The 109,906-nt window shown below is 58.8% G+C and carries 116 protein-coding genes, 1 tRNA gene and 4 pseudogenes (2 of these 121 only partly in view); 50 read left to right on the forward strand and 71 right to left on the reverse strand.

The annotated features are described in order from the left end of the window. The 4 genes from purL to SPBM01_RS01505 all read right to left on the reverse strand — a co-directional run. A protein-coding gene (gene purL, locus SPBM01_RS01490) for a phosphoribosylformylglycinamidine synthase subunit PurL (RefSeq protein WP_188063689.1) crosses the window boundary here: on the reverse strand, nt 1-1,945 show its 5' portion. It extends 233 nt beyond the left edge of the window; 1,945 of the gene's 2,178 nt are visible here — the first part of the coding sequence; the start codon lies at nt 1,943-1,945; its stop codon lies beyond the left edge, outside the window. 678 nt (nt 1,946-2,623) lie between these two features. Continuing rightward, complete coding sequence (locus SPBM01_RS01495; RefSeq protein ID WP_188063245.1) at nt 2,624-3,817, reverse strand: IS91 family transposase; 1,194 nt, start codon at nt 3,815-3,817, stop codon at nt 2,624-2,626. Between the two features lie 4 nt (nt 3,818-3,821). Further along, a complete protein-coding gene (locus tag SPBM01_RS01500) occupies nt 3,822-4,727 on the reverse strand; it encodes a tyrosine-type recombinase/integrase (protein ID WP_088189994.1) in 906 nt (301 codons plus the stop codon). Nucleotides 4,728-4,935: 208 nt separating this feature from the next. After that, a complete protein-coding gene (locus SPBM01_RS01505) occupies nt 4,936-5,319 on the reverse strand; it encodes a hypothetical protein (RefSeq protein WP_188063690.1) in 384 nt (127 codons plus the stop codon). 169 nt (nt 5,320-5,488) lie between these two features. Here SPBM01_RS01505 and SPBM01_RS01510 point away from each other — a divergent pair, with 169 nt between their 5' ends. From SPBM01_RS01510 to SPBM01_RS01535, 6 genes are all read left to right on the forward strand, one after another. Continuing rightward, nucleotides 5,489-5,749: an exodeoxyribonuclease VII small subunit gene (locus tag SPBM01_RS01510; RefSeq protein WP_188063691.1), complete on the forward strand. Its 261-nt coding sequence runs from the start codon at nt 5,489-5,491 to the stop codon at nt 5,747-5,749. A 5-nt stretch (nt 5,750-5,754) separates the two neighbouring features. Further along, nucleotides 5,755-6,657, forward strand: coding sequence for a polyprenyl synthetase family protein (locus SPBM01_RS01515; RefSeq protein ID WP_188063692.1), 903 nt, complete (start codon nt 5,755-5,757; stop codon nt 6,655-6,657). 5 nt (nt 6,658-6,662) lie between these two features. Further along, nucleotides 6,663-7,175 carry a pantetheine-phosphate adenylyltransferase gene (gene coaD, locus SPBM01_RS01520; RefSeq protein WP_188063693.1) on the forward strand — a complete coding sequence of 171 codons (513 nt, stop codon included), beginning with the start codon at nt 6,663-6,665 and terminating at the stop codon, nt 7,173-7,175. A gap of 95 nt (nt 7,176-7,270) precedes the next feature. Beyond that, a complete protein-coding gene (locus SPBM01_RS01525; RefSeq protein WP_188063694.1) occupies nt 7,271-8,053 on the forward strand; it encodes a peptidylprolyl isomerase in 783 nt (260 codons plus the stop codon). Between the two features lie 15 nt (nt 8,054-8,068). Further along, on the forward strand, nt 8,069-9,097 hold the full coding sequence (queA, locus tag SPBM01_RS01530; protein ID WP_188063695.1) for a tRNA preQ1(34) S-adenosylmethionine ribosyltransferase-isomerase QueA: 1,029 nt from the start codon (nt 8,069-8,071) through the stop codon (nt 9,095-9,097). A 223-nt stretch (nt 9,098-9,320) separates the two neighbouring features. Next, nucleotides 9,321-9,974, forward strand: a complete 654-nt coding sequence (locus tag SPBM01_RS01535; protein WP_188063696.1) for a hypothetical protein — start codon at nt 9,321-9,323, stop codon at nt 9,972-9,974. 49 nt (nt 9,975-10,023) lie between these two features. On the opposite strand, the gene SPBM01_RS01540 is transcribed toward SPBM01_RS01535, so the two are convergent. After that, a complete protein-coding gene (locus SPBM01_RS01540) occupies nt 10,024-10,362 on the reverse strand; it encodes a DMT family protein (RefSeq protein ID WP_188063697.1) in 339 nt (112 codons plus the stop codon). Nucleotides 10,363-10,463: 101 nt separating this feature from the next. On the opposite strand from SPBM01_RS01540, the gene SPBM01_RS01545 reads away from it, so the two are divergent. From SPBM01_RS01545 to SPBM01_RS01615, 15 genes are all read left to right on the forward strand, one after another. Further along, nucleotides 10,464-10,539: transfer RNA gene (locus SPBM01_RS01545), tRNA-Ala, on the forward strand. A 137-nt stretch (nt 10,540-10,676) separates the two neighbouring features. Then, nucleotides 10,677-11,663, forward strand: coding sequence for a threonine/serine dehydratase (locus SPBM01_RS01550; protein ID WP_188063698.1), 987 nt, complete (start codon nt 10,677-10,679; stop codon nt 11,661-11,663). After that, nucleotides 11,660-12,556: a LysR family transcriptional regulator gene (locus tag SPBM01_RS01555; protein WP_188063699.1), complete on the forward strand. Its 897-nt coding sequence runs from the start codon at nt 11,660-11,662 to the stop codon at nt 12,554-12,556. The genes SPBM01_RS01550 and SPBM01_RS01555 overlap by 4 nt, the downstream gene beginning before the upstream one ends. Before the next feature lie 83 nt (nt 12,557-12,639). Continuing rightward, nucleotides 12,640-13,875 carry an amidohydrolase family protein gene (locus SPBM01_RS01560; RefSeq protein ID WP_188063700.1) on the forward strand — a complete coding sequence of 412 codons (1,236 nt, stop codon included), beginning with the start codon at nt 12,640-12,642 and terminating at the stop codon, nt 13,873-13,875. Between the two features lie 22 nt (nt 13,876-13,897). After that, nucleotides 13,898-15,400 (forward strand): bifunctional 3-(3-hydroxy-phenyl)propionate/3-hydroxycinnamic acid hydroxylase, encoded by a 1,503-nt coding sequence (locus tag SPBM01_RS01565; RefSeq protein ID WP_188063701.1) that lies wholly within the window; start codon nt 13,898-13,900, stop codon nt 15,398-15,400. Next, a complete protein-coding gene (locus tag SPBM01_RS01570; RefSeq protein WP_188063702.1) occupies nt 15,397-15,828 on the forward strand; it encodes a GlcG/HbpS family heme-binding protein in 432 nt (143 codons plus the stop codon). Before SPBM01_RS01565 ends, SPBM01_RS01570 begins: the two co-directional genes overlap by 4 nt. After that, nucleotides 15,825-16,733 (forward strand): VOC family protein, encoded by a 909-nt coding sequence (locus SPBM01_RS01575; RefSeq protein ID WP_188063703.1) that lies wholly within the window; start codon nt 15,825-15,827, stop codon nt 16,731-16,733. The genes SPBM01_RS01570 and SPBM01_RS01575 overlap by 4 nt, the downstream gene beginning before the upstream one ends. Beyond that, complete coding sequence (locus tag SPBM01_RS01580; protein WP_188063704.1) at nt 16,733-17,563, forward strand: fumarylacetoacetate hydrolase family protein; 831 nt, start codon at nt 16,733-16,735, stop codon at nt 17,561-17,563. Before SPBM01_RS01575 ends, SPBM01_RS01580 begins: the two co-directional genes overlap by 1 nt. Nucleotides 17,564-17,606: 43 nt before the next feature. Continuing rightward, nucleotides 17,607-19,838, forward strand: coding sequence for a TonB-dependent receptor (locus tag SPBM01_RS01585; RefSeq protein ID WP_188063705.1), 2,232 nt, complete (start codon nt 17,607-17,609; stop codon nt 19,836-19,838). 76 nt (nt 19,839-19,914) lie between these two features. Further along, nucleotides 19,915-20,766, forward strand: a complete 852-nt coding sequence (locus SPBM01_RS01590) for an alpha/beta hydrolase (protein WP_188063706.1) — start codon at nt 19,915-19,917, stop codon at nt 20,764-20,766. 17 nt (nt 20,767-20,783) lie between these two features. After that, complete coding sequence (locus tag SPBM01_RS01595; RefSeq protein ID WP_188063707.1) at nt 20,784-22,100, forward strand: family 1 glycosylhydrolase; 1,317 nt, start codon at nt 20,784-20,786, stop codon at nt 22,098-22,100. A gap of 13 nt (nt 22,101-22,113) precedes the next feature. After that, complete coding sequence (locus SPBM01_RS01600; protein ID WP_188063708.1) at nt 22,114-23,022, forward strand: alpha/beta hydrolase; 909 nt, start codon at nt 22,114-22,116, stop codon at nt 23,020-23,022. Further along, complete coding sequence (locus SPBM01_RS01605) at nt 23,019-23,438, forward strand: hypothetical protein (RefSeq protein WP_188063709.1); 420 nt, start codon at nt 23,019-23,021, stop codon at nt 23,436-23,438. The genes SPBM01_RS01600 and SPBM01_RS01605 overlap by 4 nt, the downstream gene beginning before the upstream one ends. Continuing rightward, nucleotides 23,435-24,364: an alpha/beta hydrolase gene (locus tag SPBM01_RS01610; RefSeq protein ID WP_188063710.1), complete on the forward strand. Its 930-nt coding sequence runs from the start codon at nt 23,435-23,437 to the stop codon at nt 24,362-24,364. The genes SPBM01_RS01605 and SPBM01_RS01610 overlap by 4 nt, the downstream gene beginning before the upstream one ends. A gap of 17 nt (nt 24,365-24,381) precedes the next feature. Further along, nucleotides 24,382-27,702 (forward strand): glycosyl hydrolase, encoded by a 3,321-nt coding sequence (locus tag SPBM01_RS01615; protein WP_188063711.1) that lies wholly within the window; start codon nt 24,382-24,384, stop codon nt 27,700-27,702. A 4-nt stretch (nt 27,703-27,706) separates the two neighbouring features. Here the strand turns inward: SPBM01_RS01615 and SPBM01_RS01620 are convergent, their stop codons facing one another. From SPBM01_RS01620 to SPBM01_RS22080, 9 genes and pseudogenes are all read right to left on the reverse strand, one after another. Next, nucleotides 27,707-28,471, reverse strand: coding sequence for a TIGR02186 family protein (locus SPBM01_RS01620; RefSeq protein ID WP_410483018.1), 765 nt, complete (start codon nt 28,469-28,471; stop codon nt 27,707-27,709). Continuing rightward, nucleotides 28,468-29,382 (reverse strand): sulfite exporter TauE/SafE family protein, encoded by a 915-nt coding sequence (locus SPBM01_RS01625; protein ID WP_188063712.1) that lies wholly within the window; start codon nt 29,380-29,382, stop codon nt 28,468-28,470. Before SPBM01_RS01625 ends, SPBM01_RS01620 begins: the two co-directional genes overlap by 4 nt. A gap of 58 nt (nt 29,383-29,440) precedes the next feature. After that, nucleotides 29,441-30,154, reverse strand: a complete 714-nt coding sequence (locus SPBM01_RS01630; RefSeq protein ID WP_188063713.1) for a hypothetical protein — start codon at nt 30,152-30,154, stop codon at nt 29,441-29,443. Between the two features lie 52 nt (nt 30,155-30,206). Then, the gene (gene tnpC / locus SPBM01_RS01635; RefSeq protein WP_188062681.1) at nt 30,207-31,562 is read right to left on the reverse strand and encodes an IS66 family transposase; all 1,356 of its coding nucleotides are present in this window, start codon (nt 31,560-31,562) and stop codon (nt 30,207-30,209) included. Next, nucleotides 31,535-31,978, reverse strand: coding sequence for a hypothetical protein (locus SPBM01_RS01640; protein ID WP_188063714.1), 444 nt, complete (start codon nt 31,976-31,978; stop codon nt 31,535-31,537). Before SPBM01_RS01640 ends, tnpC begins: the two co-directional genes overlap by 28 nt. After that, nucleotides 31,975-32,871: pseudogene (locus SPBM01_RS01645) on the reverse strand (glycosyl transferase family protein); the annotation flags it as partial. The pseudogene SPBM01_RS01645 and the gene SPBM01_RS01640, both read right to left, overlap by 4 nt. A 56-nt stretch (nt 32,872-32,927) precedes the next feature. Then, complete coding sequence (locus SPBM01_RS01650) at nt 32,928-33,449, reverse strand: Pycsar system effector family protein (RefSeq protein ID WP_188063715.1); 522 nt, start codon at nt 33,447-33,449, stop codon at nt 32,928-32,930. 1 nt (nt 33,450) lies between these two features. Next, a complete protein-coding gene (locus SPBM01_RS01655) occupies nt 33,451-34,149 on the reverse strand; it encodes an adenylate/guanylate cyclase domain-containing protein (protein WP_188063716.1) in 699 nt (232 codons plus the stop codon). Between the two features lie 426 nt (nt 34,150-34,575). Next, nucleotides 34,576-34,767: a DUF6771 family protein gene (locus SPBM01_RS22080; RefSeq protein WP_287003059.1), complete on the reverse strand. Its 192-nt coding sequence runs from the start codon at nt 34,765-34,767 to the stop codon at nt 34,576-34,578. Here SPBM01_RS22080 and SPBM01_RS01660 point away from each other — a divergent pair. Continuing rightward, nucleotides 34,723-35,184 carry a Rap1a/Tai family immunity protein gene (locus tag SPBM01_RS01660; RefSeq protein ID WP_188063717.1) on the forward strand — a complete coding sequence of 154 codons (462 nt, stop codon included), beginning with the start codon at nt 34,723-34,725 and terminating at the stop codon, nt 35,182-35,184. The genes SPBM01_RS22080 and SPBM01_RS01660 overlap by 45 nt on opposite strands. A gap of 195 nt (nt 35,185-35,379) precedes the next feature. Here the strand turns inward: SPBM01_RS01660 and SPBM01_RS01665 are convergent, their stop codons facing one another. Continuing rightward, entirely contained in the window at nt 35,380-35,637 is a 258-nt protein-coding gene (locus SPBM01_RS01665; protein ID WP_188063718.1) for a hypothetical protein, read from the reverse strand. A gap of 32 nt (nt 35,638-35,669) precedes the next feature. After that, the gene (locus SPBM01_RS01670; protein WP_223177755.1) at nt 35,670-36,305 is read right to left on the reverse strand and encodes a hypothetical protein; all 636 of its coding nucleotides are present in this window, start codon (nt 36,303-36,305) and stop codon (nt 35,670-35,672) included. A 227-nt stretch (nt 36,306-36,532) separates the two neighbouring features. Here SPBM01_RS01670 and SPBM01_RS01675 point away from each other — a divergent pair, with 227 nt between their 5' ends. The 5 genes from SPBM01_RS01675 (at nt 36,533) to SPBM01_RS01695 (ending at nt 40,206) form a co-directional block, all read left to right on the forward strand. Beyond that, nucleotides 36,533-36,958 (forward strand): D-Ala-D-Ala carboxypeptidase family metallohydrolase, encoded by a 426-nt coding sequence (locus tag SPBM01_RS01675; RefSeq protein ID WP_188063720.1) that lies wholly within the window; start codon nt 36,533-36,535, stop codon nt 36,956-36,958. Next, a complete protein-coding gene (locus SPBM01_RS01680) occupies nt 36,955-37,287 on the forward strand; it encodes an endodeoxyribonuclease (protein ID WP_188063721.1) in 333 nt (110 codons plus the stop codon). The genes SPBM01_RS01675 and SPBM01_RS01680 overlap by 4 nt, the downstream gene beginning before the upstream one ends. A 189-nt stretch (nt 37,288-37,476) precedes the next feature. After that, complete coding sequence (locus tag SPBM01_RS01685; RefSeq protein WP_188063722.1) at nt 37,477-38,223, forward strand: hypothetical protein; 747 nt, start codon at nt 37,477-37,479, stop codon at nt 38,221-38,223. 297 nt (nt 38,224-38,520) lie between these two features. Continuing rightward, nucleotides 38,521-39,624: a DNA-binding protein gene (locus tag SPBM01_RS01690; RefSeq protein WP_188063723.1), complete on the forward strand. Its 1,104-nt coding sequence runs from the start codon at nt 38,521-38,523 to the stop codon at nt 39,622-39,624. A 168-nt stretch (nt 39,625-39,792) separates the two neighbouring features. Next, nucleotides 39,793-40,206 (forward strand): hypothetical protein, encoded by a 414-nt coding sequence (locus tag SPBM01_RS01695; protein ID WP_188063724.1) that lies wholly within the window; start codon nt 39,793-39,795, stop codon nt 40,204-40,206. A gap of 402 nt (nt 40,207-40,608) precedes the next feature. On the opposite strand, the gene SPBM01_RS01700 is transcribed toward SPBM01_RS01695, so the two are convergent. Beyond that, the gene (locus tag SPBM01_RS01700) at nt 40,609-41,808 is read right to left on the reverse strand and encodes an IS256 family transposase (protein ID WP_037542386.1); all 1,200 of its coding nucleotides are present in this window, start codon (nt 41,806-41,808) and stop codon (nt 40,609-40,611) included. 382 nt (nt 41,809-42,190) lie between these two features. Between SPBM01_RS01700 and SPBM01_RS01705 the strand changes: the two genes are divergently transcribed. Continuing rightward, on the forward strand, nt 42,191-43,762 hold the full coding sequence (locus SPBM01_RS01705) for a VapE domain-containing protein (protein WP_188063725.1): 1,572 nt from the start codon (nt 42,191-42,193) through the stop codon (nt 43,760-43,762). Nucleotides 43,763-43,848: 86 nt separating this feature from the next. Here the strand turns inward: SPBM01_RS01705 and SPBM01_RS01710 are convergent, their stop codons facing one another. From SPBM01_RS01710 to SPBM01_RS01810, 22 genes are all read right to left on the reverse strand, one after another. Continuing rightward, the gene (locus SPBM01_RS01710; RefSeq protein WP_188063726.1) at nt 43,849-44,070 is read right to left on the reverse strand and encodes a hypothetical protein; all 222 of its coding nucleotides are present in this window, start codon (nt 44,068-44,070) and stop codon (nt 43,849-43,851) included. A gap of 99 nt (nt 44,071-44,169) precedes the next feature. Beyond that, nucleotides 44,170-44,577, reverse strand: coding sequence for a hypothetical protein (locus SPBM01_RS01715; RefSeq protein ID WP_188063727.1), 408 nt, complete (start codon nt 44,575-44,577; stop codon nt 44,170-44,172). Next, complete coding sequence (locus SPBM01_RS01720; protein WP_188063728.1) at nt 44,577-44,762, reverse strand: hypothetical protein; 186 nt, start codon at nt 44,760-44,762, stop codon at nt 44,577-44,579. Before SPBM01_RS01720 ends, SPBM01_RS01715 begins: the two co-directional genes overlap by 1 nt. Before the next feature lie 32 nt (nt 44,763-44,794). Continuing rightward, on the reverse strand, nt 44,795-45,757 hold the full coding sequence (locus SPBM01_RS21710) for a hypothetical protein (RefSeq protein WP_223177756.1): 963 nt from the start codon (nt 45,755-45,757) through the stop codon (nt 44,795-44,797). A 566-nt stretch (nt 45,758-46,323) separates the two neighbouring features. After that, the gene (locus SPBM01_RS01730) at nt 46,324-46,680 is read right to left on the reverse strand and encodes a hypothetical protein (protein ID WP_188063730.1); all 357 of its coding nucleotides are present in this window, start codon (nt 46,678-46,680) and stop codon (nt 46,324-46,326) included. Between the two features lie 59 nt (nt 46,681-46,739). Beyond that, on the reverse strand, nt 46,740-50,609 hold the full coding sequence (locus tag SPBM01_RS01735) for a hypothetical protein (RefSeq protein WP_188063731.1): 3,870 nt from the start codon (nt 50,607-50,609) through the stop codon (nt 46,740-46,742). A gap of 214 nt (nt 50,610-50,823) precedes the next feature. After that, complete coding sequence (locus SPBM01_RS01740) at nt 50,824-51,189, reverse strand: hypothetical protein (RefSeq protein WP_188063732.1); 366 nt, start codon at nt 51,187-51,189, stop codon at nt 50,824-50,826. Further along, a complete protein-coding gene (locus SPBM01_RS01745; RefSeq protein WP_188063733.1) occupies nt 51,189-53,249 on the reverse strand; it encodes a hypothetical protein in 2,061 nt (686 codons plus the stop codon). Before SPBM01_RS01745 ends, SPBM01_RS01740 begins: the two co-directional genes overlap by 1 nt. Then, complete coding sequence (locus SPBM01_RS01750) at nt 53,249-56,155, reverse strand: phage tail protein (protein WP_223177757.1); 2,907 nt, start codon at nt 56,153-56,155, stop codon at nt 53,249-53,251. The genes SPBM01_RS01745 and SPBM01_RS01750 overlap by 1 nt, the downstream gene beginning before the upstream one ends. Then, nucleotides 56,152-56,895: an NlpC/P60 family protein gene (locus SPBM01_RS01755; RefSeq protein WP_188063735.1), complete on the reverse strand. Its 744-nt coding sequence runs from the start codon at nt 56,893-56,895 to the stop codon at nt 56,152-56,154. The genes SPBM01_RS01750 and SPBM01_RS01755 overlap by 4 nt, the downstream gene beginning before the upstream one ends. Before the next feature lie 340 nt (nt 56,896-57,235). Continuing rightward, on the reverse strand, nt 57,236-57,745 hold the full coding sequence (locus SPBM01_RS01760) for a hypothetical protein (protein ID WP_188063736.1): 510 nt from the start codon (nt 57,743-57,745) through the stop codon (nt 57,236-57,238). After that, nucleotides 57,745-57,984 (reverse strand): hypothetical protein, encoded by a 240-nt coding sequence (locus SPBM01_RS01765; protein WP_188063737.1) that lies wholly within the window; start codon nt 57,982-57,984, stop codon nt 57,745-57,747. The genes SPBM01_RS01760 and SPBM01_RS01765 overlap by 1 nt, the downstream gene beginning before the upstream one ends. 95 nt (nt 57,985-58,079) lie before the next feature. After that, complete coding sequence (locus SPBM01_RS01770) at nt 58,080-61,412, reverse strand: tape measure protein (protein WP_262504299.1); 3,333 nt, start codon at nt 61,410-61,412, stop codon at nt 58,080-58,082. Nucleotides 61,413-61,454: 42 nt separating this feature from the next. Further along, complete coding sequence (locus SPBM01_RS21820) at nt 61,455-61,589, reverse strand: hypothetical protein (protein ID WP_262504300.1); 135 nt, start codon at nt 61,587-61,589, stop codon at nt 61,455-61,457. A gap of 77 nt (nt 61,590-61,666) precedes the next feature. Next, nucleotides 61,667-62,020: a hypothetical protein gene (locus SPBM01_RS01775; RefSeq protein ID WP_188063738.1), complete on the reverse strand. Its 354-nt coding sequence runs from the start codon at nt 62,018-62,020 to the stop codon at nt 61,667-61,669. A 58-nt stretch (nt 62,021-62,078) separates the two neighbouring features. After that, entirely contained in the window at nt 62,079-62,531 is a 453-nt protein-coding gene (locus SPBM01_RS01780; RefSeq protein ID WP_188063739.1) for a phage tail tube protein, read from the reverse strand. A gap of 53 nt (nt 62,532-62,584) precedes the next feature. After that, nucleotides 62,585-62,938, reverse strand: a complete 354-nt coding sequence (locus SPBM01_RS01785) for a hypothetical protein (protein WP_188063740.1) — start codon at nt 62,936-62,938, stop codon at nt 62,585-62,587. Next, nucleotides 62,935-63,276, reverse strand: a complete 342-nt coding sequence (locus tag SPBM01_RS01790) for an HK97-gp10 family putative phage morphogenesis protein (protein WP_188063741.1) — start codon at nt 63,274-63,276, stop codon at nt 62,935-62,937. Before SPBM01_RS01790 ends, SPBM01_RS01785 begins: the two co-directional genes overlap by 4 nt. Further along, complete coding sequence (locus SPBM01_RS01795) at nt 63,266-63,577, reverse strand: hypothetical protein (protein ID WP_188063742.1); 312 nt, start codon at nt 63,575-63,577, stop codon at nt 63,266-63,268. The genes SPBM01_RS01790 and SPBM01_RS01795 overlap by 11 nt, the downstream gene beginning before the upstream one ends. Next, the gene (locus SPBM01_RS01800; RefSeq protein WP_188063743.1) at nt 63,577-63,978 is read right to left on the reverse strand and encodes a hypothetical protein; all 402 of its coding nucleotides are present in this window, start codon (nt 63,976-63,978) and stop codon (nt 63,577-63,579) included. Before SPBM01_RS01800 ends, SPBM01_RS01795 begins: the two co-directional genes overlap by 1 nt. 71 nt (nt 63,979-64,049) lie before the next feature. Continuing rightward, complete coding sequence (locus SPBM01_RS01805) at nt 64,050-65,057, reverse strand: hypothetical protein (RefSeq protein ID WP_188063744.1); 1,008 nt, start codon at nt 65,055-65,057, stop codon at nt 64,050-64,052. Between the two features lie 159 nt (nt 65,058-65,216). Next, on the reverse strand, nt 65,217-65,840 hold the full coding sequence (locus SPBM01_RS01810; protein WP_188063745.1) for a hypothetical protein: 624 nt from the start codon (nt 65,838-65,840) through the stop codon (nt 65,217-65,219). Nucleotides 65,841-65,977: 137 nt separating this feature from the next. On the opposite strand from SPBM01_RS01810, the gene SPBM01_RS01815 reads away from it, so the two are divergent. After that, nucleotides 65,978-66,577: a DUF4145 domain-containing protein gene (locus tag SPBM01_RS01815; protein ID WP_188063746.1), complete on the forward strand. Its 600-nt coding sequence runs from the start codon at nt 65,978-65,980 to the stop codon at nt 66,575-66,577. Here the strand turns inward: SPBM01_RS01815 and SPBM01_RS01820 are convergent. The 8 genes from SPBM01_RS01820 to SPBM01_RS01855 all read right to left on the reverse strand — a co-directional run bounded on the left by SPBM01_RS01820 (nt 66,507) and on the right by SPBM01_RS01855 (nt 74,319). Beyond that, nucleotides 66,507-67,913, reverse strand: a complete 1,407-nt coding sequence (locus SPBM01_RS01820) for a DUF4055 domain-containing protein (protein WP_188063747.1) — start codon at nt 67,911-67,913, stop codon at nt 66,507-66,509. The two genes, SPBM01_RS01815 and SPBM01_RS01820, sit on opposite strands and share 71 nt — an antisense overlap. A gap of 53 nt (nt 67,914-67,966) precedes the next feature. Then, on the reverse strand, nt 67,967-68,911 hold the full coding sequence (locus SPBM01_RS01825) for a J domain-containing protein (protein WP_188063748.1): 945 nt from the start codon (nt 68,909-68,911) through the stop codon (nt 67,967-67,969). Between the two features lie 48 nt (nt 68,912-68,959). Continuing rightward, on the reverse strand, nt 68,960-70,318 hold the full coding sequence (locus tag SPBM01_RS01830) for a phage terminase large subunit (protein WP_188063749.1): 1,359 nt from the start codon (nt 70,316-70,318) through the stop codon (nt 68,960-68,962). Between the two features lie 406 nt (nt 70,319-70,724). Then, nucleotides 70,725-71,081 carry a helix-turn-helix domain-containing protein gene (locus SPBM01_RS01835; protein ID WP_188063750.1) on the reverse strand — a complete coding sequence of 119 codons (357 nt, stop codon included), beginning with the start codon at nt 71,079-71,081 and terminating at the stop codon, nt 70,725-70,727. A gap of 1,118 nt (nt 71,082-72,199) precedes the next feature. Beyond that, nucleotides 72,200-72,751, reverse strand: coding sequence for a hypothetical protein (locus tag SPBM01_RS01840; RefSeq protein ID WP_188063751.1), 552 nt, complete (start codon nt 72,749-72,751; stop codon nt 72,200-72,202). Nucleotides 72,752-72,941: 190 nt separating this feature from the next. Continuing rightward, nucleotides 72,942-73,358 carry a hypothetical protein gene (locus SPBM01_RS01845; RefSeq protein WP_188063752.1) on the reverse strand — a complete coding sequence of 139 codons (417 nt, stop codon included), beginning with the start codon at nt 73,356-73,358 and terminating at the stop codon, nt 72,942-72,944. After that, entirely contained in the window at nt 73,358-73,882 is a 525-nt protein-coding gene (locus SPBM01_RS01850; protein WP_188063753.1) for a hypothetical protein, read from the reverse strand. Before SPBM01_RS01850 ends, SPBM01_RS01845 begins: the two co-directional genes overlap by 1 nt. Next, nucleotides 73,879-74,319 (reverse strand): hypothetical protein, encoded by a 441-nt coding sequence (locus tag SPBM01_RS01855; protein WP_188063754.1) that lies wholly within the window; start codon nt 74,317-74,319, stop codon nt 73,879-73,881. The genes SPBM01_RS01850 and SPBM01_RS01855 overlap by 4 nt, the downstream gene beginning before the upstream one ends. Before the next feature lie 287 nt (nt 74,320-74,606). Between SPBM01_RS01855 and SPBM01_RS01860 the strand changes: the two genes are divergently transcribed. Next, a complete protein-coding gene (locus SPBM01_RS01860; protein WP_188063755.1) occupies nt 74,607-74,816 on the forward strand; it encodes a hypothetical protein in 210 nt (69 codons plus the stop codon). A gap of 46 nt (nt 74,817-74,862) precedes the next feature. On the opposite strand, the gene SPBM01_RS01865 is transcribed toward SPBM01_RS01860, so the two are convergent. Both SPBM01_RS01865 and SPBM01_RS01870 read right to left on the reverse strand, forming a co-directional pair. Beyond that, nucleotides 74,863-75,285 carry a hypothetical protein gene (locus SPBM01_RS01865; RefSeq protein WP_188063756.1) on the reverse strand — a complete coding sequence of 141 codons (423 nt, stop codon included), beginning with the start codon at nt 75,283-75,285 and terminating at the stop codon, nt 74,863-74,865. Then, complete coding sequence (locus SPBM01_RS01870) at nt 75,272-75,751, reverse strand: hypothetical protein (protein WP_188063757.1); 480 nt, start codon at nt 75,749-75,751, stop codon at nt 75,272-75,274. The genes SPBM01_RS01865 and SPBM01_RS01870 overlap by 14 nt, the downstream gene beginning before the upstream one ends. A 133-nt stretch (nt 75,752-75,884) precedes the next feature. Here SPBM01_RS01870 and SPBM01_RS01875 point away from each other — a divergent pair, with 133 nt between their 5' ends. Both SPBM01_RS01875 and SPBM01_RS01880 read left to right on the forward strand, forming a co-directional pair. After that, nucleotides 75,885-76,409, forward strand: a complete 525-nt coding sequence (locus tag SPBM01_RS01875; RefSeq protein WP_188063758.1) for a tyrosine-type recombinase/integrase — start codon at nt 75,885-75,887, stop codon at nt 76,407-76,409. Nucleotides 76,410-76,495: 86 nt separating this feature from the next. Next, nucleotides 76,496-76,885: a hypothetical protein gene (locus SPBM01_RS01880; RefSeq protein ID WP_188063759.1), complete on the forward strand. Its 390-nt coding sequence runs from the start codon at nt 76,496-76,498 to the stop codon at nt 76,883-76,885. Nucleotides 76,886-77,045: 160 nt separating this feature from the next. Here SPBM01_RS01880 and SPBM01_RS01885 read toward each other — a convergent pair whose 3' ends face one another. Beyond that, nucleotides 77,046-77,399, reverse strand: coding sequence for a DUF2958 domain-containing protein (locus SPBM01_RS01885; protein ID WP_188063760.1), 354 nt, complete (start codon nt 77,397-77,399; stop codon nt 77,046-77,048). A 168-nt stretch (nt 77,400-77,567) separates the two neighbouring features. On the opposite strand from SPBM01_RS01885, the gene SPBM01_RS01890 reads away from it, so the two are divergent. Further along, a complete protein-coding gene (locus SPBM01_RS01890) occupies nt 77,568-77,747 on the forward strand; it encodes a hypothetical protein (protein ID WP_188063761.1) in 180 nt (59 codons plus the stop codon). A gap of 65 nt (nt 77,748-77,812) precedes the next feature. Here the strand turns inward: SPBM01_RS01890 and SPBM01_RS01895 are convergent, their stop codons facing one another. Both SPBM01_RS01895 and SPBM01_RS01900 read right to left on the reverse strand, forming a co-directional pair. Beyond that, on the reverse strand, nt 77,813-79,438 hold the full coding sequence (locus SPBM01_RS01895; protein ID WP_188063762.1) for a recombinase family protein: 1,626 nt from the start codon (nt 79,436-79,438) through the stop codon (nt 77,813-77,815). 47 nt (nt 79,439-79,485) lie between these two features. After that, a pseudogene (locus SPBM01_RS01900) lies at nt 79,486-79,995 on the reverse strand (glycosyltransferase); the annotation flags it as partial. Between the two features lie 301 nt (nt 79,996-80,296). Here SPBM01_RS01900 and SPBM01_RS01905 point away from each other — a divergent pair. Continuing rightward, the gene (locus SPBM01_RS01905; RefSeq protein ID WP_188065889.1) at nt 80,297-80,476 is read left to right on the forward strand and encodes a hypothetical protein; all 180 of its coding nucleotides are present in this window, start codon (nt 80,297-80,299) and stop codon (nt 80,474-80,476) included. 31 nt (nt 80,477-80,507) lie between these two features. Here the strand turns inward: SPBM01_RS01905 and SPBM01_RS01910 are convergent. The 4 genes and pseudogenes from SPBM01_RS01910 to SPBM01_RS01925 form a co-directional block, all read right to left on the reverse strand. After that, nucleotides 80,508-80,723: pseudogene (locus SPBM01_RS01910) on the reverse strand (low affinity iron permease family protein); the annotation flags it as partial. Between the two features lie 655 nt (nt 80,724-81,378). Further along, the gene (locus SPBM01_RS01915) at nt 81,379-82,572 is read right to left on the reverse strand and encodes an IS91 family transposase (RefSeq protein WP_188063245.1); all 1,194 of its coding nucleotides are present in this window, start codon (nt 82,570-82,572) and stop codon (nt 81,379-81,381) included. A gap of 4 nt (nt 82,573-82,576) precedes the next feature. Next, on the reverse strand, nt 82,577-83,482 hold the full coding sequence (locus SPBM01_RS01920) for a tyrosine-type recombinase/integrase (protein ID WP_088189994.1): 906 nt from the start codon (nt 83,480-83,482) through the stop codon (nt 82,577-82,579). A 155-nt stretch (nt 83,483-83,637) separates the two neighbouring features. Next, a pseudogene (locus tag SPBM01_RS01925) lies at nt 83,638-83,859 on the reverse strand (low affinity iron permease family protein); the annotation flags it as partial. A gap of 64 nt (nt 83,860-83,923) precedes the next feature. Here SPBM01_RS01925 and SPBM01_RS01930 point away from each other — a divergent pair. From SPBM01_RS01930 to SPBM01_RS01945, 4 genes are all read left to right on the forward strand, one after another. Beyond that, on the forward strand, nt 83,924-84,250 hold the full coding sequence (locus SPBM01_RS01930) for a hypothetical protein (RefSeq protein WP_188063764.1): 327 nt from the start codon (nt 83,924-83,926) through the stop codon (nt 84,248-84,250). 146 nt (nt 84,251-84,396) lie between these two features. Then, nucleotides 84,397-85,596 carry an ADP-forming succinate--CoA ligase subunit beta gene (sucC, locus tag SPBM01_RS01935; protein WP_188063765.1) on the forward strand — a complete coding sequence of 400 codons (1,200 nt, stop codon included), beginning with the start codon at nt 84,397-84,399 and terminating at the stop codon, nt 85,594-85,596. Between the two features lie 97 nt (nt 85,597-85,693). After that, entirely contained in the window at nt 85,694-86,443 is a 750-nt protein-coding gene (locus SPBM01_RS01940; RefSeq protein WP_188062383.1) for an electron transfer flavoprotein subunit beta/FixA family protein, read from the forward strand. After that, entirely contained in the window at nt 86,440-87,369 is a 930-nt protein-coding gene (locus SPBM01_RS01945; protein ID WP_188063766.1) for an electron transfer flavoprotein subunit alpha/FixB family protein, read from the forward strand. Before SPBM01_RS01940 ends, SPBM01_RS01945 begins: the two co-directional genes overlap by 4 nt. Before the next feature lie 67 nt (nt 87,370-87,436). Here the strand turns inward: SPBM01_RS01945 and SPBM01_RS01950 are convergent, their stop codons facing one another. The 5 genes from SPBM01_RS01950 to SPBM01_RS01970 form a co-directional block, all read right to left on the reverse strand. Beyond that, nucleotides 87,437-87,640, reverse strand: a complete 204-nt coding sequence (locus tag SPBM01_RS01950; RefSeq protein WP_188063767.1) for a hypothetical protein — start codon at nt 87,638-87,640, stop codon at nt 87,437-87,439. Between the two features lie 103 nt (nt 87,641-87,743). After that, nucleotides 87,744-87,944 carry a hypothetical protein gene (locus SPBM01_RS01955; protein ID WP_188063768.1) on the reverse strand — a complete coding sequence of 67 codons (201 nt, stop codon included), beginning with the start codon at nt 87,942-87,944 and terminating at the stop codon, nt 87,744-87,746. 79 nt (nt 87,945-88,023) lie between these two features. Beyond that, nucleotides 88,024-88,239: a cold-shock protein gene (locus SPBM01_RS01960; protein WP_188063769.1), complete on the reverse strand. Its 216-nt coding sequence runs from the start codon at nt 88,237-88,239 to the stop codon at nt 88,024-88,026. A gap of 192 nt (nt 88,240-88,431) precedes the next feature. After that, a complete protein-coding gene (locus SPBM01_RS01965; protein ID WP_188063770.1) occupies nt 88,432-89,484 on the reverse strand; it encodes a hypothetical protein in 1,053 nt (350 codons plus the stop codon). 83 nt (nt 89,485-89,567) lie between these two features. Beyond that, nucleotides 89,568-89,768 carry an addiction module antitoxin gene (locus tag SPBM01_RS01970; RefSeq protein WP_188063771.1) on the reverse strand — a complete coding sequence of 67 codons (201 nt, stop codon included), beginning with the start codon at nt 89,766-89,768 and terminating at the stop codon, nt 89,568-89,570. 46 nt (nt 89,769-89,814) lie between these two features. Between SPBM01_RS01970 and SPBM01_RS01975 the strand changes: the two genes are divergently transcribed. From SPBM01_RS01975 to SPBM01_RS01985, 3 genes are all read left to right on the forward strand, one after another. Then, nucleotides 89,815-90,048 (forward strand): DUF433 domain-containing protein, encoded by a 234-nt coding sequence (locus SPBM01_RS01975; RefSeq protein ID WP_188063772.1) that lies wholly within the window; start codon nt 89,815-89,817, stop codon nt 90,046-90,048. Continuing rightward, entirely contained in the window at nt 90,045-90,368 is a 324-nt protein-coding gene (locus tag SPBM01_RS01980) for a DUF5615 family PIN-like protein (protein ID WP_188063773.1), read from the forward strand. Before SPBM01_RS01975 ends, SPBM01_RS01980 begins: the two co-directional genes overlap by 4 nt. 80 nt (nt 90,369-90,448) lie before the next feature. Beyond that, complete coding sequence (locus tag SPBM01_RS01985) at nt 90,449-91,321, forward strand: FRG domain-containing protein (protein ID WP_188063774.1); 873 nt, start codon at nt 90,449-90,451, stop codon at nt 91,319-91,321. Between the two features lie 5 nt (nt 91,322-91,326). On the opposite strand, the gene uvrA is transcribed toward SPBM01_RS01985, so the two are convergent. Both uvrA and SPBM01_RS01995 read right to left on the reverse strand, forming a co-directional pair. After that, nucleotides 91,327-94,245, reverse strand: coding sequence for an excinuclease ABC subunit UvrA (uvrA, locus tag SPBM01_RS01990; protein WP_188063775.1), 2,919 nt, complete (start codon nt 94,243-94,245; stop codon nt 91,327-91,329). Between the two features lie 129 nt (nt 94,246-94,374). Next, on the reverse strand, nt 94,375-94,524 hold the full coding sequence (locus tag SPBM01_RS01995) for a hypothetical protein (protein ID WP_188063776.1): 150 nt from the start codon (nt 94,522-94,524) through the stop codon (nt 94,375-94,377). 518 nt (nt 94,525-95,042) lie between these two features. Between SPBM01_RS01995 and SPBM01_RS02000 the strand changes: the two genes are divergently transcribed. After that, entirely contained in the window at nt 95,043-95,390 is a 348-nt protein-coding gene (locus SPBM01_RS02000; RefSeq protein WP_188063777.1) for a UrcA family protein, read from the forward strand. A 264-nt stretch (nt 95,391-95,654) separates the two neighbouring features. Next, nucleotides 95,655-95,984 carry a hypothetical protein gene (locus tag SPBM01_RS02005; RefSeq protein ID WP_188063778.1) on the forward strand — a complete coding sequence of 110 codons (330 nt, stop codon included), beginning with the start codon at nt 95,655-95,657 and terminating at the stop codon, nt 95,982-95,984. Nucleotides 95,985-96,020: 36 nt separating this feature from the next. Here the strand turns inward: SPBM01_RS02005 and SPBM01_RS02010 are convergent, their stop codons facing one another. Together SPBM01_RS02010 and SPBM01_RS02015 are read right to left on the reverse strand one after the other, a co-directional pair. Next, the gene (locus SPBM01_RS02010; RefSeq protein ID WP_223177758.1) at nt 96,021-96,770 is read right to left on the reverse strand and encodes a LytR/AlgR family response regulator transcription factor; all 750 of its coding nucleotides are present in this window, start codon (nt 96,768-96,770) and stop codon (nt 96,021-96,023) included. A 5-nt stretch (nt 96,771-96,775) separates the two neighbouring features. Beyond that, nucleotides 96,776-97,888, reverse strand: a complete 1,113-nt coding sequence (locus tag SPBM01_RS02015) for a sensor histidine kinase (protein ID WP_188063780.1) — start codon at nt 97,886-97,888, stop codon at nt 96,776-96,778. Nucleotides 97,889-98,046: 158 nt separating this feature from the next. On the opposite strand from SPBM01_RS02015, the gene SPBM01_RS02020 reads away from it, so the two are divergent. The 3 genes from SPBM01_RS02020 to SPBM01_RS02030 all read left to right on the forward strand — a co-directional run bounded on the left by SPBM01_RS02020 (nt 98,047) and on the right by SPBM01_RS02030 (nt 99,299). Further along, nucleotides 98,047-98,238, forward strand: a complete 192-nt coding sequence (locus SPBM01_RS02020) for a hypothetical protein (RefSeq protein ID WP_188063781.1) — start codon at nt 98,047-98,049, stop codon at nt 98,236-98,238. Between the two features lie 94 nt (nt 98,239-98,332). Next, a complete protein-coding gene (locus SPBM01_RS02025) occupies nt 98,333-98,587 on the forward strand; it encodes a hypothetical protein (RefSeq protein ID WP_188063782.1) in 255 nt (84 codons plus the stop codon). A gap of 163 nt (nt 98,588-98,750) precedes the next feature. Then, nucleotides 98,751-99,299 carry a hypothetical protein gene (locus SPBM01_RS02030; RefSeq protein WP_188065507.1) on the forward strand — a complete coding sequence of 183 codons (549 nt, stop codon included), beginning with the start codon at nt 98,751-98,753 and terminating at the stop codon, nt 99,297-99,299. A 380-nt stretch (nt 99,300-99,679) separates the two neighbouring features. Here SPBM01_RS02030 and pgl read toward each other — a convergent pair whose 3' ends face one another. The 5 genes from pgl to SPBM01_RS02055 all read right to left on the reverse strand — a co-directional run bounded on the left by pgl (nt 99,680) and on the right by SPBM01_RS02055 (nt 105,492). Then, nucleotides 99,680-100,369, reverse strand: a complete 690-nt coding sequence (pgl, locus tag SPBM01_RS02035; RefSeq protein WP_188063783.1) for a 6-phosphogluconolactonase — start codon at nt 100,367-100,369, stop codon at nt 99,680-99,682. 4 nt (nt 100,370-100,373) lie between these two features. After that, nucleotides 100,374-100,850 carry a YbaK/EbsC family protein gene (locus tag SPBM01_RS02040; protein ID WP_188063784.1) on the reverse strand — a complete coding sequence of 159 codons (477 nt, stop codon included), beginning with the start codon at nt 100,848-100,850 and terminating at the stop codon, nt 100,374-100,376. Beyond that, nucleotides 100,847-101,851 (reverse strand): UDP-glucose 4-epimerase GalE, encoded by a 1,005-nt coding sequence (galE, locus tag SPBM01_RS02045; protein WP_188063785.1) that lies wholly within the window; start codon nt 101,849-101,851, stop codon nt 100,847-100,849. Before galE ends, SPBM01_RS02040 begins: the two co-directional genes overlap by 4 nt. A gap of 126 nt (nt 101,852-101,977) precedes the next feature. Continuing rightward, nucleotides 101,978-104,155, reverse strand: coding sequence for a 3-hydroxyacyl-CoA dehydrogenase NAD-binding domain-containing protein (locus tag SPBM01_RS02050; protein WP_188063786.1), 2,178 nt, complete (start codon nt 104,153-104,155; stop codon nt 101,978-101,980). 128 nt (nt 104,156-104,283) lie between these two features. Next, complete coding sequence (locus tag SPBM01_RS02055) at nt 104,284-105,492, reverse strand: acetyl-CoA C-acetyltransferase (protein ID WP_188063787.1); 1,209 nt, start codon at nt 105,490-105,492, stop codon at nt 104,284-104,286. Between the two features lie 182 nt (nt 105,493-105,674). Here SPBM01_RS02055 and SPBM01_RS02060 point away from each other — a divergent pair, with 182 nt between their 5' ends. Then, entirely contained in the window at nt 105,675-107,336 is a 1,662-nt protein-coding gene (locus tag SPBM01_RS02060) for an MFS transporter (RefSeq protein WP_188063788.1), read from the forward strand. Nucleotides 107,337-107,342: 6 nt separating this feature from the next. Here the strand turns inward: SPBM01_RS02060 and SPBM01_RS02065 are convergent, their stop codons facing one another. Further along, the gene (locus tag SPBM01_RS02065; RefSeq protein WP_188063789.1) at nt 107,343-107,942 is read right to left on the reverse strand and encodes a nucleotidyltransferase family protein; all 600 of its coding nucleotides are present in this window, start codon (nt 107,940-107,942) and stop codon (nt 107,343-107,345) included. 165 nt (nt 107,943-108,107) lie between these two features. Here SPBM01_RS02065 and folE point away from each other — a divergent pair, with 165 nt between their 5' ends. The 3 genes from folE to SPBM01_RS02080 form a co-directional block, all read left to right on the forward strand. Then, on the forward strand, nt 108,108-108,713 hold the full coding sequence (folE, locus tag SPBM01_RS02070; protein ID WP_188063790.1) for a GTP cyclohydrolase I FolE: 606 nt from the start codon (nt 108,108-108,110) through the stop codon (nt 108,711-108,713). After that, nucleotides 108,710-109,549, forward strand: coding sequence for an SDR family oxidoreductase (locus SPBM01_RS02075; protein ID WP_188063791.1), 840 nt, complete (start codon nt 108,710-108,712; stop codon nt 109,547-109,549). The genes folE and SPBM01_RS02075 overlap by 4 nt, the downstream gene beginning before the upstream one ends. Nucleotides 109,550-109,634: 85 nt before the next feature. Further along, nucleotides 109,635-109,906, forward strand: the beginning of a protein-coding gene (locus SPBM01_RS02080) for an enoyl-CoA hydratase-related protein (RefSeq protein WP_188065508.1). The gene runs 505 nt beyond the window's last position; 272 of the gene's 777 nt are visible here — the first part of the coding sequence; its start codon is at nt 109,635-109,637; the stop codon falls past the right edge of the window.

Here is a 109,906-nt window from a genome sequence, read left to right on the forward strand (position 1 = left end):
CCGCAATCGTAACGATCAGGCCTCCGTCCGAAATGTCATGCACGGCATTGACGGTGCCAGCCGCGACCAGCGCACGGACCATGTCGGCGTTGGCACGTTCAGCGGTCAGATCGATCCTGGGCGCTTCGCCTGCTTCACGACCGGCGATTTCACGCAGCCAGATCGACTGGCCAAGATGGTTGCCTTCGCCGCCGATCAGCCAGATGGCGTCGCCTTCCGCCTTAAACGCGACCGTCGCCATCACATCCACGTCCGCCAGCAGGCCGATGCCGCCGATCGCGGGCGTCGGTAGGATCGCGCTGCCGCCGCCGGTCGCCTTGCTCTCATTGTAAAGTGACACGTTCCCGCTCACGATCGGGAAGTCGAGTGCGCGGCAGGCGTCGCCCATGCCGTCGAGGCAGCCGGTCAGCTGGGCCATGATTTCGGGGCGCTGGGGGTTGGCGAAGTTGAGGCAGTTGGTCACGGCCAAGGGAGTCGCGCCGACGGCGGACAGGTTGCGGTAACATTCGGCGATCGCCTGCTTGCCGCCTTCATAGGGGTCGGCATAGCAATAGCGCGGGGTGCAATCGGTGCTGATCGCGATGCCCTTGTTCGATCCGTGGACGCGCACGACTGCCGCGTCGCCGCCGGGGCGCTGGACAGTGTCGGCACCGACCATATGGTCATATTGTTCCCAGATCCAGCGGCGGCTGGCAATGTCGGGGCTGCCCATCAGGGTGATGAGGTCCGCGCCAATGTCCGTCGATTCCGGCACGTCGCCTAGCGGCTTGACGCCCGACCATGCCTTGTAATCGGCCATCGGCATCGCCGGGCGATCATAGAGCGGCGCGTCGTCGGCCAGCGGGGCGAGCGGAATGTCGCACACGGTTTCGCCATGGTGGACGAGGACCATGCGGCCAGTGTCGGTGACTTCGCCGATGATCGCGAAATCCAGTTCCCATTTGTGGAAAATGGCTTCGGCAAAGGCTTCACGGCCCGGTTTCAACACCATCAACATGCGCTCCTGCGATTCGGAGAGCATCATTTCATAGGCGGTCATGCCGGTTTCGCGCTGCGGCACCATGTCCATGTTGAGCAGGAGGCCAACGCCGCCCTTCGACGCCATTTCGACGCTGGAGGAAGTGAGGCCCGCTGCGCCCATATCCTGAATAGCGACGATCGCGTCGGACGCCATGAGTTCGAGGCAGGCTTCGATCAGCAGCTTTTCGGTGAAGGGGTCGCCGACCTGCACGGTCGGGCGCTTGGCGTCGGCGTCGTCGCCGAAATCGGCGCTGGCCATGGTCGCGCCATGGATGCCATCACGGCCCGTCTTGGACCCGACATAGACGATGGCGTTGCCGATGCCCGACGCGGCGCTGTAGAAAATCTTGTCGGTGTCGGCGATGCCCACGGTCATCGCGTTGACCAGGATATTGCCGTCATAGGCCGGGTGAAAATTCACCTCGCCGCCCACGGTGGGAACGCCGACGCAATTGCCATAGCCGCCGATGCCGCGCACTACGCCGCTGATCAGGTGGCGCATCTTGGGATGGTCGGGCCGCCCGAAACGCAGCGCGTTCATGTTGGCGATGGGGCGCGCGCCCATGGTGAACACGTCGCGCAATATGCCGCCAACGCCCGTCGCTGCGCCCTGATAGGGTTCGATATAGCTGGGGTGGTTGTGGCTCTCCATCTTGAAGATCGCCGCCTGCCCATCACCAATGTCGACCACGCCGGCATTTTCGCCGGGGCCGCAAATGACCTGCGGGCCAGTGGTCGGCAGTTTCATCAGATGGATCTTGGAGGATTTATAGGAGCAATGTTCCGACCACATGACCGAAAATATGCCCAGTTCGGTCAGGTTGGGTTCCCGCCCGATGGCGTTCAATACGCGGTCATATTCTTCCGGGCTGAGGCCATGTTCGGCGACGATTTCCGGGGTGATCTGGGGAGCGGTGCTGGACATGTGCGCGCCTTTAGCGGGACGGGCGCGGGTGCGCAATGGTGGGCGCGCGCGCATCGGTGGTGATGCGGCGATCGGGTGGTGGACGGTCTTGATCGTTACGTCCGCGATCGAACACGCCCCCGCAGACTGACCTTCTGCCACTTCTCTGCGCTCTCAGCGCCTCTGCGCGATTGAATTTTTTCGCGCAGAGGCGCTGAGAGCGCAGAGAAGTGAGAAAAGATCGGCTGTCTCTGGATGGCGAGAATGGGTGGGGAGCGGACTTTTCGAACACCGTCATGCTGAACTTGTTTCAGCATCCATCAAGCCTCACGAAGCCCTGCCCAATCTGGAGAAATGGACCCTGAAACAAGTTCAGGGTGACAGAGAAGATTAGGTCCGACTTTGTGAAGGGTTTCGGGCGCTTGCGTACGAAAGCCTCCAGTGCAGGAACCCGCGGGCCCCATGTGCTGGTCTATGGGTAAAAAGGCTTTGGGATGGTGCTGGCGGGTAAGCGCTGCCGATCCAGAAGTGCCGCTGCTGGTCCGATCAACGTGATTTCGTGCGGCGTCAGATTGCTAGGTGCGTTTGTTTTGCTGGCCGGTGTGCCCTGGGCCCGGCGTAATTCTATGATGGGCATGCACTGGGTCATCGGCCAGGACACCATGGGCGTGACCGTCATGCAAGGCGAGCCATGCCGGATCATGGCGCATGTCTCCGGGCGGGCGGCGCTGGCTGCGGCGGAGCGCGCGGTTGGTACCAGCGGACGAGGGTTTCGACGATAGTCATATGCCCGCCGCAACATGGGCATGGCGGTCGATGATCGGGCAGCTTGTCGGGCTCGGGTTCCTCGATCGGCGCAGCAACGCCCAGCAGCCTGCGGGCGAGCGCCATGGCCTCCTTGTGCGTCGAACTGGCGAGCAGACCGTAATGCCGGATACGGTGGAAGCCACGCGGCAGGACATGGATCAGGAAGCGGCGGATGAACTCGTCGGTCGCCAGCGTCATGACCTGCTGGCGTTCGGCCCCGTCGCGGCGATAGTCCTTATAGCGGAAGGTCACGCCGGTCTCGTCGAAGCCGATGAGGCGCCGGTTCGAGATGGCGACACGGTGGGTATAGCGCGAGAGATAGGCCAGCACCGCCTGCGGCCCTGCAAATGGCGGTTTGGCATAGACCACCCAGCGCTTCTTACGGATGGGCGACAGATATCGCAGTAAGGCCTTACGCGAGGCCAGGCCCGCCAAGGCGTTGAAGAAGGCCAGCTTCCCAGCGTCGAACAACGCCAGCAGGCGTGTGAGGAACAGTCGGCGGAACAACGCGCCCAGCACGCGCACCGGCAGTAGGAAGGCTGGACGTGACGAGATCCAACGCTTGCCGTCCAGCGTGATACCGCCGCCGGGTACGATCATGTGCACATGCGGGTGGTGAGTCAGTGCCGATCCCCAGGTGTGCAGGACGGCGGTGATGCCGACCCGCGCGCCGAGGTGTTTGGGATCGGCGCCGATGGTCAGCATCGTGTCCGCAGCTGCGCGGAACAGCAGGTCATAGACCACCGCCTTGTTCTGCCAGGCGATGTCAGCGATCTCGGCGGGCACGGTGAACACGACGTGGAAGTAGCCGACCGGCAACAGATCAGCCTCGCGCGCGGCCAGCCAGGTGCGCGCTGCGGCGCCCTGACATTTGGGGCAATGCCGGTTGCGGCAGGAGTTATAGGCGATCCGCCAATGCCCGCAGTCGTCGCAGGCCTCGACGTGGCCGCCCAGCGCGGCGGTGCGGCAGTTCTCGATCGCCGTCATGACCTTGAGCTGGCCGAGACTGAGATGCCCGGCATGGGCTGCGCGATACGCTGGCCCGGCGCTACGGAAGATGTCGGCGACCTCGAGTGAGGTGCGCACCGGTTCAACCGGGAGGACCCCTGCCTTCCATCACGGCAACGATCTGGTCGAGCGGACTGGCCACCGCCCGCATGGTCTTGCTCGAAACCTGAGTATAGATGCCGGTGGTGTTGATGTTCACGTGTCCCAGCAGGACCTGGATGACGCGGATATCGACACCCTGCTCGAGCAGGTGAGTGGCGAACGAATGCCGCAATGTGTGCGGGCTTACCCGCTTGTAGATCTCGGCGCGCTCAGCTGCTTCCTGCACGACGCGATGCAACTGGCGCGCTGAGACCGGATCCGTGCCGTTGCGGCCAGGGAACAGCCAGCCATGCGGCAACATCACTCCGCGCCGCTTGCCTTCGCGCCACCATTGGCGAAGCAAATCGAGCAGGTGCGGTGAGAGCATGGCGTTGCGATCCTTGCGTCCTTTGCCCTGCTCGACACGGATGATCATGCGCTCGCTGTCGATGTCATCGACCTTGAGGTGGGCAACCTCCGAGACGCGCAGGCCCGCGCCATAGGCAACGCTGAGGGCTGCTTTGTATTTGATGCCTGGCGCAGCCTCGAGCAGCCGCGCTGTCTCCTCAACGCTCAAAACCACCCGCAATTTGGGTGTGAAGCGAACGACGACAAGCCCCAGCGCCATCTCCGGTCGCTTGAGAGTTATACTGAACAGGAAGCGCAGTGCCGATACGGCTCCATTGATTGTTGCCGGACCAACGGCGCGTTCATGCTGATCAATCTGAAAGCGCCGGAGGTCTTCGATCGTGGCCGTATCGGGAGGGCGACCGAGAAACGCGGCAAATGATCGGACGTGCCGGATATAGTCCTTCTGCGTGTGCTCCCCAAATCCACGCATCGTCATGTCCTGCAACATACGCTCGCGCAGTGAATTGTTCGGGGTCGGGGAAGTGATGGCATCCATGGTGAGTTCCTTTCCGTTGAAGGAACTCCACGGTCGCGAGGCGACATCGCCGCTCGCAAAGCCTGAACAATACTACGCTACGTCACCCCAAGCGACCCTCCCGCGGAGCGGGTTCGTGCAATGTTCGAAACCCGTCACTGCCTTAAAAGAAAAAGGCCGGACCGTTAGGGGCGGTCCGGCCTGGAAATGAAAGGAAAAGGTCGGCGGTTCAGCCGTGGCAGGACTGGCCGCTCTTGCCCGGAACGGTGATCGTCACCGTGTCGCCCGCGCCAGACACTTCGTAGCCGCCTTCGGCGGTGAAGGGCTTGCCCGCTTCGGCAGCCTTCAGCGCGGTGGGGGTGCCGGTCTTTTCGGTGCGCAGCAGGGCGGTCTTGTCGTCGCTCATGAAGTCGACGAAGAACAGGCTGTTGTCCTTGCAGCGATACTGCTTGTTCGCCTTGAGCGAGGGCGGCAGTTCGACCGGCGCGGCATTGGCGAGTTCGGACGCCATCGGGTCGGCAGGGCCGCCCACGACTTCGGGTTCGTCACTCTTGTTACAGGCCGACAGAAAAGCGAGGCTCGCAACGGCGATAAGGGGGAGGGTATGTTTCATAGCGATCCTTTTATGTGCGTGTGCAGCATGATGCGTCAACGCAAAACTGCCCCTTTCCCGCCATCGAATGCGGCAAAGCGGTGTAGGAAACGGCATAAATGACGGTTGGCGCGCGCCCGCGCGTTCAGGCGGGCTTGACCGGGCGGGCGGGCGCGGTCAATGCAGGGACATGGCCACCGACCCCAGCACGCAAGCTCCCGATCCCGCGACACTTTCTTTCGAGGATGCGCTGCGCGCGCTCGAAACGATCGTGCGCCGCCTGGAAACCGGGGATGTGCCGCTCGACGAATCCATCGCGCTCTATGCCAAGGGTGAGGAATTGCGCAAACGCTGTGCCGAGCGGCTGGCCGCCGCCGAAGCGCGGATCGCCAAGCTGACGGTCGACGCCGGTGGCGCTGTGACCGGGGCGCAGCCCTTCGGCGCGGACTGATCGTCATGGCGGGGGAAAGCAGTGGCTTGCTGGCCGACCGGGGGGCAGATGTTGCAGCGGGTATAGACGCCGCGTTCGACCGGCTGCTGGCCGTGCCGGACGATGCGCGCGCGCGCCTGTATGAAGCGATGCGCCACGCCGCGATCGGCGGGGGCAAAAGGCTGCGGCCGTTGCTGGTGCAGGCGACATGCGACCTGTTCAACATATCGCGCGAATCGGCGCTGCGCGTGGGTTTGGCGGTCGAGTGCATCCATGTCTATTCGCTGGTGCATGATGATTTGCCCGCGATGGACGATGACGACCTGCGCCGGGGCAAGGCGACCGTGCATATCGCCTTTGACGAAGCGACGGCGATATTGGCGGGCGATTGCCTGCACGACCTGGCGTTCGAGATATTGAGCGACGAGACGGCGCATCCCGACCCGTTCGTGCGGATCGAACTGGTCCGCGCCCTGGCGTTGTCGAGCGGTCCGGCAGGCATGGCGGGCGGCCAGATGATGGACCTGGAAGCGGAAAATGCGCGGTTCGACCTGGCCACTGTCACGCGGCTGCAAAACCTCAAGACCGGGGCGCTGATCGCCTTTTGCGTGGAAGCCGCCGCGATCATGGCGCGCTTGCCGCATGAAGCGCGCACCGGGCTGCATGGCTATGCCCGCGACATCGGCCTGGCGTTCCAGATTGCCGACGATCTGCTGGACGTAGAGGGCGACGCGGCACTGGCGGGCAAGGCGCTGGGCAAGGATGCGGCGGCGGGCAAGGAAACCTTCGTATCGTTGCTGGGCGTCGATCGCGCGCGCGAACAGGCGCATATGCTGGTGGATCAGGCCAAGGCGCATCTGCACGGCTATGGCGCGGAAGCCGATCTGCTGCGCGCCATTGCCGACTATATCGTGGAGAGGGATCGCTAAAGGTCATGAGCAAGCAGCGGATCGGCGTTTATCCCGGCACTTTCGACCCCATCACGCTGGGGCATATGGACATCATCCGGCGCGGCGCGAAGCTGGTCGACCGGCTGGTGATCGGGGTCACGACCAATATCAGCAAATCGCCGATGTTCTCCGACGAGGAGCGGTTGGAGATGGTGCGGCGCGAATGTGCGGGGATCGACGCGGACATCGTGGTGGTCGGCTTCAATTCGCTGCTAATGGACTTTGCCGAATCGCAGGGGGCCAGTGTCATCATCCGGGGACTGCGCGCGGTGGCGGACTTCGAATATGAATATCAGATGGCGGGCATGAACCAGCAGATCAATGCGCGGGTCGAAACGGTTTTCCTGATGGCCGACGTATGCCTGCAACCCATTGCGTCGCGGCTGGTCAAGGAAATCGCGCTCTATGGCGGGCCGATCCACAAGTTCGTCGGCGCGACCGTGCGCGACGAAGTGGTGGCGCGGGTGGAAAAGATCGGACGTAAAGGCAGCGTGTGAAGCTCGCTCAGCCTGCGTTCAGTTGCCAATCGCGATCAGCGCGCTATCAGGGCCGCCTGGCCCTTTGCCCAAGAGATCAAGGAAAGTTTGACCCCATGCGTTTCACTTGCGCGCTCAAGACCGTGGCGATCGGCTTCGCCCTTACCGCGTCCGGCCTGGCCATGGCGCAGGGTGGCGGTGGCGGTGGCGGTGGCGGCGGCCAGGATCTGAAGAAGGCGGAAACTGCAGCGAAGGCGGAGCAGAACGCCAAATTGCTGGGGACCGACCTGACGCCCAAGCTGCCGCCAGCGGTGGTGCCGGCCGATCCGCAGAATATCTGGGATCTGGACCTGTCGAGCGGCGGCCGGGTGCGCATCCAGTTGCGCCCGGACATCGCGCCTGCCCATGTCGAGCGGATCAAGGAACTGACGCGGCAGGGCTTTTACAATGGCCTGAAATTTCATCGCGTCATCCCCGGCTTCATGGCGCAGGGCGGCGACCCGAAGGGCGACGGCACCGGCGGTTCGACTCAGCCGGACCTGAAAGCCGAATTCAACCCGATGCCGCATCTGCGCGGCACCGTGTCGATGGCGCGGGCGCAGGGGGAAGATAGTGCGAACAGCCAGTTCTTCATCGTGCTGTTGCCCCGGATGCAGCTGGACAAGAAATATACCGTGTTCGGCCGCGTGATAGACGGCATTCAATATGTCGACGCGATCGCGCAGGGCGAGCCGCCCGCCAACCCGACCGTGATCCTGCAAGCGTCGATCGAAAGCGATGACAAGCCGCCCGTGGTCGCCCCGCCGCAGGCCGCCGCGCCGGTGGCGTCGATCATCGACGCGCCCAAGCCCAAGCCAGCCGCGAAGAAAGCTGCGCCCAAGAAGAAGCCGGTCGGCTGATCTGGCTTTCCAGCCATGCGCGTAGACCTGTTCGATTTCGACCTGCCGCCGGAGAATATCGCGCTGCGCCCTGCGTCGCCGCGTAATTCGGCGCGGCTGCTGCATGTGCCGCGTGACGGCGTGCTGACCGATCGGATCGTCCATGACCTGCCGTCCTTGTTGCGGGCGGGCGACGTGCTGGTGTTCAACGACACGCGCGTCATTCCCGCCCAGTTGGAAGGGATGCGCGGTGAGGCGCGGATCGGCGCGACGCTGCATAAAAGGTTGAGCCTGCGCGAATGGCAGGCGTTTTTGCGCAATGCCAAGCGGGTGCGCGATGGCGATCGGATCGATTTTGGCGCGGGGGTCACGGCGATTGCCGGGCCGCGCGACGATGATGGCGGCGTGACGTTGCGGTTCGAGGGCGACGAGCCGGTAGAAGTGCTGCTGGAAAGGGCGGGGCGGATGCCCTTGCCGCCCTATATCGCCAGCAAGCGGCCAACCGATGCGCAGGACCGCAGCGATTATCAGACGATGTTCGCGCGGGAAGACGGCGCGGTTGCCGCCCCCACCGCAGCGCTGCATTTCACGCCGGACCTGATGGCCGCCATCGCGCAGGCGGGGATTGCGACAGAAACGCTGACGCTGCATGTCGGGGCGGGGACGTTCCTGCCGGTCAAGGCGGACGATACCGACGACCACAGGATGCACGCCGAATGGGGGCGGATAGAGGCCGACACGGCTGACCGGCTGAACGCCGCGCGGGCCGCAGGCGGTCGCCTGATCGCGGTTGGCACGACATCGCTGCGCCTGCTGGAAAGCGCGACGGGGCAGGATGGCATCATCCGCCCCTTCGCCGACGAAACCCGCATCTTCATCACGCCGGGCTACACATTCCGCGCGGTCGACGGGCTGATGACCAACTTTCATCTGCCAAAATCGACGCTCTTCATGCTGGTCAGCGCACTGATGGGGACCGAGCGGATGCAGGCGGTTTATGCCCACGCGATTGCAGAGGGGTATCGTTTTTATTCTTATGGGGATAGCTCGCTGCTGCTGCCTTGACTGTTGCATCTCAGGTCATGGGCAGGGCGTGATGGAGAAGATGTAGCCTTCAGAAAGCGCCAGAGTTGTCCGCCGGTAAGATTTAAGATTAATGTGCGCTTCATCAATGAATTTTGCTGCGTGCCTTATTCACTCCTATAGGCAATGATGGCATCAACAAATTTTGTTTTCAGCTTTTTACCTTTTCCTCATCGGAATTGCGTTTGATTGAAGGCGGAAATGCATGACCCAACGATATGAATTAGGAATTTCTCACAACGTTGATGATTTGGCTCATCGGGGCTTCATTGCGAATACAGAAGAAGCCCAAATGGCGGCTGATTTAGCGAGCATTTTGACTGATCTTAGGCACGTTGAATGGGGGATTTGCAAAATCCTGAGCTTGCCATCTGAAACGGAACACTTCGATCCTCTAAGAATTGCGCTGATCGATAGCGTTGTTATTCGATATCGACGCTGCTTCGCTTCAGGCATACGTTCGCATTTGGAAGAATACGTCGTTGAGCAGGTTGCACCTAAATATTTAGAGACGCACCGTTACTTCTGGGATCTTGGTAACAAACACATCGCACATTCAGTAAGCGCTGCAGAAAACATGTTTTCGATGGTCATCTTGGACGAAGATCAAGCTACCAATCCCAAGGTTTGGGGAAGTGTAGTAATGCATGTGGTTGGCCTCGAAGGCACTGATGATCTGCGACCACTGGGCGAATTAGCCAGGGTTCTTGCATGTGAATATGTTCAACCGGAGGCTGACCGCCTATCGGAAGTATTCCACCAGCAGGCCATGCGGATGGAGGTTAACGATGTGCTAAAACTGAAACCAGCGGACTTCCCCGTTAACCTGAACGCCGATAACATCGGAAAAAAAACGTAAACCGTAGCCTCAATGCCAATGTTGGGTTTGGCAACGCCCTGAGCAACGTCTACCCCCGCCCCACGAACAGAAATCCCACTGCCGCCATGATGCAGCCAAACGCGGCCAGGTGGCGCCAGTTTAGCGGTTCGCCCAGCACCGTCACCATGAAGATGCCGAACACGACCAGCGCTATGGCTTCCTGCGCGACCTTGAGTTGACCGGCGGACCAGCCATGGGCGAAGCCGATGCGGTTGGCGGGGACGGCGAAGCAATATTCGACCAGGGCGATGGCCCAGCTGATCGCGATGACGACCAGCAGCGGTTTGTGCATCCCGCCTTTCAAATGCCAATACCAGGCCGTGGTCATGAAGATATTGGAGAGGACGAGCAGCAGGATCGTGGGCATGGGATGCTTTGTGCCGCCGGATCGGCGGCTTGCGCAAGACGGCAATTTGCGCAAATGGCCGTTGCAAAGCCCTATTGGCTCGATTATACGCTGCCCACCCTGGGGCCTTAGCTCAGCTGGGAGAGCGCGTCGTTCGCAATGACGAGGTCAGCGGTTCGATCCCGCTAGGCTCCACCAGGATTTCATAAAGCCGGATTTCGCCAATGTGCGAAGTCCGGCTTTTTCATGGGACAGGCGTTCCAGCATCGGCGCAATGGCCCTTCTCCTGATCCGCGCAGCGCTTTAGACAGGCTGGCACAAGGGGATCCCGTTTCATGTCCAATGCCACATTCGCCATCAGCGCCGACGATGTCGCCGACGCCGCCCGGATCATTGCACCTGCCGCTATCGCCACGCCGCTGCTGGAAAATGCGGCGCTCAATGCGCTGGCGGGGCGGCGGGTGCTGGTGAAGTTTGAGGGCGCGCAGCATACCGGATCGTTCAAGTTTCGCGGTGCCTATAACCGGCTGGCGCGGTTGAACGCCATGGAGCGGGCGGCGGGCGTGGTGGCATGGTCGTCGGGCAATCATGCGCAGGGCGTGGCGGCGGCGGCGCGGTTGCTGGGCATCCCCGCAACCATCGTGATGCCGGCCGATGCGCCCGCGATCAAGCTGGCCAACACCCGCGCATTGGGTGCCGACGTCGTGACTTACGACCGGAATCGCGACAATCGGGAAGCGATTGCGGCGGCGCTGGCAGGGGAGCGGGAGGCGACGATCGTGCCGTCCTTCGACGACCCCTTTATCATTGCCGGGCAAGGAACAGCCGGGCTGGAGATATTGGCGCAGGCGCAGGCGGCGGGCGCATCGGTTGGTCAGATATTGGTATGTTGCGGCGGCGGCGGGTTGACGGCGGGGATCGCTACCGCCGTGAAGGCGCAGTCGCCCGATACGGCCATCTACGCCGTGGAGCCGAGCGATTTCGACGATACCGCCCGGTCGCTGATTAGCGGCACGCGCGAACAGGTGGCGCCCGGTGCGCGGTCGATCTGCGACGCCTTGCTGTCGCCCAGCCCCGGCGCGTTGACGCTGCCGATCATCCGCGCGCTGGTGGCGGGCGGGTTGACGGTCAGCGACGATCAGGTGCGCGATGCGATGCGCTTTGCTTTTTCGACGCTCAAGCTGGTGGTGGAGCCGGGCGGCGCGGTGGCGCTGGCGGCGATGCTGGCGGGTTTTGCGCCACCGTGCGAGGGGGCGAGCGTGGTGGTGCTGTCGGGCAGCAATGTCGATCCGGCGATGTTCGCGGACATTATCGCGGGATGATCGACCCGCGCGCCATTCGTACCTTCCTGGCCGTGGTGCATGGCAATTCGATCAGCGGTGGCGCGCGCCTGCTCAACATATCGCAGCCGTCCGTGTCCAACGCCATCGCCCAACTGGAGCAGGCGCTGGACGTGTCGCTGTTCGAGCGGTCGCGCAGTGGCATCGTGCTGACGCCGGAGGGCGAAGCGCTGCTGCGGCGGGCGGAATCGATCGACAGCCTGCTGCGCGATGCGGAGGCGGAGGTGAAGCTGGCCAGCGCAGGCGTGGCCGGGCCGCTGCGCGTGGGCGGCACGCCGGGCGCGCTCGTCAGCCTGCTGCCCGATGCGGTGCGGCGGCTGGAGGAGCAGATCGGCCAATTTGCGCTGCATGTGGTGGAGCGGCCCGACCATGATCTGGCCGCGATGCTGCATCGGGGGGAAATCGAGCTGGCGTTCGTCACCACGGGGATCGAGGAACCGCCGGAAGGCATTGAGGAGCAGACTTTTTCGCGTGATCCCTTCGCGCTGATCGTCGGGCGGCAGAATGATCATCTGCCCGCGCGTGTATCCTTACGCGACATGAAGGCGATGCGTTGGGTGCTGCCCGAAGCACGCGGCGCGTTCCGGCGGCAGATCGATGCGCTGTTCATGGCCGCCGACGTGCCAGCGCCGCAGGACATTATCCGCTGCGATTCGCTGCTGACGACCAAGGCGCTGGTGCGGGGCAGCCGCCGTGTCACCATATTGCCGATGCAGGTTGCGTCAGCGGAACTTTCCATCGGGGTGCTGCGCGCGATTGCAATCGAGGAAGCGCAATTCCCTCGCGCCATCGGCGTGCGACGGCTGGCCGGGCGGCGGCTGTCGCGGCTGGGCGCGGGGTTGCTGGATGTAATCATCCATAGCTCCACGCTATGACATTGCCAAAAATCATTATTTTTCTTGTGGGGCGAACCGCCCCATAAGGAGCGCCAACAGAAAAGCTTTCGGGAGAGCGCGCCGTGCGGCAATTAATCCGCAATATCAGGATATTCGATGGCACCGGCAGCGCGCCCGCGCCCGGCGCTGTCCTGATCGAGGGCGATCGCATCGTTGCCGTGCTTGCGGATGATGCGGAGACTGTCCATCTCGCTGTCGACTTTGTGATCGACGGGCAGGGCGGCACGCTGATGCCCGGCATGGTCGATTCCCATACCCACCTGACCTGGGGCAGCTCGGTCGAGAAAATCTATCACCAGTTCATTCTGCCCGCCGACGAATTGAAAGTCGCGGCATGGCGCAATGCCCGCGTGCTGCTGGACCATGGTTTTACCAGCGCCTATTCGGCTGGCGCGCTGGGCGATCATATCGAACCCGAACTGGCCCGCGCCATCGCGGCTGGTGAAACCCCCGGCCCGCGCCTTGTCCCCTCCACGCTGGAACGCAGCCCGGAAGGCGAAGAGGGCGTCGAAACCGGCGACGTGTTCAATGGCCGTGGCGCGCAGGCGATGCGCGACTTCGTCGCCTATTGCGCGGATCAGGGCGTCCAGTCGCTCAAGTTGGTGATTTCGGGCGAGGATGCGTTGAAGCCTGGTTCGTCGGGCGACATCCTCTACACCGACGAGGAAATGCAGGCGGCGGGCGAAGCCGCAAAGGAAGCCGGTCTGTGGATCGCCACTCATGCCTATTCGCCCCGCGCCATCCAGCTTGCGCTCGAAGCGGGTGCGCGCATCCTTTATCATTGCTCCTTTGCCGATGAAGCTGCGATCGACGCGATGGTCGCGCACAAGGACCAGATTTTCTACGCGCCCGGTCCCGGCGTTTCCGTCGCTGCGCTGGAAGCCACCCCGCCGCCGCACATCAACATGGCGTCGATGAAGGCAAGCGCGGCGGAGCGGCTGGAACTGGAAGCGGTGCTGGTGCCGGAATTGAAGCGGCGCGGCGTGCGCGTGCTGATCGGCGGCGACTATGGCTTTCCGTTCAACCCCAATGGCCGCAATGCCCGCGACCTGGAGCATTTCGTCACCCGCTTCGGCTTTACGCCTGCTGAGGCGTTGAGCGCCGCGACGATGCTGGGCGGGCAGTTGATGGGGCTGGACGTGGGGCAAGTGAGGCCCGGCTATCTCGCCGACCTGTTGCTGGTCGATGGCGACCCGACGCAGGACGTGACGATCATGCAGGACGCTAGCCGGATAAAGATGATCATGCAGGGTGGCAAATTGCACAAAGCCCCCGTCACCGAGCCGGTAACGGCCTGATACCGCCACAAGAAAGACGATCATGTTCGATGTTGCGATTATCGGCTGCGGGCCGGTAGGGGCCTTTGCGGCCAATTTACTGGGCAAGAGCGGCCTTTCGGTCCTGGTGATCGAGCAGGAAGCCAATCCTTATCCGCTGCCCCGCGCGGTGCATCTGGACCATGAAATGATGCGCCTGTTCCAGTCGGCCGGGGTGATCGACGCGGTCGCGGACGACATGCGCGATACCGAAGGGCATCTACATGTCGGCGCGGACCATGGCGTCATCAAATATATGGGCACGGTCGGGCGCGCCCGGCCGTTCAGCTGGTCCAACGACTATTTCTTCTACCAGCCCGAACTGGAGCAGCATCTGCGCGATGCGCTGGCGGCCCATGCCACGGTCGAACTGCGTTTGGGCGTCGGGTTCGAGGGACTGGCGCAGGACGGCGAAGGCGTCACGCTGCACCTGACGGGTGGCGACACGGCGCGGGCGCGCTATGTCATTGCCTGCGACGGTGCGCGCAGCGCGGTGCGCAAGGCGTTGGATATTCGCCTGGACGATCTGGATTTCGAGGAACCCTGGCTGGTGGTCGATGCCGAAGTCGACGGTCCCGTGCGCTTCCCCGACCTGTCGGGCGTGCCGGAAGCCGCCGATCTGCAAAAGCTGTCCGTGATGATGTGCGACCCCAAACGCCCGGCGACGATCGTGCCGGGGCGCGGCAATCACCGTCGCTGGGAATTCATGCTGCTGCCCGGTGAGGATGACCAGGCGATGATGGAACCACATAATGTCGCCGCTCTTGTCGCGCCCTACCTCTCCGGGGTGCCGCACAGGATCGTGCGCGCGGCGACTTATCGTTTCCATGGTCTGATCGCCGAGCGGTGGCGGATGGGCGGCGTCTTTCTGGCCGGCGATGCAGCGCACCAGACGCCGCCCTTTTTCGGGCAGGGCATGTGCCATGGGATGCGCGACGCGGCCAATCTGGCCTGGAAGCTGGCGGCGGTGGTCAAGGGCGAAGCGCCCGACGCCCTGCTCGACAGCTATCAGCCCGAACGCGATCCCCATGTCCGCGCGGTAATCTCCGCCGCTGTGGGGGCTGGCCGCTATATCTGCGTGCTGGACCCGGCGATCGCCGCTGCCCGTGACGCGGACATGCGCGAAGCCGCCAAGGCGACGCAGCAAGGCACCGCCGCCGACCTGATCCCCGCCATATCGACCGGCATCGTGGCGCTTGGCACGGCGGGGGCAGGTGAACGCTTCATCCAGCCGCGCGTCGGCGGCAAGTTGCTGGACGATGTGACAGGGGGTGGCTGGCGGTTGTTTGCGCGGCACACCGTCGCTGCGCCCGGCGATGTGACGGTCGTTGCGCTCGATGCGCTGGACGATGGCGGCGCGATTGCGGGCTGGCTGGATGCGCGCGGGGCCGATGCTTTGCTGCTGCGTCCCGACCATTATGTTTTCGGCACGGGCGAACCGGCGGACCTGATCGCGCTGCGCGACGCGCTGATCGCCGGAAGTGTTTCTCAGGAGATTGCGGCATGACCCTTACCCTTGCCCAGGCACGGACCATCATCGACACGGCATTGGCGCAGCCGCGCGGCGACAATGCACCCGCACTGGCCGTGGTGGTGCTGGACGCTGGCGCGCACCCGGTCGCCTTCGCGCGCGAAGATGGCGCGAGCCTGTTCCGCTTCGACATCGCCAAGGCCAAGGCGACGGGCGCGCTGGGCATGGGGGCGGACACGCGCGTCATTGCCGGGCGCGCGGCCAACAACCCGGCCTTTTTTCAGAGCGTGGTGGCCGTCACGGGCGGCCAGCTTGCCCTGTCACCCGGCGGCGTCCTGATCCGTGATTTGGAAGGTACGGTGATTGGCGCCGTCGGGATCAGCGGCGACACCGGCGATTGCGACGAAGCCTGCGCCATTGCGGGCATCTTGGCCGCCGGTCTGACCCATGGAGACGCCAAATGAAGTTGCGCAGCATCGAATTGTCGCTGCCCGGCGCGGCGGAGGCTGCGGCCTTTCTGACCGACATATGGGGCATGGCCCCGGCGGCGGTCGAAGGGGCGACGCATTATCTGCGCGGGTCGGGCAGCTTCCCCTATCTGGTGGCGCTGGAGGAATCGGCGGATTGCTATGTGCGCTCCACGACCTTCGTCTGCACCGCAGACCGGCTGGAACAGCTCAAGCGCTCGGTCAGCGCAGCGGGGCTGAATGCCGCGCCAGTGGTGTCGAAAGACTTGGGTGGCGGTCATGGCATCATCGTGGAACTGGCGGAGGGCGAATTGCTGCGCTTTCTGGTCGATGCGCAGGAAGTCGCGCCGATCGAAGGGGCTGACCTGCCGGTCAAGCTGACCCATGTCGTGTTCAACAGCGCCGACGCGGAAATGACCGGCCATCTGGTCGAAGATGCGCTGGGTTTTCGCGTGTCGGACCGGACCAAGGGCATGGTGTTCGTGCGCTGCAACGATTCACATCATTCGACGGCCTTTGCCCGTGCGGGCATTTCCAGCCTGAACCATATCGCGTTCGAGATGGAAGATCTGGACGCCGTGATGCGCGGCATCGGCCGCCTGCGCGATCAGGATATGGCCCCGGCATGGGGTCCGGGCCGCCATGGTCCCGGTGCCAATGTGTTTGCCTATTTCATTGCCCCCTTCGGCCCGGTGATCGAATTTTCAACCGCCGTGAACAAGGTGCCTGACGATTATCAGGCAGGCGCACCGGACGATTGGACCTGGCCTGCCAGGCGGATCGACCAGTGGGGCATGTCCGACAAAGATTTCGACGGCCTGCGCGCCGCCGAGGAGAAATTCCGCCACCGCCGCGATTGGGAACCCCGTTCGCTGGACGTCCTGACAGAGGGAAATATCTAATGCGTTATGTCAGCTTCCGCCGCCCTGACGGCACCGCCAGCTTCGGCCGCCTGAACGGCGAAACCATCGTCGAACTGGCGAGCGACGCCGTGCCGAGCCTGAAGGCCGCGCTGACCGATGGCAGCCTGGCCATGCTGGCCGACGGTGCCAGCTTTGCCGCCGCCGATGTCGTGCCTTTGCCGGTCATTCCCGATCCCGCCAAGATCCTGTGCGTGGGCCTCAACTATGCCGAACATGTCAAGGAAACCGGGCGCGAGCAGAAAGCGCATCCCGCCATTTTCGTGCGCTATGCCGACAGCCTGATCGCCGATGGCCAGCCGATGGTGAAGCCGAGCGTGACCGAGCGTTTCGATTATGAAGGCGAATTGGCCATCGTGATCGGGAAGCCGTGCCACAAGGTCGCGGCTGCCGACGCCATGGCCTATGTCGCGGGCTATGCCTGTTTCAACGACGGGTCGGCGCGCGACTGGCAGCGCCACAATATCCAGTTCACGCCGGGCAAGACTTTCCCCGGCACCGGCGGTTTTGGCCCGGCATTGGTGACGGCGGACGAAATTGCCGATCTGGGCGCGCTGCGCGTGCAGACGCGGCTCAACGGCGAACTGGTGCAGGATCAGGCGGTCAGCGACATGATCTGGGATATTCCCACTGTCATCGAATATATCAGCGCCTTTACCCCGCTGGCCCCCGGCGACGTCATTGCCACCGGCACGCCGGGCGGTGTCGGCGATAAGCGCACCCCGCCACTTTACATGAATGCCGGGGACAAGGTGGAAGTCTCGATCGGCACCATCGGCACGCTGACCAACCGCATTATCGACGAAGCATAATCAACCAATAGACGATCCAATTATAAGAAGGGGAGGAGTTACCATGCGTAAGTTCAACATCACCATTGCGGCGCTCGCCAGCGCGAGCGCCATCGCGCTGACCGCACCAGCCATGGCGCAGGACGCCGCGCCGCAGGCCGCGGCAGAGGATGCCGATTCCGACATCATCGTGACGGCCCAGCGTCGGCAGGAAAAGGTTACGGCGGTTCCCATTTCCATTACTGTCGCCAGCCAGGCGCAATTGGAACGGCAGCAGGTCAATAACCTGAACGACCTGAACCGCATTGCCCCGGCACTGGAAATCCAGTCGGCCCCGGCCCAGAATACCGGCGGTGGTGGCTCCATTCGCGGCATCGGTACGCAGAGCTTCTCGCCCGGTGCAGTCGCTTCGGTTGGCGTCGTCGTCGATCAGGTGAGCCAGGGCAACGCGAATATCTCCGACCTGTTCGACGTGTCGCGGATCGAAGTGCTGAAGGGGCCGCAAGGCACGCTGTTTGGCCTCACCACATCGGCAGGCGTCATCAACATCACCACCAACGCGCCCGATCCGACCCAATTCAGCGGCCGGTTGCGCACCGAATTGTCCGATCAGGGAACGGCGGGTTCCAAATATGGCCAGCAGGTCATTCAGGGCGTGATCAACGTGCCGGTCAGCCCCACCAGCGCGCTGCGCGTGTCGGGCATGGCGAACCTGCGCCAAGGCGTGAACCGCAATGCGACCACAGGCGATTGGAACGACGTCAACCGATATGCCGTGCGTGGCCGTTACCTGTGGAATGTGACCGAAGACCTGACCTTCAACCTGCTGGGTGACTGGTCGAAGGGTTCGGCCGAAAATGGCGGCGACTTCTTCACTTTCCTGTCGAACACTGACAGTAATACCTTGTTGCTCAATAGCTGCGGTATCAAACCAGGTGAAGGCAACCAGAATTACTGTCTGGGCGCGGCCAACGCATTCAGCAGCAAGTTTGAAGGCTGGGGCGGTTCGGCGCAGCTGGAATATGATGCAGGGCCGATCGCGCTGACCTCCATCACTTCCTATCGCAAAAACGAGACGAGCAACACAGGCGGCAATATCTACCGCGCGGATTCGCTCGCCTCGACGCTCAGGAGCGGTGCGACCGGCACGAACATCCGCCTGTTCACGCAGGAATTCCGCGCCTCCTCACCCAGCAATTCGACGTTTGAATATACGGTCGGTGCTTTTTATTCGAACCAAAAGACGGTGCAGCAGCCTGAGCGCTTTACCATTTCGGTTCGTTTGCCCAATGGCGTCGTGATCCGTCCGGTGGATTCGCCCGGTGCGCTCAATGAAATCACCGATGAATCGCTGGCCGTGTTCGGTCAGGGGACGCTGCACGCGACCGACAGCCTGCGCGTGATCCTGGGTGGTCGCTATACCGGCGGTCGCCTGTCGCTGGACCGCACCGATGCGGGCAACGGGGCCAAGAGCTTCCAGATCCTGAATGTCGATCGCATATCGTGGCGCACGGGCCTGCAATATGACATCAACCGTTCGCTGATGGCCTATGCGACCGCGTCGCGCGGCTTCAAGGGCGGCCAGATCGCGGTGCCGACCGCGCCGTTGCTGCCCTATGTCGTACAGCCCGAAGTGCCGATGTCCTACGAAGCGGGGATGAAGGCGACCCTGTTCGGTGGCGCGGTGATGGACTTCAGCCTGTTCTATAGCAAGATCAAGAACTTCCAGGCGCAGGAATGCACCGTCAACCCGGTCACGACCCAGCTTGTCTGCGCCCAGACCAATATCGACGGGGTCAAGACGCGCGGTGCCGAACTCAATCTGTTCGGGCGCATTTCGGACCGTCTGTCGCTGAATACCGGGTTCATCTATACAAAGGCTACCTATCCGGCCGGGATGCGTGGAACGGATTGGTCATCGACCAACAATTCCATCATCGGCGGCACCCAACTGGCCTATTCGCCGCGCTACAAATTCACCCTGTCGGGCGAATATGAGCAGCCATTGACGGCGGGCCTGAACGGCTTCCTGGCGGCGGACACGATCTGGAAGTCGCGCGTGCGTTATCAGAACACGTCGCGGGCCGAAGAAACCTTCCGTTCGCACTGGACGGTCGGCGGCCGGGTGGGCGTGCGTAGCGAGGATGAACGCTATTCGGCGGGCTTGTTCGTGCGCAACCTGTTCAACGTCAACGAACCTTCGCTGCTGCAAAGCAACTTTGGTTCGGGCGTCGGCGCGATCTATGGGCCGCAGTCCTTCCGTCAGGTGGGCCTGCAACTCGACGCGAAATTCTGATGATAAAGGGGCATGGCGGCGTGTTTTGCGTCGCCATGCCCTGTTCGTTTGAACCGGGGCGGCTAGGATATAGTGCATGAGCGACATCAGACACGTTATCGCCGCGATGGGGACGGGGCTTGGTCCCGATGTGCTGACGCAATGCCGTGCATTGTTCGACGCGGAACAGAGTATTTTGCAGGCGGCCGTGCGAGTGATGCAGAGCGACGTCGCCTATGGCCCGCATGAGCGGCATCGGCTGGATATCTACGCGCCGATGGATGCGGCTGGTCCTGCGCCGGTGCTGGTGTTCGTGCATGGCGGCGGGTTTCTGAAAGGCGATAAGGGCGGGACCGATGCCTGGCCCAACGCCAATGTCGGGCGGATGGCGGCGCAGGCGGGGTTCGTCGGCGTGGTCATCAATTATCGGCTGGCCCCCGACCATATGTGGCCCTCAGGCGCGCAGGATGTTGCGGCGGTGGTTGCATGGCTGAAAGACAATGTTGCGCAGCATGGCGGCGATCCTGACCGGATCGTGCTGGCGGGAACATCCGCAGGCGCGGTGCATGTTGCGGGCTATCTCAAGCTGGCGGGGGACAAGGATATTTGCGGCGCGGTGCTGCTGTCAGGCCTGTACGGCTATACCCCGCTGGATGACCGCGATCTGGCTTATTATGGCGACGCGGCGCTTTATCCCGAACGGATGCCGATGGAGGCGGTCGCCGCGACCACGCTGCCGTTGCTGGTTGCGTGCGCGCAATATGATCCGCCACGTTTTCAGGCGGAGTTTGTCGGGCTGATGCAGGACCGGCTGGCCCGGCACGGTGCCTTGCCGCGCGCGGTCATCATGACCGGGCATAATCATTATACGATGCCGATGCATCTTGGCACCGCCGACCGGCGGCTGGCCGATGAAATAAGCGCCTTCGTGCGCGACATAACCATTTGAACATAGGAGACGATGTGATGCTCGATCGCAGGACGATGCTGGCGGCTGGAATGGCGGCGGCTGGCGCAATGGCAGCGCCAGCGATTGCCGCGCAAAAGGCGGCGGCAAACCCCGCTTTTCCCAAGGGTTTCCTGTGGGGCGTGGCAACTGCGCCGCATCAGATAGAGGGCAATAATGTCGCCAGCGACCTGTGGTTTCTGGAAAATCAGCAGCCGACCATTTTCGCCGAACCTTCGCGCGATGCCTGCAACAGCTTTGCGCTGTGGGAAACCGACCTGGATATCGCGAAGAATCTGGGCCTGACCTGCTATCGCTTCGGCATCGAATGGGCGCGGATCGAGCCGGAAAAGGGCTTGTTCAGCCAGGCGATGCTGGACCATTATCGGGCGCTGATCGAAGGTTGCCGGGCGCGCGGGTTGGCCCCGGTGGTGACGATGAGCCATTTCACATCGCCACGCTGGTTCAGTGCGCAGGGCGGGTGGACCAACCCGGAAAGCGCGGAATTGTTTGCGCGCTATTGCGACCGGGCGATGCGGGCGCTGGGCGCGAGCATCCATAGCGTCATCACTTTCAACGAACCCAATATCCTGTTGCTGCTGAAACCCATGTTGCCGCCGCAGGTGTGGGAAATCCAGAAACTGACGCTGGAAACGGCGGCCAAACGGCTGGGCGTGCCGAAATTCATATCCGCCAATGTCGCAGGGCTGGACGATCTGCCCGCGCTGCAAAAAGGGCTGCTCGCCGCGCACAAGGCGGGCAAGGCCGCGATCAAGGCGGTGCGCCCCGACCTGCCTGTCGGCTTTTCGCTGGCGATGATGGACGATCAGGCGGTGGGCAAGAATAGTATGCGCGACGCGATGCGGCAGGAACTCTATGGTGCGTGGCTGGAGGTCGCCAAAGCCGATGATTTCATGGGCGTGCAAAATTACGAGCGCGCGCTGTGGACCGACAAGGACCGGCTGCCCGCGCCCAAGGGATCGGTCGTCAACTGGGGCGGCACCGAAGTCTGGGCGCCGTCGCTGGCAGGCGCAGTGCGTTACGCCCATCAGGCGACGGGCGTGCCGATATTGGTGTCCGAACATGGTGTCGGCACCACAGATGACAGCATCCGTCAGGCATTCATTCCCGCCGCACTCGCCGACCTGAAAAAGGTGATCGACGATGGCGTGCCGGTGCAGGGATACTGCCACTGGTCGCTGCTCGACAATTTCGAATGGATCTTTGGCTATAAGGTCAAGTTCGGCCTGCACAGCGTCGATCCGGTAACGTTCGCACGCACTGCCAAGCCCAGCGCGGCCATCTATGGCGCAATCGCGCGCCGCAACGCACTGTAAGGAGAGCGACGCCATGAAGCGCATCATTTTCGCCGCCATGCTGGCCTGCGCCGCGCCTGCTTTGGCCCAGCCGCCAGCGCCGACGGCAGCGACCGCGCCAAAGGAATCCGGCGCGATTCCGCTCTATCCCGCCGATGGCCCGGCGCGCGCCGATGGCGAAAACTGGGTGCGCTTTGGCCCGCATTATGCGGTGCGCAACGTCACTCGCGCGACGATCACGCCGTTCCTGCCGGACCCGAAGAAAGCGACCGGAGCAGCAGTTGTCGTCGCACCGGGCGGGGCGTTCATGCTGCTGGCGATGGAGCATGAAGGATGGAATGTCGCGCGCTGGCTGGCCGACCAAGGCATTGCTGCCTTCGTCCTGAAATATCGGTTGAACCAGACCCCTGCCGACATGGCGCAGGCGTCTGCCTATATGGGCAAGCGCATGGCGGATTCGCTGCGTGATCCAGCCGCGCCGCCCACGATCAGCGAACCGCGCGCGACGCAGGATGCGCTGGCCGCGCTCAAAATGATCCGCAGCGGCGCGGCAGGCTGGGGCGTCGATCCGCAGCGGGTTGGCATGATTGGCTTTTCGGCGGGCGCGATGACGACGATGAACGCGGCGCTGGAGGGGCAGGGGAGCGATCTCCCGGCCTTTATCGGTTATATTTACGGCCCGATGCTGGCGCGCGCCGTGCCAGCCGATGCGCCGCCGCTGTTCGCCGCCATCGCCAATGATGACAGCCTGTTCCCCAATCCCGGCTATGGCATCGTCGAATCCTGGCGCAAGGCCGCGCGCCCGGTCGAACTTCACGCCTATGAACGGGGCGATCATGGCTTTGGCGCGGGCAAGCCGGGGACGACGACGATGGGCGTGCTGCCGCAATTTCGCGACTGGATGGCGATGCGTGGGTTGCTCGGCAAGCCGGTCGCGCCATGACCCTGTCGATCCGGCGGGAGGCGGGGATCAGTTTTGGCATAAACGCCGCGCTGAGCCTCGTCTTTTTCGTGGCCGTGTTCGGGCTGAAGATGCGCGCCCTGACCTGGGGCGTGCCTGATGCGCTGGCACTGGATTTCGTGCCGCAAAGCATCGCCGTTTCTTTGATGAGCGCGCTGGTTCCGGCGCTGATCGCGCGCAAACGGTTCGCTATGGCCATCGGGCTGCGGCCGATCATGTTGCGCGCCATCACTTTCGCGCTGGCAGGCGCGTTGCTGGGTGGGCTGATCGCTTTTCTGGCGGGCAGCGCTGCCTTTCCCCCTGTTCAATTGCCCTTCGCGCTGGCACTCAAGCTGATCTACGGCGGATCGCTCGGCGCACTGATAACAAGCCTGACATTGCAGAGGATGACCCGATGAAATTGCTTTCCCTGACTTTGGCACTGGCCATTGCGACGCCCGTTTTGGCGCAACCCAATGTTAAGATGGACAGCGTGCCAGCGCCCGACCAGAGCGCGGCGATCGCGCTCTATCCCAACCAGCCGGCAGTCAAGGCGGGGCAGGATGAACAATGGTCGCGGATGCAGGTGACGATCGGCACCAACGCCATGGACAATGTCATGGTCCGCAATGTCGTGCGGCCGACCATCACCCCCTATCTGCCCGATCCGGCCAAGGCGACCGGCGCCGCCGTCATCGTTGCGCCTGGCGGGGCTTTCCTGTCGCTGTCGATGACGGGGGAAGGGAGCGACGTTGCGCGCTGGCTGGCCGATCATGGGGTCGCAGCGTTCGTCCTGAAATATCGCCTGAACGAAACACCGCGCGACGACCGGGCGTTTCTGGGCGTCATGGGCGCGCGTTTCGCCGATGCGGCCAAGCCCGGCGCGGTCCGCACGATCGAAGAACCGCGCGCGACGCAGGATGCGCTTGCCGCACTGGCGATCGTGCGCAGCCGCGCGGCGGCCTATGGCATCGACCCGGCCCGCACCGGCATGATCGGTTTTTCGGCGGGCGCGATGACGACGCTGAACGCCACGCTGGAGGGGAAGGGCGATCAACGGCCCGCCTTTATCGGCTATATTTACGGCCCGATGACGGATGTCGCCGTGCCAGCCGACGCGCCGCCGATGTTCAGCGCGATTGCGATGGACGATGGCCTGTTCAAGCGGCAGGGCTTTGCCATTGTGGAAAGCTGGCGCAAGGCGGGTCGCCCGGTCGAACTGCACGCCTATGAACGGGGCGATCATGGTTTTGGCGCGGGCAAGCCCGGCACCACGACGATGGGCCTGATGCCGCAATTTTTCGCCTGGATGGAGGCACGCGGCCTTCTGGCCAAGCGTCCCTGATTTCAAGGATCCTCCCCATGCCCAAATCCTTCCGCCTGGCTGCCCTGCTGGCTTGCGCTGCCTTTGCCTCGCCATCGCTGGCCGACGATCTGGCCGACGGGTTCAAAAACCCGCCCCAGTCGGCACGCCCGCGCGTGTGGTGGCACTGGATGAACGGCAATGTGACCAAGCAGGGGATCGACAAGGATCTGGACTGGATGGCGCGAATGGGGATTGGCGGGGTCCAGAATTTCGACGCCAACCTGATGACGCCGAAAATCGTGCCGAACCCGCTGACCTATATGACCGACGGTTGGAAGGATGCGTTCCGCCACGCGGTCAGGACCGCCGACGCCAAGGGGCTGGAATTTGCCATCGCGGCATCGCCGGGCTGGAGCGAGACGGGCGGGCCGTGGGTGAAGCCCGAAGATGGCATGAAGAAGCTGGTCTGGGCGGAAGCGGACCTGCGCGGGGGGCAACGGGTCAAGGGCGCGCTGCCCATGCCGCCTTCCGTCATCGGTGCCTTTCAGAGCGGCGGATCGCATGAGGCGCAGGACAGTTTCCTCGACAAGGGCAAGGCCGTTGCGCCGCTGTATCGCGATGCGCGGGTGCTGGCCTATCCGTTGCAGGCGGTGACTTTGCCGCGCCCTGTGGCAACGCAGACGGACGGCAAGCCAGTGGCGATCGACGCGCTGATCGACGCCGATCTGGAAAGCGTGGCCAAGCTGTCGACCGGCACCGATGCGCAGCCTGACGCGCTTACGCTCGACTATGGCAAGGCGGTGACGGTACGGGCGGCGACGCTCTATATCCCCAATGCCAAGCCGCCTTTCCGCGACCCGGCCTATCAGCCGGTGCTGGAAGTCGAGCGGGACGGCCAGTGGCACAGGCTGGGCGATTTTCCGCTGGGCGAAGCCAGCACGACGATCGGCTTCGATGCCGTCACCGCGCGCCGCTTCCGCCTCGTCCTCAGCCCCAATACAGGCCCGAAATCGCCGGGGCTGGAGGAAGGTGCGCCGGGCGCGATCCAGATCGACATCTTTGCTCAACCCAAGACGCCGACATTGGCGATCGGCGACTTCCGCCTGCATGGCGATGCCAAGCTGGACCGTTTCGAGGCGAAGGCGGGCTATACCATCCTGCCCGACTATGGCGTGTTGAAGCCGGTGGGCAATGGCGACGCGGTCGATCCCGCCAAAGTCATCGACCTGACCGACCGCCTGCGCCCCGACGGCACGCTGGACTGGACCGCGCCCAAGGGCAGCGACAGGCGGATCGTGCGCATGGGCTGGTCGCTGACCGGCAAGACCAACCATCCCGCCACCCCCGAAGCGACCGGGCTGGAAGTCGACAAATATGATGCCGCTGCCGTGCGCCGTTATCTGGAAACCTATCTGGGCATGTATCGCGACACCGTGGGCGCGGAGTGGATCGGCAAGAAGGGCATAAGCGCGCTGCTGACCGACAGTATCGAGGTGGGCGCGGCCAATTGGACCCCGCGCATGGTCGAGGAATTTCAGGCGCGGCGCGGCTATGATCCGGTGCCGTTCCTGCCCGCGCTGACCGGAGCCGTGGTTGGCTCACCGGCAAAAAGCGACGCTTTCCTCTATGATTTCCGTCAGACGCTGGCCGACCTGATGGCAGACGCCCATTATGGCACGGTCGCCAGGGTCGCGCATGAAAGCGGTCTGACCGTCTATGGCGAGGCGCTGGAAAATGGCCGCCCGGTGCTGGGCGATGACCTTGCCATGCGGTCCCATGCCGACGTGCCGATGGCGGCGCTGTGGACGTTCAACCGGGGTGGCAAACCGCGTCCCACGCTGATCGGCGATATGAAGGGGGCGGCGTCGGTCGCTCATATCTATGGCCAGAATATCGTGTCGGCCGAAAGCATGACGTCGGCCTTTTCGCCATGGGCGTTCGCGCCGTCGGACCTGAAACGCATCATCGACCTGGAGTTCGCGTCGGGGGTCAACCGGCCGATCGTCCATACCTCGGTCCATCAGCCAGTGGATGACAAGGTGCCGGGCCTCAGCCTCATGATATTCGGCCAATATTTCAACCGGCATGAAAGCTGGGCGGAAATGGCCCGGCCATGGGTCGATTATATGGCGCGCACCGGCTATCTGCTCCAGCAGGGGCGCGACAGCGCGGACATCGCCTATTTCTATGGCGAGGATCAGCCGATCACATCGCTGTTCGAACATGGCGTGCCGGGCGACCTGCCGACCCGCTACGCCTATGATTTCGTCAATGCCGACATTCTGACCAGCCGGATGCAGGTGGACAAGGGTGATCTGGTGGCGGGCCGGGCGCGTTACCGGGCGTTGTATCTGGGCGCATCAAGCAAAGTGATGACGCTGTCCACGCTGCGGCGGATCGCGGCGCTGGTGGAAGGTGGCGCGACTGTCATTGGTATGGCGCCGCAACGTGCGCCCGGCATGATGGATGATGCGGCGGCGTTCACGGCGCTGGCGGCAAAATTGTGGAGCGGTGGCGCGCAGGGCAAGGGGCGAGTGATCGCCAGCACCGATGTCGAGGCTGCACTGGCAGGCGCGGGCATTGGTCCCGATTTCCGCATTGCCGATGGCGCGGCGGACGCCGACTATCGTTTCGTCCATCGCAAGCTGGCCGATGGCGACCTTTATTTCGTCAACAACCGCACCGACAAGGCGGGCCGGATCGAGGCGCGCTTCCGCGTAACCGGCAAGCAGCCCGAAATCTGGCGCGCGATCGACGGCAGCGCCGCGCCGGTCGCCTATCGCACCGAGGGGGGCGAGACGGTCATCCCGTTGGATGTGGGCGCGGAGGACGCTTTCTTCGTTCTGTTCCGAAAGCCTGCGACCAGCGCCGCGCTGACTTTGCCTGCCAAGACGCGGCGCACGCTCGCCACGCTCGACCGCCCATGGAACGTCAGTTTTCAACCGGGTCGCGGCGCGCCTGCACAGGTCGAGATGGCCCGCCTGACACCGCTGGAAAGCAGCGCCGACATTGGCGTCAAATATTTCTCTGGCATCGCCAGCTACACCAGCCGCTTCACTTTGCCCAAGGGCGTGAAGCCGGGCGCGCCACTGTGGATCGACCTGGGCAAGGTCGGCGATCTGGCCGAAGTGCGGGTCAACGGGCAACTTGCAGGCACGACATGGTTTGCGCCTTACCGCATCGACATCGGCAAGCTGGCGAAGAAGGGCGACAACCAGATCGAGGTGAAGGTCGCCAATCTGTGGGTCAATCGCCTGATCGGCGATCAGCAACCCGGCGCGCAGAAGGTGACGTTCACTGCTGCGCCGACCTATATGCCCAACGCGCCGCTGCGTCCTTCGGGCCTGATCGGGCCGGTCACACTGATCGCGGAATGAAGGGTCAGAGGCGGCGGGCGATCGCGCCTGCCGCCCACCCCATGCCGACGGCCATCGCCATGGCAGTCAGGCCGTAGAGGAAGGACCAGTTTTCCGCCGCACTGGCCATAAATTGTTCAAAGCCCGACTTGCGCACGGTAATGTCGCGCACCGCCGCAGCCACGACCCGGCCATCCTGCACCAGGAAAGTTTCGGCGGTGTAATCGCCCACGATCACGCGCGCCGACAATGGCAAGCGGGCGCGATATAGCACGCCGTCGCTGATTTCCACCGTGCCGGGTCGCTCCACGAACAGGCCCGACCGCTGACGCAGGTCGACAAGGCCAGCCTGGAAGCGATCCAGTTCCGCGCTGTCGTTGAGCGAGGAAGGGGAGAGTTGCAGCTTGTCCACGCCCAGTTCGTAAATGGCAGCAGTGCGCGCATCGACGATCCGTTCGATCGGGCGCGATGACGCCATGGCGTAGAAGCTGGGCGCGGAGCGGAAGCGGGCGCGGTCGGCATTGACCCAGATGCCCGCCACCTTCTGTTTTTCGCGCATGGTGATCGATTGTTCCGGGCCTTTGAGGACCACGACGATGTCGGCTGGCTTGTCCGGCCTGCGCCCGTCGGGATAGACGATCGCGCCGAACAGCAACAGGTCCGCGCCGGTGAAGCTATATTGGATCACGACTTCGCGTTGCGACACGTCCGGCACCAGTTGCGGCTCGGCAGCCCCGACGATCAGGGGTATCGCCGCCGCCAGCAGCCATAGGCCAGCGTGACGCTTCACAGCAGTTCGATCGTGAAGATTTCGTCGGGCCGCCATGCCAGACCCAGCGCCATGCGCGCGGCGACCAGCAGCACGATGAAGGCCAGCAATACGCGCAGATATTCGGGCCTGACCGACATGGAAATGCGGGTGCCGACCTGCGCGCCCGTCACGCTGCCGATCAGCAGCAGCAGGGCCAGCACCAGATCGACCGCCTTGGTCGTCATCGCGTGCATCATCGTCGTCGCCATGGTGACGAACAATATCTGGAACAGCGATGTGCCGACCACCGACTGGGTCGTCATGCCCAACAGATAGAGCATGGCCGGAACAAGGATGAAGCCGCCGCCCACCCCCAGCAGCATCGTCAATATCCCCGTCGCCATGCCCAGCAACAGCGGCGCCAGCGGCGAGATATAGAGGCCCGACCGATAGAAGCGCCACCGCATCGGCAGCGCAGCGACCAGCGGGTGATGCCGTCGTTTGCGGGCGGTGGGCCGCCGCCCGGTCCTGAGCGCAACGAGCGACTGGATCGATTCCTTGGCCATCAATATGCCGATGCCACCCAGCATCACGACGTAGAGGATGCCGATCACGGTGTCGATCTGGCCGATATATTGCAGCAGGCGAAAGATGAAGACGCCCAGCCCCGCGCCCACGACGCCGCCTGCGATCAGCACGCCGCCCATGCGGAAATCCACCGTGCCGCGCGCCATATGGGACACGACGCCCGATACGCTGGCCCCAGTGACCTGCGACGCGGCGGAGGCGGCGGCAACGGTCGGCGGGATGCCGTAAAAGATCAGCAGCGGAGTCGTCAGAAACCCGCCGCCCACGCCGAACATGCCCGACAACAGGCCGACGACACCGCCCAGCCCGATGATGACCAGCGCGTTCACCGACAGATTGGCTATGGGCAGGTAGAGATCCATGGAGCGTCCGGGGTAAAGGCAAAGCGCCGCGATAGGAAGGCGTTGCGACGCGGTTGCGTCAAAAATCCGCCGCCAGCGTGACGGCCAGCCCGGAAGCGGGGGCGGCGCGACCGGCAATCCGCTCGCGCCATTCGACGCTGATCCGGGTGGCGATTTGCGGCAGGGGGAGGCGGAGCTGGATTTCGGGACCGATGTCGATCCGCGCGACGCCCGGCTGCGCCCCGCCCGACATCGCGCCGCCAATACGGATCGGCGACCCGGCGACCGGCGAGAGCAATGACAGCTTGCCGTCGATGAAAGCGTCGCGCCGTTTGAAGCCGACCATCCCTGCCTGTGCATAGGCTTCGGCCAGCAGCGGGCCGTCGCCGACCGGAGCAGGGCCAAAGCCGCCCACGACCATCACGGCATTGGCATTGCGCCCGCCTGCCCCCAGCGCGACGCGCCTTTCCGCCGCGACGCTGACCGGGATGGAGCGGGCAGGCTGAAAGGCGATGCCGATTGCCGCTTCGGGTGCGGCGGGGCGGGCCAGCGCACGGGTGGCGCGGGCATAGGCGACGGTGCGGCTGCCCGCTTTCGGGGTGAGGTCATAATCGATGCGGATGCCCGCCTGCGATCCGCCCAGACGGCCGACCGAAGCGATGTCGCGCCCGGTCGCTCCGGCACCACGCCACAAAGCCCAGGCGCTGCCATGCCAGCGGTCGGTAGGGGCGTTTGGCGACAGCGAGATGGACAATGGTGCTGCTAATGGTGTCACGCCTCTGCCACTGTCCATGTCGCTGTCGCCAAAACGTAATTGCTCACGGGGTCGGCAATTGGTGGGCTGATCAGGCGACCACGAATCTGCCGTCGACGAGTTCGCGGATGGCTACGAGGGCCGATTTTCCGCTGAGACGAGCGGTTCCGGTGACGGATCGATATCCAGCGTGGATCTGGGCGCCCCAGTCGGAGCGGAAGCCGTTGGTGACCTTGCGGAACACGACCGAGGGGCGGATCTCGCGCTCTGATATATTGTTGGTCGCAGGGACGTCGCGGTTGGTGAGGAAGACGAAGAACTTGCCCCGCCAGGCCTTGATTTGTTTGAGCAGAACGCGTCCCGCCGGGTGCGCGACAGGCATCTGTACCAGGCGGGTCAGCAGATTGTCGGCCTTCGCGGCGTAGGCGGCCAGCGTCGTGTCCTTCAGGCTGCTTCGTCGCTTGCCGATCCGGATCGCCCAGCGCAGGTGGTCGCGGACTTTGGGAGCGAAGGCGGTATCCCCGCAGTCGATGGCATACTGAACATCGCGCAGGACATGCGCGAGGCAGACCTGATGCTCCTTGCCCAGTTCCTGCTGTCCAGCGTAGCGATCGGAGACCCACACATCAGGTTGGTGGCCGCCCAACACCTCCTCAGCAACACTGCGCGCCCGGCGCGGGGCGATCTTGTGCAGAACCGCGTCTTTCGAGAGGAAGACCCATTGCCAATGGGCAATGCCGTTGGTGCGCGTGGACGTCTCATCGGACGCGATAATCTTTGCCGTGAGCAACTTGTCGGTGATCGCCTTCGTGGCTGCTGTCATTCCGGCCTCCATACGCCTGAACGCGTTGGCGATCGCCCCTTGGGAGATCGTGAGGCCAAACAGCTCCGCAGCAATGCGCGAAAGTCGCTCGAAGCTGACATGGTGGCTGTGATGCAGATAGGCCAGCAGCGAGCGGATGCCGGGGCCAAACGGCGTGCCCGGCTCCATGCCCGCCGGTGCTGCGGCACGGTAGCGACGGCCACATCCCCCGCAGCGCGCACCAAACAATTCGATGCGGGTCACAATCGGACGGATCGGCGGCAGGTCGATATGATCGTAGCGGTGGCGGCAATGCTGGGCCTGCGAGGATATATCGGTCCCGCAATGGCAGCAGCTTGCCGCCATGATGCGTTCGGTTTTGTCCGGCGTCTCGGTCAATGGGCGGTGCTTGCCTTCGCGCGGCGGGCGCTTGCCAGCCTTGGGCTTACCGCCTTTGCCACCGCGCTTGCCAAAGTCGTCCTTCGATGGCGGAATATGCGAATTCCTGGATGTCTTGCGCGGCGTGCCGACCAGGGATTCCAACTCAGAAATCCGCGCTACCAGTCGCTCGATCATCTCGTGCTGCGCGAGCAGCAACTCGTTCTTCTCGGCTTCGGTCAGCACATGAAGCGGCGGCGGTGACATCCGTAGGGTGAATCAGCCAATCGACCTCCGCGCAATACTTTTCTGCCAACCACGTGAGCAATTACGCCAAAACTGCTGTTTCCGCCATGATGGCGGTTGGCGAAGGCGACCGAAAAGCTGATGAATTTCAACAGATCGATCGTCGCCTGATCGTTGATCGCGGCTTGGGCAATGCTGCGCGGTGCGAGCCGTCGTGGCGGGGCAGGCAGCGTTGCCATCGCCAGATTGCGGGCCGGGACAGCGATTGGAAACAGGCGGGTCGGCTGTGACCGGGATAGCACGATAGCGCTCGCCGTCGCCAGCCTGACCGGCGCTGCGGGCGGCAATCCTGGCTGACTGGCGATGCGGACGGCGATCCACCCGGCCATCAGCAGGAAGAAGAAGCGCAGCGGTCGGCCGCTGACCGGAGGGGTCACGGATCGGTCTGCATGTCGGGGAAGCGATGCTGGGTCTTGTCCCATTTCAGCGGCGCGCCCAGCAGCGAGCGGGCGTAGAGGAAGATGGCGCGCCGTGCCGCCAATATTGCGATATAGTTGGCGATGACCGTGCGCGGCACTGCGCCCAGGCCATAGCGCCAGCCATAAGCCTTCCCCACGAACAGCGCGCGCATGGCCGCCCGCCAGATCATGAGGCCAAGGTTCAGCCAAAGCAGGGCGGTAATGGTGGGTGACAGCGACCGGGGCAGCAGGGGTTGGGCGGAGATCAGGTCGACGATCCAGAGCGCAGCCGACAATGGCAGCATCAGATAGGCGGCAAACAGGACGAGGGCCGCAATCGACGCTGCCCGATCACGCAGGCGCATCCACCATTCCGCCGGACCGCCGCGCCAGCCCAGCCGGTCCCACCCGGCCAGCGATATGCCCACGATCCAGCGCGCCTTTTGCCGCACCGCGCCGTCGATCGTGTCGGGAAAATATTCGCGCGTCGCCACCAGTTCGCCGCGCGCGTCGCGCATCCGCACGAACACGCCCTTGCCGCCCATGTCGCGGATGCGCAGGCCCGCTTCATAATCCTCCGTCAGCGATGAAGGGTCGAACGGGCCGGGCGCGCCATCATGCGCCAGCCGCGCAAGCGTGCCGCGCTCGAACGCGCAGGCTACCCCCGCAGACGGCACGGATGCACCCAACGCTTCCCGCACGGTCAGGAATTTGCCGTGGCTCTCGGCAAATTCGTCGCAATAATGATTGGCGATCGCGCGGGCCAGCAAGCCGCCCCGGCCGGGCAGCGGCAGGACGGGCAGTTGCACCATTTCGAACCTGTCGATCATGAAGTCGAAGATGCGGATTTCATCGGCATGGACGACATCTTCGCAAGTGGTTTCGGTTGTAACACCGAAAAGCCACGCAAATCTGCGGATTTTTGATCCTAACCAGAGATGACGGGAATTCTTCCGTTTGAAAGAGCAGTAGCGACGAGGACTATTGCCCAAGGCAGCAGCGACGCCGTGGCATACTGCGTAGCATTTTTCAGATACCGATATTTACAGGCTACGATCTCAGAGTTGCGCCAAATCTGACCCGAAATGTCATCAAGCAAATCCAATACCGACGCAGCCTTGTATTGTCTTATAAAGTCTGCTTCCCGCCGTTTCGCTATTTCCCCAAAATAAATGAGAGAGGCGCTTCCCCCCTCCAAATGAGGATACGCGCAACGATACAGATTAAAAAATGTGACGCCCATAGCGACTAGGAGAATGGCCAGCGGTGTTGCGATATACCATCTTTGGAAATCGCCAGCCGACAGATTGAGTGCAGCCACTGCGATCTCTGCACAGGAAATGGCAAATAGCGCCGATACGCGGGTGTCGAGACGAGGAATGAAGCTCTGGATTAGAGCCAAATGCCGTTCTGCAACTTCCAAACGGTGCCGGTCATCTGCAATTGCCATTTTAGAGACTCCACCAATATGTGGAAGAGTAGATTGTCTTGCCACCCATATCGTTCCAAGTGTTTGCAACCCACATATTTGTGCCATTTGACGCTGTTTTGGCAGAATTATCCATTTGGTCGTAAACAGCTTTTGTGATCCAAGTCGCCTTTGTATGATCTAATGCGGCGAGTTTTGCTGCATAGTTTGGCGCTTTGCCAACCCATACGAGATCGTTAGCGCCCCGAACTCCGGTCTTCGCAACAAAAATATCAGAAGTGTCGACACCACACACATGATATAGTTTGTAGGTAGTGCGTTCTTTGTAGTGGTCGTCCATCTCTTTTTGGACAATGTTTTTAGCGGCCCAGTTTATTTTCAATGCAGTTCTAACTGCGCTGGTGTTTTTTGAGTCTCCTAGATAGACCGCCATGATACGATCGCCATCATATGCGGTGATTGTTCCACCTTCGGAGAGAATGATCTTCGCAGCGCAATGTAGAAAGGTCTTGTAGACCTCTGCTGCGAAAAAGTCTTTGTAACCGTCTACTAGCTTAGTTGAATCTGCGAGGTCAGCGTAAAGTATGGTCGCTTTCAGCTTTACAGCATCGTTGTTTAGCTTGATACTGTCGTCGGATGGTACAACACTACCATCTCGCGTAGTCCATCTTTGCTGGAAGATCTCTCTAACGCGCTTTTCCAGATCCTCTTTAAGCGACATTCGATTTCCCCATTTTTCGATAACTTACAACCAAGTAAGGGATTTTCAATATCCCACAACTCGTGTTGATGTAAATTACGTCCGAAACGATTTGGGTATAAAACGAGACCTCGGCCGCGCTTGGGCATGGATTAACCTCGGAGCTTTCGGATCAGTCGCTTCCACTGGTCCTCGCTGCTCATCCAGTCCGGGTTATCTGGTCTGCGAGGCGAGGGAGCAAATCGTTCAGGATGGCCCCTACAGCGCGAGCAGCGCAAATGCGCTCCGACTGTTTCCATTGTGGTGTTCCAGCAATGGACGAGGAACCAACGGTTGAGTTTATCGGCATCGAGAACTCCTGAGTGACCGCATTTGCAGATGATGAAAAGGTTCGCTTGGCGTCTCGCGTAGTCGCCTAGATTTCTGAGCGTCGGGTTAGCGCCCACTTCAAAGCGGGAACGTCATCTGACGGGCATCAGGGATCGGCTGTTGCTTGTCCCATGCTGCTAAGATGCTCTGCGCCAGTTCAAGCGCGGCGTTCTCTCGCAGGCGCTCGTTCGGTGCTGTCAGTGCCACTCTTGCCCAACCGGGCGCGTGAAGAAGGCTCTGCGCGAGCCAGAGGGAATCAGGCTGGTTCATGAAGGCAATGTAGAACAAAAAGAGAACGCATTGGCAAGTGCGATTGTGCAGGGTATGCCCGATCCAAAGGGGACGTTTATGCTGATGCTGCTTCTTGCCGTGGCCGCTGGATCGCCAGCAATTGAGTATCGAAGCCTTAGCTCAATACCGGGATCGGTATTGGTTAGGGAATGCGCGGGCGACGCTGTTTCAACGGATCGTGGATTGGTCATGGACCTGTGCAATGCCTATATCCTTGGGGTCGCCGATACATTGCAAGCGAATAGACTTACCTGCCGGTCACATTCGGATGCGGCCAGTTTGCAGTCCGTAGGTGTCGTGCGAAAATATATAAAGGATCACCCGGAAAGGTGGAATGCGCACCCGGCGATCATGGTCCAAGAGGCTTTACAGCAAGCCTTCCCATGTCAGCGGTGATGATGAGAATGCAGGAATTGAACCCTCATTAGCTCTACGATGAGGCCTCGAACCTCATTTCTTCGGCCATTTGGCCGCTATCTTGTCCCTTAAACGACGTAGAATGAGTGTGTCGGACCGGATCTAGGCAGCTTCGAACTGTCCCGCATCTAGCGTCCTCCGTGTGGAATAGGCCCGACCATCCGACACACATATTTAGCTTGCAGCCTTGTCAGCTTCGCGGGCCTTCTCAACCAGTGTGATAGCTTCATGTAGCTTCGCCACGACCTGATCTAGTGCCGGGTCGATGTTGACGGTCACGAACTCTTCGCGCTTGGTCGTCAGGCTATACACCTTGTCGAGCAAGATCGCGGCTTCGCCAATCACCTTATCGGCATCGAAGAAGTAGTTGGGCTTGCCCTTCGGATTTTCGATGTCTGGCAGGCGGTAGATTTCTTTGGTTGTGTCGGACATTTTTGCCTCTCCTATAATTGCTGCTCTACTTATCAATTCAGCTTCAAGCCGATCTTCGCGAGAATGGCGTCGGCATCGTCGCGGGCAATCTCAACATCGGTCTTGGTCCAGACGAATAGGTCGTCATGGCTGGTAAATGTCGGTGGTGTGATGTGGGGAATGGCGCGCTTGCCAGCACCGCAAAATGCGTTCGGGTCTTGTCCCTGATACAAGTCTTTCGTCTCTTTGATCTTCGCCATGGGGGCCAAAATCGCGCCTTCATGCGCGACAATCTCGCTCTCGCTGTGGACATGGCAAAGATGGGTCATCGCGCAGTTGCCGTCAGCGGCGCGGTATTCGTTAATCTCGCTCATCAGCACCTTAGCCAAACGAGCATATTGGCCTTTGTTGACTGCCTCGGTCAGCGGGATCATCACCGAAACGGTGGCCTCGCCCTTACGGGTCATGCTGTCGAAAATCACATGCGCGTAGCCTAGTCGGTCGAGAGCAGCATGAAGCGCAGCGCCTTTCGCTGCTAAATCCTTGCCGTGATATTCCAGCGCAATCGCGGTCGATGATAGCCAGTATTCTTCGTGGTTGTTGGCCGTCTTGAGATTCTTCCATGTGCCGAACGACCATGCCGCTGGCTGGTCATCAAAGCGCTTCATGTGTTCGATTGCACCCAGCATATATCCGACGATTGGATGGCAGTTATCCCCTTGGTCATTCCTCCAGCATCCAGAGTAAGCATCTTGGCGGCTGTAAGAGCGTGGACCGACATTAAAACGGGTTAGGTGAAGAGGTGTCATTTTATTCTCCAATCAGTCCAGCAGCAACTCTGCTGTCCTATTAATTACCTGATTGTGGAGATTTAGGGCTGATAAGGGTCCAAAAGCCCTGATTGTAAATATGGGTTATGACCCAACTATCAAAACATTTCTCGCTCGCAGAACTAACCATAACCAGTTCTGGACTTAACAATACACCTAATGCCACGCAGCTTGCTAATCTGACTAAGACCGCACAAGCCATGGAAGCAGTGCGAACATTGCTCGGCAGGCCAATCCGCGTAAACAGCGGGTTCCGCAGTGCGGCGGTCAATCGCGCAGTCGGTGGCTCCCCAACATCGGCACATGCTCAGGGCTATGCCGTTGATTTCGTCTGTCCCGCGTTCGGCGACCCTATGACGATCTGTAAGGCTATCGTCGCGTCGGGCATCAAGTTCGATCAGCTTATTATGGAAAAGAACCGCTGGGTTCATATCAGCTTCGATCCACGCATGAGGCAGCAGGTGCTTTCGTGGTGGGGTGGTGCTTATAAGTCTGGGCTGGTGTCGAAGTGAGCGGCTACCGCAACAGCTACGAAACCCGGTGCGCTGCTCAAATCGGTCCCGAATATGCCTATGAGCCGGTGAAGCTGACATACACCCTGGAATGTTCGTATTTGCCCGATTTCGTGGATGTGGCGAACAAGCGCATCATCGAAGCGAAGGGGCTTTTCGACACGGCTGATCGTCGCAAAATTCTTGCCGTCAAAGCCCAGCATCCAGATTATTCTATCGAGATTTGGTTTCAGAAGCCCGATATGAAGATCAGCAAAGGCAGCAAAACCACTTACAGCGCATGGTGCGATAAGCATGGTATCGCTTGGAAGCAGGGACCATTGCGGTAAATAGGTGTGTCGCATAGTGCGACATCGGAATGCTCACCCCGAATAAGGCACCACACTTCTTTTTGGAGTGTGGTGCTTTTTTATATTGCGCGAATCGAATCGAGTCATCCATAGGAGTCTTACCGGAAGCGAACTGCTCCGGTCTCCGTCCGTGCGACAGATCGGCATCATGCCGGATTGGAGAATAAAATGTCACATTTTTGGCTCAAGCCTGACGAGCAGGCTTTGATGGATAGCGCCACAGCCACGGCGCATGATTATGGCTATATCGGCGCGTTCGATATTGGCACCGCGACCAAGACGGCACTCAAAAAGCTGCTGGGTTATGAAGCGAAGCCTGAGGATCAGATTCGTCCCCATAAGCTAGTGAATCAGACACGCTATTGCGTGTCGACGGAGCGTCGTCGCCCGAACATGCGCGTGAAGGTGCTTGTCCGCGTCACCAAGAACCAAGCTATGCGGTTGAAACTCAGCCTTACTGATGACGACCTAACGGCGAGGCTTATGGACGACCCAACCGGCGAGTATTGGGGCAATCTGCTGATCTCGCAGTCCCATTTGCCATCCAAAGTTCTCGTCAAAGATGGATACGGGGCGCGTTGGCATGTTATCATGTGCCTGCAAGAACTCATGAAGAATGAAGGTTTCGGCCCCACGCTCGAACGTGTTTCGACGTTTGCTGACGCATTGCCGGTAGAATGGCGGGCAGCGTTTGTGCTGACCAATTTCAGCAATTGGTCGCGGTCGCATTCGCCGTATGACTTTTTCAACCGGCAGCGCGGCAAGCTGAACTTCGCCGATCAGAAATCAGAGGACAATTTCTTCAACGGCATCTTTGATGAGCCGATCACGAAATGCGGTCAGTCATGGGCAACCGATTTCTGGCGCATGTGCCAGAATGCTGAATATCGCCAGAAGGTAGGCATCGGGGCATGAGGAAGCGGCATAAAAAGAACCCCGGTCCTGACAATGCGTGGATTTTTGGCCGCGATGTGCTGCGCGACAATGATTGGGACGAGCAGCTTTTCGTAGCTGATCTGCGCCAAAGCCGACGCAAGAAAGCCAGATGAACAAATGACCGGCGACAGCGCCGCCGGTCATTCTCCCTGCTGGGGAGCGGTCTCTGTCGCCTGCGCGTCGAAATTCAAATCAGATAAAATAATGACAACTCGAAGTCGCAGGCAATAAGTCTGCGATATCGGAATTCATTGTAAAAAGAAATCGAGGTTAGAAATGGAAATTCAAAGTAAGCTAAAGTTATTTCGTGATAGCAAAGGGCATAAGCCAGAGTTTATCGAAAACAGGTATCGGCATTGTGTTGAACGTGCGTCAGACCGCTATGGTTTTGACCTGAGTTATGACGATTGGGAACGCATCAACTATATTGTTTTTGCGGAAACCGACGATTGCGAATTCGTCAACGTAGGCGATACGACCGAAGCAGGGCTTTATATCGTAAAGTTCAAAGGGCAGCAGTTTTTCGTCGCATACAGCGAGTCAGCCTATCTCTGTATGACCTTTTTCCCGCGCTCAGATAGTCGCTTCCTCGCGGCTCTACATGGCGCTGCCCCTGTGCTGCTCTGTCCCGCTGAAAAGGCATATCGGGCAGCAAAGCAAGCTGTAGCCGACGCTTTTGACGATGTGGTCATCACAGGGGCCGGGAAGGTACATATGCCCTATGTTCCGGCGCCGATCCATGTGCAGGGGCTTCCTGCGAATAATGTGTTCGCTGAGGCACTGGCCGACTTTGTGCCAACACCGCCACCGGCTTTGTCACAGGTCGCGATTGCGGTTCCGGCTGTCATCGAACCTACGGTCGGAGGCGAAGTTGCGGGTATGTTCGCTATGCTGGAAAAGCGTTTCGCGGAATATGAGAAGCGCTTGGACGACGCAGAAGAAGCCAAGCAGCGAGAGATTGCCGCGCTCGAGGCCCAGCTTGCGAGCTTGCGATCAGAGGATGAGGGGCGCTCGATTTCACGCCAATTCATCGCGATGAATAGGGACTTCGCGCAGGCCACATTCAATAAGCTGGTAAATGGGGTTCTGGATGAGGCTTCGGCATCATCGGTTGTTCAAATGATGCTTGCCCAACAAGCTGCCAATGACACGGCGACCAACGCAGCGATTAAGCCGATCCCGGCTGATGGAACTGACGGCGTGTTGATTTTGCGCGGTAAGCGTCAGTTTTACCGCTTTGAAGGCGTCACCCGGTCGTTGAAGGATTGGGCAGTCAGCAAGGGGATTTCCTACGCATTGCTGCTCCACCGCCTGAACACCGGAATGACATTTCGTGAGGCGGTCGAAATGCCGGTTCGCCCTCGCAAGAAGGCCAGCTAACCAAATACGGGCAGGGGGCGTCTGTTTGCTCCCTGTCCTTCCCGTAAATCTCAGTGCGCAATCGACTGCCCGGCAAGACCTGCCGGGCATCTACCATGCCACCGCATCCAGATCGAACCCAAGGTGGCGTTCGCGAGCCGGCGATCCGGCAGCATAACGAGATTCAAAATGTTTCAGAAACTAATCACGCTCCCCGGTCCTCCGCACTTGATGGTGGAAATCAGAGACGACAGCGAACCCCAAGGTTGGCACTGGGGAGAAGGAAGCCCCGGATTGCTGAACGGCCTGTCTGTGATGCCCATGGTGATGATTGGGCAAACGGTTAGCACAGCTCTCAGTTGTGAATGCGTGGACGAAGAGGATTGGCAATTTGCCATTTCGGTCATCGATCTGATGAACAAGCGCATTCAGCGAGGGCTGAAAACCATGTGGGCGCTTCACCGTGATCCAGCGGGTGACGGCTATCGGATGGCAATTTACTTCCCCAATGAAGAAGGGCTTGAGATCTTCGAGCGCAAGGTTTGCACGATAAGCGGACACGAAGCTCACAACATGTCGAGGACCACGCGCTTGTTCCTCTGATCTGCCCCGCAGAAGGCCGCTCAGCGCGATTTGGGGTCACACGGTAGCACGACTACCCCGAATTGCGCTGGTGGCTGTGTGGCCCGTTGGTGTCTTTGCTGCTTCAAACCTGAAAGGAAGGAAATCCGTTAAGGATGTGAAGGATATTAAGGGAAATACCCTTAACAACGATACATATATCAAAGAATATTTTTCTTTATATTATTAATTAAGAAAAACCCTTAACATCCTTAACATCCTTAACATCAGAAATAAACCGCAGAAAAGGGCGAGTTTAGGACACCAAACCCGTGAAGGGTCCGTGAAGGATGTTAAGGGTTCTGGACTCAGGCACAACGACGCGAGATCGTGTCCCGCGGGATGGTGTAACAGCGGGTATCCTCGGTAGAGGATCGGACTGGATCAGGCTGCCACGCCGGGCAAACTGATGAGGGGATTGTCGCTGACGGTGGCGAGACTTTCAAGTGTCATATATCGGCGAGCCACGGCCCATTCGTCCTGCTGTTCGAGCATGAGGGCTCCGACGAGGCGTACAATGGCCGCGTCATTGGGAAAGATGCCGACAACGTCGGATCTTCGTTTGATCTCTCCGTTGAGACGTTCCAGGGGATTTGTGCTGGAAATCTGCGGCCAATGTTCTTTCGGGAAGGCTGTGTAGGCGAGGACGTCTTCGCGGGAGCCATCCATCATCTCAGCAAGTTTGGGAGCGCGATCACGCAGGGCATCGGCGACTGTTTGCCATTGCTTATGAGCCTCCTGAGCAGTTTCCTGCGCGAAAATTGTCTTGATCATGGCGGTGACGGCGGCACGCTGCTTAGTGGAAACATGGGCGAGCGCATTGCGCATCCAATGAATCCGACAGCGTTGCTGGGTTGCGTGGAAGACCTTGCTGGCAGCGGCGCGTAGGCCCTTGTGATCGTCTGCAATGACAAGTTTGACGCCCCTGAGCCCGCGATCGGCAAGAGAGCGCAAGAAGCCCTTCCAGAAGGTTTCGGCCTCGGTTGGCCCGGTGTCGACGCCCAGTATCTCGCGGCGGCCATCGTTGCTGACACCGACAGCTATTATCGTCGCGGTCGACACAATCCGGCCACCCTGGCGCGATTTGATGTAGGTCGCATCGAGCCACAGATAAGGGAATTCGCCCTCGATTGGCCTGTTGAGGAAAGCGTTAACCCGTTCGTCGATCTCTTGGATCAGTCGGCTGACGGCGCTCTTGGAGATGCCCGTAGCGCCCATGGCCTTCACGAGATTATCGACCGATCGCGTCGAAATGCCCTGGACATAGGCTTCCTGTATCACCGCCGTCAGGGCCTTCTCGGCAGTCCGGCGGGGTTCAAGGAAGGATGGGAAATACGATCCCTTGCGTAGCCGCGGGATCTCCAGTTCGATGTGGCCGGCCCTGGTCTCCCAGGAACGCTCTCGATAGCCGTTGCGCTGGACCTGTCGCCCGGCAGGGTCGCGAGCGCCATGCGCGGCACCAGTCAGCACCTGCACTTCAGCTTCCATCATTCGCTCAGCGGCAAATGCCAACATCTCGCGAACGAGATCTGCATCAGCGCCCTTTTCAACCAGCTCGATAAGGGCCATTCTGTCTGTGGTCATCGTCGTCTCCGATAGGTTCATTGGTTTCGCAACCCGAACTCTACCGAAGATTGGCGATGGCCGCCTAGACAGAAGCCATGCCACCGTTGGGGCATGAAGCTCCGGTCGCTACGCTCCCTCCGCTTCACGCCCCAACGGTGACGCTGTTACACCACGTAACGGGACACGGCCACGACGCGAACAGAACTCGGAAAAGTAGTCCAGAATTGTAGAAAGATATCGCTATCTGGGCGTTATATCCCGTATATTATAAATAACATTGAAGCAGCAGACTGGAAACTGTCGCTTCGGCAGTGGTCTGATGCTTTACTTGATATGAAAAGTTCTGTCCGCTGTGTGTCTCCAGTCCGCACAGCGGACTTTTTATATCGAGGTTATCAAAATGACAAAAGAAGAAGGCGCAAAGCCTCAGACCGTTATCGAATTTCCTAAAGCAGCAACTCAGGTCGGACCTCTCGATCAGGAATATACCTGCTACAAGGATAAGCTCAACGGCATCATCACCTACCTAACTACCCAGAAACTCAGCAACGCATTCATCGACGGCAAGGGCGTCGTTAAGCTGCTCGACGGAAACGAGGATAACACCGCGATCCGCACTTGGCTTGATGACAATGGCCTGTTGACCAAGGGTGCCTTCGATAAGGCTCTCAGGAAGCATGTCCGCGACACCATTGTCTATAATGCCCTCGGTTTCATCCCTCAGAGCGTTCAGGACTTCGTGAAGCAGTATGCGGAGAAGCAGGGCATCACGCTAACCCCGAACGGAATGTTGAAGCGCCAGCGCGCCTACAAACTGATTAATCGCCATGGCAAGGCCGATGACGAAGTGAACCACCATAATTGCGACACCAGCGATGTGACTCGTCTGGTCTATGACGTAGCCAATACAGAGGGTGCCGATCTGGTCAGCTTCGGGCGCGAACTTCGCTTGGTGAACGACAATCTGAATCTCGGTTATCGCGACAGCGTTGTGACCGACGCAGTTGATGCTTGGCGCGAACAAGTCACCCTCGACATGAAGGTCGAACTGCTCCTTACCCTGAAATACGAGAAGGGCCGTGCGACCGGTCCAGCGGGTCAGGCCATGTGGGCAGACATGGAAGCTGCCTGCTTTGATACGTCAGATACCACCGCAGGCTTTCCCACGGCTGTCCTCAAAAAGTTCATGTGGCAGGTCAAGCGCAAGGCGCGCGGATTGACCGTTACCAATCACTTGATGCCGGTCCTATCGGGCGCTCAGGGTAAGGGTAAGACGCATTTCGTCCAGGCCATGACAAACCCGCTGGAGCATTTCAAACGTCAGGTGGATTTCAACATCATCACCGATGGCAAGACCGCTGACATTTGGTCCAGCCTGATCCTGTTTATCGATGAAATGGGCTTCTTCTCGAAGGCCGATGTGGACACGGTGAAGAATGTCATCACGGCTGAAAGTCGATCCATCCGCGCAATGCGTCAGAATAGCAGCGCGCCGATCCGTAATCATGCGACGCTCATTGGCTGTACGAACAAAAGCCTTGGACAGCTTATCCGTGACGAAACCGGCGGTCGTCGTTTCGCTGAATTGGTATGGCGCAATGATCCTAATTGGGATGCGCTAAATCAGGTCGATTGGGTGATGCTCTGGCAGAGCGTTGATGAAATGGGCGAAGACCCGTTAATTGCTGCGAACATGATGGAACGCCTTCGTGAACAGCAGGAAGATAACCGAAACCAAAGCCCGATTGAGATTTGGGTTCGTGAAGAGGGCCACGTTTTCAAGAACTGGAAGCGCGCCAGCGAACTACATTCACTCTACCGAGAATGGGAAAAGGAAGCATTTCCGCGTCAGGATACCAATCAGACGATGTTCGGTCGCAGCCTGACAAACCTCATCACAAGCATTGAGGACTTCCCGTTCGAGAAGCAGCAACAGAGGGATGGCGTGAAATACCGCTACAGTGGCATTTAATAGTGACGCGCAGTAGTCCGTGAGCATATAATGAAGTTGTAGGGTGTTTCATAGCGGTTGCACCCTACAACCCTTAACGATCCCTATCAGTTGGCTTCCGGCCACTCAAAGCGGTAATGCGGTGTCCCATCACCTAAAATCACATTGAGGTTAGTCGGATAATCGCCTTCGAAATATATTGTCCTGAAACCGTCTTCATCCTCAGATTTCCGGTAGAACATATCGTAGTCATGAAAATCGGAATCGCCAAAATGCTCGGCGAGCAATTCCTTGTCAGCAACGTCTAAATATGTGGCTTCTTCGCTCATCGAAACCATTCTCCCCGTAAAAAAAGCTAATGCGTTGGACCGATTTTCCCGTCGTTCGATCCAAGCTGTATGTCGGATCGAACCAGAGCTTTATCAAGCTCAGTGTTTCGGGACGGTAATGCTGCGCTCGATCGTCATTTCTGATTTCACGGTCGGCGACTTCTTCGCGAACTGAACCTGTAAGCCCAGCGCCCCTATGACGCCCGCCAGCACGCAAAGAGCGTACCTAGCAGCACTGGCCGCACCGACGACGCCCTTCATGCCTCCATGGGCTTCTGAGCGCGCCGTTTTCAAATCCTCAACGTCGGTGACGACCTTCTCAAAACGCGCCAAGTGGACAGTGCGCCCACGTTCGGAGGCTTCAAGATCGGAGACACGAACATTGAGGTCTTTAATCTCAGCCGTGTTGGTTGCTGTCTGGCTCAACAAGCTGTCTAGCTTGCCATCCATCTTGCCCAGCATCATGAGAATGTCGGGTGACAAGGTTGCTTCTGACTTAGTGGTCATTAGAGCAAACCCGATGCGACCTCAAACAGAGCGACCAGCACGGCAGCAGCGCCAGCACTCTTCACCTTGTTTGCGACGACCTTTGCCACAACAGTCTGCACAACAGGGTTTTTCACCAGTCCCTTTGCGGTATTTCCCACGAAGCCCAACACGGACTTAACGGCCTTCTTAGTCTTTGCCTTCATGTCGGCACCCCCATTCTTTTTATTGCTGGCCCTTAAACAGCCGGGCCAGTTAGCTTGAAACAGTCCACCGTCATGGTTGGCTGCATTGTATCGGATGTGCTGATGTTAATACCGAAGCCGATGCGATCAGGTCGGTTTGGCAAGAAGGCAGTCACACTAGACTGTCCAAGCTGAAACCAGTTCTTGCCACAAAGGCTAGTGTAGAACGTCAATGTTGACCCTACACACGATGCGCGATAAAATGTCGGAGTTGTCATGAAGCGCTTTAAGGAGCCTTCTAGTGCGCCACCGTACCCTGACATACCCGCAACATAAACAACTTGTGTTTGATTATCTTCATTCACCTGACCAACGATGATATGTCGGCTAGTAATGCTATCCATAATAACAAGGCCAGCTTTACGGTAGTTGAGGAATGTCATGAGGTTCTGGGTGTGGACTACAACGTCCCAATCCAGCGCTTTGTTTGTGAGCGTCCTATATGCCACTCGGCTAATATCGCCCATGACACTGGGGCCGCACTTTACGAGCAAGCCTGCGTCGGCGTCGTCAGTGATCGTCAGTTGCGAGGCGTCACCGCTAACCTTGGTAAGTGTGCTTGCTTGTGGAACATCGAAATACCAAGGCTTGCCTGAACCGCCGCCACCCGTAGGCGCTGCGATCCATGCTGTTGCGAAGTCCGCGTTGCTGGTCTTGCTCAGGATTTGGCCGGTTGTGCCACCTGTAGGAACGCCCTGACCATTTGTGCCGTTCGTGCCTGCTGCGCCAGTATTGCCGGTGTCGCCCTTGTCACCCTTTGCGCCGGTCGCGCCAGCAGCACCATCGGCGCCCCTGACCAAGCCAACATCCTGTGTGGTTGTGTCGGTATAAGTGATGATGAGACGACCGCTGCCGTTGACCGTAGCAGAGGTAATGCCGCGACCATCTTGACCGGGAACACCTGATCCACCTTCGCCAGCGGTGAAGAATGTTTCGTAGAGCGTCCCATTGCTCATTTCGAGGGTTAGGGTGCCGTCTGCGTAGCGAAGATCAGCAACGCTATCACCGGGCAGACCGGGAGTGCCAGGCGTTCCAGCAGCACCGGCATCGCCCTTGTCACCTTTGTCGCCCTTATCTCCCTTTACGCCGGGAGTGCCTTGTAAGCCGGTGAAGCCTTGCTCGCCACGCTGTCCGGCAGGTCCAGCGGGGCCGGTTGGTCCAGTAGGACCAGCAACGGTTGAAGCGGGGCCAGCAGGACCAGTAGCGCCCTGTGGTCCGGTTAGACCTTGTGCCCCGCGTAGGCCAACTTCACCGGGAACGCCCTGAGGTCCGGTAGCACCAGTAAGACCCTGAATGCCGGGGACGCCCTGCGGGCCTTGTGGACCCATTGGACCGACCGGGCCGATTGGACCGGGAACTGTTGATGCTGGTCCTACTGGACCAATCGGGCCTTGTGGCCCAGCTTCTCCGGTGTCACCCTTTGGGCCTTGTGGACCGGGGATAGGAACGATACCTGATGTAACTTCGACAATTTCGGTAACGGCTTGCTCGTATAGGTCGGTTACTCCGACTTCTGTTGTCATTATCCCACCCTGACCGCTGTTACGGTTCCTTCGCGGATTGTCTGTGTCTCACCATCATTCCAGACTACGAATGCTTCATACTGAAGCTCTCCATCTTCGCGGATGAATGCTGTCTGCTGATTGGTGATGCGAATGTTTAGGGACTTGGTTGTGTCGTCCCATGTAAGGCCGTTACCCAACGTCAAAGTTAGGTATTGCCTGCGTCCTAGATTGACATGGAAACCAGCGCTCTCGACGCTGCGTTCTACTGGATCGGAAGTGCCTGCGGCTGTTAGCTTCCAGATGCGTAGGAAGACTGTCGCATCATCAGGAGCAAGCCTGTAGTAGCGCAGTTCTATTGGTTTGTTTTCCGCCACTCCGTGGTGCCTCCATATCGTTTCCGATATTTATTTGAGGCACCAGTTCGGGAGTTCGGTTAGGGCTTAAACGGCGGGTTGTTCGTCGTCTGATGGAACAGGAACCAAGTCTTACCTGCTTCCTGAAAGCCCTTCGCTGTTTCGCTGTCGATTTTCTGCTGACGAAGCTGTAGCGATTTGTCTCTCGCTGCTAACAAGCCTGTATCAGTGCGGCCCATATCGACGAGCAGTGATGCGCCAGCTAGTAGCTGATCGAAAGCCTGCCCGTCGCGATTGTAAACCTGTCCGCTGGTCGTAGTGAACGTATCCCAGCTAGGAGCCTTGTTTGCGCCCTGTAGGTCAGAGATAGCGTCATAGGTCTGCGGCAAGTTGGCCGCATTATAGCTGGCCCCCACAATCTGCGCATTGCTCCAGATAGGCGTGTTGTAATCGAGGTTGTCGAAAACATTGACGCGCATCTGGCTGTTGATCTTATTCGTGATGCGCTTTTGGTGCGAGGTGATAAGCCAGTCGATGACCGCTTTGACCTTAGGCGAATGGGCGCGCAGCGCATCGTTAAAGCCTAGCTTCTCAGCCGCGTGAAGGGCCGACACCCAGTATCCAATTTGGAAATCGTGCTGGTAAACGCCCCAACCATCGGACGCTACTGCGCCGAAATACTGCGCAGCCACATAAGCGCGGACATTGTAGACTTCTTCTGGATCAGCAGTGTTCATCGATGCTGGCGGGTTAAGGAAGCCGGGATCGCTTGCGTAGAAGCGATCATAGAACGCCTCAAAATCGAACCCGATATAGTCCATCACGTCTGCGCGGCTGTAGAGTCTGCTCGAATTGCTTGACGCAGTTTTCCAAGCCAATGCGGCATGGAAGAACTTCCATGCTGCGCTTCGCTGGCTGAACTCATGTGCCTGATTAAACCCGCTGTTCAAAACCCACGGGGTGTAGAGACGGGCCTGATCCCAGAACTTAACGCCTAGCATTGCGAATTCAGGCGTCTGCCAAAGCAGCGAACCCCAATGCGGGAACTGATGGGCGTGAGCGTCATCAATCATGTTTGTGCCGAAATACGGCTTGTCGGAACTGGAACCAGCAAAGGGGACGCTGACACGAAGCGGGTTCTGCGTCGTAGCCCAGACATAAGATCGACCGCCCTGCGCGTAGTAGGCGCGCTCAGGCGGGGTGCTCTGTTCACCACCCCCGTAATAGTGGTTACGCATGGTAATGTTGCGGCGCATGTTGCCCTTGAAGAGCGGCGTTAGCTTGCCATTCTCGAAACAGTGAAATGGATCGCTGACATATCCGGTCAGGTAGTCGAGCGCGATTTGCTTCATATCCCTGTTGTCGTGTGGGCGCTTCTTGGTCACATCGCGAGCATACTGCGCGACCATTTCAGGCATAATCTGACGGTCATCACGAACACCGCCAGGACCAGTGATTGGGGATCGGGCCATCTGATTGAATGGCGTGTATTTCAACCAAACGCCTGCGTTCGGCACAATGTCATTCTGATTGTAGCCCTGCTTGTAGGGGTTAAGCGTGTTCTGACCTTGCGTGATGATTTCGTTGTAGGTCGTTGGTTCCCACGACATGCTGCGATAGTTACCGAAGCCATTAAGCTGCTCGCCCATACCGATACGCATGTCACCGCCGTTGACGGAAAAGCCGGTCTGCGAAGCAAACGGCACAGCCACATCATAGGTCGGAACGCGGTTCCAGATTTCTTGCTGGGTGTAGGCTGGTGGCTCAGCGTGTGAGCGCCAGATAATGCCTGAACGAACCGTGCCTTTCGGATAGTATCTGTTCGCAGTGGTGATGATCGGGCAACCGCGTCCGTCCAGCGCGCCACTCCACATCGTTGGCGTTGCTGCCGTGTTGAGCGGCTGACCGTCTGGCTGCTCGACGCGGCCCAGCAATGTGCCAGCGTTGTCGTAGATCAGCCACTTGTGCGGCACCATGTAGGAGTTTTTACCTTCTGGATTGCCGAATGGGTTTGCTGGCATTTGCGTGGTGTCCCAATCGTAGCCAAACTGTAGCTGGACGTAGGTTCCCATGCGGATGCCATTACAATAATAGTTGATGCCGCCAATGTTTGGCACTGGTCCCTTTGGCTCGACTTCCGTCCAAGATGCCTGCGCGCCATAAAGAACGGAGTCTTCAAATCGGCAGTTCTGGGCAGTCGGCTTGGTCATGATGAGTTCGTTTGGATGAGGCACACCAGAGCCAGACGACCAATCCTCAAGGACCGCTTTGAAAGCGCGACCAGCCGGGACGATCATGTCGCTAACAACGACTTCCATGTTATAAGGGTTCTGACCAGCAGCCGCGTAGCTGACAGTTACTGGTGCTTGTGCGGACGAGAAGCTGCGAGCATCTACAACCAGATTTTCAAGGTCGGCTGCGCTGATCGTACCGCTGCTGACGGGATCATAGGACTTCTGAATTTCAGGCTTACCGAATGATACACCAACGTATGCTACTTCCAGACCATCTTCACTATTTGAAGTGTTGTTTCCAACAACATTACATTCCAAGTTCATTGCTGGAGTGATACGAGGTTTCACTTCACACGGCTTATCTGCTCCGATTTGGACGCCATCAACGAAAAAGCGCACGACGCCGCCGGTTCCGCCAACATTATCGATATACTGCGCTTCGATAGTTTTCAGGGTTCCACGCGCAAAAGCCGGGTCTTGATCGCTTTCGATTTGTAGCGAACTACCAGCGCCGCGACCGACAAGGCAAACAACTGAGTTGCCGTTCCAGTGCTGCTTGAGCGCGAACTGGCCAGTCATGTATTCATACATACCCGCGAGATAGGGATAGGTATCATTCAAATTCACTAGACCGCGCCACGTTAGCTTGATGTCAGAAGGCGTCTGAGTGATGACTTCGTTTGTGCTGATCTTAAAGTCGAGTGCCAGAGGCTCGGTCGAAAGGTAGATGTGCTTCATCAGCTTGAGACGGCCATTGACCATTTCGCTGTTATCGACCGTTGTGCCGCCAGTGCCGGAATAGATGCGCTTCGCCAGCCCGTTAGTGCCGCTTGCTGCGCTGCCCGAAGGATACCAAGGCGATCCCTGATTTGTGATAGTCCACTGGCTAGCCACAGGCACGCTGATTTCGTTGCGGCGCTCAATGCGCAGCGGGAAGCCCGATGGTGCGGTGAGATTGAAATTGCCGGTGCTGCCCGCGAGATAGATGCCTAGCGAGAAAATCGAACCGGGATCACCGTAAATCGTGCCGGAACCTGATAGATCAAGTTCTTCGTCGCTGCCAGGTGGAGGCGGTAGGGGAGCATCGGTCAGACCGAAATAAACAGCGGTGCCGTTCAACAGCGGCTGCGCCCACATGCCGATGCCAGCACGCGGAGTGTCTTTCGGGATAATTACCATCGCAGACTGAGTGAGGGTTAGCGGCGGCGCGTTGGTAGAGATAGGAACGAGAACGCTGATCCCTGAGCCGCCCGCTGATTGACCAGCATGTTCGGAGAAATTCAGCAAAGCAGGAACGTTCAAGGTGCCGTCGATCCCGTCAGTGCCGTCAGTACCATGTAAGCTGGCAAGCCACTGCGCTTCCGTGCCGACGAAGCCATTCTTCACGGCAATCTCATAAGCGTCGTCGCCACCTTCAACGCCGTTCTCGATGATCTCTGCTGCGAGTTCGATCATCGTGTTTACGTCTTTGTCGAGGCCAGCAACGGTCGCCTGCGTGTGAATGATGCCGTAGTTTACGCCGTTGCCAGTGCCACCGCTAAAGGGGCTGGCTAGCTTCAACTGAATGGAGTTTACAACACCGTCAATTTCGTAGTTTCTGCCATCAACAACAAGGATATCGCCGCGCTGGATGGAACTGTCGAAGTTGGTGCTGTTGCCGATAACGATATCGGAATTGTTCGTGAGATTGATGGTGCCAGTTTTGAACCATGCCATGCGGGGAAGTCTCCTGTTCTAATACAGGAGTATTTATTCAACCCTCGTTGGTGGCCTTATTCGCTGGGCTGATCCTTGGGGTTCGCATCCTTTACGGCTTGAACAACCGCTTTCCATGCGTCGAAACCCTGATGGAACAGAATGTCTAGTTGTTCTTCGACGCTTGGGTATGAGATTTTCCTCGCCATCTGGTATCCCTTCTTAATGTTTACCTTCATGCTGCCTCCGGTCCTGTTTGGACTTCTATAAACTGCTCGATGTAATGAGGGTGGAACAGGAACAGCACCAATGTTTCCGGTGTGTCTGCCTCAAACTCGACCGAACCATCATCGGTATGAACAATGTTCTCACCGAATGTAATTGCGGTTCCAACCGGGAGATTGCCTACTGAGTTGTAGCCGATGACAGGTTCAAGCGGCTGTCGCACTTTGACCTGCATGGTATCAAGATCGAGATAGATCAGGTTCGCGTTTAGGTGTTCGGGCAGTTCAGCAACGATAATGCTATCATCCTGATAGTCGAGCTCGTTCCTCGATACGGACAGGACACGGCCATCCGCTTTGAAGTATGCGTATGCCATTATTTCTTTGCTCCTTTCAGCGTCATCATAATGTCTCGCGCATACTGGATGCGGGAAACAGAGCGCGGTAAGAAGGTGCCAGAGGTCATGCGCGCAATGACACGGACCTGTGTACCAGTAACCTGCGCTTCGATGATTTCGCTAGTGCGGCTGTATGTGTTACCGTTGTCGGTGGTGATACCGATTGTCTTCGTTTCCGGCTCAGAATAGCCGCTGCCAGTATCTACGAGCAGTCGAATGATACAGCTAGCGTCATAGCCCACAGTAGCATCGCGGGTCAGCGTGACAGTGATCGTGCCGTTGCCCGGTGTAACGCCGTCACCAATGGTCATGAACGGGGTAACGAGGAAGTCGATAGTCCCGCCTGCTGGACACAGTGCGTCCTCTGCGGTCATCACCTGATTTGCTGTGATCGCGTTCCCTGCGATCTTGAGCGTATTGACGGACAGGTCATTGATCTGCGCGCCGTCGATTGTGGCCCTCGCAATGATTGCCTGCTTCATGCGAATTTGACCCGCAACAGCTTCAAAGATCATTTCCGTGCCGCCGGGATGCCCGATAGCGAAGCGATCTGCGTTAACCGCAAACTCGAAATTCTGACTGGCATCCGTGTAGAGGCCGTAACCACCGACACGACCCTGATTGTCGATCCTGAGCGTATATTGTCCGCCGAAACCATCAATGGCGCTGCCGTATGTGGACAGCTTCTGTTCCAGCGTGACGCCGCCCTGATCGTTGAGCCTGCTGCTCAGAGTGATAATGTTGTCAGCATTGGTTTTGTCAGCAGCGGCATATGCCAGCTTCACTTCTTCAAGCGCGCTTTCCCAGCCGTTATCATCTTCGCCGTCACCGATCTGCGCGGAGAGAGTGTCGATCCTTCGCGAAAGGGCTTCGCGCTCGTTGGCAATGGTCTCGTTGATAGTCTGCTGCGCGGCAGTGATCGCGCCCGAAATGTCGCTGTTCCAGACTGCGGACTGGTCAGTGATGCGCTTTGCTAGAGCCGTGTCGGCATCGACAAGTGTTTCTATCTTGTCGTTGAACTGGCTCTCATTGTCACCGATGCGGCTTGCTTGCTGATCGAGGCGCAAGGTCAGAGCCTTATCAGCATCGACATAGACTTTGCGCTCTTCGACTAGGACGCCCTCAATGAGCCTGAGAACGTCACCGTCAAAGTTCTCGAATTTCGCACCCATCTGTAGAAGCTGCTGGGACTGCGCGAAATCGACCCCGGCCTGTGTTTCCTGATACAGCCCAAAAACAGCATCGAAGTCATCGAACTTGCTTTCCAGTTCCAGCATCTTGCCGGAAATGAGAGTGCCGTTGTCGATGTCAGTGTAGAGCTTTTCGACGGCCTTCTGAATGCGACGTTCGTTCTGCTTGCCATAGGCATTTGCTAGCTTACCAAAGGCCGTGCTGCGCTGAACGTTGAGTGCCGCAACGCCTTCCAGCTTCTCATTCAGGATCGGTAGCAGCTTGCTTTCGACACTCAGGGTATGAATGCGAATAGTAGCTTCGTTGAGCAAGTCCGTGCCGAAAGCGTCATAGGCCGCATAGGTGATGAAATATTCTGTGTCGGGTGCCAGCGGCAATGTGACCGTTGTATCTGGTCCAAGGTATTTTGATGTGATGGCGCTTTTACGAACAGGAGTCTGCGTATCTGCCCACACGACGAAACCCGCGAAGTCGGTATCCGCTGGTTTCTGGAATGACAAAACTGCCATGTCATAGCCGTGCATGGGGATAACAGCCGGAACCGGTGGAGCCGGATTAAGAGCCGCAATCTCGCGTTCGGCAGACCATTTGCCACCTGCTATCTGAGTAGCAAGATAGACCTTCGGGGAGCGCGTTAGACCAGCAGCAACATTCTCTTCAAAGGTCAGGGCATCCTTGTAGACGCGCATACCGTCAGCATCGACACTCTGGAAAACTGTGTGATTGAGATAATGGACGACTTCACTGTTCACGCATTCGTAGCGCAAACGATACTGCCATTCCTGACCATTGCTTGGATGCTCACGGAACCATGTAACAAGGTCACGACCTGTAAACTCAATTGCCATTAGTCGAACCTCAGGAACTCTGGTGGATACACAACCTCGTCCGATGCGCCATATTCAAACGTGACACGCAGGATCATTGCGGGGCTTGCTTTGCCCAGAGTATTTATTGAGCGGCAGCTAAAGACATGCTCGCCGGGTTCAGCGTTTCGCATGGTCGCGAAGTTGTTCGGACCACGATAAACCTCTTCCCATGTGCTGCTACCGGGACGCCTTACTTCAAGGGAGTAACCCTGTAGCAAGATGCGATAACCCTCAGGCGTTGTCGTATCGATAGCATCCCAAGATACCTCGAAGACATTCTGTGGGCCTAGCTGCTCGTCCGTATAGGAACGAGGAACAGCCTTCAGATTGGTAGGCGTTGGGGTGATGGGATTGAGCGTCGTCCACGGCGAATAGTCGACCGGGACATTATCATCGAAGAAGGCGAACTTGCCCTCATGATGGAGCGTTCCCTTAACGGTGTATCGGCCCTGACCGGCTTCAACAATGTCCTTGATCCTGAACACGCGGGGCTGAACAGCGGCAGAGGAAAACTCCACGATGCCGATAGGGGTGTCAGCTTCAAGGTCGGTCGTATCAACATTGATGATATCGGTGGTGCGGTTGCTGCTCACCATCGTCACAGAGCGCGTATCAAGCCCGTTGCCGACGACCATGTGAGCGCGATAAGCCGTAGCTGCTTTGACCGGGATCGGGTTGTCTAGGCGAAGCTGGGTAGGGCTGATGATCTCAGCGACACGGCCAGTCGGCGTCTTGCCAGAGCGCGTCCAGTCATCGACCTCAATAAGTTGGCCTGGCGCATATCCGGCACCGGCAAGCAGGGTGTCGAATTCAACGGTTGTGTATTCCTTCTGGGCCGCAAAAACGAGGATGCGCGCAAAGTCGTATGCCTCTTGCCTGTTCGTGCATCCGGTCTTGTAAACCGTGCGCGACACGACGCCGTTGTTGGCGATGCCAAGGGCGCGGTTGCGATCAATGCTGGGCTGGTCGCGGTAAACGACGAGCGCTTTGCGGTAATAATCTGCCGGGTCGTCAAACTCGACAATCACCTCATTCAAGCGATCCTGAATGGGTGCGCTGCCATATTTGAATTTGCCGTCTGCGGTCGCGGAGTTGTTGACGTAGTGGTCAACAGCGTCCTGCGGACGATCCTGCATGAGGATGATTTCACTGCCGCTGTGATATGGAAAGGCACGGAATGTCTGGGCAAGATCAATCAAGCCCTGCCAGCCATCCTGCTCGTCAGTGAACTGCTTATTCAGGGTAAAGCGAGTGCGCCCGTTGACCTGCTCGTCGCAGTATTTTGCCGTATTGAGCAGCGCGAACTTATTGAAGAATGTTTCGGGAAAGCCGCAACCCATGCGTGGGTTTGTTGCCATTTCCAGCCAGTGCCATACCGGATTGCTGGTGACGGCATATTTCCATGCACCATTCCAGAAGCCCGCATAGGTCTTCGCAACCGGGTCGTAATTGTCCGGAACGCGGACTTTCTGCCCGCGCACGATGACAGCAATCTCAGGGCTGGAACCTAGATCGAACTGCGCGAGGTCGATCATGGTCGAGAACAGCGCGGTCGGCACTTCGCCGCCGCTACCATCGTAGGCTAGTTCAAGATCAATCGTCTCACTCCAACCATTGAATACGGTATCATTGTTCAGCTTGTCGTCGGTGCTGTCAGGAGTGGTCCTGTAAACACGGAACATCCAAGGATCGCGGTCATTGCCAACGGTCTTTGGTGGAGCAGCAATCGAGTATTCACGGACAAAAGGATCGCTGGACTTTTCGTTGACATACCACTGACCAGCAGGCGTCCAGCTTGTGGCGCTCTGACGCTTTACATCGAAGCCGCCTTGAACTGTTGTCGTGGACTGGTTGCCCTTTTTGCTGGTGCGCAGCAGGGCGTTCATTCGGATGCGCGCTTTTACGCGATTGGGTTCGACGCCATCGACGTTCGGCCCGGTAACCGTGTTGGTGATATAGAACTGACCGCCGCCACCGGCCTGCGTCTGGCGCAATTCGATATTGCTGTCGAAGTTGGACGAAACGCCGGGGGTGATCGGAACAGCCGACTGGCCTTCGACACCGTAGCGCTCGGCCCAACTGATGCCATTGTAATTAAGCTGGCCTGTCCCGCGATCACGCAACGGGACTTCGTTGACTAGAATGTTCTTCTCTTTGTCCTCAATCGTATCACCCACGATGCCGCCGATTTCACCGGCACCGAGCGCAGCAGTCATTCGCAAAGTGGCATCGCTGTAGGTCGTATTGCTGATGGTCTTGCCGCCACCCTTTTTGCCGTCAGCAGCCATTGCCGTTTTGAGAGCATCGGTTGCACGGAATACGCCAGTGCCGCCGAACTTGGCCTCCCATGCAGATTGCGGGGAGTTCATCGGACTGGAATAATCTACGTCTGCCTCAAGAATGTTCGATCCACACAGGACGCGATCACCAGCGATGTAGGAAAGCACGGAGCCTTCTGTCTGGGTGTTTAGGCCATTCTCATACAGAGCCGACTTGCGCTTATCGTTCTTGGTCTGCGCTGCTGGCATGAGCAGGTTGAGCAGCATATTGACCGCAATACCAACCGCCGTGCTGATAAGCGCGGTGATGAGCATTGCCGTTGTGATTTCATGACCACCAGCATGGGGACCGATATGCAGGGTCGTGCCAGCGGGCAGCGTCCAGCTTTCCTGAACTTGCTGCCCGGTCAGACTTGTCGAGTTCTTCCACGATTTGCCGATGCGAAACTCAGCGGGAGTGGTTTCGATCATGCGTCGGATAGGAAGTAGCTGTTCTAGTGCCGCTACAGCTTCCCTTGCATTTGATGCGTAGATATTAATCCCACGCTTATAGCCCGTTGGTGCTTTGTCTTTGTAAGCACCGTGAAGCATGACTCTTATGGTCATTTCAGCCTCCAGAATTGCATTGCGTATTTTTCGATTGTTCGTTCTTCAAGCAGTGGTGTCCATTCCTCAGAATGGCGTCGGGAAAGCTGATGAAGGTATTTGCCTTCGCCCAAATAGATCGCGCAGTGGTTCGCGATTGGGCTGTCCCAGAACATTATTGCTAGGTCGCCGGGCTGACGATCGTTCCTATCAACCGGCTTGAAACCCAAGCGTGGCGGCCAATATCGAAACGGATCTTGCCCACGCGCATGAGCATGGTGCGAGCCGGGTTCCCTGACACGCGGGATGCTATCTAAGATGCGCGCAGATGCCCTGTAATAGTCCGCACAGAGCGTCCAGCAGTCACGCACACCCCAGAGGTATGTGCGCCCTAGCAGGGGTTCTACGGGCTTCTCTGGACCCCATATTTCTGGGTAACTGACATCGGTAACGCCTGCCAGATTGGCATGAACAGCAACGATGCCCCATGTCCATCCGGTGGCAATCTGCTGCTCTGTGTCCCGGTCGCTTGGTTCGGCCGATCCGTTGGGATGGCTATGCAGGAATAGAGCTGGTCGCTTCGATAGCAGGCGAGCATTATCCTTATGGGAAATGCCAAAGCCATGCGTGGGAATAGGATCGACGTTTTCGAGTTCAGCCCAAGTGCCATCGGACCAGATCGCAACGATAGCCTCTTTCGGCCATGCGCGAATGAATGCAGGTTTGATTGTCTGCCAGAGACTATCGGATAGGACTTCCATCCGATACTTATCAGAGTCCACTTTGTGAACTGTTTGCTGAACGGACTAGGTCCAGCAAACAGCGTCACATCAATTCATCTGCAATTAATTCTTCCGACGACATGCCCACACGAGTTTTGACGCACCAGTGAAGCAGGGACCAAGGGATAACAGAATTGCAGGGGTTAGGGTTAGAATCGTAAGTAAAGTCATATTTCTCCATCATCGACTGCCGAATAGGTGGCAGACGAAACGGCAGTGACACGAATCGCGACCGGACGCAAGTGCTTCTGCGTGTGGTTACTTTCGGTTCACTTAATGCTAGTCTTACTTGTCTTAGTGTTCTTATCACTAACACTTCTTACCTTAGTAGATTGCTTCCTAAACCGGGGTAGTGTTCACGGGTCATCTTAAAGCCGGGGAATTTGGCTCGCTTAAAGTCAGCATGGGTAGCGAGGGTCAGGGTTAAGACCTGGCCGTCGCTCGCGACGCTATCAAGGAGGTAGCGTTCCGTCTGGAATGCAGCTTGCGGGTTATCGGCAATAACGTCTTCCGCTAGGGCTAGATAGCGCGTTACAGGGGCGCCGGGTGCATCGTCGTACTGCGCGAGCGTTACGGCCAAGGCCGATCCAAAGTCGGGCATTCCGATAGTCGGCTGAACCAAGTTCTCGCCACCACGCTGCCAGCCTGAGGTTACGAACGCATACGGCGTCCAATGCACACCGTTGAAAATGATCGTGCCAGTTTCCGGCGTTTCAGTCTGATAGCTGGACGTATTAACGAAGCGATAAACAGCATCACCAAAAGCGGTCAGGTCGAGCGAATAAAACTCAATGAGACGATCAAACGTGGATTTGTTGAGGTTAGCCATTAGACCACCTCAACAGCCAGAGTGACCGTGACACGAAGCGAACCATATGTCTCGCCCATACCGAACGAGGACGTTGGCCTGATCTTTAATGCGCCACGAATGTTGCAGGTATAGTCATACACTCGGTTGAAGTGTCCTGCTTTCAATTCGTCTAAGAACGCTTTGGCTTCTGGCTTCAACATCGAAAAGGTTAGAGTCGCTGTCTCGGTCCATGGTCGCCAACCGATGGTGCCGCTCATGTTGTACGAGCCTGATTGCATAGTCTGCTTAATCGGAGTGATGCTCCAATCAATGGGAACGAGTAGTCGATTTTGATACGGTAGCGCGGGCATTTTTACCTCTTTTTTGCTAGTCGTGCGTCGATGTCAGCCATTAAGCTGCGCTTGTAGGCAGCCATCTGCGCGGCAATCTGAGACTGTGTGTCAGCCCCTGCGCCGCCCTGAATGACGATGTGCGTGTCACCGATTGAAATGCTGGAACCGCCACCGGCACCGATGGCCCTGCGAGCAGTCTTGTTGTTGATGATGGTTCCGGCAGCGCCGAACTTCATCAGTTCAGGTCCACGCTCGCCGACCAGATATGTTTTGCCAGCAGCGACTGAACCACCCGATGCGCGAGCGCCAGCAACGCCACTGGAGCCGCCTAGCGCACCAGAAATAACGCTGGTCAACAATCCGCCAATTCCGCCTTTGCCACCCAGCTTCTCACCGAGAATGACGGCCTTTGCGATTGCTTCCAGCAGTCCACGCAGAACGCCGCTGATGAATGTCTTGAACGCCTGCTTCGGGCCGTCCCACATTGCAGTCAAAAAGTTAGCCAGCGAAGAAGCTGCCTGTGCCTGACGATCCATTGCAACGCCCTGTTCTAGCTGCTTGGCTAGATTCTGCTCGTTGAGGATCAGCTCTGCGCGCTTGGCCTCTGTGACGCCTTCAAGCAGTCGGATGCGCTCGATATTGGCATCACGTTCGCGCTGGATTTGCAGAACGCGGCGTTCGTCTTCTGCCTTGTCGGAATTGGTGCGCGCCCTGTTATCGACCTCAATGTCTTCCTTGCGCTGGGTCTGGTCGCGTTCAATTTCCTTGACGGCTTGCGCGGCCTCCTTGGCCTTTGCCTTGCGATACCAAGCAGCGGTTTCAGCATCTAGCTTCTTGGTCAGAGCATCAGAATATGTGAGGTCAACATTCAAGCCAGCACGACGACGGGCCTCAACCAATGCAAGCTGCTCTTGCGAGTAAGTGAGTTCGCGGACTTTATCATTAAAGTCCTTGATTATATCATCGACCTTTTTTAGCTGCTCACCATCGCGCAGGGTTTTGAACAGATTCCTGATTGCATCAGCTTTTGCATTGACTTGTTTAATGTCACGACCAAGGCCAGCACGTTCCAACTCATCAGCAAGAGCCTTTTGCTCCTGAGTTAGCGTCAAATCCTTGATACGGTTGTTTAAGTCGGTGACTGCATCGGCATACTTCTTCTCGGCCTTTGCGGCATCGTCAGCAGCCTTCTTCTTTTTGTCGTCCTTCTTGCCGTCACCAGCAGGCTTCTGAGCAGGAGGCGTTTTGGCGTTTGCCTTTTCCTCTGCCTTCTCTTCGGCCTTGGCCTTTGCCTTACGGTCTTTCGCGATCTTGTCGGCGCGAGTGACCAGCTTGTTCAGGCCGGTTTCAATCGGCTTAGTGAATGCAGATGCATAGGCGCTGCCCATTTGTCCGCCCAGAGCAACAGCACCACCACCAGCAAGTCTGCCAAGCGATACATTCTCAAGCTGGCCGAAAGCAGCACCAAGGCTGTTCGCGAACGAGAGAACGCGATTAACGCCCTGAATGGTCTTGTTGATGAAGCCTTCGACAATGGCTGTTGCGCCGTTGAATGCGTTGACGAAGATCGTGGACAACGCCTTTGGCAAGCCGGTGAACAGCGCGATCATCACGTTGTAGGTGCCGCGCCAGTGGCCCAGCATCGCGTCGAGCGTGCGAGCGACCAGACGAGCCATGCCCAGCAGCGAGAAGTCGATGCCGTCGAAGAACTTTCCGGCCATGTCCATCATGCCGCCGAAGGTGTCAGCGAACCAATCACCGACACTGCCGAACACATCGCGCGCCATATCGCCCAGGCCGCTGAATGTTTCGGTGAACCAGCTACCGACGCCGGATGCGAAGTCCCTGACTACCGCGAAGGCTTCCGACGCAGTTTCAGAAATCATCTCGAAAGCTGCGCGGCCTACATCGCCGATGCTGGCAATGGAGCCGCCACCGATGCCGATTGCGTCACGGAACTCATAAAGCAGGGCAATGGTCGCCGTGAGCGCAACAGCGATGAAGCCAATGGGATTTGCAGCAATAGCAGTGGTCAGGCCCATAACGGCGCGCTGACATGCCTTCATGCCTGCGCTGAACAGGCTCGATGCGACACCGGATGCACCAAGCGCGGTTTCAAGCGCTACGATGCCCCTCACGGTCGTCATGATCCATGTAACGGCAGCAGCGGCTTTGAATGCGAGGAACGAGGCTGCGGCAGCTTTCGCCACGCTAACAAGCCCGGTCATATTGTTCAGTAGGAACGATAGGGCAGCGCCACCGACTTGCTGAATGGTCGTCAGGATCGGCAGTAGCCCATTAAAGACCTCGCGCATGGAAGCGCCGATCTGCGCGAATGTCGGCTGTAGCGACGATCCAAATGTTTGTACCTTCGCGACCACAACCGCGAGGCTGTCAGCAATGCCAAAGCCCTTTGCGAACTGGCCTGCCAGTAGGGTGAACGTATTGCCAGCAGCGGTCCTGATGTCCGCGAAGCTGACCGGGATTTTACCAAATTCCTTTTCGATCCCGGCGACCAGCTTAGGGTCTGTCAGTGCTTTTGCGATAACGGCAGCGGTGATTTTGCCATCGCTTGCCAGCTTTTTCAGTTCGCCGCGGGGCTTGCCGATCGCGTCGGCAAACAATTCCATCAAGCGAGGCGCGTTCTCATTGATGGACGAGAATTCGTCACCGGCCAGCTTACCGGCGGCCATTGCCTGCGAAAGCTGTAGAATGGCGCTCGATGCCTGAGCGGCACCGGCACCACCGATCTTGAGGGCCATGCCTACGGTCTGGGTAGCGGCTGCAACTTGCTGCTGGCTTAGGCCGAGCGTCGTCGCGTTGCGCGCCATCGTGGCATAGAGGTCAGAAACCGAACCCAAGTCCGAACGACTGGTGTTCGCAATGGCTACAACGTCCTTCTGAGCCTGCGCGTAACTGCCGAATTTGGCGGTAGCGAGATTCAGCTTGGCTTCGATTGATCCAGCTTTGTCGCTGAAATCCGTGAAGCTACGGCCAAGGTCTTTCAGGCCATTGATTGCGCTCTGAAAGCCCAGAGCGCCGAGCGTTCCCGCGAAGCTGCCAAGTGCAACTGAAGATCGAGATATTGGGGCAGGGATGCTTTCGACGGCTGCGCGCATTTCGCGGGTTGCGCGTTCAGTCTCCGCACTGGCCTGACGCATCTGGCGAACAAGCTGATCGAGTCCGGGCATCTCAACGCGAGTGCTGCCCATGCGTCCAAAGCTGCTCTGAATTGAGGAACTAGCGTCGTTTGCCGCTGTCCTCGTAGTCTTGAGAAGGTCGCGAAGCTGGCGCAGACCTGTAAATGCTTGTGCGCCGTCGAATTTAGCCGAATAAGATAGTGTTTCGCTCATGCGATAGGCGCCTCCATTGTTCGCGAGTATTTATTGGGAGGCTCATCGACCGCGTGCGGCACGGATTTGACGAATTGCTTCTTCCGCCGAAACAGGTTCAGTCGGCTGCTGATCGTCGTCTTCGTCGTGCTGGCTTTGCCAAGCAATTACCGCCAACAGGTATTCAGGCCATGTCATTGCCCAAATCTCTGATGGCGGCACTTGGTGATTGAATAAGTTCGTAAAAGCTATCTCGTGAGAGAACTTGAGCTTACTTACTTTTTTTGGGTGTCTTCCTTGGGAGGCTCGATTGCTGCCGCAAGGTCTTTGCCGGTCATCTGGCTAAAGCAGGTCAGGAGCGCTTCATTGAACTCGGCTTTCTCAAAGTCGCCGAAGTTGCCGAAGAAGAAGGAGAAAATGGCATCGCGATCATAGTCGGTGCCATGCTGTAGGTGAAAAAACAGTTCAGTCAGTCGAAGCGGATGATCGACCGTTGTCATGTATTCCAGTGCATCTTCGCCAGTCGCCTTGGTCAGGTTCTGTAAGTTCTCAAGGCTTGACTGTAGCTTGATGCTGTTTCCTTCCCAGAGGAATACGCCAGTGCCGAGACGGGATTTGTTCTGTGCCATTTTATGTTTTCCTTTATAGGCTATGTGAGCGAGCTTTCACCCGCTCACATATTTATCGTTACGGGGTGACGGTTTCAGTGATCGCTTCACCAGTCTCAAGGTCATACTCGGTCACAGGACCGGCGTTCTTGAGAGTGTAGGACACTTCAAACACGCTCGTTGCCGCAGCGCCTGCTTCAACGCTGTTGATGATGAACTGACCCGAATAGAGCAGCTTATCACCGTTGCGGACCTGATAAGGCCAAGCCTTATTCTTTGCCCTCTGCAACAGTGGTGTAGAAGCATCAGTGAAAGCGTGATTGACGGTGAAGCTGAACTCGTAGCTTTCAGTGCCTTCCGTGGTGATCTTGCCACCTTCTTTGGTGTCGATTTCCTGAGTGTCGGACGACCAAGCCATGCTTAGTTCGTTTTCGTTCACGACCTTTTCAAAGTCTGCGGTTGCAGAAGCTGCCGCCGTCTTGCCGATGTAGGCACGAACGTTCTTGTTTAGGATTTGCTTTACAGTAGCCATGTTTGGCTTACCTCCGTTATTGGTTGTATACAACAGAGGTATTTAGCGGCTAATTAGTCAATCAGCGCTGCTGGGATATAGGTGCAAGGGATGATCCAGCGATTGCGGGATTTCTCCGGTTCTGGTCGTGGCAGAAGTCCGAGGGTAACGATTGCAGCACTCTGCTTAATCGCGTTGAGAATGTTTTGCGCGTAGTCGAACTGGACAATGCTCAGGTCGGTAGTGACATAACAAATGTTGAACCTGTGACTGTCCTGCTTGTCATCTGTGAATGTCATGCCGTCGATGTAGATGGCTGGTAGCTTGCTTGGGATGCCATAATTGACATCGCCGACATTCAGGGTCGCAAGGCTTGCATCAGCAGCTACGAGGGCGCGGATATGGTCGACTAGGAGTTGAATGCTCATCGCATGGCCTTCCTGAGCGCCTTGTTTACGCGCTCATATAGTTTGTGGATCGTTGCGCCCCATGCGACGTCCATAAATGGGTTCGCAGGCATGGTGCTGGTTCCCTCTTGCACATATCGGGCATGGGGAGCCGTTGCGAAAACCTCGACACCGGATGGCGTAACGCGACCGTCAATGCTGTCCCTGAGTTCCCCGCTGAGAACCGGCGCGATCTGCTTTGCGTATGGCTTAAAGTCCTGCTCCAGCCACGCCTTAGCGGCGTCCTGCGGGGCATTTTCCATCTTCATCAGCACTGCGTCGAGGTGATTGATTGCCTCGTCAAAGCCCTTAACGCTCATGCAGCACCACCCTTTGCATGAGATGTTCGTCGCCAACGCCTTTCTGCACACTGCTAACAATGTCGTATGTGACGCCCTTGAGCAGCAATTCGGCCCCTTCGACAGGGAACGAGGTTGCCGTCATGACGGCTTCGCACTTCGCTGGCTCTTCAAGTTCAGCCGTGCGGGTGATGATCCTGACACGGACTGGTGCCGTCTGATCGGTGCCACCAGAAACGTCAGTCTTTTTGGTAACGAGTCCCTGAGTTGTAACCTTGTCGAGTAAGCGGGCAACGCTAGCCTTCTTCGCTTTTAGGTCCATTAGCGCACCACCTTAATGACGCTGATGCCCTTGCCGGTGGATGGCGTCTTAGTGACTGGTGCAAGCAATGCCGTGATAAGAGGGAAGGGGTCAGCAGCCGCAACATTATCGAAATAGGTAGTCTCTTCCGACAAAACGCCGTCGAGGCTTTCCTTGTATGTCTTGATGCCAGAAGCGCTGTTCTTTTCTGCGAGACTGTCGATCTCAGGTGCAAGCCTGATAGTCGCCTCACGAACTAAGTCAGCGGTATCGTCAGTGATAATCAGACGATATGTTGCGCGGATGAAGTCAGAGGCACGATACAGCGCAGCCAGCTTTTCAGCATCAGTGCCGAAATACTGCCAATCCTCATTGCCCCTGAGTGTGTGATAGGCGTCTGCCTCTGATACTGTAATTTCCATACAGCTATTTATTCAGCCCACAAGAAAGCCCCGCTGTTTCCAGCGAGGCTCCTTGTTCTGTGGACCGGCTCTTAGGCGTTGGTCTTCAGGATTGCGATTGGGACGTTCTTGCGCTCGAAAACGCGGGTAAACGCGCCAGCAGCCGAATACTGAGCCAGCGAAGGCGACTTCGCAGGAGAAGTGATTGCAGCGGCACAGGTGAAGCCCTGTGGGTGGATCAGAAGCTGCTTACGGGTAATCAGCTTTTCTTCACCAGCGTTGTTACCGCTGTGGTCGTCGTAAACGACGGTGGTGCCGCGACCGAAAGCAGCTTCGCCGTATGCGAATGCGCCCTGACCTAGAATGTAGGTCGTGAAGGTCTTACGGTTGGTTCCCTGAACCACTAGGCCAGTGTCGTCGATAACGACGCGCTTGCGGTAGTAAGTGGTGAACGGCTGGGTTTCCGAAGGAGCCTGGAACGCATGTGGTTCCAGCTTCATCAGGTTAGTGAAAACCTGCGAGTGCATTACGATAACGCCCAGCTTGTCTGCGCTGTCGCCCATTGTCTGGCAAGCATCAAGGATAGTGTTGATGGTAACCGACTGAGCAGCAGTAGCGGTGCCGGTTGCGTCGGTTGCGACGTTCACAACCATGTCGCCGCCGTTGTTGGCAACGTTCGCGACTTCGATGCCCTTCAGCTTCGCCAGCACGTTCTGCTGAATGTCCTGCGTCCAGTAGGTAGCAGCGATGTTCGCGATGTATGCAGGAACGTCTTCACCGATAACGGCGGAAGTTAGTTCCATTGCGGACCATGCCTTAGCGCGGTAATCCTTCTGAGCGACCTGAGCAGCGGCGGTTACAGCGGCTGTGCCACCCTTAACTGCGCTGTCGTCGTTCATCAGGTCCGACTCAACCCATGCAAACGGATTGAAGTGAGGCAGAGTAACAACGGTGCTTTCGCTTGCAGCGAGAGCGTCGAAATTCGATGCGCCGACGAGAACTGCCGAGTTGAGAAGTGCCGACTTTAGCGTAGTCTGCTGACGAGTGTAGCGGTCGAATACTTCTGGAACGACCACGTTCGATAGTGCTGTGGATGCCATGTTTGGCTTGCCCTCCAACTTTGATGTTGTTGATCCAAGCAACATCAATCAGTTGCCGGGACACCCTTTTTTGAATGTCCCGTTATTTAGTTAGGAGAGTTATCTGGTAGCGCAGACATGGTAAGACTGAGTGTAGACAATGCTACACTCAGTTACCTTTTAGCCGTTGATGAAGCCGTTGCCAGTTGCGGTTGCCCAAGCCTTAGCTTGTTCAGGATTGGTCTGTAGCATCGTCTGATATTCGCCAAGCGCAAACGGCTTGTTGGAATAATCGACTGCCTTAGCACCATTGTTGCCAACTGCATCTGCACCTGAATTGTCAGCAGCGCGGACATAATGCGCGCCATCCTTTGCAAAGTAGCTCTTTGCGAAGTCCGCAACAGACTTACCGCCGATAGTGTCAGCGTCCTTGTCCAGCTTGCGATATAGGATTGCTTCAACGGCATCGACATGCTTGCCGTCAACATTACCGGATGCAATGGCAGCGGAAATAGCGTGGTCAACGCGAGTGGAATGCAGATCGGTCTTGATCTGGTCGCGTTCGGCCCTGAGGCTATCGCGTTCTGCGATGAGCGCCGAATGTTCCAGCTTTAGGGTAGCAAGTTCGTCACCAGCAGCCGCGTTCTTTGCTGCATCGCCGACCTTCTTTTCGGCAGCGTCAGCGCGCGACTTTTCGGTCTTTTCGCGGTCGATGAGTTCGGAGTTTTTTGTCTCTAAGCGAGAAATAGAGTCAAGCGCCTTTGCAAGGTCAGCCTGTAGCTCTTCAATAGTCTTGGTAGTCATGTAAACCTCTGGCCGGGAGCCAATTAAGGGGTGCAGCGGGACTGCGACTTGCACCGGCGGGACCAGTGCCACCTATTTAGTGGAAGGCTGGCAAAGCTCTGCTTGCCTGCTATGGTGCTTTCCATAACGGGGGTGGAATGAACGTGAACTTCAGCTTCAATGGTGCGCCCGATCAGGGCTTGGACTGGCTGCAATTCGCCTCGTCGGTCATCGGGTCCATTGCTTGGCCCGGTATTCTGCTCGCCGTCATCCTGATTTTCAGAAAGCCGCTGACTGAACTCATCAACTCGATTGAAGAAGCCCGATATGGCGATACGAGCGTAAAAGTCAGTCGGAAGATCGACCAAGCCGAGAAGACCAGCGAGAACTTTATTGACCCTGCAACAATCGAGGGGATGGCACCGGAGCCAGAACCAATTGGCACTCGGTTCGATCAGTTGATGGAGATTTCACCAAGCGCGGCAATTCTGGATTCTTGGATACACGTAGAGGATGCTCTACGCGAGGTGACGCATAAGTTCTCGACCATGGGAACTATGCCTTCAAGAAACGGCAGCACGGCAATGATCCGGTTCCTCACTTCCGCCAACATTATCAAGCCAGAGGTTGGGAAATGGTTGGACGAAATGCGGCAGGTCCGAAACGCTGCCGCACATGCCCAAGACGTTAGCCCAGCGGACGCGCTTCGTTTTCAGGAGTTGTCGCAGAAGGTGCTACGGATTCTGCGCCAACTGTAGCAATCGGTCGAGGACCGTCAGCTTTCAGGCGGCTTTGCTCTTCATCAAGCGTCAGCGTCTCATTGTGAACGCCACGATCGCGCAGCGTGTAGAAAAAGCTCTCGAATGACATGCCACCACCCTGATAAACGGTAAAGAGCGCGGAAATCTCGCTCGCGTCCATCTTGGTAGGCAGATAATCCGTGTTTAGCTGATAGCTAACTGCGCTTCCATCGGTCCAAAGCGCGACCAGCTTCAAAGCCTGAGTTATCTTGGCCGAAACATGGTTGGCAATGGAGGCCAGGACGGAGTTTTCCGCACCCTGACGCAATGCCTCTGTCTCAGCAGCTTCCGGCGCGGGCTTAACGCGGGCCAGAATACGAGACGCAACAACTGCCAGCTTGTCTTCGGTGCGGTCAAGCTGCCTTTCGAGCGAAGGGATGCCATCGCCTGATGGCGCAATCCACTTCATGTCGGCTTCCCAATCCTCCACGGCTAGGATTGCACCGGGGCTGATTGTTACCTTGTCGATTTCGCCCTTCTGTAAGCCTTTGGCGAAAAGCATTGGCGTGGAAATGAACATATGACAGGAAGTTAGCAGTCCTTGCATACGGTAATGGTCAAGGTTTAGCTGAACCACATGATCCATGATCGAGGGTTGCGGCTTTATGTTGTCATCTTCGCTAAGAAGCACGAACGGGATTTCGCGTAGCGGCTGGCCGCTGCGGCGAGGCACGATAGCAGGCTCAGGAACCCATGTGCTGCCGACTTTGCGATGGATCGTGACGGAATAGACGCCGCCGACGAGCTGCAATTCGCGCACTGTCTCTTCGTCGTCCAGCAGTCGAACGTAGATTACAGCCCTGCGGACCCCTACGACGCCCTGTCGCACTTCCAAGATGGAATGCGCGGGATATTGCAGCACATAGGGACGAATGCCCTCAGCAAGCGCTTCGCCGGCACTGGATGCCGTGCCTGACGGATGATCGACAAGCAGGCCGTGATAAGCAGCCGTTAGATAACCACGACAAACCTCTTTAGCGAGATCGTTGACGCTTTTGCCGTCGCGGGTGATTATGCCCTTTAGGCTACTTTCGATGACACCAGTGTTCTCCAACACCGGGTTGCGACGAAACATCAGGCCTAGCAGGCCGGTCAATGTTCGGTTGGCTGCTGGGTAGAAGGAAACATGATCCTTGAAGGACTTATATTCTGGATCGGTTTGCTCGATATAAGCCTTCGGGAGATACTTCGTCCCCCTTGCTTTGACCGGGTAGTGTCCGCCAACTACATCAGCGTTGATGTCCCAGCGCTCATGTTCGCAAGCAATGTCAGAATGTGGTTTATTGATTTCCATGGAGCGCCTCGCTGTAATTCAGCGATATTTAGCTATCCCATGGAGTTACTGCCTCAATTGGCAGCATTGCTCGAAAGAACGATCTCTTCAATAGACTGAATTGCCAACTGCTGAATAGTAGAGCTACGATCTTGCGCTAGATAGCCCATGCCAGCGTCTAACGCATAGAGGCTCTCTCTATTTTTCGGATCAGTAATCACTGAGAAGTATTGGTTTATAGGCATCCCAGAGCCGTTTGTGACGCTTCTATCCACATATGCGGCAGCATAGTTAAATGCTGAACAAAAGTCGAAATCTCGCCATTTTCCCGACTGAAGTGCAGCCGCATGACATTTTCGACTGTATGCTTCTGCACCAACCATGCCGCTTGATTTTAAAATGCGGTCAAATTCTTTTGCAGCTTTAAGTATATTTCTTTCATCAACATTGTCTTGACTGGCGCTATCGTTGCTGGGCGCAGATTGTGTGATATTCTCTGACCCGTCAAACGGTTCGCTTGCAGTCGTGAGATTAGCTTCATTCGAGGCTTCGGATGACGTCTGCGAAGCGGCATGTTCCGAATTTCCATCGTTTGATTTGTCGGTCGAAACGGCGACAGCGTAAATGCAGGCCAGCACGATCGCGACGCACAGGATCCCCACACTCTTATCAATCCGGGTTGATTGTGGACGCTGGGTAGCTTTTGCCTGCTGTGCAGGCTTGGGAGGCTTTGGCGTGGGTTTTGGCTGCTCGGTTCGAGCATCAGGCTTCTTTGGTTCAGCTTTCGCGCTACCACGCTGTGACGAATTACGAGCTGTCCTACGAGCGTCATATTCCGCTCGCCTTTCGGCGTTGCCAATGACGTGAAATGCCTCGTTGATTTCTGCGGCACGGGCGGTCGCATTTGAGCTTTTATTGGTATCCGGGTGATATTTGAGCATCAACGCTTTGAACGCTGCTCGTATCACGACCTCATCGGACAAAGGTGAAACGCCCAGAATTTCGTAATAGTCTTTCATCGATCCCCCACGTTTGGACCGCATACGGGATAGGTGGTAAGGGGCAAGTTAATTCCGCCACATACCACCGCTGCGCTTCACGGTCAGGCTGCCACCGCCACCACTCAGCTTCATCAATTCCGTTAGACCCCAGACAAGTGCATCCATGCGGTCAGGGGATTTCTTTGTTTCCGGCTTGTAGTCACACATTTGGCCTTCAAGTTCTTTGAAGCTATCTGTGTGGAAGACCTGTCCCTTCAAATAAAGCATCTGGACAGGTTCAGCGCGCAGGATTTTGCCGCGTGTCGCATTGACCATCTTGACCGGGATATTGCGGCGATGGGTACGAATGGTGTGTTCGACCATTTCGCCGCCGTAGTTCTTTTCCGCGACAACAAGGTCAGCATCCCACTTGTCATACATTTTGGATACTTCTGCTGCCCACTTCTCAGGCGTTCCCTTGATCGAAGCATCCTCAAGAACGTAGGCATGATTGTCCCAGCCCAACCCGACAACCACGATGCCGGTGTAGTCGCTGTTATTGCCCGATGAACCAGCAGGATCGACCGCGACGATGATGCGGACAAGGAAGTCCTTATTGACCTCTTTGTATTTGAACATGCTCTTGCGGAAGAGCGCATTAGGGTTGTCGTCGCGCCACTGACCAATGAGGAAGCGGCTTTCCATGTTGGGGGAGCCGTCATAACGCTCTGCTAGGTCTTCAAGGTAGCTCTCTTCCAGATTACCGGCGTTTTCCTGAGCCGGGAGAAACAGGCTCTTCCACTTGGGCTTGGCCTTATCGGTGAAAGGCTTGCCCGATGTGGGATGCACGTTGTCGATGAATGTGCGGTGTTCCCAATCTGACTTTAGATCAGGATTGCAATCAAACAGCATCAAGGCGCGGCTCATGACCGGCGAACCATCTGGATAGAAAACGGGCTTGCCGTTCCTGACCATCTGCGCACTGTCGGCCATACGAGACGCAAGCTGCTGGACTATCTCGTAGTCATCAATCTCGTTACATTCGTTGATCCACGCGGTAGCGTATTGCGCACCGAGAACCTTGTCGATGCGAGTAGGATCAAGCCCCTCAAAGAATATCTTGGACCCGTTGTGAAACTCAACGACATTATCGGCTTTGGCGATGCGGCTAACAAGGTCACGCTGCCAAGTCGGATACAGCATGTCCATAATTTCGGGGAACGTGCCGTGGAACAGGTGACTGTGACAGCTACGCAGCGTCTTACGAAAGATCGCATGTTTGGTGCCGGGATACGCAATCGCACGATTGACGATGATAGAAGTCAGGATAGCGGACTTGCCTGAACGCGAAGGCCCAAAGGCAAGCAAGTTCTTCACATGCGGGTCATTCCACGCAATGTTTGTGAGCTTTAGCTGGGATGGGTTGATATTGAATGTCTTTGCCATCGACTAATTAGCCAAAGGCAAGATATTCCGTGCTGTGGTGTCACTCTTTGGTTGGAATATAGACTCAAAGACAGCATAAGCTACGAGAAGGAGACGTAGCTATGTGGAGCAATTTCAAGCCTTGGTCGTATGCAGAAGTAGCAGTGATCTTTGCGGTCGCTGTTTGCGCGGTTCTCTCAACCGGCGCTTAAACGACAGGCAGCAAAAAGCCCCGGAGTGATCCGGGGCTTTCGTGGCGATTCATCTGCTTAACTGGTAATGCTCCCTTACGGCTTGCTGCCCAGCGTTCACATCATTCCGGCCCTATAGAATTCTACGGGAGGAACCCTGATGATGCAGCAGAAGCCTGAGCGATCCCGCGACAAACGGACCAAAGGAGTTTTGCAGCAGCCTTCTTGCCCGATATTTAGTCATACTCGCCGTTGAGGATTTTCCCGACGGTGGACTGCGCGATGCCTAGCTGCTTGGCTATCTTATCCTGAGATAGCGCAGCGCTCGACGCCTTCACGATATCCACCATTTCCATCGTCACACGACGACGCGGACTGCGCGTGTGAGCAACAGGCTTCTTGCGGGGCTTCGGTGGTGTAGCGGGCTTCTCAGGGCGCTTCTTTTTGGTCACGACCCGAACAGGCTTGCCGACTTTCTCGCCACGCTGATGCGCTCGCAACTGGTCTAGGCCGACAAGCTCAACATGCTCGCTGTAAGGCTCAGATAGCGCTTGGTCGTGGAAGGCTTGGTATGTGGGGAATTCTTCGGTCATGCAGTAACTTATCTGATGACCATTCCGGCAACCCGGATGGCTGACGAACTCAGTTTTTGGAAGTGAGTCTATATTTTTGAGCAGGGTGTCTGCGCTATCGGGTCACGATTGGAAATCTGAATACCCTAAGTATAATTCCGCGCATCCACAGCCCGCACAGGAAAGAGGGGTATACCCCGACCTTGGTTCACCATACCATACGCATGACCATAATCTAACACTATAGCCGATGACTGAAATCGCAACCAAAGAGTGACAAAAGAAATATCTTTTTATCTTTGCGACGAACCGTTGTGGAGAGTAGCAGTCTGGGAGCGGTATCTACCTGCTCGCATTACTACAATATCAACAATAGCATCGTATTACCAAATAGCGACATATCTTTGATGTTGACAAAATATATCTAGTGGTGAGCAACAGTCGAAAAGGTATGGTTTTCGTATATTATCCCTACCTCCAATGAGTGGTTGATTTGACATGCAGTGATGTTATGTAGAGTAGGCTAAAGTGTAGGCATTTTTCCTAGCGCGAAAAGCGACTTGGCATCACTCTTTGGTTGATTAGGCTATAGGCTCTGCTACTGTTAAGTTGCAGGAGTACGACACCCATGAATGTCGTAGAATGTGGGTTGAACAGTCTGGTATTGTTCCTGCTTTGCACTCGCAAAAGTAGAAATCTGTAGATTGCAGCGAAATAGTCTGAGCAACTATATTACTCTTGCTCTCGCATACGACTTTGCGATTATTGCTCACTATCTAAGAACCATTCGCAGATAAGGAAATCTGTAGATTGTGGCCCAAACAGCCCAGATAGCTGCGGTCCCCGTAGATGCCCTGTAAAGCCCTCTAAGCACCGAGAGCTACCCGACTAGCGTAGGGTGCAGGAATTGTTCTCATAGACGCTCTACGGGCATCGCAGAACAAGATAGCCCGATAGGATCGGGGGTGATGATCTATCGGGCTATCGGGCAAAGCGACCGTTGCTTGCAAACTGCTTTAATGCCGCACACCATAGGATGCGACTGAAAAACGACTTGATACAAGAAAACCCCTCCAACGAATTAGAGGGGCTTCTTATTAGCGGTGATTTGAAAAACATTCTTCAAAAGTGCCTTCTACTTATTCCTCTTCGTCAGGGTCGGACTGGTCCTCAATGATCGTGCCGGGAATAGAACCGAATGACCAATCTGGCATGGCTACTGGCTGCACGGTGACATTGTGGTCAACCGACGAACTGTCCGCATACGCCTTACGGTTCGATCGAGCAGCAATCCACTTGATGTTGTCGGATAGCAACTTCTTCATCGCATCGCTTAGGCCATCCTCATACGGGATTTCATATAGGCGCTCGACCTGAGCATGTTGGCCTTGAGCGCAGGCAGCGGCGAGGTTCTTGTCGAACTCGTCATCCATAGCTGCGAGGTTCCTGACAGAGCCGGGATTGACGCCAATGGATCGGCACACGCTGGTCAGCAACTCGCCCCCACGAATGCGGAACAAGATGATCTCGCGATGCTCCAGACTGATCTTACGCCATCCATCGACTTCGCTCTCAGCTAGGTTACGGTCGGCTAATGCCGCTAATACCTTGCTGCCCTCTGCCGTCTTGGCAGCACAATGGATCGCTCTCTTGGAAGGCTCGTCTAATGGGGTGAGTTTTTTCTGCGCCATACAGCTATTTACCCACTCTGGTCGGCTCATTCGTCACCAGACATTGGATCACTGTTCCTGGGTTTAGCCTAGATGCCAGCAAACATTGGACCATGGGGCTGTCTGAGGGTTTCCTGACCCTATGCGGCCTGTGGATAAGTCTGTGGATAAATGGAAAAAGCCCACCAGACTTAACCAGTGGGCTGCTCCTTTATTTGCCCCCGAACGTCAGCTTGAACAGGGTAGCAGTCTCGCTATCGTCAATTGCGATCACAACATAGCCACGACCATAGAAGTCATCTGAGTAAGAGAGAATATGATCTAATGCCCATTTCGGTGTGCATCCTTTTTCGTCATATTGCTTGTTTAACCATTCCCCCCAAACCTCATTTTGCATACCATCACTAACAGCATATAAATTGATCATGCCTACGCTATTGATGATTGAATATCCCTCTTCAATCATCTTCTTGTATCCATCTTCTAACTCTTCTGGAGCAGGATAAAGCTGGGGATCAATGCTACATTCAAATAAGTGGACGCTGATTTTTACCATCTTCTTAGCTGCTCGATCAAAGCGATCTTCCAAGCGGGTATTTCGATATGTGACGAGGGGAGTGTTGCTCATTATGCGGCCTCCCATTCTGCGCGAAATTGTCCGGCGGTTTTTGCGTAGGTGATCGCCTTGGGATTATCGAAACGGATACGACCAACGACCCAGCCATCTGCTGTCAGGGCTTCATAGGAATATCGGTTTTTGTCGGCCCACTGCTTGACGGCACATGCCTCAAATACGAGTTCTGACCACCAACATCCTAGCGCATACATACCTCGCTGCATTTGCTTCCGCGTGTCGCTCTTGCCGAACTTGCTCATGTCGAGCGTATGGTTTGCCATAGCTTCCCAGAAGTTCATGAAGAGGTCTTTGCTCTCATCGGCCAGCGAGATAACGAATATCGAAGGCGTCAAGCTGTCTTGCCTTACCGTCACATGGAAGCCGCCTTGTTTCAGGAAGATCGCTTCGAGTTTATGCCAGGCGTTCATAAACTCGCTGCTGATGACCTCCTGTGCTTTTTTGGTAATCCGGTGCGGCTGCAAAAGGATGTCGATCTGCCCGGCAAGCAGAATGTCCTGAGTGAAATTGTCCATCATGCGGCCTCCTTCTTATCGAAGGCCAGCTTGAACATCAGCGCTTGTTCAGGCTTTGTGAACGTCACCAGAACTTCTTCGGTGCGCCTGCTGTAGGACTTTGCATCAACGCTGTAGCGGAACTTTGCTTCCTTGGCCGTCCTGAGTGCAATCGTGCGTTCGGCGGCATCCTTGATGCGCTTGTGATAGAACTGCTTTTCGAGGCGCTTTTTATCAGCAGCCGTCATCAGCTTCAAAGGCTGTGGCAGTCCTAGTCCGAGATACCAGTTTTGGGTCTTCCCTTGGTCGTCTACATAGACGTTAAAGCCCTTTGCGCTGTAGAAGTCTGCGAACTGGTCGCGCAGTCTTTCGGCTGCACCTTCTTCGCCATACATTTGCTCTTGATCGAGTGTCGCGAAAATGTCGTCCTTGATCGTCAGAGCAATCGTCTTATCGTCCACAAACCTAAACATTCTAAACTCCCTTTGCTGTTTCATTCCATAGGCTGACTTCCGTTCGCGTCTGGTGAAACTGCATATGGTCCATGTTTTGGTATCGGTCAATGGTATTTTGCAATGGTGTGGTCGATTGATGGTTAACGGGTTATGGTCGGCGCATTGGTGTGCTGTTATTGTGTCAACGGGAATTGGTTGAAAATAATCAGTGTCAACGGTTTTGTGGCCCCTTGCGCCGGGTTTGGTCTGCTATAAATTGGGCTTGGCAACAGCGCCGATAGAAAGGAAGTCCAATGATCGTGCATGGTAGTGAGACGTATCGGGATGGGGATTTGCAGTTCCTCATGGAACAGGATGGTCGGGAGTATCGCTGCGGGGTAGCGAGCTATATCCTCGATAATCCTGATCGGGATAACGCGGCTGCAACATTGGCGCGGAACTGGTCGCTCGTGAAAGACGGCTTCAATAAGCTGGTCGGTCCTGCGTATCATCGACTGGCCTAAGTGACATCGGGCAGCGGGGGGGCTGCTCAATCCAGTTTCGGTCCAGTCATCGCTTGAATTCCTGAAATCTCAAGCATTCCGCCTTTAGCTCTGCGAATGTATCTTTGAGGGCAGTGGGGTTGTCGCAATCGTCCCATAGTTCGCTGAGTTGATCGGCGGTGAGGATCAGGTTCCAGCGCAGTCCGATGCGGAGACGATATTCGTCCTGGGTGCAAACGAATGTCTCGACCTTGACGCCTAGCGCCTTGGAGAGGCCACGCTCGACATCGAAACATTGGGCGTCAGGTGGAACGCTGCTCATTCGTCGTCCTGCAAGCGATGCTTGCGATCTTGTCGTTCGGCTTCCCGCTGTTTGGATCGGGTGGCACAGTATTCGCAGTTCGGTGACGGACAGCCCCATTCCCATTCTTTGAGCTTTTTCCAATGATGCTTGATTTTGCGATGAAACGATCTGCTCACGGCTGGGCATCCTCACCGGGACGCTTCCACATCGCCAGCTTGAACATGATCGCATCGTTCTTATCCGCAAATCGGACCAGATAGCTTTTGATGCCACGCTGTAACGATGCTCCCCATGCTTCACGGGTGATGCCCGCATTATTGACGCCTCCCTGAATTGCGATCCTATTCAGCAATCGGCGGCTGCATGTTGCCGGTGTTCCCAACACAGTGATGTGAATGCGCTCATTGCTGTCGGTTTGGATTAGCGCTGCGCGCTCGGCCTCTTCTGTGACCTGATGATCGTCACCGGACTGGATAGCATCTTGTTCAGCGGCTGCGATTTTAGCTGCTCGCCATTCCTCGATCGACAGCCCGTCGATTGTTTCAACGGTGCTGATTATGAATTTACCAGATGCAACGCTCTTCAGGTATTCGGCTACATCGTCATATTCGAGAGTGTTGACATTGAACTTGAATGGATAGAGGTCTTGCATATTTCAACTCCTGCAATTTGTTTTTCGTCGCAGGTATTTATCGAGAGACAAAAGGTCCGGTTTTGAGTCACTTTATGGCTGACGCCGGAATCAAAAGGCTGCAACAGTGTTGAGCAACAAAGGAGTTCAACACATGCAAGCGCCGATTTTGGATGAAGAGCAGTTTGCTACCGTGCTGCAATTTGCTCGCAATATGCAGCGCGCACCAATGTATAGCTTGATGATCTTGCTTTCTAAAAAGCTAGGTCTGCGCCCGATGGAAATCGCTGGTCTGGAAACAAGCTGGTTCGTAGGTCAGTCGCTTCGTATCCCGTTGGGACATTCTAAGCGCAAGCAAGGGCGCACTTTACCCGTAGATCAAGAAATCCTGACCGCACTCGATAAGCACATGCAGGGCAGGGAAGGGCGCATATTTCGCAATGCTGCTGGGGACGCTTTCACAGCAAATGGTATCTCTGAGGCTATTCGACGCATTTACCGACTGTCCGGCGTTCAGGGTAGCTGCTACTCAGGTCGTCGGACGATGGCGACCAACTTAGTTGATAACAAGGTTAACATTTTGGTGGTTCAAAAGCTGCTAGGGCATTCCTCGCCGGTTACAACAATGAACTATGTTGGAGTTTCTGAGCGCATGATGCGCGAAGCACTTTTTGGATAAAGTCACTTTTTGGTTGCACTAGGTATCAATTGGGCTTTTATGTCCTCAAACGCAGCGCGTGGTGCTGCACATTATGGAGATCGAACATGGCACTGGATTGGAAGAAGACCGTACAAGCAGCAAGCAAGGTCGAGGGCTTTAACGCTTCGGCACAGCGCGCCCCTAAGACGGCTCAGGAAGTCGTTGCTGCCGCGATTGACCGTCAAATCGAACTGTTCAACAAGCCCAAGACGGAAGGCCGTCGCTGGTTCGAAATAGTCGGTGACAACGTGGGCTTCGCTATCCGCTACGCTAACTCGCCGTTGAAGCTCGTCGGTGACGAAACGAAGGTCGTCGTGCCGAAAGCGCAGTTCGTTGAGGTCATGGAAGCCATCAAAGCCGACATTCTCAAGGGCGATTTCAAAGCGCAGTTGGACGCCGGTGAAGCCAAAGTTCGCACCCGTGCAGAGAAGATCAAAGGTGTGAAGCGCAAGTAAGCGCCTAACCCGACAACAAAACGGCTCGCCAGCGATGGCGGGCCTTTTTTGTGACTGCGCTACCTTGTGTTCGTGGAGAAAGCTGGACCATTTCTGACCCAGCTTCCCCTTTGGCAATCAGCCTAAAATGACGAAAACCGATTGCCTGCTATTTAACAGCTTATGCCCGAATTGCCCCTGCGGACCTCGCTTGTGCTGCATATTCCGATAGCGTGTGCTTGGCCGTCCAGTAGCGATCCTGTTCTATATGAAGCCCACCGGGCAGCTTAACGGCAAACACTTCCTCAAGCGAAATGTAGCCGAGTTCGGGATAGCCCGTGTCCGATAATCCGAAGGCCAGGCCATCGTTATCGCACTCCGTGAGAAGCCATGTCCCTATGCCCAGCGGGTTAAACAGTTTGACTACCGGGTTGTAGTCTCGCTCCTGAGAAGTCCCTTTGAGGGGCAATTGCTCTTCCCAATTTATGATTAGCTGTTGCAGGTCGTCGGGTCGGATATGATCTGTCCATTCCATTGTAGGCACGTCCTTTCTGGTTGAAGTGCCTCAGGACATGCAAAGCCATTTGGGCTGGAAATCAACCAAATTACGACTACAGACTGGAAATAAAGAGTGATACAAAGTTCACTCTTTGGATGACTGCTTCCCTGACTGAAAACATACAGTTGGGGAAGGAGACAACAAATGCAGATCGACCTCAACGCACTTGCTAATTTTGTAGAACGGACGCTCGATTGCAGCCCAGACTTCGAGGATGATGCTTTCGCTTTCGACTTCCAAGACCATCGCATTTACTGCGAACGCAAGCGTTACTGTTTTGATCTGCACGTTGGTTCAGAAGTGCTGCAAATACCGCGTCACTGATCCCCGTCGAAGCCCACACAGAACAAAGAAGCCCCGGCATGTTGTGCAGGGGCTTTCTTGTGCCTTCAGTTTAAGATCGGCTCACAGGGTGTCGATGCACCTTCCAGCATCGTCCCTGCTTCATCGAACATATACCATGCGCCACCTTCCAACGAGATTTTGAATGTGCCGTTGGAGTAGATTTCGATCCTGTCGATGAGGCGGCGCAGCGCAACATTGGTTCGCGTCCGCGCATCAAAGCGGACTTCCTCGTCCTTGCTGTTGATAGCATCGCGCAGAAGGTCAATGGCTGCGGTGTCAGCAGACTTGTCAGGCATTGCGGCTTGAATCCCGCGTTGCCTTCTAAGTTCAGCTATTTCCAACGTGAGGGTTTCAATCTCCGCCTCTACCTTCATCGAGCGCGTAGCTAACGCTTTCGGGGCAATGCCCTCCGTGATGGCATCAAGTATGTTGTCCAGCGCCTTTTGCTGCGCGTCCAGTTTGTGCTGCGCCTCGGCTATCTGACGGTCAAAGGACGCAAGCGCGTTGTTTATGTTCCCGTTGTCCGCAATGACGGGAAGCAGTTCATCCAGCACCGTGCTTTCTACAACGCCGTAGTGGATGGTCGCATTGTTGGTGCAAGCATTGTCCTTGTAACGTGCGTCGTTACAGCGCAGCCAAGAATAGTGACGCGGTGGCCTCTTTTTGTTGACCATCGTGCGGCGTTGGATGACCGCACCATATCCGCAATGACCGCATTTAGTGATTCCCGAAAACAAGTTCTGCGCTCGCTTTCGTTCATCGCCGCCTAGCGTTGTCCGATCTTTCCGAACCGATAGCGCCTTGTGGAATGTGTGGGCATCTACGATCTGCGGATAATAATCTGTCGAAAGCACTTCGCCTTTGAGCGTTACATATTCGCCGATCACTGCCGGGCTGGTCAGCAGCTTGTGCAGGTAGCGAGGCGTCCAGTGCTTCTTGTCCTTATACCGTTTTTCGATGGACCAGCTTTTCTCGCCCAGACCATTCAGGCGATCAATTATCGTCAGGCTTCCAATCCCGTTAACATACCAATCGAATATCTGGCGGACGAGGGCTGCTCGATGCTCGTTCGGGACATAGACGCCTCCCTGAATGTCGAGCCATGAAGGACATTGCTTGCTGTATGCCGTCTTGTCGCCGTTTGCGATTGCCGTGTGAATGCGCGTCCAACCTGCATTCGAGAGGCGGCTTTTGTTCAAGCTCTCCTCATGGGAGGTCTGGGCCTTAATGATGAGGCCGAAAACGTCCATCAGGTCAGCGTCGTTTCCCGCTTTGTAGAGGTGGTTGTCATGATAGGTGGCGACATCAACACCGGCTTCATTAAGCGCCCATACGAGACGCGCAGCGGCTTTTGGGCCTTGTCGGGATAGGCGTGACACATTCTCGCAGACTAGCACCGCGCCATTTTCAAAATGGCCCTCACGCGCTTTGCGCTCGAATTCGTACAGGGCTGAACCATCCTCGCGGTTCGCCCCTTTGAATGCGGACTTAGCCTCGTCCGTCATTTCCTCAACCACTGTCCAGCCGTGTTGGTCGGCGTGGGTGCGCCCGTAAGTAAGCTGGCGCTCGATGCTGTGTCCGTCGCGCTGGCCGTGCGAGCTAAAGCGTGCGTAAAGGTAAGCTGGCTTAGTTTCGGTTGCGGCAACTATATGCGAATTGTGTTTGACCATGTTTCCTGACCTACGCGGAATTGCGTTGCCATTTCGTTTACAACCGCAACGACATGCTCGGCATCATGCAGCACGATCGCTTTGTAGCGAAAGCCTGTGTTGCGTTCTTCCGCGACCATTGCCCGCCACAGGACGTTCAGGCAATCCGGCTTGGTCGTCGGGCCGAAATGTGGATTGGCGCATAGGATCAGGCGGGGATCATCCTGCGCGATGGGCGCAATCGCGTCGATCGTGGCGCGGTCATTGGGATAGACGCCGACGAAGATGCGATAGTCGGCCTGTCCCCATTGCCCCAGCGCATAGCGTAGCATCGGCCCGATCACGTCCGCTTCGCCCCAGGCGGGGATAAAGATGGCGATCCGCCCTGGCCGCGACGAAGGCGGCAGGCTCGCCGTCGTCATGCGGGAATGGCGGGTGTAGACGGTCAGGTCGCGCCAGCTTTGGCGGCACAGGAACAGCAGGTCGATGATGAGGTCGTCCAGCCCGCCAATGGCAAGGCCGACGACCGCGAACAGCAGAACTTCATGGTGCAGGGTAGCCAGGCCCGTGACGAGCATGTCCCACGGCATTTCCCCCAAGGCGTCCTCCCCCTGTCCCAACTGCCGTCCCGGCCCCTGTCCCGGCAAGCGCAACGATGCCATTCATGCCCGATGCTTCCAAGCCTTTTGCGTATTTTACATGCGATATTATAGCGGGCAGCCGGTTTAGGCGGTGCGCCGGGGCGCCCATTTTACCCGTTCGTCGGGTTCGCCAAGGTAAAAAACCTATGCTATACGGTCATCGTTGCTGTTGCGTTTCTTTGCGCAGCCGCGACCAAGTCGACCAATTCTCTTGGCACATTACCGGAGGAGGGCGAATATGAGTATGGAGACGGACGTCAATTATCTGCTGCATCGTCAGCAGATGTCTTTGATCCGCGCGCAGGCCAGTCCTTCGCGACAGGGACGGGTGGCCTATGAAGGGCTGGCCCGGCGCTATGCCCAGCAAGTAGACGAATATAAGCAGGAAAATGAACGGCTGATCGTGCGCGCGCACTGATCGGTTATCGGGTGCGCTGGTCGGGCGGCCGTCATCGCCGTTCGATCAGCCGCTCTATGGCGCGCCGATGATGTGCGTCGTCCCCGCAATCCTGTTCCAGCACCGACTTGATCCGTTCCAGTTCGGCTTCGGTCAGATGTTCGATGCCAATGAAATCGTTGCGCGCCTTGTCCGCCGCGCGGATCAGTTCGTCCAGCTTGGCCTGAATGGCCGACCCGTCGCGATTTTGCGCATTCTGGATCAGGAAGCAAGTCGAAGGGTTGTAGCAAAAACGCGAGGCGAAACATCCGCAGTTTTGCGAGGTTTGTGAAAAAATACGCGAATGTCCGACTTGGGTGGAAAGCGGTCATTAACTCAGAGCCGCTAAATGGCTCTGCGGAGGCCTGTAGAATGGCGAGATCATACACCAAAACGGACAAGTTCCTGCTGGCGGGAGGCGCTCTAGGTTTCGCTGCGTCGCGCATTATTCCCGTTCCAAAGCCTGTGCTGATTGTCGTCGGAGTCATTGTCGGCCTTTTGGCTCTCTGGCTTTCCGCGAGAGCGTTGATCCGAAGACGAAGGGAAAAGCTAGAAGATCGAGACGCTGCATGGAATGCGTTCGTTCAATGTGAAGGGTTTCGGGCGCTTGCGTACGAAAGCCTCCAGTGCAGGAACCCGCGGGCCCCATGTGCTGGTCTATGGGTAAAAAGGCTTTGGGATGGTGCTGGCGGGTAAGCGCTGCCGATCCAGAAGTGCCGCTGCTGGTCCGATCAACGTGATTTCGTGCGGCGTCAGATTGCTAGGTGCGTTTGTTTTGCTGGCCGGTGTGCCCTGGGCCCGGCGTAATTCTATGATGGGCATGCACTGGGTCATCGGCCAGGACACCATGGGCGTGACCGTCATGCAAGGCGAGCCATGCCGGATCATGGCGCATGTCTCCGGGCGGGCGGCGCTGGCTGCGGCGGAGCGCGCGGTTGGTACCAGCGGACGAGGGTTTCGACGATAGTCATATGCCCGCCGCAACATGGGCATGGCGGTCGATGATCGGGCAGCTTGTCGGGCTCGGGTTCCTCGATCGGCGCAGCAACGCCCAGCAGCCTGCGGGCGAGCGCCATGGCCTCCTTGTGCGTCGAACTGGCGAGCAGACCGTAATGCCGGATACGGTGGAAGCCACGCGGCAGGACATGGATCAGGAAGCGGCGGATGAACTCGTCGGTCGCCAGCGTCATGACCTGCTGGCGTTCGGCCCCGTCGCGGCGATAGTCCTTATAGCGGAAGGTCACGCCGGTCTCGTCGAAGCCGATGAGGCGCCGGTTCGAGATGGCGACACGGTGGGTATAGCGCGAGAGATAGGCCAGCACCGCCTGCGGCCCTGCAAATGGCGGTTTGGCATAGACCACCCAGCGCTTCTTACGGATGGGCGACAGATATCGCAGTAAGGCCTTACGCGAGGCCAGGCCCGCCAAGGCGTTGAAGAAGGCCAGCTTCCCAGCGTCGAACAACGCCAGCAGGCGTGTGAGGAACAGTCGGCGGAACAACGCGCCCAGCACGCGCACCGGCAGTAGGAAGGCTGGACGTGACGAGATCCAACGCTTGCCGTCCAGCGTGATACCGCCGCCGGGTACGATCATGTGCACATGCGGGTGGTGAGTCAGTGCCGATCCCCAGGTGTGCAGGACGGCGGTGATGCCGACCCGCGCGCCGAGGTGTTTGGGATCGGCGCCGATGGTCAGCATCGTGTCCGCAGCTGCGCGGAACAGCAGGTCATAGACCACCGCCTTGTTCTGCCAGGCGATGTCAGCGATCTCGGCGGGCACGGTGAACACGACGTGGAAGTAGCCGACCGGCAACAGATCAGCCTCGCGCGCGGCCAGCCAGGTGCGCGCTGCGGCGCCCTGACATTTGGGGCAATGCCGGTTGCGGCAGGAGTTATAGGCGATCCGCCAATGCCCGCAGTCGTCGCAGGCCTCGACGTGGCCGCCCAGCGCGGCGGTGCGGCAGTTCTCGATCGCCGTCATGACCTTGAGCTGGCCGAGACTGAGATGCCCGGCATGGGCTGCGCGATACGCTGGCCCGGCGCTACGGAAGATGTCGGCGACCTCGAGTGAGGTGCGCACCGGTTCAACCGGGAGGACCCCTGCCTTCCATCACGGCAACGATCTGGTCGAGCGGACTGGCCACCGCCCGCATGGTCTTGCTCGAAACCTGAGTATAGATGCCGGTGGTGTTGATGTTCACGTGTCCCAGCAGGACCTGGATGACGCGGATATCGACACCCTGCTCGAGCAGGTGAGTGGCGAACGAATGCCGCAATGTGTGCGGGCTTACCCGCTTGTAGATCTCGGCGCGCTCAGCTGCTTCCTGCACGACGCGATGCAACTGGCGCGCTGAGACCGGATCCGTGCCGTTGCGGCCAGGGAACAGCCAGCCATGCGGCAACATCACTCCGCGCCGCTTGCCTTCGCGCCACCATTGGCGAAGCAAATCGAGCAGGTGCGGTGAGAGCATGGCGTTGCGATCCTTGCGTCCTTTGCCCTGCTCGACACGGATGATCATGCGCTCGCTGTCGATGTCATCGACCTTGAGGTGGGCAACCTCCGAGACGCGCAGGCCCGCGCCATAGGCAACGCTGAGGGCTGCTTTGTATTTGATGCCTGGCGCAGCCTCGAGCAGCCGCGCTGTCTCCTCAACGCTCAAAACCACCCGCAATTTGGGTGTGAAGCGAACGACGACAAGCCCCAGCGCCATCTCCGGTCGCTTGAGAGTTATACTGAACAGGAAGCGCAGTGCCGATACGGCTCCATTGATTGTTGCCGGACCAACGGCGCGTTCATGCTGATCAATCTGAAAGCGCCGGAGGTCTTCGATCGTGGCCGTATCGGGAGGGCGACCGAGAAACGCGGCAAATGATCGGACGTGCCGGATATAGTCCTTCTGCGTGTGCTCCCCAAATCCACGCATCGTCATGTCCTGCAACATACGCTCGCGCAGTGAATTGTTCGGGGTCGGGGAAGTGATGGCATCCATGGTGAGTTCCTTTCCGTTGAAGGAACTCCACGGTCGCGAGGCGACATCGCCGCTCGCAAAGCCTGAACAATACTACGCTACGTCACCCCAAGCGACCCTCCCGCGGAGCGGGTTCGTGCATTGGTCGTTTGTGGTCAACGCCGTTAGGTGGTCTAGGCTGAGCGAATATGGTTAACGCTATTCCTTAACAGGAATACCATCAGGAAGGTGATGATGGTCGTGCCGGTGTTGATGACCAGTTGCCATGTGTCCGAAAAGCCGAACAGCGGCCCGGTGACGATCCAGCACAGCACTGTTCCTGTCGCCAGAATGAAGGCTAGCGGTTGCCCCGCCCAGCTGGCGATGCGGTGCGAAAGTGCGGCAAAAAACTTGTCCATCTGCATCCTGTCTGATCGCGCCGCATTTATGCTGCGTTAAGCCATGTCTTGCCATGAGAGAGGAATGACAGCCATCGCTTTCCACCGCCTGCTCGCCGCAGCACCTGCTTTCCTGCTGGTCGCGTCCTGCGCCAGCATTTCGCCCGAATCAAAGCTGCGCGCAGGGCTGATAGAGGCTGGCCTTTCGCCGCGCATGGCAGGCTGCATGGCCACGGACATGGCCGACCGGCTCGGCCTGATGCAGTTGCGGCGGCTCCAGTCGCTGGCTTCGCTCCGCAAGTCACACATGGGCGACATGACTCTGGATCGCTTCCTCTACAAAGTGCGTGCGCTGGAAGATCCCGAGATATTCCTGGTATCGAGCAAAGCGGCGATCCGCTGCGCAATCTAGCCTGATTTTGCAATAATCGGGCGATCCGCTTCGCAACGCTTTTGCAATTTTGCAAAGTGCATTTGCGAAATCCATCTTTTCAACGCCGGGTTGCTGTGCTTTAGCCGTCGTCATAACGGTTCGACGCAAAAAGGACGGCTTGCCCCATGAACATCCATGAATATCAGGCGAAAGAATTGCTCGCCAAATATGGCGCGCCCATCGCCGCCGGTCACGCCGCCTTCACCGTCGAGGAAGCCGTCGAGGCCGCCAAGAAGCTGCCCGGACCGCTCTATGTCGTAAAGTCGCAGATCCACGCCGGTGGCCGTGGCAAGGGCAAGTTCAAGGAATTGGCCCCTGAAGCCAAGGGCGGCGTTCGCCTCGCCTTTACCCTGGATGAGGTCAAGGCGCACGCCACCGACATGCTGGGCAATACGCTGGTGACGATCCAGACCGGCGATGCGGGCAAGCAGGTCAACCGCCTGTATGTCACCGATGGCGCTGACATCGACAAGGAATTCTACCTTGCCCTGCTGGTCGATCGCGGCAGCAGCAAGATCGCCTTCGTGGTGTCCACCGAAGGCGGCATGGACATTGAGGAAGTCGCTCATTCGACGCCTGAAAAGATCCACAGCTTCTCGGTCGATCCCGCAACCGGCTTCATGGCGCACCATGGTCGTTCGATCGCCGCTGCGCTGGGTCTGTCCGGCGATCTGGCCAAGCAGGCTTCCAAGGTCGCGGCGTCGCTCTACGCTGCTTTCGTCGATACCGATGCCGAGCAGATCGAAATCAATCCGCTGGCGCTGACCGAGCAGGGCAATCTGCTGGTGCTGGACGCCAAGGTCGCTTTCGACGGCAACGCCATGTTCCGTCACAAGGACATTGCGCAGCTGCGCGACCTGACCGAGGAAGATGCGGCAGAAGTCGAAGCCTCGAAATATGACCTCGCCTATATCAAGCTGGACGGCAACATCGGTTGCATGGTCAACGGCGCGGGCCTGGCCATGGCGACGATGGATATCATCAAGCTGAATGGCGAATTCCCTGCCAACTTCCTGGACGTAGGCGGCGGCGCCACGACCGAGAAGGTGACGGCGGCGTTCAAGATCATTTTGCAGGATCCGGCGGTCAAGGGCATCCTGGTCAACATCTTCGGCGGCATCATGAAGTGCGATATCATCGCCGATGGTATCGTTGCAGCGGCCAAGGAAGTGAACCTGTCGGTTCCGCTGGTGGTTCGCCTGGAAGGCACCAATGTCCAGCAGGGCAAGGATATTCTCGCGGCTTCGGGCCTGGCCATCGTCCCGGCGGACGATCTGGGTGACGCGGCACGCAAGATCGTGGCGGAAGTGAGGAAGGCAGCCTGAGGCCGCTTTTCACCTGAACTGAAACCATAAGGGGTGCGGGTGGTCCGGTAACGGACTGCTCGCGCCCGTGTTGGCGTTTCTACTGGAGGATGTTGCAATGAAGATCCTTGTGCCTGTGAAGCGGGTGATTGATTATAATGTGAAGCCGCGTGTTAAGGCGGACGGGACGGGCGTTGATCTGGCCAACGTCAAGATGAGCATGAACCCGTTTGACGAGATAGCGATCGAGGAAGCGATCCGCCTGAAGGAAAAGGGCGTGGCGACCGAGGTGATCGCCGTGTCGATTGGTGTGGCGAAGGCGCAGGAAACCTTGCGCACGTCGCTCGCCATGGGTGCTGACCGGGCGATCCTGATCCAGACCGACGAGGATGTCGAGCCGCTGGGCGTGGCCAAGCTGCTGGCCAAGGTGCAGGAAGAGGAAGGCGCTGGCCTGATCATCCTGGGCAAGCAGGCGATCGACGATGACAGCAACCAGACCGGCCAGATGCTGGCCGCGCTGCTGGGCTTGCCGCAAGGCACGTTCGCCAGCAAGGTCGAGGTTGCCGACGGCAGCGTTTCGGTGACGCGCGAAGTCGATGGCGGGCTGGAGACGGTGAAGCTGTCGCTGCCCGCGATCATCACCACTGACCTGCGTTTGAACGAGCCGCGCTATGCCTCGCTGCCCAACATCATGAAGGCGAAATCCAAGCCGCTGGCGCAGAAAACCCCCGCCGATTATGGCGTGGACATCAGCGCCCGGCTGGAAACGCTCAAGGTCGTCGAACCGCCCAAGCGGACGGCGGGCGTGAAGGTCGCCGATGTCGATGAACTGGTCGCCAAGCTCAAGGCCATGGGAGTAGCCGCATGAAAACGCTGGTATGGGTTGAACATGAAGGTGGCGCGGTCAAGGACGCGACGCTCTCGGCCGTCACCGCTGCATCGCAGCTGGGCGAAGTGCATCTGCTGGTCGCTGGCGAAGGCGTCGGCGGCGTGGCCGAGGCGGCTGCGCAGATTGCGGGCGTGGGCAAGGTGCATGTCGCCGACGACGCGGCCTTTGGCCATGCGCTGGCGGAGAATATCGCGCCGCTGATCGTGGAACTGATGGGGCATCATGATGCTTTCGTCGCGCCGGCCACGAGCAATGGCAAGAATATCGCGCCGCGTGTCGCTGCGCTGCTGGACGTGATGCAGCTGTCGGACATTCTTTCGGTCGAAAGCGACGGCACGTTCACGCGGCCCATCTATGCGGGCAATGCGATTGCCACGGTTCGCAGCAAGGACGCCAAGAAAGTCATCACCGTGCGCGGCACCGCGTTCGAGAAGGCGGCGCGGGACGGCGGTTCGGGCGTGGTCGAAGCGGTGGCATCGACCGGGGACAAGGGACTGTCGTCCTTTGTCGGCGCAGAGATCGCCAAGCTGGAGCGTCCCGAACTGACCAGTGCGAAGATCATCGTGTCGGGTGGCCGGGCATTGAAGGACGGGCCGACGTTCGAGGAAGTGATCTTCCCGCTGGCCGACAAGCTGGGCGCGGCCGTCGGTGCGAGCCGGGCGGCAGTGGACGCAGGTTATGTGCCGAACGATTATCAGGTCGGGCAGACCGGCAAGATCGTGGCGCCGGAAGTCTATGTCGCGGTCGGCATTTCCGGGGCGATCCAGCATCTTGCCGGAATGAAGGACAGCAAGACCATCATCGCCATCAACAAGGATGAGGACGCACCGATATTCCAGGTGGCCGACATCGGGCTGGTCGGCGATCTGTTCAAGATCGTGCCGGAGCTTACCAGCAAGCTGTGAGGCTGCGTCGGACAATAGGAAAGGGCGCGGCCAGCGATGGCCGCGCCCTTTTGCGTGTCCGAAAAGATTAGTTGGGGAGGGGGCGGTTCAGGCCAGGGGTCGTGCTGGTCACGACCGGGGTCGACAGGCTGTCGCTCTGGTCGGCCAGATTGGCCTTTGCGTCATTATAGCGGGTGACGAGGTCGTTCTTGAATTCGGTCAGCTTGCCGTCGTCGTACAGTTTCTTGCCGACATAACCGGCGATGGCGCCGAAAATCAGGGTGCGGATCATGATATGCTCCTTGTTTGGGGTTCGGGAGCATAACTGGCGGCGCGGCGGGGAGTTCCCGCAGGCCAAAACTGTGCGACGGAGCGAAGCTGTCGCGGGCCGGATGTCAGGCCTGATGCAGGTCCGGGGTCGCGGCGGCAGGGGCTTCGCGGCGGGCGCGGTTCGCGTCGGCCAGATCCTGCCGCTCTGCCATGGCGAGGAAGCCGGCTTCCGAACGGAGGCAGCGGTCGCGGACATTATCCAGCGTTGCCGCGTCAGCAGCGGTGCGGGCCTGCGCGGCGAGCGTGCGATAGTCGGGATTGGCCATGGCGGGGTTCCTTCCAGTGGCGGGCAGAAAAAGCGACGGCCGGGGTGCGGAAACGCACACCCGGCCGACACCTGTCAGATTATTCGGCGTGCGAGATGTTCACAGCCGCCATCTTGCCGCGACGGTCCTGCTCCAGTTCATAGGAGACGCGGTCCTTTTCGCGCAGCGTGGCGAGGCCAGCGCGCTCGACGGCGGAGATGTGAACGAATGCGTCAGCGCCGCCATTGTCGGGGGCAATGAAGCCATAGCCCTTGTCGGCGTTGAAGAACTTGACGACGCCAGTGATGGTGCTCATGAATATATTCCTTCTTTCTGGGCGGCGCAGCCCGTGTGGATACGCCGGATTGCTAACGGGGCAGGGAAAGAAGGAAGCGGGTGCCGCAAAGCGCCAAAAACCGTCGATTTGCGACTGTAGCATCGCCCATATAGGGCATGTTGCGGGCAATAGCAAATCGGGCGGGCGCGTGCGGGGGCTTTGGCCGGGATTTCAGCCTGTTTCCGACGCCGTTTCGTCCACCATTTCCAGGCCGAAAAAGGCGTCGCGGGCGCGGGCGGCAGCATCTTCGTAAGGCTGGCGCTCCTCCGCCTGCTGCGCGGCAAGGGCATCCTCCTCCTCCGGCGTCAGGTCGCGCTCATAATTGTCGATGTCGTAGATTTCGTCATTTTCGTCGCCGTCGAAACCGGGCGGGGCGGGGAAATCCGTGCGCCACCGATCAAGCTGGTCGTCCCACCAGATGCCGCGCAGGTGGGTGGCGGCCTCTTCGGGCGGCAACGCGCCGAGGTCCAGCGGTCTTTCCGGGCGAAGTTCACACCGTTCCTGGGCGGCGGCAAATGGGGCATATTGGGCCTGATCATGGGGCCGCGCGGCGGCGCTGTGCAGCGCCATGCGGACGGCGACGAACAGGGCGGCAGATGCGCCGGGGGAGAGGGCAGTGGCAGCCGCCTCGATCGCGGGTTCGGGCGCGGGGGTGTCGGGCATGGTGCCGTCGAGCAGCCTTGCGTCCTCCATAGGACGGGCCGAGGGTTCCGCGCCGGGGCGGGGCAGGCCGAGCGCTTCGACTTCCTGCGCCATGTCCTCCGCCGGGCAGAGCATGTCGCAATAGGCGGCGAAATCCTGCGCGACGATGCGGGCGAGGGCAGCGTCGGTGCCTTCGGCCGGGCTGTCGGCCATGCGATCGAGCCGGGCGAGCATCGACATGGCGAGGCGATTGTCATGGCGGTGGCGGGTGATGTCGTGCGTGTCCGCATCCTTGCGGATGGTTTCGGTCTGGCCGGTGATGGCGCGGGCCATCAGATCATCGGCCAGCCGCGCGCGGGCGATGAGGATCGCCGCGTCCCAGCCAAGGCGAAAGGCCGCGCCGTCGCGGCGGATGCGCAGATTATAGGCCGAACGCGGGGTGATGCGCACCGCTTCGCAGGCGAGGCGAATGACGCCGGTGCTGGCAAGAGTTTCGAGGAAGCGGCGCTGGCGGGCCGGGGTCCAGCCGTCGGCGCGGGTTTCGGGCGAGGGGCTGGGGAGCGTGGGGAAGTGGTAGGACATGGGTTTGCGTGCCTCCGGCTGAGGGGATGCCGGGAGGGTAAGGCGGGGTTGGGCGTGTAGGACAGGGGGAAGTGGGGGTGGGGTCAGGACTTGTTTTTGTGCCGGTCTATGATGGCCTGCATTTTCTTCATGACCTCTTCGTGCGGAATGCCGGGTGTTGGATCGGCGAGGGCGGCTTCGACCTTCTCCCGGAACCAAGCGTCATATTCGGCAGGGTCTTCCGGCGACATCAGATGCGGCGGCGGGTCGAAGTCGGACTCAGTGAAGGCATCATCTTCGGGCATGGTACGACTATAGCAGCGATGCGACTTGTCTGATAGTTTACTTGCCATGACACTTGCAGGCTTTCCCCGTATCGCCGTCGATCCCGCTGTTTGTGGCGGACGGCCTATTGTTGTCGGTACGCGCGTGCGGGTGAGCGATATATTGGAGATGCTGGCCGGAGGGGCTGGCGTGGACGAGATCGTAGCCGATTTTCCCTATCTGAGCGCTGATGATGTGCGGGCGGCGTTGGGATATGCAGCCGCTATGGCTGATCATCCCGTGGTGCTTGCTGCCGAATGAAGTTCCTTGTCGACGCGCAGTTGCCACCTGCCTTGTGCCGATGGCTGCACGAGCAGGGCCATGAAGCCGTGCATGTTTGCGACATCGGGATGATTGCGGCCAGCGATGTCGAAATTGCTGCGCGCGCCGAAGTGGATGGGGCTGCTCTCGTCAGCAAGGACGAGGATTTTGTCGTGCTGCGCTTGCCGGATCGGTTCGCGTTGCTGTGGCTGCGGTGCGGGAACGCGACGAACCGGGCGCTGGTGGGGTGGCTTGAGGCGAGGTGGGCGCGGATTGTGGTGTTGTTGGAGGGTGGGGAGCGGTTGGTGGAAGTGCGGTGATTTGACAATATTTTATAGAAAACACGGTAATACATAATTTAAGATTTCATGCGGATGCAAATAGCGTCACGGGGGGGTAAATGGCTGCATCGGAATATGCCGCACCAAGGCCAAACATTGTTGCAGAGATAAATTCTATTAACGATGCTATTGAGTATTTTGATAAATTAAAATCACGAAAATACCCATTAAATGTATTTCGAGGTCATGCTAATATTGATTGGGATGTTGTCCCAAGTATATTTCGCGATGATATGAACGTATTAGAGCATGAAAGCAAAGTGATAAGGGATTTAATAGCTTCGTACCCATCTGAATTTGATCAAGATAAATCCATGTTCGATCATTTGGTGCGGATGCAGCATTTTGGTTTGAGAACCTGTCTGATGGACGTTTCTCGAAATCCTCTAGCGGCATTGTATTTTGCTGTCGAAGATGGAGAATGCAATTCTGACGATGGCTCCGTTCTTGTTTCAGAAGTTCCTGAGGAAAGAATAAAGTATTATGACAGTGACTCTATAAGTTGTATATCAAATCTTGCAAATTTATCAAATGAAGAAAAAACAACAATAGAAAACACTTCTGCAAGAACAATAAAAGAGCTTCATCAACTAAATTCTATTGATAGGCTGTATCAATTTATAAGGTCGGAAAAGCCAGAATTTAGACCTAGAATAAAAAAAGAAGATTTGTTTAAACCATATTTTGTTTATCCAAAGATGAATAATAAAAGAATCGTTGCTCAGAGTGGGGCCTTCATAATTTTCGGTTTGAACCGATCAAAGGGTCCCGATTATAAAAAAGGAATAACGGTACAAATGGCCGCAATTCCATCGAGATCAAAATCTAAAATAAGAGACAGTCTTAAAAGGCTTGGATACGATGACAGCACTCTGTTTCCAGATATCGAAAGGTCCGCAAAGCAAATAATGAAAAACTATGCTCAATATTGAAGATATTACCCCACCGCCACACTCTCCAACCCCAACAACGGCGCAAGATAATGCCCCGTGAATGAGCGCGGCTCTTTCGCGACCTTTTCCGGCGTTCCCTCGGCCACCACTTCGCCGCCTTTGACGCCGCCTTCCGGTCCCATGTCGATGATCCAGTCGGCGGTCTTGATGACGTCGAGATTATGTTCGATCACGACGACGCTGTTGCCTTGATCGACCAGCGCGTGGAGGACTTCGAGGAGTTTGCGGACATCTTCGAAATGCAGGCCGGTGGTGGGTTCGTCCAATATGTAGAGGGTCTGGCCGGTGGCTCTACGGGCGAGTTCCTTGGCGAGTTTGACGCGCTGGGCTTCGCCGCCCGATAGCGTGGTGGCTTGCTGGCCGACCTTGACATAGCCCAGGCCCACTTCGGCGAGCATGGCCATCTTGTCGCGGATGGGGGGGACGGCCTTGAAGAATTCGACGGCGTCCTCGACCGTCATGTCCAGCACGTCGGCGATCGAGTGGCCCTTGAACTTTACCTCCAGCGTTTCGCGGTTGTAGCGCGCGCCGTGGCACACGTCGCAGGTGACATAGACGTCGGGGAGGAAGTGCATTTCGATCTTGATGAGGCCGTCGCCGGAGCAGGCTTCGCAGCGGCCGCCCTTGACGTTGAAGCTGAAACGGCCGGGTTTGTAGCCGCGAGCAAGGCTTTCGGGCAGCCCTGCGAACCAGTCGCGGATGTTGGTGAAGGCGCCGGTATAGGTGGCCGGGTTGGAGCGGGGGGTGCGGCCGATGGGCGACTGGTCGATGTCGATCACCTTGTCGCAATGTTCCAGGCCCGTCACCTTGTCATGCGCGCCGGCGAGGATGCGCGCGCCGTTCAGGGCGCGGGCGGAGGCGGCGTAGAGTGTGTCGATGGTGAAGCTGGACTTGCCGGAGCCGGAGACGCCGGTGATGCAGGTGAAGGTGCCGAGCGGGATCGACGCGGTGACGCCGCGAAGGTTGTTGGCGCGGGCATTGTGGACGGTGAGTTTCTTGCCGGTGCCTTTGCGGCGTTTGGGTGGCACTTCGATGCGGCGGGTGCCGTTCAGATAATCGGCGGTGAGGGAGCCTTTGGCCTTGAGGATCTGCTTGAGCGTGCCTTGCGCCACGATTTCGCCGCCGCGTATGCCTGCGCCCGGTCCCATGTCGACGATATAGTCGGCGTGGCGGATCGCGTCCTCATCATGTTCCACGACGATGACGCTGTTGCCGAGGTCACGCAGGCGTTTGAGGGTCACGAGGAGGCGGTCATTGTCGCACTGGTGCAGGCCGATGCTGGGTTCGTCGAGGACGTAGAGGACGCCCGACAGGCCGCTGCCGATCTGGCTGGCGAGGCGGATGCGCTGGGATTCGCCGCCCGACAGCGTGCCGCTGGTGCGGTCGAGGTTGAGGTAATCGAGGCCGACATTGTTGAGGAAGCCGAGGCGCTCGACAATTTCCTTGAGGATGGCGCGGGCGATCTGGTTCTGCTGGTCGTTCAGCTTTTCCGGCATCGCGGTGAAGAAATTGAGCGCGTCCACGACCGAGCGGCGAGTGGAGAGGGAGATGTCCTCGCCCGCGATCTTGACCGCCAGCGCTTCGGGTTTGAGGCGCGCGCCGTGGCAGGTTTCGCACGGTTGGGCGCGCTGATATTTGGACAGTTCCTCGCGCATCCAGGCGCTTTCGGTTTGCAGGAGGCGGCGATTGAGGTTGCCGATGACACCCTCAAACGCTTTCTTGACCTCATAGCTTTTGCGGCCGTCCATGAATTTGAGCGTCACCGCCTTGCCCCCGGTGCCGTGGAGGATGATGAGTTGCACTTCGCCGGGCAAGTCGGCCCAGGGCGTGTCGAGGCTGAACCCGAATTCCTTCGCGAGGGAGGCAAGCACCTGCATATAATAAGGGCTGGGCGGATTGGATTTGGCCCAGGGGACGATCGCGCCCTTTTTGAGCGAGAGCGCTTCGTTGGGGACGACGAGTTCGGCGTCGAACAGCTGCTTCTCGCCCAGGCCATCGCAGGCGGGGCAGGCACCCATGGGGGCGTTGAAGGAGAAGAGGCGCGGTTCGATTTCGGCGATGGTGAAGCCGCTGACGGGGCAGGCGAATTTTTCGCTGAACACGATGCGGTTGGCGGGGATGCCGGACCCCTTCATCTTCTTGTCGGCGCTGGGGGCTTCATCCTCGCGGCCCGGTACGACACCATCTGCGAGATCCACGAACGCGAGGCCGTCGGCGAGTTTGAGCGCCTGTTCGAAGCTGTCGGCCAGGCGCGTCCCCATGTCCGGTTCTACGGCCAGGCGGTCGACCACGACTTCGATGTCATGCTTGTACTTCTTGTCGAGGGCGGGCGCGTCCTCGATCAGCATCATTTCGCCGTCGATGCGGACGCGGGTGTAGCCCGCCTTCTGCCATTCGGCCAGTTCCTTGCGATATTCGCCCTTGCGCCCGCGCACGACGGGGGCGAGCAGGTAGAAGCGCGTGCCTTCGGGCAGGAGGGCGACGCGGTCGACCATCTGGCTGACGGTCTGCGCGCTGATCGGCAGGCCAGTCGCGGGCGAATAGGGGATGCCGACGCGCGCCCACAGCAGGCGCATATAGTCGTAGATTTCAGTGACGGTCGCGACCGTGGAGCGCGGATTGCGCGAAGTCGTTTTCTGTTCGATGCTGATTGCGGGGGACAGCCCCTCAATATGCTCCACATCGGGCTTCTGCATCATCTCCAGAAACTGGCGCGCATAGGCGGAGAGCGATTCGACGTAGCGCCGCTGCCCTTCGGCATAGATGGTGTCGAAGGCGAGCGAGCTTTTGCCCGAACCCGACAGCCCGGTAATGACGATCAGGCTGTCGCGCGGCAGGTCGACATCGACGCCCTTGAGATTATGTTCGCGCGCGCCGCGCACGGAAATATGGGTAAGACTCATGAGGTGCGTTGTTCCAGATTTGTTCTGATCGGGCAAGGCGGGTTTGTTGCTAGATAGGGCGCGGGCAAGCGCCGCGCCAGAGCGGCCTTTGGGGAACGGGCGGGAAACGCGCGTTCATGTCGTTCGCCGTTACGGATCGGCGGTTCGTCGGTTGGAAACGCAGCCGGGCGCATGGCAAGCGTCAGTGGTCGAACGGTCGATCCGCACGGGCGCTTCGTCGCTATAGTCGCGGGGCAGGCGACGGACATATGATCCGTCAAGCGACGGTTCATCTCTCATGGTGTCGTCTGCGTCCTGATAGTTTACCCCGATCCCGGTGCCCGACAGCAACCTGGATACGCCCCCGGCATCCCTTGTGCCGGGGGCGTTTTACAGAGCCGATCGACAATTAGACCATATGGGCCTGCGCAGCGCGATTTTCTGCGCGCCGGTGCTTGAGAGGCACCCTTTTACCTTCGGCTCAGGCCTGCTTTCCAATCGGAGCGGTCATCCATCGACATGATAGTTTTCGCCACATGCTTTACGTTACGGAACATGTCGTTTGTTTGGACGCGCATGTCGTTCGTCGCGCTGTTCGTGCCGCAATTTTTGCGCTTGGTCGACAGATGGGGCGTTGGCCGACGCGGGGTGCCGCCGGTCGAAGCGGACGGGCGGCGGCGCGGGGGCTGGCGTAGACAGGGTGGGCGAACGGGACAGGATGCCTACCCCAACACCCCGGCTCCCCCGTTCGCACCCCTGACGCGCCGATAAGCCCCCCTTTGGCGGCGCATCGGACAACAATTTTGAGGAGACAGTCCATGTTTATCGCATCCAAATTCGCCGCCGTCCTTGGTTCCATCGCCCTGATCGCCAGCGCGGGCGCAGCGTCGTCGCAGAATTTCGTATCCAATGGCCGCACCAGCGAAGTGCGCCATGGCGACCTGAACCTGTCGAAAGCCGCCGACCAGCAAGCGTTGCGCGGGCGGATCGCGCGGGCCGTTGGCCGGGTCTGCAATGCGCAGGATATGGGTGAGCAGCAGGCGTGCAAGCGGATGGCGACTGCTCAGGCGCAGGTGCCGGTCAACGCCGCGATCGCACGGGCCGAAACGGGCGAGCGCTATGCCGATGCGCGCGGGCAGAAGGTGCCGGGCGTGGTCGGGAACTGAGCATCGCGCAAGGTTGCGTGGTGATGAAGAAGGGGTCCGGCGCTTGCCGGGCCTTTTTTTGTTGGGGATTTTTGGGGTGGGCAACAATTAAAGACGCTTGTTAGGTAGACTGACGGGCCAACTCAAAAGCCAAGTCTTTCACGCCGCTCGACAAAATATCCTAGCGCTGCCCAAGACAATCCAAAAAAGAACGCGAAAGCTGTAAGCACTTGAGATGCTCCCTCCCAGCCAGCCGTGAACGTCTGCTCGGCAATGATCCAAGCCATGAATGCGCAAGAACAGGAGCAAATTATCGAGGATGACCACAATGGAACAGAATTGCTGACAGTTATTGTTAAAACAATTCCGGCGGGAATACAGAAAATTATCATGGGACCGCCTATGATCAATCCAATCCCTTGTAATCCATCCAGAAAATGCAATATGGAAACCGGTTCCATCTTGTATAGGCAAAAAGAAACGCCCATAATCAATACGGCGATAAACCAAGCGGCTGCAATTCTAGAAAAGGCGCCCATAAAATCTCCCACGTTTGTAGGGCATTGCGGCCAAAAAGTTAAAGAAATAACATTGCCAGAAAATTTCCTTTTCTGAACTGGAAGGGGAGGTAGGGATGGAGATCAATCCGTCCTAACGCCCCGTCATCGCCCGTGCGTTCGCCAGGAAGGTGCGGCCTATGCGGATTTCGCCGCCGGGGGCGAGGGCCGCGAACCAGACGCCGCTGCCGTCGTGGCGCAGGCGGGTGATGTGGTCGCGGCGGACGATGTGGGAGCGGTGGAGGCGGACGAACATTTGCGGGTCGAGCCGTTCTTCCAGGCTGCTGATCGTCTGGTGCAGCAGGTAGCTGTGGGTGCCGACATGCAGGCGCATATAGTCGCGTTCGGCCTCTATCCGGTCGATCTGGCTGGTGGCGATGCGGACCAGTTCGGCGCGGTGCGGCACCCAAAACTCCTCGGCCCATTCCGGTTGCGGTTCGGGGGGCAGGGCGGCGTCGTGGCTGGCGCGATTGCGCAGCGCGGCTTCGACCCGATCGATCGCGCGGGTCAGCCGGTCATGCGCGACGGGTTTGAGCATATAATCGACGGCAGCAAGATCGAAGGCTTCGACCGCGAACCCTTCAAAGGCGGTGACGAAGATGACGGCGGGGCGCAGGCCCATGCGGCCGACCGCGCGGGCGACGCCGATGCCGTCGAGCAGGGGCATGGCGATGTCGAGCATGACGAGGTCGGGCTTTAGGGCTTCGATCAGGCGCAGGGCGGCTTCGCCATCGGCCGCCGTGCCGACCAGCGCGATGCGCGGTTCGCGCGCGCACAGCATCTGGAGCCGTTCGACCGCGAGCGGTTCATCATCGACGATCATGGTGCGGATGGTGGTGGTCATGGGCGTCAGCATCCCCGGCGAATGATGGGCAGGACAAGATCGACGGCAAAGCCGCCCCGTTCGCGCGGGCCGTAGGTGATGCTGGCCTGATCGCCGAAGCGGGCCATCAGCCGGTCGCGCACATTGGCAAGGCCGATGCCGCTGCCGCGATCTGCCTCACCGGGTGGCTGGTCGCCATCGTCGCGGACGGTGAGGTGGAGCATCCCATCATCTTCCCGCGCGGAAATGGCAATGGTGACCGGGCTGGCAGTGCGGGAGACGCCATATTTGATCGCATTTTCCACCAGCGGCTGAAGGATCAGCCCCGGCACGCAGGCGTTGAGCAGGGCGGGGGGAATGTCGATGCGGGTGGTCAGCCGGTCGGGGAAACGGACCCCTTCGATATCCAGATAGAGTTTCTGGAGATGGACTTCCTCTTCCAGCGGCACTTCCTCCAGCGGGTCGCCGGTCAGGCTGGCGCGGTAGAAGTTGGAGAGGGACATGATCATCTGTTCCGCTTCGTCCGGGCGGTTGCGCATGACCAGGGTGGAAAGCGAGTTCAATGTGTTGAACAGGAAATGCGGGTTCACCTGATAGCGGAGCGAGCGCAGTTCGGCCTGTTGCGCGGCGCGTTCCAGCCGGGCGGCGCGGCGTTCGGTGCGGTGGGCTTCGCTGGCGTAGGACAAAGCGAGATAGAGGCCCGCCCAGGCGGCGAGGAAGAAATAGCGGCTGATCGCATCCTCGACGATCTGGATCAGGGCATAGCCCTGTTCGCTGCCATATTTGCTGGCGTCGCTGTCCGAAAAAATGTTCACCGGGTCGTAGACGTTGAACATGTAGAAATTGGCCGCTGCCATGGCGAGCGCGAACGGGATGGCGAGCGAAAAGGCCGCGACGACGCGCACGCCCAAAGGCTTGCCATCGAAACGGCGCAAGACGAGGTAGAAGATCCAGGTGACGATGACGCCGATCACCGTGACGATGGCACGGCGGGCGGCGAGTTCATATTGCGATTCAAAGCCAATGACGGCCGCGCGCAGCGTGACCAGGATGGCGTAGAAGAACCAGAAACCCAGAATCGAATAGAGCGCGATGGCGGGGGCGACGCCCCGATCGCCGTCTTGCGGATGGCTTGTCATGACGATGTTGTAATGGGGCGCGGCGGGAAAGTCGCCCTGTGTGCGCGTAGCTGGTCGAAATGGCTGGGCGGTTGGTCGAAGCGCCGGGACGCTGGACGCGGAACCGGGGCGCGGCATTGGCCGTTGGTGGGAGGAAACGGATACAGCAGGAGAATGTGATGAGCCATGAGCAGGACAAGCCCGCCGACGAGCGGGAATCGGATGCGCAGGACCATGTGCTGAGCCGCGAGGAGAAGTTGGAGGAGGAGTTGGAGGATTCGATGGATGCGTCCGACCCGCCATCGACGACCCGGCCCGGCGACCATGGCGAACCGGCCCCGTCATCGGGCTTTCCCGGCAAGCAGGATTGATGGTTGCGCCGATAGTTACTGGCAGGGAATCATGATAGAGTGAAGGGGCGGAATGGCGAATACGCCGCCGCCCCGATGAGAGGAGCCAATGTCCATGCCGACTTCTGCCACCCCCGCAATCGAACGTATTGCCCGCGTCCTAGCGGGCCGCCAACTGAGCCATAACGGACAGGGTTGCGAGGCCCATGCGGCGGGCGCAGTCGATGCGGCATGGCGCGACCATGTGGACGATGCCTATGCCATCCTGCACACGTTACGCGAACCCGATGCGCAGATGGCGCAGGCGGGCGATGTCGCCGTTTGGCGCAGCATGATCGGCGCGGTGCTGGAGCGGCGGCCGCTGGCGTGAACGCAGCGCAGTGACACGGCCGGTCGCAGTCACAGGATTTACATGTTGCGCCGCACAAAAAAATCTGGTCCGTTGTGAATGGCGGCGGAACAGGCGCTTAAGCCTTCAGTAACCATAGAGGGCGCATGTTCTGACGATCGACTTCAAGTCGGAGGGCATGAACATGGGCATTAGTGCAAGACCGGCCGATGGGGCCGTTACACTGGCAGAGTTGCGTGAATTCGCCAGCTTCCCGTCCGCCACGCAGCGTTATATTCGCAGGTCGCTCGACATCGGGCTGCATCGCCGCGACGCGATGAAACTCTGGTCGCGCGACATGGTGGAGGAAGCCTCCATCCGGGCGCAGGCGCGCATTTACGGGCGGTTGGACGAGATCAAGGCGCGCGTCCCCGACGATAGCGGATTGGAACAGGTGGAACCGTTCATGGCACCGCTGGTCACGATTTCCGCCTTCGACCTGGGGCAGGACCGTCTGGCGAGCTTCTCCTCCTATCGGTTTCTGTATGAGCGGTTGCTGGGCGCGGGGGCGCGGCCATGGTTGCCCGGTGCCTTTTGCGCGGCGGCGAGCCTGCCGCATCTGCATCCCGAAAAACGGCGGACCTTGCTCCAGTCGATCAGCGAAGCGGCGGCAACGGCGGTGGGCTGGTCCAATCGTGAGCCGACTTTCTACCCGGAATGGGTGGAGAAGGTGGATCTGACCAAGGCGAATTGAGAGCCGGGTGGGGCGTCGCTTCCGGGGGGAAGCGGCGCCAACTCCCTTGAAAAGGGGAGGGATCGCATATGGAACGCACCTTATTTTACTTCGTCATGCTGAACTCGTTTCAGCATCCATCATGCCCCCAAAGCTGCTGTTTGGGACGAGAAATGCACCCTGAAACAAGTTCAGGGTGACCATGAAGAAGGGGGTGGGTTCATATGCGATAGCCCTGCCTTGAAAGGGGAGGTGGCAGGGCTTAGCCCTGACGGAGGGGTGTTCCCCTCCCGATAGGGTTACACCCCTCCACCATTCGCTTCGCGAACGGTCCCCCTCCCCCCCCCCTCGACTGCCCGCCTGCGGCAGGCGCTCAGGCCAGGCTTGCAGGGGAGGATTTCTTAAGCGCTGATCCAGATTTCGATCGGGGTTTTGTCTTGTAGCAGGGCGAGGCGGATGGGGAGTTGTTCGACCGGGCCGTCTTTCAGCGCATTGTCATAGACCGCCTTTTTCGCCGCGCCGCTGATTTGCAGGAAGATGTGGCGGCTGGCCAGAATTGCGCTGGCGGTCAGCGACAGGCGCTGGTGGGGTGCGGCGGGGGGCGTTACCGGGATGGTGCGGGCGGCGCTGGTCAGGCCATCAGCCAGTTCGACGGCTGCCGGGAACAGCGATGCGGTGTGGCCGTCCTCCCCCATGCCGAGCAGGACGATGTCGAGCGGCCAGGGGATGGCAGCGAAGGCGGCTTCGACCGCCGGTTGCCCGGCATAGGCGTCCGTCGCGTCATTTTTTATCGGCACGAAGCGCGCAGCGGCGGCGGGGCCGGTGAGCAGGGTTTCGCGCAACAGCCTTTCGTTGCTGTCGGGGGCGTCCGGCGCGACCCACCGTTCATCGACCAACGTGACGACGACCTTGCTCCAGTCGAGCGGGGTTGTAGCAAGCGCCTCCAGCACGGGCTTGGGCGAGCGGCCGCCCGACAGCGCGATGCTGGCCGTGCCGCGCGTGGCGATGGCGTCGCCGAGCAGCGTCGCGATGCGCGTGGCGAGGTCGGCTGCGGCCTGCGCGCCGTCGGCGAAAAAATGTTCGGTGGGCATGGGTTTATTCAGGACTTTCGGGAAGGGTGCAGATGTCGATCCAGGTGGCGTCAGTCAGCGTGGCCAGCCGGTCGGGCGTCAGTTCGACCGATGTGGTGCGCGATCCGGCGGCGGGAAAGACCGTGGCGAAGGGGCGCAGCGAAACGTCGCAATAGACGGGCAGGGGTAGGGCCAAGCCGAAGGGGCAGACGCCGCCGACCGGGTGGCCGGTGATCGCTTCCACTTCGTCCGCGCCCAGCATCCGGGGCTTTGCGCCCAGAGCGGCTTTCGCCTTGCCATTGTTCAGTCGGGCGTCGCCGCGTGTGCAGACCAGCGCCACCGCATCGCCCACGCGCAGCGACAGCGTCTTGGCGATGCGGGCGGGTTCGACGCCAAGCGCCTGTGCCGCTTCCAGCACGGTCGCGGTGCTGATGCCCTGATCGATGATCGCGATGTCGGGCGCGTGAGTGGCGAAGAAGGCGCGGACCGAGGCTTCGCTCATGCGCCCTGCCGTTCGTCCAGACTGCGTTCCCATGCCAGTGCGTGGCTGACGATCAGGTCGAGATCGGCATGGCGCGGTTGCCAGGGCAGGGTGGCGAGGATGGCGCTGTTGTCGGAGATCAGCGCGGCAGGATCCCCCGCGCGGCGCGGCAGCAGGGTGCGTTCGATCGTCCGGTTGGTGATGCGATCGACCGCGTCCAGCACTTCAAGGACGGAAAAGCCACGACCATAGCCGCAGTTGAGCAGGTGGCTGCGCGCCGGGTCGGCGATGAGGGCTTCCAATGCCAGGACATGGGCGGCGGCAAGGTCGCTGACATGGATATAGTCGCGCACGCCGGTGCCGTCGGGCGTGTCGAAATCGGTGCCGAATATGCCCACGCCCGCGCGCTTGCCCAGCGCGGCTTCGACCGCGACCTTGATGAGGTGCGTGGCCCCGGCGGTGGACTGGCCCGTGCGCCCCTGCGGGTCTGCGCCCGCGACATTGAAGTAGCGCAGGGCGCAGAAGTTCAGCGGGTGGGCGGCCGCCACGTCGCGCAGCATATATTCGGTCATCAATTTGGACATGCCATAGGGATTGATCGGCCGTTGCGGCGTATCTTCCCGCACCTTTTCCACGTCCGGGGTGCCATAGGTGGCGGCGGTGGAGGAAAAGATGAAATGCGGCACGCCGACCCGAACCGCGCTGTCGATGAGGTCGCGGGTCTTGGCGCTGTTATTATGGTAATATTTGAGCGGGTTTTCGACCGATTCCGGTACCACGACCGATCCGGCGAAGTGCATGATCGCGGTGATCGCATGGTCGCGCAGCGTTGCTTCGACCAGCGTTTGATCGGCAATGTCGCCGCGCACCAGCGGCACGTCGGCCGGGACCGCCCAGTCGAAGCCGGTGACGAGATTGTCGATGACGACCACGCCATAGCCCGCGTCCCTGAGCGCCAGCACGGCGTGGCTGCCGATATAGCCTGCGCCGCCGGTGACCAGCACGGTTGGCTTGGTAGTCATGCTCTTACCCCATAATGTGGCGTGTTCCCGCGCAGGCGGGAACATGGTGTATGGGGAGACAAGACGCGATCTCCCCAACGATTGTCGGGGAGACCTAAACGAGGGACGTTACGATTTACAGTATTTTCACGCCGCTTTGGCGGAAGTAGCGGGGTGGTAGAAAATCGTGCCGTCCGCTGCCATCGCGCGCAATTGTGCCGTAGGGGCGAAGCGGTCGCCATGGGCGGCGGCCAGACGGTCCAGCACGGCCACGACATGGGCGATGCCGACCGTTTCCATATGACTGAAGGGGCCGCCGGTATAGGGCGCAAAGCCCCAGCCGAAGATCGCCCCGATGTCGCCATCTTCGGGCGTTTCCAGCACGCCTTCGGCAAAACAGCGGGCGCATTCGACGAGTTGGCGATAGAGGAGGCGTTCTTTGACGGCGTCTACATCGGGCTGGGTTTCGGCGCGGGGGAAGGTTTCGCCGATGCCGGGCCACAGCAGCTTCTTGCCGCCTTCGGGATAGTCATACCAGCCCTTGCCGTTCTTGCGGCCAAGGCGGTCCATTTCGACCATCTGTGTCATGACCGCGTCGGAACGCTGCGCGACATAGGCGTCGCCCAGCTCCTTCTTCGCCGCCGTCATGACCTTATAACCCAGTTCGATCGACACTTCGTCGCTGACGGCCAGCGGTCCGACCGGCATACCCAATTGCTTGCCCGCATTTTCGATGAGCGCGGGGTTGATGCCTTCGGCGACCAGTTCCGCGCCTTCCTGCACATAGGTGCCGAAACAGCGCGAGGTATAGAAGCCGCGCGAGTCATTGACGACGATCGGCGTTTTCTTGATCTGCGCGACGAAATCCAGCGCCTTGGCAATGGCGGCGGGGCCGGTTTGCTTGCCAAGGATGATCTCGACCAATGGCATCTTCTCCACGGGGGAGAAGAAATGGACGCCGATGAAGTTTTCCGGCTTGCTCCAGGCGCCAGCGAGTTTCGTGATCGGCAGGGTGGAGGTGTTGGAACCGAAGATGACGTCCGGGCCAAGGACCGCTTCGACCTGGCGTGTGACTTCGGCCTTGATTGCGACATCTTCAAACACGGCTTCGATCACGAAGTCCGCGCCCGCAAGGTCCGCATAGCTGGCGGTGGGGGTGACGCGGGCGAGGGTGGCGGCCAGCTTTTCGGGCGTCATGCCCTTGCCCAGACGTTTGGACAGGACGGATTCGACATGAGCCTTGCCCTTTTGCGCGAAAGCAAGGTCGCGGTCGAACAGGACAACGTCCATCCCCGCCTGCGCGGCGACGGTGGCGATGCCTGCGCCCATCATGCCCGCGCCCAGCATGGCGAGTTTCATGGTGGGGGCTTTGGCTTCGCCCTTTGGACGGCGCGCGCCGCGTTCGGCGGCCTGTTTATTGACGAACAGGCTGCGGATCATGTTACCCGCCTGCGGATCGGCAGCGACCTTGGCGAAATATTTGCTTTCGATGCGGATTGCCCGGTCGAAGGGCAGGATCGCGCCTTCATAGACGGCGGACAGGAGCGCAACGGGCGCGTTCATGTTGCGCTGGGTCTGCTTGAGCGTCATCGGCAGCGCGCCGACCATGGTTTGCACGAAGCCGGGGTTGAATGCACCTGCGCCGCCGGGGAATTTGAAGCCCTTTACGTCCCATGGCTGGGTGGCGGCGGTGGGGTTGGCCTTTACCCATTCGCGCGCGGTTTCCAGTGCGGTGCCTTGCGGCACGACCTGATCCACGACCTTGAGCATGGCGGCTTCGGCGGGGCGGAACAGCTTGCCCTGGAGCATATACATCAGCGCGGCCTGCACGCCCATCAGGCGGGGCAGACGCTGCGACCCGCCGCCGCCGGGGAACAGGCCGATCAGGATTTCGGGCAGGCCAAGCCGGGTCTTCGGGCTGTCGCCGACGATGCGGCGATGGCAGGCGAGCGCGAGTTCGAAGCCGCCGCCGACGCAGGTGCCTTCGATCGCGCAGGCAATGGGCTTGCCGCAGGTTTCGAGGCGGCGGAACAGCTGGTTGAGGACGAACACCTTGTCGAAAATGTCGGCTGGTGCGGGGCGGCCACCATCGGCGGTGACGAGCATGGAGCCGAAATATTTAAGGTCCATGCCGGCCATGAAGCCGCTGTCCTTGCCGGATGCGATGACAGCGCCCTTGATCGTGTCGTCCGACGCGATGCGGGTGATGGCGGCGTCAAGATCGGCGATGAAATCCGGGCCGATGACGTTCATCGACTGGTCGGGAACGTCGATCGTCAGGGTGGCGATGCCGTCGGCGTCGGTGGTGATGTTGATGGTCTGCATGATGCTTGCTCCCTAAAGCCCCTCCTCTTGCGGGGAGGGGTTGGGGTGGGGGGTATCCGCGCTTTCGTTGCGTCCAGACTGGCCCACCCCCTGACCCCCTCCCGCCTGCGGGAGGGGGAACAATTGCGTTAGATACGCTCGATAATAATCCCGGTACCCATGCCTGCGCCCACGCACAGGTTGATGAGCGCGGTGCCTTTACCCGACCGTTCCAGTTCGTCGAGCGCAGTGCCAAGCACCATCGCGCCAGTCGCGCCCAGGGGATGGCCCATGGCGATCGCGCCGCCATTGACGTTGATTTGGGCATGATCCAGCTTCATCGCCTGCATGTAGCGCAGCACGACGCTGGCAAAGGCTTCGTTGAGTTCCCACAGGTCGATGTCGGCAGTGGTCATGCCCGCGCGGGCGAGCAGCTTGCCAGCGACAAATTCCGGGCCGGTCAGCATGATGAGCGGTTCGGAACCGATCGAGGCCATGGCGCGGATGCGGGCGCGGGGTTTGAGGCCGTATTTCTCGCCGATCTCCTTGCCACCGACCAGCACGGCGGCAGCCCCGTCGACGATGCCGCTGCTGTTGCCGGCATGGTGGATATGGTTGACCCGTTCCAGTTCGGGGTAGCGCAGCAGGGCGACGGTGTCGAAACCGGGCATGTCCTCGCCCAGCGCGGTGAAGCTGGGTTTGAGTGCGCCCAGGGACTGCATCGTGGCTTCGGGGCGCATATGTTCGTCATGGTCGAGGACGACCTGACCAATCACGTCGCGGACCGGGACGATCGAGCGGGCGAAGCGTCCTTCGTTCCATGCCATCTTCGCGCGCTTCTGGCTTTCGACGGCATAGGCGTCGGCATCGTCGCGGCTGATGCCGAATTTGGTGGCGATGACATCCGCGCCAATGCCCTGCGGCGCGAAATAGGTTTTATAGGCGACTGCCGGGTCCATGGCGATTGCGCCGCCATCCGACGCCATTGGCACGCGGCTCATGGATTCGACGCCACCACCGATGGCGAACAAAGCCTCGCCCGACATCACCTTGGCCGCTGCGATATTCACGGCTTCAAGGCCCGACGCGCAGAAGCGGTTCACCTGAACGCCCGGCGTGGTTTGCGCATAATCGGCGTTGAGGACGGCGGTGCGGGCAATATCCGCGCCCTGTTCGCCCACGGGGGTTACGCAGCCCAGGATCACGTCGTCTACGTCCGTCGTGTCGATGGCTGTGCGATCACGGATCGCTTCCAGCACCTGCGTCGCCAGTTGAACCGGGGTGATTTCGTGCAGCGACCCGTCGGCCTTGCCCCGGCCACGGGGCGTCCTGACGGCGTCGTAAATATAGGCTTCCATGTCCTCTTGTCCTCTCCGTGGGTCGCCTTGCCTGGCGCACCGGATACAGGTGCAAATGTATTTACGTTTACGTAAAGTGCAAGCAGGAAATGCGCTGTTTTGCAGTTATGGCTATGCCGTAGCGGAAGGGTGCGTGAGTCGAGGGTTTGACCCTTTGGCGATATTCCGCGACAGGAAGAAACGTGTCCGATGCTGATTCCCCCAAAGCGCCGTCGCCGCTGTCCATCCCCATTTTTCGTGCGATCTGGACGGCCAGCCTGGCGTCGAATTTCGGCGGGCTGATCCAGTCGGTCGGTGCGGCGTGGATGATGACGTCGCTGTCGGCGTCGCCCATGCTGATCGCACTGGTGCCTGCGGCCACGACATTGCCGATCATGCTGTTGTCGCTATGGGCAGGCGCGGTCGCGGACAATATGGATCGGCGCAAGGTGATGATCGCGTGTCAGGCCGCGATGCTGGTGGTGTCGGCGGCGTTGGCGGTGACGGCATGGGCGGGGCTGATCACGCCATGGCTGCTGCTGGCCTTCACCTTTGCACTGGGATGCGCGACCGCGATCAATGGCCCGGCATGGCAGGCGTCGGTCGGTGACATGGTGCCGCGCGCGATTTTGCCTAGCTCGGTCGCGATGAACAGCATGGGGTTCAATCTGGCGCGCAGCGTCGGCCCGGCGCTGGGCGGGGTGATCGTCGCGACGGCGGGCGCGGCGGCGGCGTTTTTGACCAATGCGGTCAGCTATATCGCGCTGCTGACGGTGCTGTCGCGCTGGCGGCCCGAATTGCCGCCCAAGCTGTTGCCGCGCGAACGGCTGGGCGTGGCGATGACGGCGGGGGTGCGTTATGTCGCGATGTCGCCCAAGATCCAGCTGGTGCTGTTGCGCGCCAGCGTGTTCGGCATTGGTGCCAGCGCCGTTTCCGCGCTGATGCCGCTGGTGGCGCGCGACGTGCTGGGCGGGGGCGCGCTGACATTCGGGATGACGAGCGGGGCGTTTGGCGTCGGTGCGGTGAGCGGCGCGCTGTCCACCCGCTATTTGCGTGCGCGCCTGTCGGTCGAGGCGATCGTGCGGATCGCGGCGCTGACGCTGGCGCTTGGCACGGCGATTACCGGGGCGAGCGGGTTTCTGGCGCTGGCACTGCTGGGTTATCTGCTGGCGGGTTATGGCTGGGTGACGGCGCTGGCGACATTCAACGTGTCGGTGCAGATGTCCGCGCCGCGATGGGTGGTCGCGCGGGCGGTGTCGCTATACCAGATGACGGCCTTTGGCGGCATGGCGATCGGCGCGTGGGGCTTTGGCTGGCTGGCGGAAAATCACGGCGTGGTCGAAGCGCTTTATGCGTCGGCGGGCGCGCAGTTCGTGGCCGCGATGCTGGGCTTCATCCGGCCGTTGCCGCAGACGGGCAACGACAATCTGGACCTTCAGAACAGCTGGCGCGAACCCGATACGGCCGTGACCGTGGAGCCGCGCAGCGGGCCGGTGGTGGTGACCATCGAATATCGGATCCCGGCCGGTAGCGTCGTCCCCTTCCTGGCGGCGATGAGCGAGCGACGGCGGATAAGGCGACGCGACGGGGCGCATGGATGGTCGCTGATGCGCGACCTGGGCGACCCGGAATTGTGGGTCGAACGCTATCATGTGTCGACCTGGCTGGATTATGTTCGCCATAACCAGCGGCGCACGGTGGCGGACGTCGCCAACAGCGAAGCGATCCATGCGTTGCACGCCGGACCCAATCCGCCAGTGGTCCACCGGATGCTGGAGCGGCAGACCGGGTCGCTGCCGATCAGCCGCGCGCCTGATCCGCGCGAGATGGCCGATGCCATGACCGACCCGACCCGATCAAGCTAGTCCCCCTTATTGCGGGGTGGTGCGTCGTGTGCCGATCAGGTCTTCGGGCGTGTCCACATCATGCAGCACGTCATAATTTGTTTCGATCTGGATACCGTGGCTGAGCAGAGCGCGCGCGCCCTGATCGCCCTTGAGCGCCAGCAATTCTTCGAAATGCCTGCGCCCGATGAAGGCAGGGGGGGAAGCGGAAAAGCTGTCGGTGCTGGCGACGACGGAGCGTATGTCTTCGGCCGCCATGCAGATGCGGTTATAATGGGTTTGCGGCACATTGGGCATATCCGCCAGGCAGATCAGGACGCCGCGTATGCGGTTGTTGGGCATCAGATGTTCGACCGCGCGCACGATGCTGCCCGAAATACCCTCTTCGGGCTGATCGTTGACGATGATGGTATAGCCACGCCGGTCGAGTTTGCGGTGCAGGACGGGCGCGAACGCGATCGGGCGCACAACCGCGACCAGTTCGGCAAAGGCCATGGACGCGATGGTTTCCAGCGTGTGCGCGGCAAGGGGCTTGCCGCGAATTTCGGCCATCAGCTTGTCGTCCTCACCAAAGCGGGAAGATGTTCCGGCTGCCAGCAGAACGGCGGCTATACGTTCAGTTCGCATCGAAAATAGGCATGAAGCTGTCGATATGCACTTTATATCGGGTTGTGGAATAAATGCCAGATGCCACCTCCACGATATTGTGTCCAGCACGCCAAAAGCGCTGGCCTTGGCGAAACCCTGTCGCCATATGCGGGGCCAGCGAAGAAAAAAGGAGTGGCCCTGTTGATGGCTTATGACCTTGATACGGAAACCGTCGGCGAAGGCAAATTGCCGGTTCCGGCCGAAGTGTCGGACGCGATCCGCACGTTGATCCGTTGGTCGGGTGACGTTCCCGAACGTGAAGGGCTGATCGAAACGCCGGAACGAGTGGCGCGCGCGTGGAAGGAATATTGTCGCGGTTATGGCGACGATCCGGCCTATCATCTGTCGCGCATCTTCCATGAAGTGGGCGGTTATGACGATGTCGTGCTGCTCAAGGGCATTCCGTTCCAGTCGCATTGCGAACATCATATGGCGCCGATCGTGGGCAAGGCGCATATCGCCTATCTGCCCGGCGATTATGTCGTGGGCATTTCCAAGCTGGCCCGCGTGCTGCACGCCTATGCCAATCGCTTGCAGGTGCAGGAACGGCTGACGTCCGAAGTCGCCAACTGCATCTGGGAGCATTTGAAGCCCCAGGGCGTGGCGGTAGTGATCGAAGCGACCCATGGCTGCATGACGGGGCGGGGCGTGCGCACGCCGGGCGTGATCATGAAGACCAGCCGGATGCTGGGCGTGTTCCGCGACGATGAAAAATCGCGCGAGGAAGTGCTGAAACTCATATCTTCATGAGTGAGGAGGAGCTTCCCTATCGCCCGCTGGGCAGCGTGAAGGCCGTGTCCGATGCGATCGGCGCGCTGCCGCTGGCGACCAAGCGGCTGGCGCTCGTCACTGGCGGCCACCGGCGGCTGGGCGGCATCATTGCGGGGGCTTTGGCGAAGGCGGGCCATTCGCTGGCCATCCATGGCAGCCATGACACGCGGCTCGATTCCCATCTGGCGCTGACGCTGGAGGAGCAGGGGAGCGAGTGGGAAGGCTTCGTCGTCGATTTCGCCGACCCGGAAAATGCCGAGGAACTGATTGCGCAGGTCGCCGCGCGCTTTGGCCGCCCGCCCGACATATTGGTCAACAGCGCCGCGATGTTCGGGCAGGACCGGCTGGACACAGTGACCGCCGACGACCTGATGCGCCATTATGCCGTCAATTGCGCCGCGCCCGCGATGCTGACCAAGGCGTTTGCGACGATCCCGGCGGGAAGTGGCGACAGGTGCATCATCAACATCCTGGACCAGAGGATCGACCATCCCCACACCGACCAGCTGGCCTATACTCTGTCCAAGCTGGCGCTGGCGGGGTTGACCCGGACCAGCGCCAACGCGCTGGCTCCACGAGTGCGAGTCAATGCAGTCGCGCCGGGGCTGACCATCGCCACGCCCGATTATGATGCCGATCAGATGGCCCGGCTGGAAGCGATGATGCCGCTCGCGCGCTTGCCGCAGGCCGAGCAGATCGCGCAAGCGGTGCTGTATCTGGTCGAGGCGAGCGCCGTGACCGGGCAGACCATCTATGTCGATGGCGGGGCGCACCTAAAAAGCTATGATCGTGATTTCATGCATCTGTGCCGATAGGGTCGGCGCGGATGCAGCGGTTGGGGGCTGGCAGAGAAGCCCTGCCGATCATAAGGCTGTGGTGAAGGAATAAAGGGAGATGGCGATGACCTATGAAACGATCCTGGTCGAACAGCGCGACGCGGTGACGCTGATCACGCTCAACCGGCCGCAGGCATTGAATGCGCTGAACGGGCAGGTGCTGGCCGATCTGTCCGCTGCCATGGCCGCCTATGACGCGGACCCGACCCAGCATTGCGCGGTGGTGACGGGCAGCGAAAAGGCGTTTGCGGCAGGCGCGGACATCAAGGAAATGGTCGACAAGGAAGGGGCCGACTTCTTCCTTCAGGATTTCTTTTCCGGCTGGCAGACCGGCGT

This window comes from Sphingobium sp. KCTC 72723, from assembly GCF_014280435.1.
Lineage (GTDB): Bacteria > Pseudomonadota > Alphaproteobacteria > Sphingomonadales > Sphingomonadaceae > Sphingobium.

What these genes read in the sequence shown, in the direction of transcription:
- SPBM01_RS01500 (WP_088189994.1), bottom strand. Translation starts at nt 4,727, where the DNA reads ATGGATGCCATCACTTCCCCGACCCCGAACAATTCACTGCGCGAGCGT.
- SPBM01_RS01505 (WP_188063690.1), bottom strand. Translation starts at nt 5,319, where the DNA reads ATGAAACATACCCTCCCCCTTATCGCCGTTGCGAGCCTCGCTTTTCTG.
- SPBM01_RS01510 (WP_188063691.1), top strand. Translation starts at nt 5,489, where the DNA reads ATGGCCACCGACCCCAGCACGCAAGCTCCCGATCCCGCGACACTTTCT.
- SPBM01_RS01515 (WP_188063692.1), top strand. Translation starts at nt 5,755, where the DNA reads ATGGCGGGGGAAAGCAGTGGCTTGCTGGCCGACCGGGGGGCAGATGTT.
- coaD (WP_188063693.1), top strand. Translation starts at nt 6,663, where the DNA reads ATGAGCAAGCAGCGGATCGGCGTTTATCCCGGCACTTTCGACCCCATC.
- SPBM01_RS01525 (WP_188063694.1), top strand. Translation starts at nt 7,271, where the DNA reads ATGCGTTTCACTTGCGCGCTCAAGACCGTGGCGATCGGCTTCGCCCTT.
- queA (WP_188063695.1), top strand. Translation starts at nt 8,069, where the DNA reads ATGCGCGTAGACCTGTTCGATTTCGACCTGCCGCCGGAGAATATCGCG.
- SPBM01_RS01535 (WP_188063696.1), top strand. Translation starts at nt 9,321, where the DNA reads ATGACCCAACGATATGAATTAGGAATTTCTCACAACGTTGATGATTTG.
- SPBM01_RS01540 (WP_188063697.1), bottom strand. Translation starts at nt 10,362, where the DNA reads ATGCCCACGATCCTGCTGCTCGTCCTCTCCAATATCTTCATGACCACG.
- SPBM01_RS01550 (WP_188063698.1), top strand. Translation starts at nt 10,677, where the DNA reads ATGTCCAATGCCACATTCGCCATCAGCGCCGACGATGTCGCCGACGCC.
- SPBM01_RS01555 (WP_188063699.1), top strand. Translation starts at nt 11,660, where the DNA reads ATGATCGACCCGCGCGCCATTCGTACCTTCCTGGCCGTGGTGCATGGC.
- SPBM01_RS01565 (WP_188063701.1), top strand. Translation starts at nt 13,898, where the DNA reads ATGTTCGATGTTGCGATTATCGGCTGCGGGCCGGTAGGGGCCTTTGCG.
- SPBM01_RS01570 (WP_188063702.1), top strand. Translation starts at nt 15,397, where the DNA reads ATGACCCTTACCCTTGCCCAGGCACGGACCATCATCGACACGGCATTG.
- SPBM01_RS01575 (WP_188063703.1), top strand. Translation starts at nt 15,825, where the DNA reads ATGAAGTTGCGCAGCATCGAATTGTCGCTGCCCGGCGCGGCGGAGGCT.
- SPBM01_RS01580 (WP_188063704.1), top strand. Translation starts at nt 16,733, where the DNA reads ATGCGTTATGTCAGCTTCCGCCGCCCTGACGGCACCGCCAGCTTCGGC.
- SPBM01_RS01585 (WP_188063705.1), top strand. Translation starts at nt 17,607, where the DNA reads ATGCGTAAGTTCAACATCACCATTGCGGCGCTCGCCAGCGCGAGCGCC.
- SPBM01_RS01590 (WP_188063706.1), top strand. Translation starts at nt 19,915, where the DNA reads ATGAGCGACATCAGACACGTTATCGCCGCGATGGGGACGGGGCTTGGT.
- SPBM01_RS01595 (WP_188063707.1), top strand. Translation starts at nt 20,784, where the DNA reads ATGCTCGATCGCAGGACGATGCTGGCGGCTGGAATGGCGGCGGCTGGC.
- SPBM01_RS01600 (WP_188063708.1), top strand. Translation starts at nt 22,114, where the DNA reads ATGAAGCGCATCATTTTCGCCGCCATGCTGGCCTGCGCCGCGCCTGCT.
- SPBM01_RS01605 (WP_188063709.1), top strand. Translation starts at nt 23,019, where the DNA reads ATGACCCTGTCGATCCGGCGGGAGGCGGGGATCAGTTTTGGCATAAAC.
- SPBM01_RS01610 (WP_188063710.1), top strand. Translation starts at nt 23,435, where the DNA reads ATGAAATTGCTTTCCCTGACTTTGGCACTGGCCATTGCGACGCCCGTT.
- SPBM01_RS01615 (WP_188063711.1), top strand. Translation starts at nt 24,382, where the DNA reads ATGCCCAAATCCTTCCGCCTGGCTGCCCTGCTGGCTTGCGCTGCCTTT.
- SPBM01_RS01625 (WP_188063712.1), bottom strand. Translation starts at nt 29,382, where the DNA reads ATGGATCTCTACCTGCCCATAGCCAATCTGTCGGTGAACGCGCTGGTC.
- SPBM01_RS01630 (WP_188063713.1), bottom strand. Translation starts at nt 30,154, where the DNA reads ATGGACAGTGGCAGAGGCGTGACACCATTAGCAGCACCATTGTCCATC.
- tnpC (WP_188062681.1), bottom strand. Translation starts at nt 31,562, where the DNA reads ATGTCACCGCCGCCGCTTCATGTGCTGACCGAAGCCGAGAAGAACGAG.
- SPBM01_RS01650 (WP_188063715.1), bottom strand. Translation starts at nt 33,449, where the DNA reads ATGGCAATTGCAGATGACCGGCACCGTTTGGAAGTTGCAGAACGGCAT.
- SPBM01_RS01655 (WP_188063716.1), bottom strand. Translation starts at nt 34,149, where the DNA reads ATGTCGCTTAAAGAGGATCTGGAAAAGCGCGTTAGAGAGATCTTCCAG.
- SPBM01_RS22080 (WP_287003059.1), bottom strand. Translation starts at nt 34,767, where the DNA reads ATGAACCAGCCTGATTCCCTCTGGCTCGCGCAGAGCCTTCTTCACGCG.
- SPBM01_RS01665 (WP_188063718.1), bottom strand. Translation starts at nt 35,637, where the DNA reads ATGTCCGACACAACCAAAGAAATCTACCGCCTGCCAGACATCGAAAAT.
- SPBM01_RS01670 (WP_223177755.1), bottom strand. Translation starts at nt 36,305, where the DNA reads ATGCTGGGTGCAATCGAACACATGAAGCGCTTTGATGACCAGCCAGCG.
- SPBM01_RS01675 (WP_188063720.1), top strand. Translation starts at nt 36,533, where the DNA reads ATGACCCAACTATCAAAACATTTCTCGCTCGCAGAACTAACCATAACC.
- SPBM01_RS01685 (WP_188063722.1), top strand. Translation starts at nt 37,477, where the DNA reads ATGTCACATTTTTGGCTCAAGCCTGACGAGCAGGCTTTGATGGATAGC.
- SPBM01_RS01690 (WP_188063723.1), top strand. Translation starts at nt 38,521, where the DNA reads ATGGAAATTCAAAGTAAGCTAAAGTTATTTCGTGATAGCAAAGGGCAT.
- SPBM01_RS01695 (WP_188063724.1), top strand. Translation starts at nt 39,793, where the DNA reads ATGTTTCAGAAACTAATCACGCTCCCCGGTCCTCCGCACTTGATGGTG.
- SPBM01_RS01700 (WP_037542386.1), bottom strand. Translation starts at nt 41,808, where the DNA reads ATGACCACAGACAGAATGGCCCTTATCGAGCTGGTTGAAAAGGGCGCT.
- SPBM01_RS01705 (WP_188063725.1), top strand. Translation starts at nt 42,191, where the DNA reads ATGACAAAAGAAGAAGGCGCAAAGCCTCAGACCGTTATCGAATTTCCT.
- SPBM01_RS01710 (WP_188063726.1), bottom strand. Translation starts at nt 44,070, where the DNA reads ATGAGCGAAGAAGCCACATATTTAGACGTTGCTGACAAGGAATTGCTC.
- SPBM01_RS01715 (WP_188063727.1), bottom strand. Translation starts at nt 44,577, where the DNA reads ATGACCACTAAGTCAGAAGCAACCTTGTCACCCGACATTCTCATGATG.
- SPBM01_RS01720 (WP_188063728.1), bottom strand. Translation starts at nt 44,762, where the DNA reads ATGAAGGCAAAGACTAAGAAGGCCGTTAAGTCCGTGTTGGGCTTCGTG.
- SPBM01_RS21710 (WP_223177756.1), bottom strand. Translation starts at nt 45,757, where the DNA reads ATGAGCAATGGGACGCTCTACGAAACATTCTTCACCGCTGGCGAAGGT.
- SPBM01_RS01735 (WP_188063731.1), bottom strand. Translation starts at nt 50,609, where the DNA reads ATGGCATGGTTCAAAACTGGCACCATCAATCTCACGAACAATTCCGAT.
- SPBM01_RS01740 (WP_188063732.1), bottom strand. Translation starts at nt 51,189, where the DNA reads ATGGCATACGCATACTTCAAAGCGGATGGCCGTGTCCTGTCCGTATCG.
- SPBM01_RS01745 (WP_188063733.1), bottom strand. Translation starts at nt 53,249, where the DNA reads ATGGCAATTGAGTTTACAGGTCGTGACCTTGTTACATGGTTCCGTGAG.
- SPBM01_RS01750 (WP_223177757.1), bottom strand. Translation starts at nt 56,155, where the DNA reads ATGACCATAAGAGTCATGCTTCACGGTGCTTACAAAGACAAAGCACCA.
- SPBM01_RS01755 (WP_188063735.1), bottom strand. Translation starts at nt 56,895, where the DNA reads ATGGAAGTCCTATCCGATAGTCTCTGGCAGACAATCAAACCTGCATTC.
- SPBM01_RS01760 (WP_188063736.1), bottom strand. Translation starts at nt 57,745, where the DNA reads ATGGCTAACCTCAACAAATCCACGTTTGATCGTCTCATTGAGTTTTAT.
- SPBM01_RS01765 (WP_188063737.1), bottom strand. Translation starts at nt 57,984, where the DNA reads ATGAGCGGCACCATCGGTTGGCGACCATGGACCGAGACAGCGACTCTA.
- SPBM01_RS01770 (WP_262504299.1), bottom strand. Translation starts at nt 61,412, where the DNA reads ATGAGCGAAACACTATCTTATTCGGCTAAATTCGACGGCGCACAAGCA.
- SPBM01_RS21820 (WP_262504300.1), bottom strand. Translation starts at nt 61,589, where the DNA reads ATGACATGGCCTGAATACCTGTTGGCGGTAATTGCTTGGCAAAGCCAG.
- SPBM01_RS01775 (WP_188063738.1), bottom strand. Translation starts at nt 62,020, where the DNA reads ATGGCACAGAACAAATCCCGTCTCGGCACTGGCGTATTCCTCTGGGAA.
- SPBM01_RS01780 (WP_188063739.1), bottom strand. Translation starts at nt 62,531, where the DNA reads ATGGCTACTGTAAAGCAAATCCTAAACAAGAACGTTCGTGCCTACATC.
- SPBM01_RS01785 (WP_188063740.1), bottom strand. Translation starts at nt 62,938, where the DNA reads ATGAGCATTCAACTCCTAGTCGACCATATCCGCGCCCTCGTAGCTGCT.
- SPBM01_RS01790 (WP_188063741.1), bottom strand. Translation starts at nt 63,276, where the DNA reads ATGAGCGTTAAGGGCTTTGACGAGGCAATCAATCACCTCGACGCAGTG.
- SPBM01_RS01795 (WP_188063742.1), bottom strand. Translation starts at nt 63,577, where the DNA reads ATGGACCTAAAAGCGAAGAAGGCTAGCGTTGCCCGCTTACTCGACAAG.
- SPBM01_RS01800 (WP_188063743.1), bottom strand. Translation starts at nt 63,978, where the DNA reads ATGGAAATTACAGTATCAGAGGCAGACGCCTATCACACACTCAGGGGC.
- SPBM01_RS01805 (WP_188063744.1), bottom strand. Translation starts at nt 65,057, where the DNA reads ATGGCATCCACAGCACTATCGAACGTGGTCGTTCCAGAAGTATTCGAC.
- SPBM01_RS01810 (WP_188063745.1), bottom strand. Translation starts at nt 65,840, where the DNA reads ATGACTACCAAGACTATTGAAGAGCTACAGGCTGACCTTGCAAAGGCG.
- SPBM01_RS01815 (WP_188063746.1), top strand. Translation starts at nt 65,978, where the DNA reads ATGAACGTGAACTTCAGCTTCAATGGTGCGCCCGATCAGGGCTTGGAC.
- SPBM01_RS01820 (WP_188063747.1), bottom strand. Translation starts at nt 67,913, where the DNA reads ATGGAAATCAATAAACCACATTCTGACATTGCTTGCGAACATGAGCGC.
- SPBM01_RS01825 (WP_188063748.1), bottom strand. Translation starts at nt 68,911, where the DNA reads ATGAAAGACTATTACGAAATTCTGGGCGTTTCACCTTTGTCCGATGAG.
- SPBM01_RS01830 (WP_188063749.1), bottom strand. Translation starts at nt 70,318, where the DNA reads ATGGCAAAGACATTCAATATCAACCCATCCCAGCTAAAGCTCACAAAC.
- SPBM01_RS01835 (WP_188063750.1), bottom strand. Translation starts at nt 71,081, where the DNA reads ATGACCGAAGAATTCCCCACATACCAAGCCTTCCACGACCAAGCGCTA.
- SPBM01_RS01840 (WP_188063751.1), bottom strand. Translation starts at nt 72,751, where the DNA reads ATGGCGCAGAAAAAACTCACCCCATTAGACGAGCCTTCCAAGAGAGCG.
- SPBM01_RS01845 (WP_188063752.1), bottom strand. Translation starts at nt 73,358, where the DNA reads ATGAGCAACACTCCCCTCGTCACATATCGAAATACCCGCTTGGAAGAT.
- SPBM01_RS01850 (WP_188063753.1), bottom strand. Translation starts at nt 73,882, where the DNA reads ATGATGGACAATTTCACTCAGGACATTCTGCTTGCCGGGCAGATCGAC.
- SPBM01_RS01860 (WP_188063755.1), top strand. Translation starts at nt 74,607, where the DNA reads ATGATCGTGCATGGTAGTGAGACGTATCGGGATGGGGATTTGCAGTTC.
- SPBM01_RS01865 (WP_188063756.1), bottom strand. Translation starts at nt 75,285, where the DNA reads ATGCCCAGCCGTGAGCAGATCGTTTCATCGCAAAATCAAGCATCATTG.
- SPBM01_RS01870 (WP_188063757.1), bottom strand. Translation starts at nt 75,751, where the DNA reads ATGCAAGACCTCTATCCATTCAAGTTCAATGTCAACACTCTCGAATAT.
- SPBM01_RS01875 (WP_188063758.1), top strand. Translation starts at nt 75,885, where the DNA reads ATGCAAGCGCCGATTTTGGATGAAGAGCAGTTTGCTACCGTGCTGCAA.
- SPBM01_RS01880 (WP_188063759.1), top strand. Translation starts at nt 76,496, where the DNA reads ATGGCACTGGATTGGAAGAAGACCGTACAAGCAGCAAGCAAGGTCGAG.
- SPBM01_RS01885 (WP_188063760.1), bottom strand. Translation starts at nt 77,399, where the DNA reads ATGGAATGGACAGATCATATCCGACCCGACGACCTGCAACAGCTAATC.
- SPBM01_RS01890 (WP_188063761.1), top strand. Translation starts at nt 77,568, where the DNA reads ATGCAGATCGACCTCAACGCACTTGCTAATTTTGTAGAACGGACGCTC.
- SPBM01_RS01895 (WP_188063762.1), bottom strand. Translation starts at nt 79,438, where the DNA reads ATGGTCAAACACAATTCGCATATAGTTGCCGCAACCGAAACTAAGCCA.
- SPBM01_RS01905 (WP_188065889.1), top strand. Translation starts at nt 80,297, where the DNA reads ATGAGTATGGAGACGGACGTCAATTATCTGCTGCATCGTCAGCAGATG.
- SPBM01_RS01920 (WP_088189994.1), bottom strand. Translation starts at nt 83,482, where the DNA reads ATGGATGCCATCACTTCCCCGACCCCGAACAATTCACTGCGCGAGCGT.
- SPBM01_RS01930 (WP_188063764.1), top strand. Translation starts at nt 83,924, where the DNA reads ATGACAGCCATCGCTTTCCACCGCCTGCTCGCCGCAGCACCTGCTTTC.
- sucC (WP_188063765.1), top strand. Translation starts at nt 84,397, where the DNA reads ATGAACATCCATGAATATCAGGCGAAAGAATTGCTCGCCAAATATGGC.
- SPBM01_RS01940 (WP_188062383.1), top strand. Translation starts at nt 85,694, where the DNA reads ATGAAGATCCTTGTGCCTGTGAAGCGGGTGATTGATTATAATGTGAAG.
- SPBM01_RS01945 (WP_188063766.1), top strand. Translation starts at nt 86,440, where the DNA reads ATGAAAACGCTGGTATGGGTTGAACATGAAGGTGGCGCGGTCAAGGAC.
- SPBM01_RS01950 (WP_188063767.1), bottom strand. Translation starts at nt 87,640, where the DNA reads ATGATCCGCACCCTGATTTTCGGCGCCATCGCCGGTTATGTCGGCAAG.
- SPBM01_RS01955 (WP_188063768.1), bottom strand. Translation starts at nt 87,944, where the DNA reads ATGGCCAATCCCGACTATCGCACGCTCGCCGCGCAGGCCCGCACCGCT.
- SPBM01_RS01960 (WP_188063769.1), bottom strand. Translation starts at nt 88,239, where the DNA reads ATGAGCACCATCACTGGCGTCGTCAAGTTCTTCAACGCCGACAAGGGC.
- SPBM01_RS01965 (WP_188063770.1), bottom strand. Translation starts at nt 89,484, where the DNA reads ATGTCCTACCACTTCCCCACGCTCCCCAGCCCCTCGCCCGAAACCCGC.
- SPBM01_RS01970 (WP_188063771.1), bottom strand. Translation starts at nt 89,768, where the DNA reads ATGCCCGAAGATGATGCCTTCACTGAGTCCGACTTCGACCCGCCGCCG.
- SPBM01_RS01975 (WP_188063772.1), top strand. Translation starts at nt 89,815, where the DNA reads ATGACACTTGCAGGCTTTCCCCGTATCGCCGTCGATCCCGCTGTTTGT.
- SPBM01_RS01980 (WP_188063773.1), top strand. Translation starts at nt 90,045, where the DNA reads ATGAAGTTCCTTGTCGACGCGCAGTTGCCACCTGCCTTGTGCCGATGG.
- SPBM01_RS01985 (WP_188063774.1), top strand. Translation starts at nt 90,449, where the DNA reads ATGGCTGCATCGGAATATGCCGCACCAAGGCCAAACATTGTTGCAGAG.
- uvrA (WP_188063775.1), bottom strand. Translation starts at nt 94,245, where the DNA reads ATGAGTCTTACCCATATTTCCGTGCGCGGCGCGCGCGAACATAATCTC.
- SPBM01_RS01995 (WP_188063776.1), bottom strand. Translation starts at nt 94,524, where the DNA reads ATGAGAGATGAACCGTCGCTTGACGGATCATATGTCCGTCGCCTGCCC.
- SPBM01_RS02000 (WP_188063777.1), top strand. Translation starts at nt 95,043, where the DNA reads ATGTTTATCGCATCCAAATTCGCCGCCGTCCTTGGTTCCATCGCCCTG.
- SPBM01_RS02005 (WP_188063778.1), top strand. Translation starts at nt 95,655, where the DNA reads ATGAATGCGCAAGAACAGGAGCAAATTATCGAGGATGACCACAATGGA.
- SPBM01_RS02010 (WP_223177758.1), bottom strand. Translation starts at nt 96,770, where the DNA reads ATGACCACCACCATCCGCACCATGATCGTCGATGATGAACCGCTCGCG.
- SPBM01_RS02015 (WP_188063780.1), bottom strand. Translation starts at nt 97,888, where the DNA reads ATGACAAGCCATCCGCAAGACGGCGATCGGGGCGTCGCCCCCGCCATC.
- SPBM01_RS02020 (WP_188063781.1), top strand. Translation starts at nt 98,047, where the DNA reads ATGAGCCATGAGCAGGACAAGCCCGCCGACGAGCGGGAATCGGATGCG.
- SPBM01_RS02025 (WP_188063782.1), top strand. Translation starts at nt 98,333, where the DNA reads ATGCCGACTTCTGCCACCCCCGCAATCGAACGTATTGCCCGCGTCCTA.
- SPBM01_RS02030 (WP_188065507.1), top strand. Translation starts at nt 98,751, where the DNA reads ATGGGCATTAGTGCAAGACCGGCCGATGGGGCCGTTACACTGGCAGAG.
- pgl (WP_188063783.1), bottom strand. Translation starts at nt 100,369, where the DNA reads ATGCCCACCGAACATTTTTTCGCCGACGGCGCGCAGGCCGCAGCCGAC.
- SPBM01_RS02040 (WP_188063784.1), bottom strand. Translation starts at nt 100,850, where the DNA reads ATGAGCGAAGCCTCGGTCCGCGCCTTCTTCGCCACTCACGCGCCCGAC.
- galE (WP_188063785.1), bottom strand. Translation starts at nt 101,851, where the DNA reads ATGACTACCAAGCCAACCGTGCTGGTCACCGGCGGCGCAGGCTATATC.
- SPBM01_RS02050 (WP_188063786.1), bottom strand. Translation starts at nt 104,155, where the DNA reads ATGCAGACCATCAACATCACCACCGACGCCGACGGCATCGCCACCCTG.
- SPBM01_RS02055 (WP_188063787.1), bottom strand. Translation starts at nt 105,492, where the DNA reads ATGGAAGCCTATATTTACGACGCCGTCAGGACGCCCCGTGGCCGGGGC.
- SPBM01_RS02065 (WP_188063789.1), bottom strand. Translation starts at nt 107,942, where the DNA reads ATGCGAACTGAACGTATAGCCGCCGTTCTGCTGGCAGCCGGAACATCT.
- folE (WP_188063790.1), top strand. Translation starts at nt 108,108, where the DNA reads ATGGCTTATGACCTTGATACGGAAACCGTCGGCGAAGGCAAATTGCCG.
- SPBM01_RS02075 (WP_188063791.1), top strand. Translation starts at nt 108,710, where the DNA reads ATGAGTGAGGAGGAGCTTCCCTATCGCCCGCTGGGCAGCGTGAAGGCC.